This window comes from Microbacterium sp. 77mftsu3.1, from assembly GCF_900100525.1.
GTDB lineage: Bacteria > Actinomycetota > Actinomycetes > Actinomycetales > Microbacteriaceae > Microbacterium > Microbacterium aquilitoris.
This window is the reverse complement of sequence record NZ_FNCR01000006.1, coordinates 109,705-215,959: the sequence shown is the minus strand read 5'-3', so window position 1 is coordinate 215,959 and position 106,255 is coordinate 109,705. Positions and strand designations below refer to the sequence as shown.

Below are 106,255 nucleotides of genomic sequence, written 5' to 3'. Positions count from 1 at the left end.
GCAACGTCTACAGCGACCCCGCGACCGCCGCCACCGTGCGCGTCATCCTCGAGCGCTGGGACTACCGCGACAACGCGGAGACGATCGGCACCGTTGAGTTCGACGCTCGCGCGATCTTCGACAACGCGAGCCTCGACAAGCTGGCCTCCATGGACGACACCCTGGAGACCGACTGGATCTTCGAGGAGGCGCGCGAACACGGGCTCACTGAAGGTCACGACGGACCGTTCACCGTCGAGCTCCCCGAGGACTTCGAGGACTACCTCCGCCACCGCGAGGACAACGGGATGGTCGACCCGTACCCGTCCGCAGCTGAGCTCCTCGCCCTCGCGAAGACCGAGCACGCTCGCGAGAAGCGCGCCGAGGCTCTCGCTGAGGCAGAGCGTCGCCTCGCTGATGCCGGCACCGTGGCCAAGAAGGTCAGCGAGCTCACCCCGGGCGACGTGCTGGTCCAGAACCAGCATCGCCTCACCGTCGATGACGTCACCACTTCCTCGGCTATGCCGGGGTTCCTGATGGTCCAGACCGACTTCGGCTACCTCTACCTCGACCCGGACCTCGACATCGAGATCGAAGCGGAGTGACCCGGATCGAATGCCGCGCGAGCATCATGCCTCGCGCGGCATTCGCATCCCGCTAGGAAGGTCACATGCCTCCCACGTTCCGCGCTGCGGCGGTCGCGACTGCGACCGCGGCGATCGCCAGCGCGCTGACGGGCTGCATCGCTATGAGCCCCTCAGCAGAGGACGCAGCGGATGGTTCCCTCGTCTGGAGCGTGAACACCACTGCCGATCGTCTCGAGAAGCTCGCATGGGAGAAGCCCCCGGGGAAGGTGTCGCCCGAGGACATCACCGGTTCGCTCGTCGGGCAGTTCATTGCCCTCACCCCTCAAGACCAGGACGACCTCATCGCGACCGAAGGCGGTCAGTCGCGCACCGTGTACGCGATGGTCAGCGACAGGAACCGGACAGAGGTGTCGGCCTTCTTCCTCGCCGGCGGGACGAACGGCCTCGGTGGGCTCATGGCCACCCACGCCCAACGGTACGGGTGCGCGACCATCCGGTACGACTACGTCACTCGCGCTATCGACATCACCGACGACACCTGCCCTGCCTGGATCCAGGGCGACCGTGACAGCAGCGAGCTGTCCGTTATCACCGAGGTCATCCCCAGCCACCCCGAGGCGACGCCCGACAGGTGACACCGCGCATGGAGTGGCCATGACGCTCCTCGACGCGCTGCCGACCGCGGCTCCCACTCTCGAACTCCCCGTCCGGTTCTTCGCTCGGGCCGCGCAGGCGATGGTTGCCGCCCTCCCCCGGACGGCGGAGAAAGGCCGGGAACACCTCCACGCCGCCCGCTACACCGGTGAGGTTCTCATCGCCAGCGACGGCTACCGTGCCGCGCTGGTCGAGATCCCCCGTGCCGGCATGCAGCTCATCGACCGTTACGAGGTGAGCGATGACCTCGTCATCCCCTACCGCGCGCTTTTGTGGATCTCCCGCGTCACCTTGAACCCGAACCAGCGCCGCGCGGGCATCCCGCAGATGACCGACGGTGGGTACAGTGTCCGCCTGACGGTCTCCCTCGCACTCGTCGTCGCCGCTCTGGTCGGCCCCGATGGCGAGAACGTCGACGAGCAGGAGTTCCCGCCCGCATCGGACGTGACCTACCCGCCCGTGGAGAAGCTCTTCGACCGGTGGGAGGAGGGTGAACCCCACCTGCCCGTGTTCGACGGCGCGCACCTCGGGCCCATCGCCCAGTACGCCGCGAAGCACCCCCGCGGCGACCAGCGGCTCACCATCCGCCCCGGCAAGCCGCTCGTGCGCACGGGCCGTTCCACCGTCCCCGGCGCCGCACGCATCGACACGGCCGACGCGACGTTCCTCATCATGCCCGTCAAGGAGCGGTGACGCCGGCGCATAGCCCGGGCATGGACCACATCACTCTCCCGACCTTCGACCACCACGCCGCCGGAGTCCCGTTCGCCATCGCCGCTGGTGTCGCTTTCGCTTCAATGCTGATCGCAGGTGCCATCTGGGCGCGACGCGAAAAGCCGGCAGCTGCTCCCGTCTTCTTTCTGCTGGTCATCACCACCGTCGCACTCTGCCTCGGCGCGCCCATCGCGGTTGGGAACAGCCAAAAAGTTGAAGATGCCGCAGTCAGTGCGCGCTTCAGTTCGTACGTGTCCTCGATCGAGGACCGGTACGGCCTCGACCTCAGCGACGTCGAGGTGCGTGGCCTCGAGTTCCCCGACGCCAAGCCAGCCGAGGAGAAGCCGTTCGGCACAATCACGCTCCGCGACGTCTCGAACGGCCAGCTGACCACGAGCGACGTGACCCTCATCTGGAACGGCACCGGCTACGCCCTCGTCTCCAACGGTGACGACGGCTCCTGGACCGAGCTCCCCACCCGCTGACCGGCACGCATAGGCAGCGACATGGACTTCATCTCAATCCTTCCCGCGGCCGCAGCAGCGAACGGCCTCGTCACCGCTGCCTACCTCGTGCTCACGACGGGCGGCATCTTCGGCGCGGTCGGATTCCTTCTCACCGGTGGCCGCGCGCGGACAATCGCCATAGGCGTGACCGTGTCCCTGATCGTCTGCGCGTCAGGCTTCGCAGTGGCCCTTCTTGACAACCACAACCACAAGGCCGTTGACGCGGCCCACGCCAAGTCTGTCGCCGAGCGCGCCGACCGCTTCTCCGCCGAAACCGACGTTCGATACGGGATCGACCTGAGCGACAAGCAGTTCGACGAGCTCGCGTACCCGGACGAGAAGCCCACGAAGCCCGAGATTTTCGGGAAGACCGAAGCACTCGCCTACGACGGCGCCGACCTGACGGCCACCACCGTTCGCCTCGCATGGACCGGCCAGAACCTCGTGCTCCTCACCGACGGCACTCCCGGCGAGTGGTCGGAGCTCCCCACCCGCTGAGGTCGCAGGTGAGCGCCGTGGCGTAGCCGTGGTGCGAGCCTGAGCGAGCGGCCCGGCCGTGAGCTCGCCGCAGGGTACCCGGCATGAGCAAGTTCCGAGACGACTCCAACCGCCAGCGCGACGACCTCGTGGCATGGTTCCGCACCGTACCCGGCCTCATCACCGGGGGGCTCGTCCTCGCCGGCGCCGCCGGGTGGTTCGTCGTGTCCTTCATCGTCGACCTCGTCAGCCAGGCCGGCGCGTGACCAGCATCGGCCGCGCGGGCGGCTCGCTCGAGAACGCGACCTTCGCCCCCGCCGCGACCGCCAAGGCAGGCCAGGTCGGTGAGGTCCGTACCGCGAAGGCCCTCGACGAGCTCGCCGTCAAGCGCGGGTTCACCGTCCTCCACGACCTCCGCATCCCCGGCTCCAAGGCGAACATCGACCACGTCGTCGTCGCCGGCAGCAAGGTGTGGGTCATCGACTCGAAGCTCTGGAAACCCGGCTTCTACTTCACCCTCGCCGGGCGCACCTTCCGAGGACTCGAACGGATCCCCCACGCCGACAAGCGCGGGCTCCCCCTCGGCCACAACCGACTCCGGCAGTACCTCGGGAACCTCGCGACCATGCAGCGCCCGCTCATGGTCATCCACCCCTCCCGCGGATCGGTCTCCATCTGGGCGTTCCGCCCCGCCGGCGACCCCGACGCGAAGCCCCGCGCGGTCCACCCCGCCCAGCTGCGGTTCCCCGCGAAGGCCGCGGACCCGCGCATAGTCACTGCACTCGCCCGACTCGCCTACTAGGAGCAGCCTGATGGCCCAGCGCGCAAGCTCGGCGAACCAGGCCCCCGCCAACCTCGCTCCGCTCATCGCGGCAGCCGCGGTCGTCGGCGGTCTCGTCGCCACCTACTTCCAGCTTCCCGGAGCGGTCATCATCGCCGTCGGTGTCGCTCTCGCATCGTTCCTGTTCAACGCGCCCCCGCAGGTGAACGCGAAGGAGCCGCACCCTGAACCCATCCAGATGCAGCAACGCCGGTGGATGGAGCTGCGCTGGCGGACCGTCTTCCCCTCCGGTGACTGGCTCGTCAACTCCCCCTCCCAGTTGAGCGGCTTCCGCGAGGGCGGCAAGAAGTTCTTCGGACGCCTCAGTCGGCGTCTCCCCGCCGCGGTTCAGCCGGTGTTCCCGCTGCTCGGCGAGCTCATCGGAGCGATCGCTTGGCTCGTCGTGCCGTCACGGTTTGCGACCTTCGTCGCCGTGGGCGCGGGCCTGGTCGTTCTCTCCCTCTCAGCCACCCTCGCCGCCATCAAGCAGTGGGTGCCCGACATCGACCCCACCCTGGACCTCGCGTGGCTGAACGCCCTGTACGCGTACGCGGTCATCATGGCCGTGGACGCCGTCATCCGCCGGCACGCTGCCATCGCTGACCCGAGCCCCGGCGTCACGGTTGCCTCCCTGTCGAAGAAGGCAGCCGCCGGTGACGGCGGTGCGTGGCGAGCGTTCATCGGCTTCACGCTTCTCGGTGTCGCCATCGCGGTCGCCGTCCCGCTGACCCTCTTGTCTCTCGAGGCGACGGACGTGTTCGTCTACCCGTGGCTGGTCGGCATCGGCGCAGCTCTCGCGGCCGCCGGCGGATGCCTGCACGGCGCCGCTCGCGCCGCCGGGCTCGAAGCCTGGCGCGACCAGGTCGCCGCCCGCGCGCAGTGGGTCCCCCGGTGGGAGGGCCTCAAGTACCCCGAGGTGCGGATGACCTCCCACGAGCGTGTCGGCAGCTTCGTCGTCGACACCTTCGAAGCGCCCCCGAGCCTGGGGTCGGCCAAAGCCATCAACCTCTACAACTCCGTCGTCCCCTACCTCGCCGCCGGCGGCGAGGTGAACACGGCGATGCTCACCGTCCCCGCCACCGACTCGCAGGGGCAGCCGGTCGCCGGGTCCGCGCACGCCACCCGGTTCCGGGTCATCGTCGCCCCCGGCGACGCGGAGGTGCAGACCCTCGACCCCTCCGTTGACGTGAAAGAGGTCAAGCTCGCCGCCGAGCTCGGAGCCTTCCACGCCGCACGAGAGCTCAACGCTCCCGTCCCGATCCTCCTCGACATGCAGGCAGCGCACACCCCCGACTCCACCGTCGCCGTGTGGGAGACGGCGTGGACGACGCCACTGGCATCCGCCATGACGGTCGCTTTTGCGCTCGGTGTGGACCCTGAGAACGGCATCTTCTCCGAGGGCCGCTCCACCTTCTTCGGCGACTTCGAGCAGGCCACTCTCCTTGACCGGTCACTGCCGGGCCGGATGGAGAAGGCCGCGTACGAAGCACGCTGGGCACAGCGCTGGACCGACGCGCTCAAGATGGGCGAGAAGCAGCCCCACCTGCAGTACGCAGCCATCAAGCACGAGCGCCTGAACGCCACGATCGAGCTCACCTTCGAGCCGTTCCTCGTCGGCCAGGGCCTCAGCCCCGCGCAGTTCTTCTCCAAGAACATGTGCGAGCGGATTCGCACGACCCTCAAGGCCGCACCCTTCCTCACGGTCGTCGGCATCACCGGTGCCCTTGCCGGCGGCATCGGCCCCGGCGTCCGACACGCCCAAGGGTTCGCCGTCGTCCACGCCGCCGCCCCCGTCCCCGCCAACCCCGCCGACATCGCCTCACCTGGCCCCCGAGCGAGGGAGGCCGCGAAGTGGGTCATGGGCGGACTCATCAACCGCGCGTTCGAGGACGCGAAGCTCCCCTACCCCGAGGTCATCACCGCGGAGGCTCTCACTCGGCCGACGTCCAAGGGGCACGTGTGGAAGGTGCACCTGCGTCTCTACGACGGTGTCACCGCAGCCACGCTCAAGCAGAACGCACCCAAGCTCATCCAGTCCCTCGGGGGCGTCCGCTGGCTCCGTTTCGAGGAGTCCGAGCACGGCTGCTACATCGTCATGGGCGCCCAGCCTCATGCCGATGGCGTGAAGTTCGCCAACCCGCAGGCCCTCGCGTACTGCGACAAGCTCGACTGGGCGCAGGCGTTCCAGAACGTCGGCATCCGCGCGGTCACTGACGGCGCGAGCCCGATGATGCTCGAGAACGGTCCGCACGAGACGAACCCGAAAATCACGCGCCTCGTGTTCGCGATGCCGGCCGGTCTGAACCTCGGGAAGATCCAGGAGGCCACCGACAAGCTCCGCTCGGAGACAGCGAACGACTACGTCGACATCCGCCCCGCGGCCACCCCCGCACAGTTCGTCATCCTCGCAGCCGAGGAGAACCCCATCCCCTTCCCCGCCGTCCTCGACTGGGAAGCCTCCGCCGACACCAGCGGCAAGGGTGAACACTCCATCCCGTTCGCGTACACGACCGACGGGTCCACCGTGTCCCTGAACTGGAAGAACGACTTCCACATGATGGTCCTCGGCGGCTCCGGATCCGGTAAGTCGTCGTTCATGCAGGTCCTCACCGTCGGCGCCATCCTCCGAGGCTCGGACATCTTCGTCATGGACCCCACCAAGGGCGCCGTCGACTTCGAGTTCGCCGCCCCCTGGATTCGCGGGTTCGCGCGTGAGGGCCAGCACCTCGGCGCGGGAGAGCTCACCCAGCTCATCGGCATGGAGATGAACGAGCGCAAGCGACTCAACGGCCAGTACGGGGTCGGCAACTACCGCGACCTCCCCGAGGACGTGCGCCCCCGCCACATGTTCGTCATCATCGACGAGTTCCAATCGCTCATCAAGGAAGTCTCCAAGGGCACCCTCAAGGCCCCGGACACCACTGACGAGGTGGAGCTCGCCCTCTTCGAGCAACGGAAGAACATCAACGACGGCGTCCGCAAGCTCGCCATGTGGGTCGGCAAGTTCGGCCGCGAAGCGCGCTCCGTCGGCATCACCGTCATCCTTGCCGGCCAGGGCATCAAGGCACCCGAGCTCGAAGCCGTGGGGCTGCAGGGCATGAAGACGAACTTCTCTCGCGTGGCGCTCGGCAAGATGACGTTCGGCGACATGGCCTCCGCATTCAAGGACGTCACCATCCTCCCGAACCTCGGCTCCACCATCCCCCAGGGTCGCGGCATCTTCGAGGGCACCTCCGGTGACCCGCTCGTCATTCAGTCCTGGTTCGAGCCCGGCGGTCAGGACGAGATGGCACGCAGGCTGATGGAGCTCGTCCCGCCGATCGACTCCGACACCCAGGTGGACATCGCCGCCCTCGAGGACCGGGTCCGCTCGGCCGCCCCTAAGGCGTTCGGTGCAGTCATGGAGGAGTTCGAGGTCGAAGAAGACGACGAGGAGACCATCGAGCTGAGCGCCGACGACCTCGGCCTGAGCTTCGACGACTTCGCCTTCGACGACGGCGACAGCGACGCCCTGACCCTGGACAAGGCGACGGACTCCGCGCCCGAAGCGCCTGCCACCCTCCCAGAGGTCGCCGGGGAGGACGCCGACGACATCGACGCCTTCACCCTGCTCGAGCCGCCCACCGACCTCCCCTTCGCCTCGGAGCCCGAGGACGTGGCGGAGGGTCCCGAGGACGCTCCGGTGGACCGTCCACTGTTCCACCCCGGCCAGTTCGCCGAGATGCCCACCGGGCTCACCGGAACGGTCATCATCGGCTCCGACATCATCTTCGGAGAGACCGCCCCCACCGGCGACGGGTTCGAGACCGGCTGGCCAGACGGCGACGCACTGCACCTGCTCCTGCGCGCAAACCCCGGCATCGACGAGGTCGTGTGGGTAGATGAAGCCCTCGCCGAGCTCGACGACATCGGGATCCCGCGCGAGGACATCGCCCGCGACATCGCGGACCAGCACGGCGTCACCCTGCATACCGAGATGCCGTCACTGGCGGACGCCGTCTCCGAGTCGGAGCCGGAGCCTCTCCCGGCGAAGGTCGAACCTCCTGCGCCGGTCCCGGTGGAGGCCGAAGCGCCGGCACAGGTCTCGGAGCCGGCACCGGTCGCCGCGGCCGCGGCTGAACCGGACGCCCCACGGCCGGCCGAGACGCTCTTCGACATCGAGGATTTCGCTGAGACCGCCCCGGCGGACCTGTTCGCTCCCGCCACGGGCAGGCCCGCGGACCTCACCGGCGCCGACGAGCTGTTCGCCCCGCCGCCTTCCAAGGCCCCGGTCGTCCAGGACGACATCTCCTTCTGACCACCGCGAGGGCGGTGCGGCGCTCGCCACGGCCGCACCGCCCTCGCGCATAGGGCGTCCATGCGCCAGAACCCCGCCCCCGGAGCCCGCTCATGATGGGCGCCCACCACGCTGGCACCGGTGCCGCCGCGTGGGTCGCTGTCACCGCCACCTCCCCCGTGCTCCACAAGCTCGAGGTCCTCGGCCAGCCCTTCGCCCTCCACCTCATCCCCTCGTTCTCTGTCATGCCGATGGATCCTGCCGCCGTCGCCATCGGAGGCCTCGTCGCCGCGGGCGCAGCGCTCCTGCCGGACGCTGACCACCACAATGCGACGATCGCCTACTCCATCCCCGGCGTCGGCAAGGCCGTCACCGCCGCAGTCGGAAAGGCCGCCGGCGGACACCGCCACGGCACCCACTCGGGTCTGTCCGCGATCGTCGTGTTCCTCCTCGCCTACATCCTGACCACCATCCCCGGCATCGTCAGCTCCACCCCGCTCAGCCCGTACGTCATCATCAGTGGCGTCGTCGCGGCCGCGATGCTGTGCTTCGCGCTCAAGGTCCTCAAGGTCGTGCGCTCCTGGGGCATGGCGTGGCTCGTGGGGCTCGCCTCCTCCGCCGCCATCACGTTCCTGCTCCCCGAGCAGTGGTCGTGGCTGCCGTGGGCTATCGCCATCGGGTGGGTCACCCACATGGCCGGCGACTTCCTCACCGTCGGCGGGCTGCCGCTGACCTGGCCGAAGAACTTCAAGCCGCCGCAGTGGGTGCAGAACACCCCCGTGCTCAAGCGCATCTGGATGAAGAACGGCTACTGGTCCTTGCCCATCCTCGGCCTCACCGGCAGCGCACGGGAATCCATGCTCGCCGTCCCACTGACCCTCTACGGCCTCTGGGGCATCGGGGCGTCCGCGTTCCTGCTGCTCCCCTTCATCTGACCGACCCCCGCCGCAGGGTATGGGACGCAACCGACCAAAGGAAACCACTCTCATGAGCACCCCCTCCTACTTCGAGGGCTCGAACAGCGAGCCCGTCCCCTCCATCGACAACGCCTTCGACCGGAGCCCGTGGCACGACCCTGACGTCGACGACGTCATCGACGCGGAAGACCAGCCGGCCGCCACCGAACGCGAAGACACCAGCAAGAAGACCCGCGCCCGCAAGCCCGCTCGGACGACCGCGAAGATCACCGCAGCGCAGGTCCGCCGCGTCCTGAAGCAGGCCGAGGACATCGAGGAGCTCTCCGGCCCCGCACGCGACCTCCTGGCCGCAGCCATCGGCAGCGGCACCACCGCCACCGAGGACCTCGTCGTCGCCACCCTCAGCGGCGCGAAGGGCGCAGCCGAAGCCATCGACGGGCTGCGCGAGCTCATCGGAGAGGACGACGTCTACAACGCCGTCGTCATCGGCACCGCAATCGCCAGCGACCGCGACACCGCTCGACGCACCTGGGGTCTGCTCACCGCACTCGACAAGGTGCAGGGCGCCATCCCGGCCAAGGAAGTTCAGGCCGGCGCGAAGATCGCCTCCGCCGCCAAGAGCTTCACCTCCGACGACATCGCAGGCCTGGACAAGGTCATCGCACTTCTCGGCTGAGGCCGACCATCCACCACACGCCTCTCGCCGCGCACCCGCGGCGAGGGGCATAGGAGACGACGCACATGGCGCTCACCCGCAAGACCAAGCCCGCCAAGGGCAAGAAGCAGGCCGCTCCGGAGCCGGATGCCACCACCGACGAGCCCCAGGACGACCTGCTGCGCGTGAACGAGGCCACCCCGGCCCACACCATTCACGAGTCGCGCAGCCGCCGCCGCCGCGTGCTCGTCTGGGTGTTCATCATCATCGGGTTCGGTTCGATGTTCTCTGCCCTCAGCGCCGCCACCGCGCCGCCCGAGCCTCCGGTCAAGCCCGTCGGGTCCACTGACGTCAACAGCTCCGTCGGCAAGTCGGTCGCCCACACCAAGATGACCGCGTGGCTCTCGGCCAAGCCCGGCCCGCTCCCCGGCGGCTACATCGTCTCCTGGGACGGGTTCACCCGCATCGCCGGCGGCGGGAAGGCGGAGAGCTCCTCCGACAGCCCCGCCAACGACGCCGAACTGCACCGCTTCACCCTGGCCAGCGACGTCAACGGGGTGCCCCTCTTCTACGACGCCACCGTCCTGGTGAGCGTCTCCGACTCCCTCGGCGCGATCGCGTCCGCCGAGCCGAGCCTGCTCCCCCGTGTCCCCTCCTCCTCGCAGGGCTGGTCGGGAGAGCTGTGGCCGAAGTACTCGACCACGCCGGCATCCGACGCGGTGTCCTCCACCGCCCTTCAGTGGGCGAAGGCGTTCACCGACTCCGGTGATGCACTCCGCCTGTACGTCGGTGATGAGAACCCCACCCACGCCTACATGCCGCTGCAAGGCGCTCGCATCCGTCAGGCCACCGTCCCCGCTGCCGGGTTCATCAAGGTCGACGGCGAGGAGGAGCCCAAGACCGTGATCGCCCGCGTCGAGCTCGTCATCGCGTGGAGCGACAACACGCAGAACGAGGGCTCCCGCACGCAGTACGACGTCCTCATCGAGCAGGCCCACACCGCCAGCCCGAAGATCGTCGCGTGGGGCCCAGCAGGCACCGGCCCGACGCTGAAGAAGTACGGCAACGCCGTCCCCGGCACCCAGATCTCCCCCGCCAACCCTGACTCGGTCCCCACCGAGCCTGAGCCCGAGGACGGTGAGAACTGATGGCCGCCGCCAACAGCGAGATCTCCCGCACACCCGTATTCGAGTCGCGCGCGAAGAAGCCCAAGCCGGACGGCCGAGTCACCGGCACCGACAACTCGGTGTGGCTGTACCGCACCGTCCCGCTCGGATCCATCCGTGACGCGAAGACCACCAGTGAGGCACTGAACATCAGCACCCCGCTCGCGCAGGCCTTCGGTGAGCTGGCGACGCTGGGCACCACTCGCGGCATCAACCGTCAGATGGCCCGGAAGAAGTACCGCGAGTTCCACCTCATCGAGACGAACTTCCCCCGCTGGTACGAGGCCCCCGAGTCGAGCCCCATCAAGGACGAGCTCAACGAGTGGTTCAAGGACCTCGAGGTCAACGACCGCCGGGTCCTCCTCGGCGTCCGCCTCGTCCCCACCACCGGTGACGGCTCCTTCCGAGGGTTCATGGACTCCGTCGAGCAGACCCTCTTCCACGGCGGGGTGCTCGAGACCGACTACGACAAGGATTACCAGCAGGTGTCCGCCGCGTTCGACCGCGCTGGCCTCGGCCACCCGGATGCTGCCGACTGGGCAGCGGTGGACGGCTGGTGGAACCTCGGCGACCCGCGCCCTGTCGCGGAGCTCCGCCACGCGGAGCACATCCACTTCTTCTCCCGCCGATCCTCCTGGGAGGCCGCCGAAGAGGAGGGCCTGCAGGAGTGCGACCCGTGGCTGGACCTCCCCGACCACCGCGCCGTCACCTTCGCCTCACTCGCTGAGTTCGACCTCGGCTACACCGCCGTCAGTGACCCGAGCACTTGGTGGGCCAGCGACCTCATCGGCCGCGGCGCACGCGTCATCTCCGTCCGCGGATTCGTCGAGCCGCCCACCATCACCCGGCAGGAGCTCAAGAGCACCAAGCGGAAGATGCGCACCGACCTGGAAGAGGGATACCAGAAGGGCAAGGACCAGGCTCGGCGCGAGGAGCGTGAAGCCGAAGTCGCCTCCATCGAGGGGCAGTACGACATCGGCAAGGACGCGATGCCTCCCACCCTCATCGACCTGAGCGTCATCGTCGGCATGGCTGGCATGTACTCCGATGAGGAGTCCATCCGTGTCCCCGGCGGCCAGCTGCACATCATGAGCAACCGGCAGCTGCAGGCGTGGCACGAGACGATGATCTGCTCCAACGTCCGCGGCAACCCGAACCTCCACGACGTCCCCGCCACCTCCGTCGCGTACGCAGGGTTCAGCAACCTCACCCGCGTCGGCGACAAGGACGGTGCGTTCATCGGCCTGACCGCCGACAAGCAGCCCGTCTACCTGTCCCCGAAGGCGGCATCCGCCGGCGACTCCGCCCCGCTGTGCCTGGTGGGAGCGGCGACCGGTTCCGGAAAGACGGTCCTGCTGCAGTGGATTGCGCGTCAGCACGGCCTCATGACCACCCCGACGGTCATCATCGACCCGAAGGAAGGTAGCGACCTGCGAGCCGCATTCATGGACATCCCCGGGTTCCAGGTCCGCAGCTTCGACGACTTCATCACCTCCGACGGCGGGCTGGACCCGCTCACCCTCTACCCGACCCCGGAGGAGGGCATCCCGCTGGCTGCGGACATGCTCTTCAACGTCAACCCGTGGGGCAACGACGATCGCCGGAAGTACGAGGCCGAGGTCGCTAACGCCATCCGCTACGGCGTCAGCCGCGGCGCGAAGGTCACCGGCCAGGCCCTCGCCCTGGCGTTCAAGGACGGGCAGGTCACCCGCGAGGCTATCGAGCCGGTCTTCCGAGTCGCGAACACCTTCCCGAAGTTCCGCGCGACGTTCGGGATGACACCGCCGGCAGAGGGCGCGTCGCTGGCGAAGTCCAACTCCATCACGCTGTTCATGCGTGGCAGCGCCCCGCTCACCCTCCCGCCGATGGGTCGCACCATCGCGCCGGAGGAGATGAGCTCGGAGATGCGGCAGTCCATCAACCTGCTCCGCATGCTGATGCGCGGATCCCTCATCGCCCTGCGCGGCCGCGGCGGCGTCCTCCACATGGACGAGGCGTGGGTGCTCGAGCGCGCGACCCCGGACGAGCTGAACGAGACGGGCCGCCTTGCTCGCTCGATGAACGTGCTGCCGATCTTCTACACGCAGACCCCCACAGGGCCACTGAACCTCGGGCTCAAGGGCTACTTCTCCCGCGGTCTCATCGGCCACATCTCCGACTCCACCGAAGCTGAGGCAGCGCTCGAACTGTTCGGCGCGTCCCGGCCGGAGACCCACTCGCGGGTCATCGCTCCCGACACCCTCGCCGGCGACCAGGGCGCGAACTGGAACTCGCTGAAGGCGCTGTGGTCCGAGCGGGACCGCATCACCGGCAAGCGTTCCCTGCTGCGCGGGTCGGAGTTCTACTACGGCGACCTGAAGCAGCGCTTCGCCGCCACCACGGTCATCATGCCGGCCTCGTTCCTCGCTCAGGCGTCGACGAACCCGGACGATGTCGCAGCCCGTCTACGCGAGGAAGCCGTGAGCGCGCAGGAGCACCTCGCGGTGTAGCGCCTCCGCCCCTATGGATCAGGCCGGTAGGTCGGACAGAAGTCCGGTTCTACCGGCCTTTTTCATGCCCTCATCAGGGCGGTGTCACGGTGCAAAAGAGGGACTGCGCGCATGCGACCGGCATGAACACCACCACCGCCATCGCCCCCTCCTCTTCGGTTTCTGCAGACGCCGCGTACATGCCCGGCATGAACACCTCTGCCATCGCGGCGATCGCTCGCGACGCCCTCCGCTCGTCCACCTCCACCCCGAACTACGACCGCCAGCACGAGCGCGTCAACGCCGTCGCCGTCGAGATCGCACGCACCGCTCTGGAGCTCTCCGGTGGCCGGTCGACCTACTCCTACGAGGGCAACGGCATCCGCCTGAGCTACACCGGCGACACCACGAACACGGAGGGTGAGTTCGCCTACGGCCCCACCATCCGCGAGTACCTCGTCGACGGCGAGTACAAGACCACGGCCCCGCTCCCCTCCCAGTCGGGCACCGGCCTGCTGAACCTCGCCCTCGACCACGTCAAGGACTGCAAGGACCCCATCGTCGAGGCCAAGCGCTACATCACGTGGCTGCTGCTGGACCCCTCGCTCGAGCTCGTGGACTACACGATGCGCGTCTCGACGGCCTGGCACGGTCTGATGCAGGAGCCGCACAAGATGCGGATGGCGCTGTCGGTCCGTCTCGCCGAGGTCATCGAGCAGAAGATCCTCGAGAACCCCGGCGGTGGCCTGGACCTCAAGGACCTGCTCGAGGGCACCAACGTCGTCGGCTACATGGTGAAGACCCTCGACGGCTCCATCTTCAACCTCATGAAGCGCATCAAGATCAACGAGGACAAGCACCGGACCACCTTCGACACCCCCAACGACGAGGGCGACGAGGGCTACCGCCGCCCCGAGGTCAAGCTCACCCCCGACCAGCTCCCCCAGTCGGCTGAGAACGCCGCCATCGAGAACGAGGCCGACACCCGCGCGTTCGCCATCATGGAGCTCATCGGCGCCGAAGAGGACGCCGTCGCCGCGGCGAAGGCCGAGAACAAGGCCGCCGAGGAGCGCGGCGAGCAGAAGACCGCCGGTGTGCGCTCGCGCCGCTCGGCGGAGAAGTCCGCCATCGTCGCTCGCACCTTCCTCGCCCAGACGCAGCTGCCGGCCCCGGTCATCCCCGACGTGGACACCCGCAAGCAGCTCATCAAGCAGCTGGACGAGGATGACACCCTCGCCGTCGCTTCCTTCATGGAGTGGGGCAACATCCTCGGCGCCGAGCTCGGCGAGCCGAACGACGCCATCTCGGACGCGTGGTTGAACATCTGGGCGACCTACACCCTCGACAACATCGAGACGATGATCGAAGCCCTCAACGGACGCTGGGACCGCCTCACGAAGGTCGTCGAAGGCGCTCTCGCTCTGCCCGAGCCGATGAGCGCCGCGACCAAGAAGCGCATCCGCGACATCATGGTCCGCACCTGTGACGGTGACGACCTCGCCGCCCTCCTCACCGCCGCCATCAAGGCGTACGACGAGCACCTGCAGACGGGTGAGACCGAGGCGTGGACCCTCGCCGCCGAGACGTTCCTGGATGCCCCCGGCGCCCCGGCCCTGGCCGAGCCCGCTCAGCTGGCTCTCGCCTTCGACGCTGCTGCCGCAGCACTCGTCTACTGACCCGCACGGCGAGCCACCCGCGTGGTGGTGGACGGCTCGCCCCGGACGTGAAGCGCCCCTCTCTTCTCGAGAGGGGCGCTTCTGCGCGCGCCGGGTACATGGTGGGCATGACCGACATGAACCCCGCGGCTGAGGCTGCACGCGAGACCCACCGCGAGAAGACCACCGGCCGCTTCGGCAACCAGGAGCACTCCGCCCCCGAACTGACGATCGCCGCGCCCTCCCAGCCGCAGAAGCAGTGGACGCCGGGTGAGGACGTTCGCATCGCCCGTGAGACGAACCCGTGGCTGCAGGTGGACGGCGAACCCGTCGACCTGACCGGAATCATGCTCGAGGGCGACCACGACTGCGAGTGCTACCAGCTCGCCGGCGTCCTCCCAGGCATGGACTCCCCCGACGGGATCCAGCGCTGCGACGCATGCGGGCGATTCGAGGGCGACCTCGACGCCGCGCAGCACCTCGCCACGGAGCTGACGAACCTCACCGGCAAGGAGCACACGGTCTGGTTCGAGCCGGCCGGCATCAAGGAGAGCGACCCGCGCTACGAGCCGGGCGTCTCCGACGTCGACGACGACATGACCGACGAGGAGTGGGTCGAGGCGTTCGGGGAGGCCCCGCCCGGCCCCTTCGTGTTCAACGGGAACTACGGCGACCACGAGCAGGTCCGCCCGTACATGGCCGACTACCTCGCCGCGTTCGACCAGCTGAAGCGACCCGGCTTCGACACGGTCTACAACGACAGGTTCAAGGGGCAGATCCCGTCCCTCGCCGGCACCGAGGACAAGGCTGAGGACGCGGCCATCTACATGCTGCAGAACCTCCGCGCTCTCGACGAGCTCGAGGTGACCAAGGCGGAGTTCATCGCGTCCGGAGGTCGGAAGCTCGACATCACCGAGCTCGCCGAGGGCGAGACGATTCGCGGCACCCTGGTTCACGCCGGCTTCTACATGGGCGGCACCGGCTGGGCTGTGCGCGAGGACGTCCGCGTCCGCCGGTGGGTGTCCCCCGCCGGGCAGGACTACGTCGAGTACATCGAGAAGGGCAAGCGCAACGGTCGGCGGACCCTCGCCAAGGAGGGCCAGTTCTACTTCCGGGAGGGCAAGTGAGCACCCCGCACGAGAACGTCGTCTGGCAGTCCGCGGACGGCACGTGGAGCCGCGGCTTCTACCGCGCCGACCGGTGGTACGACGGTGATGACGATGAGGGCCGCGTTGAGTTCGACATGAGCGAGTTCGAGTGGGTGAGCACCGGCCACGCCACCTACGACGAGGCCCACGACGCCTGGGACGGTGCGAACCCGGCCGGCTACTCGGTCGTCTCGCAGCCCGTCGCCGGCGAGGCCAGCCCGTTCGAGAGCGAGAACCCCGAGCACCTCGACGACCTCGCTGCGAAACTCTGGGTTCAGCACGAGAAGTCACCGCGCTTCGCGCGCGAGCGATACTCCTGGGAGCGCAGCGACTACTGCAACGGCGCCCCCAAGCGCCGCGTCCCCCGCTACCTTGCGGAAGACATCCGCCGTGGGCTTGTCTCGAACGCGCGGAACAAGCTCGCCGGCTACGCCAACGTTCCCACCGACGTGACCAGCGAGGTCGCCGAGCTCCGTGGTCGCATCGGTGAGCTGACCGCGGCGGAGCGCACCCACATCAGCCGCGAGCTCGAGAGCGGCGCCGAGCAGATCCTCGGCCTCATCACCGAGCACCGTCACCACTGGGGCAAGGCCGCCGTCGCCGCCGACGAGTACGCACACGCGCAGGCGGAGACCCTGACGAACCTCGTCAGCGAGGTCGCCGGCACCGAGCCCGGCGTGCTCTACAAGCCGGCGGCGATGCGTCGCAAGACCAGCGCGAAGAGCACGGCCGGGTCGTTCGCACCGCGGTCGCACAGTCGCCCCGAGATCGGGTTCTGAGGTCGCCGCGTACATCCGAGGCATGACCTTCGACAACGACTTCCTCCGCGAGAACGCGCGCCGCGCCGACGGCCGGTTCGGCGTCCAGCGGCACTCAGACCCAGAGCTGGGTCTCGGTGGCGACGAGGCGATCCCCGAGCGCGGAACGATGAGCTATGAGCTCTACGCCCACGGGCAGCGGCTCGATGCGTCTGCGGCTCTGGCCGAGGAGCGACTTGCGCACCTCCGGTCGCTGCCGGTCGAGGACAGTGCCGACGTGGCCTCCCGGTGGGCAGCGCGCGATGCCGAGCGAGCAGCCGCTGAGGTCGCCGAGGCAAAGGAGCAGCTCGACAAGGAGACCGCGGACTTCGACCGTGTTGCTCTCCCCGACGTCGCCGCCGCCGCGCGCAAGGTGCCGGGGCTCGCGTCCAAAGCCCGACGGGCGATCTTCGGTCGCTGAGCCGGCCGGGTACATGGTCTTCATGACTGCTTCGTTCAACGAGACCCTGCACCCCCGCGAGAGCACCACCGGCCAGTTCGCCACCAAGACGAACACCGCCCCGTCCATCACGCTCGGCTACTCCGAGACCTGCACCGAGGGGTGCGGGCAGCCGGCAGAATACCGGCTCGAGAACGTCACCCGCGGCTACCGCGCGCCGGGCTCTGAGCCCGCCCTGTGCGGCGTGCACGCGCTCGAGTACGCCGCCGAGGGCACGACCATCGAGCGGATGCCGGAGCCACAGGGCGAGGGCGAGAGCATCGTCTGGCTCATCGAGGGCGACGACCACGAGACCGAGCTCGTCGAGGCCGTGACCGAAGATGAGGCGCTCGACATCGCCGCGGAGCGCTTCGAGGACCGCTACGGCGCGGAGCGCGACGAGGACGATGAGGACGAGGACTACGACGTCCGCGACTACCTGAACATCGTCGGGACCTTCCGAGGCGACATCGACGACACCGACGAGCTCACCTTCGTCCCCTCCGAGCACAGCAGCGAGAACGAGGCGTACAACAAGCTCGACCAGCACATGTGACCTCGCCCGCGTACATCACAGACATGACCGACATCAACGCCGCCGACGCGGCTGCCCGCGAGAACCACCGCGACCGCACGAACGGCCAGTTCGGCAAGCAGGACCAGAGCGCCCCCGAGGTCGCTCTCGCCGATCGCGAGATCCAGTGGGGCGACGGGAAACCCCTCGTGATGGCCTCCACCGCGGACACCCTCACACCAGTCATCGCCCACAATCAGCCTCACAGCACACCTGGGGAAGACGCGGACGAGTGGCGCTACGCCACCGACGACGAGTACGCCCGGTACGAGGATTACTGGCACGCAGTGAACGATCAGGAGGATGGGATTGTCACCCCCGAGCAGCTCGACCTCCTCGCTGCCGTAGCGGCGGAGCGGTCCGCCCAGGCGGCCGCCGGCACCGGCGAACTTCTGTCGTTCGAGCCGGGCCAGCCGATCAAGGCCTCCATCACCCACCGGGAGTACCGCGACAACAATGACGATGAGGGCATCATCGTCGGCACCCAGGAGGTCGACATCGCCGGCGTCCTGGACGCCCTGCCGCTGGAGACCCTGGAGTTCATCGGCATCGACCCGTGGGCCGATAAGGACCACATCGTCCAGACGCTGCAGCCTCAGGGCGCACTCATCCACGGCGAGATGCCGTTCGACGCGCTCGACATCGACCAGGGCGACCTGGAGGCGTACATCGACTACCGCAAGCTCAACGGCCTCACAGAACCTGTCGCTGCGCAGCCAGCGCCGTCGGTCAAGAATCTCCTCGCCGTCGCCGCTGCTCGCAAGTCCGAGGCTGACTCGCTCCGCGAGCAGGCAGCCGCCCTGGATGCCGAGCGGGAGGAAGCAGAGGAAGGTGTCATCCGCGCGATCGTTGGCGACGCTGTCCCTGGCGCGGTCCGTGTGACCGTCCAGCACGACCACCACAAGTACCCGCTGGAGTTCTGGGACGCCGACGGACAGTACATCATCGTCGGCGAGCAGCTCGAGAAGCAGCTCGTGAAGAACATCACCGACACCCTCGGCCCGGAATCCGGCGTGCTCGGCGGCCGCGGCACGGCACATATTGTGGAGCTGAGCGCATGAGCGAGATCACACGCGTGGCGAAGGCCGCGCAGGACGCAGCCCGCCGGCACAACGGCCAGTTCGGGAACCAGGAGCACAGCATGCCGGAGCAGGAACTCGCAGCACCCCGCGAGATCCCCAACCCCCGGAAGGGGCTCCCGCTCGTGCGCACCGACACTGCGGACGGGGACCTGCCCATCATCGAGTTCAACCCCCGCGATCGGAAGTGGGCGGACGGCGAGCTCGCCGACTGGCAGTACGCCAGCGAGGGCGACGTCTCCCGCTACGACGCCTACTGGGCGGCGACGGAGGCGGCGGGCACGGGCGAAGAGACGAAGGCTCAGGCTGAGCTACTGCGCCGGGCCGACGCAGAGGAAGACGCGCGTCGTGCTGCCCTCATCGCGTCGCGCTACGACTTCGTGACCGGCGGGGGCACGCTGCCCACCTCTGACGAGGACCGCGACTGGACTGCACACTTCCCGGGCGTCGACCCTGAGCTCGTCAAGTTCGCCACGGCGGACAAGGAGTTGCCGAAGGCGTACGTGAGCGACCCGCGCGTGTACACCGGCTACGACATCAACATGGTCGAGGAGAAGGACCCGGACCCAGAGGTCGCCAAGGAAGCGAACGCCATCTGGGACGAGGCAATCGCCACCGGTGACCTGTGGGCCGGCAAGCCCGTCGTCACCAAGGCATGGAACCCTCGGTACCTCGAACTGCTCGCACAGGCGTGCCCGATCACCAGCAACCTCATCAACGAGCACTACGGGAACCTCGAAGGGTTCGCCGTCGCGATCGCCGCCGGGAAGGTCGACGGCAACGTCATCCGCTCCCTCGGCAAGAAGGTCAGCCCGTGGGAAGCGAACAACGAGGTGGACATCGTCGCCGTCCTCAAGGCGAACGGACACCTGCGCGCCGTCAACAGCGCGCCCGCCGGGACGTTCCGGCACGACAGCGACGAGGTCCGCGCTGCGGCCATCAGCTACCGCAACCTCCTGCACCGCGTCGCCATGCACAAGCTCCAAGGCGACGACGACTGGGAGCACGAGAGCTACCTGAACGACCTGGAACGAGTAGTAGCGATGCAGCTGCACGAACTGAACACACCGCGGCCCAGCCTCTGGCGCCGGCTGTTCTCCCGCCGACGCTCCTGAGAGCCCTCACGAAGCCCCCGCTAAGGCGGGGGCTTCGTCGTTCCCGCCGCAGGGTAACCGGCAACGGAAGGACTCACTCTCACCATGACCATGCAGACCCTCTCGCTGACCCCGCCAGCGGGGTTCGACCCGAACAACTCGCAGCATGTCGCGCGCATCTTCGAGAAGGTCGTCGAGGCTGAGAAGCGCAAGGCCGGCGGCTCCACCGTCTCCGAGGACATGGGCGACAACCGCTCCGACTGGAAGGTCCTCAGCTTCGACCCGAACACGAACAAGCTGACGATCTACCGGCAGTCCGCCATCACCCAGATCGACCAGGACCAGCGCGGCGTCCGCAGCGTTTCCATCCCCACCGGCGCGAAGGCGACCGAGGCTGAGGGCATCGCCGCCCGGCTGCAGGAGATGTACCCCGGCTACTACCTGAGCGAGTTCAACCCGCACCTCGGCAAGGCCCAGATCGCGAAGATGACCCTCGACGAGGTCCGCGTCCGTGAAGCGATCGCCACCGCCATCGGCGTGAAGGCTTGGGACCTGAAGGTCAAGGGCTCCCGCGCGAACGGGTACCAGGTGAAGCTCCCCGCCACCTACATGCAGTCCAAGCACGACGACAAGGTCCAGGAGGTCGCCGAGACCATCGCTGGCGAGTTCGGCTGGTACTGGGAGTCGGACCCCGTCGCGCTGAAGGGCAACATCGTCCCCTCCGTGCCACCGACCTTCCCCGGGTCCATCCCCTACCCGATGAACCTGCTTCCGAAAGCCAGCCCCGGGGTGGTCAACCCCATTCCGTTCGGCATGGCGCTCGCGACCCGCGGCGACGAGCAGAACGAGGTCATCTGGCTGCGGCTGGAGGACGCGCCACACAGCCAAGTCGGAGGCACGTCGGGGTCGGGAAAAAGTGTGACGCTGAACAGCATCGTCGCCGGCGCCATCGCCGCTGGCGCCGAACTCGCCGTCGTGGACGTTCCCGCGAAGGCGGTCGACTACGAACTGTGGCGACCGTTCGTCCGTCCCGGTGGGTGGGGATGCGAGTCGTACGAAGAGAACGCCGTCATGCTGCAGGAGCTCTACAACGAGGGCAACCGCCGCGCGGAGACACTCAAGCGCTACGGCGCCAAGAAGCTCACCGAGCTGCCCCCCGACGTCCTCGCCACGATGCCACCGGTCCTCATCGTCTGCGACGAGGTGACCGGCCTGTTCGCCCCGGCGAACGAGAAGCCCCCGCGCGGCCTGCCGTCTGACCACCCCCTCGTCATCGAGGCGGAGTCGAAGGCGACAGCCTCTGCACTCATCCAGTCCTACATCCAGAAAATTGCGGCTGAACAGCGGTTTGTCGGCTTCAAGCTCATTCTGGCCACCCAGGTCGCGTCGACTGCTACGGGCATCACCACTGCCCTCCGCACGAACCTCGGGAACAAGATGCTGCTGGGCGCCCGAGCGACCGACGGCAACCGGAAGCTCATCCTCGCCGACGTCACCGCCGCCCCGGAGATCCCGAAGCACATCCAGCAGGCGGAGGGCCTCATCCCCAAGGGTGTCGGCGTCTCCGAGCTCGAGGCGCAGCGACCAGCCGTCTTCAAGTCGTTCTACGCGTCCGAGAAGGACTTCATCAAGGAGCTCAACAAGCGCGGCATCCGCGGGCACAACCCCGACCAGCTGGACTCGATCACCCGGCCCAGCCCCGCGAAGGTGAAGGACGCGTTCCCCGAGGCCGCCGCTGCCGCTCAGTCCGCCGCACTCGAGGAGAAGAGGTTCGGCGCCGGCCCTCAGCAGCTCCAGGACTGGCAGATCGACCCGACCACCGGCGAGAAGCTCGACCCCCGCCAGGCCGCCAACCGCGCGAAGCACCTGCTGACCGTCCAGGCGAAGCAGGCCAAGGGTGGTGGGGAGTAGCAGTGAGAGTCTTGAAGATCGTGGGCATCGCGGCTGTCGCCATTCTCGCGGCCCTCATCGCGCTGACGATTGTCGGGGCGTCAATGGCACCAAAGCCCGCACCCGCCCCAACTGCGTCGCAAGTCCCGCTCTCTGCCGAGGAGATGGCCGACTTGGCGTTCCAGCTTGCCGTCGGCAGGAAGTATCCGGACGTTGACATTACCGCGGCGAAGACCTTTGCCGTGAAGCATTGCGAGAACGTCCGCGAGCACGGTTACGACCCTGCGGTACTGATCCTCATGATGGCGGCGGATAAGGCCGGCATCAGCCGAGAGCAGGCTGCTCACGTAGCCGGGGCTGGAATGGGAGCTTTCTGCCCCGAGGCGCTACCCGGGCGCTGACCTCGCGCATAGGCGGTCTCGTGTCCAGCGCCCGTGTCCCCATGACGATGAGTGGCTTCTGCCATGCTCCCGGCGTGGGTTCACACGAGTGGTGCCGGACACACGACCTGCGCTGCACCTGCATCTGTCACACGGATCCGAGTGCGGTCGCGGAGGAAGAGGAGCGCCTGGTGGCACTTGCCGCAGGGTACTCATCAGAGTCCGACAGCATCCCCGCCGGGGAGTCGGGCAAGGGCAAGGCACTTGAGAGTGGGCCTTCATTGAGCGCTTAGCGGAGCGCAAGAACCCGAAACCGCAGGGCGGGTCTCTTATCTGGGAGACCCGCCCTTTCTCATGCCCCGGGGGCCATGTCAGTTCTTTCCTCGTCCGCGCATAGGGCCCCCATGACGAAAGAACTCTCCCTGCCCCTCGTGACCCGCGTGGAGGTCATCGACCCCATCGACGGCCGCGCGTTCACCGGTCGCTACGGCACTGCTGGCGCGAGCGTCCACGTGCAGGACGAAGGCCGCACCATCAAGGTCTTTGCCGCTGAGTCGCAGGAGCTCGACCAGGACGCGCGCGTCGTAATCCGTGACGTCGTCGCGGACGCCCTGCGGGACGCACCTGCCCTCCTCGAGAACCCTGAGTACGGCGGTGATGTCGTGGACGTCGTCTCCGACCGCCTCTACGCCGCTGGCATCCGCCCCGGCGTCGTCCGAGGGGCTCAGTTCCCGAAGGGCACCGTCCCAGTGCGGTTCCGCACATTCCTGTTCACCGGAGTGCTCGCGTTTCTCGTCGCGGGGGTCATCACCTTCGACACCGCCGTCCGGGCCGTCATCGCGGTCATCGAGCTGGCCACGGCGCTCCTGTCCTCGGGAACCGCGGGAACGGGCCTCATCTGGCACACCGTCTTCTACGCCCTGTTCACGGTCGCGTGGGTGTCCATCCTGCACGACCTGATCCGTGGATTCCGCTTCTACCTCCGCAACCGAGTGAAGGGCTGAACATGACCCGCTTCTATCGTTCCACCGAGGGCCTGACCATCGTCATCGCCGTCTTCGTCGCCGCGATGTTCGGTCTCGTGCAGCTCGTCCACGCCGTCGGCGCACCGACCCTCGCGAACTCGCCCGTCGCCATCCTCGGGATCCTCCTCTCCACCGCAGGGGTCTTCCTCTGGGCTGACGCAGCGCAGCGCATCGTCGACGCCCTGTTGGACCACTTCGGCGGCTTCATCAACGAGGTGATGAGCCAGTGAGCCGGTGGCTTAGCGAGGGTCTCATCTTCCGCGCTGACTGGGACCGCTACCGGTCGGACTACGGGATCCTCGACCCCGAGGTGAAGGACGCCCTCGCACTCGTCGAAACCCAGCGAGCACGCACCGTGTCTGCGGACCGCCTCGACATGGCGAGCCTCAAGTGCTTCGTGACCGGGTTCCTGCTCGGTGTCGCGACTCTCTGTGTCTGGCATGCGAGCTTCGTCATCGGCATCATCGTCGGCTCCCTCGCGGCACTCGCTTTCGCAGCGAGCGCGGTGACCACGAACATCTCCGTGCACCGTATCAAGGCCGTGCACGAGACGTACCGTGCCTGGTTTGACGGTGGCGACGCGATCCGGCTTCGCGAGCTCGAGGGCTTCTCCCTGGACACGAGTCTCGACGACGCGACCATCTTCCGCGCGGCCAGCCTCATCCGCGATGCGAAGATCGCCGACCGCCGAATCGCCTGGGCGCGTGAAGCCCTCCCTGAGGGGCGCCTCGCCACCGGCGCTCACCTCACCTTCGCCGATGTGGACGCCGCGGCTATCGCGATGTACCAGGACGCAGCCGACCTCCTTGACCCCAACGGCGAGATCACCAACGCGTGGCTTCGCGAGCGCGTGAGCGCCTAACAGAACGGACCCCTCATGCCCGCACCCATCCTCATCGTCACCGGCACGAACCCTGACGATCGCGTCCTCGCCGGCCGTGTCATCGCCGCCGAGAACAACTGGCCGTTCATCGACATCGAAGCCCTCACCGGCACGCTCGCCGAGTGCCTCCTCGGCGAGGCGACCGGCGACAGTGGCAACCGCACCAGCCTGACGTACAAGAACGTCGTGCTCCCCGCACAGGTCGCCGCCGCCGGCGACGCCGCGTGGGCACAGGCAGAGGCCGGTGTCCCCGGCGCCGTCATCGTCAGCCCTCAGCGTCCTGACACCGACTGGGTGAACGACCTCAACGAGGGGTTCCAGGGCCTCGGCGCCGAGGCGAGCTTCGTGCACGTCCTGTCCGACGGGGAGCAGCGTCCCGCGCTCGACCCGGAGCACTTCGTCGTGCGCACCCCGACGACCGCGGAGGACCTGTTCGCCGCGGCCACCCTCATCGCCGTCGAGGTCGCGCAGGACTGACGGTCGCGTCGGGCAGCTGCCACCGCGCATGGAAGATCCATGAGCGTTACCGCAGCAACCCCCGCCCCGGCCGAAACGGTCACCCCCTTCCGCCTCACCGCGATGGACCGATGTGATGCCTGCCAGGCGCAGGCGTACGTCGAAGTGACCGGCCCGACCCTATCGTCGGAGCTGCTGTACTGCGCTCACCACTTCGTGAAGTACGAACAGAAGCTCCGCGCCATCGCCACGTCCATCCACGACGAACGCGCTCGCCTCCTGGAAGATCAGACCCGTGTCGGCATCAGCGCCTGACGTCGAGCGCCCGCGCCCCCTCACTGAGACCGGCGCGGACGGCAAGACCCTCAAGTTCATCGGCGACGTCCTCACGGCGAGCGCACGGCAGACTACCGCCGTCTACGACCGCGTCCTCGACAACTACGAGGAGGACCGCGCCACCTGGGCGGCGCGGTATCTGCGTGCCATCCAGGCCCTCGAGTCCATCGCCCGGACCACCTCGCCCCATGAGCGGGACACGGACCTGTTCGACCGAATCAACGACCTCCTCGCCGACCAGGGCTACTACCCGAGCAGCGCCAGCGATGTCCTCGAACGCTACGAGGAGCGCAAGCTCATGCGTGAGGCTGAGGACGCCAAGGCCAAGGCTGAGACTGAGGCTGGTCAGTGAGCGAGCCGTACAGCGAGGAAGTCGCTGCCCGCCGAGCGGACGACGCTGACCGCACACTCGACGCTGTCCGCGCGCGAGTTGCCGCCGCGATCGAAGCCTCACCGACCCGCACCGCGACCGTCGTCCCGCTCGGCCTTCTCCGCGACATCCTCGATGCGACGTCGGAGCGTGCGGTCAACGCGATTCGGGACGGAGCGTTCCACGAAGGCATCGAGTCGTTCACGTCCGGGCTCATGTCCTACGAATGGCACCCCCAGACCGTCGGCACCTCCCACCCGTACGCCCGACGCGACTGGGACGGCGGCTACGGAATCCGCATGTGACCTCACCGGAGCTCCCGGTGGCAGAGTGACACTCATGAAGCGACGACCGAACCTCACAGGGCGCGCGCCAGCGACCCTCGTGGGTGTCGCCCTGCTCGCGGCTCTTGTCGGGTGCACCCCGTCCGAGCCCGCGCCCGAGCGCACGCCGGCGCCACCGCCCGTGTCCACCGGCGAGCGCGGGCCGCAGCCGATCGTCGGCTGGTCGAACGGCGGCGACGTTCAGGTCGTCCACCTCCCCACGTGCAACGGAAACCCGATCGCAGAGGTCGAGGAGACCGCTGAGACGGTCACGATCACGGTCACCTCGACGCTGACATCGCCCGGCGACATGTGCCAGGACTACATTCGCGTTCAGCTGGAGTCGGACCTCGGCGACCGCGTAGTCATCGACGGCTCAACAGGAGAACCCCCACCGGGCATCGAGGGCTGAGCGCATAGGAGAGCCACCCAACGAGGAGGCTCCCTTGACCGAAATCACCACTGAGGTTCGGCTCTTTCCCGACGGCATGGAACTCGACGACGTCAACGCACCTCACTTCACTGTGAAGGTCGCCTGGCGAGGCGCTCGAAGCGAGACCGGCCGTGGCGGATATGCGGTCATTCAAGGCGGCGATCGCCACCTCTCCCGTGCGGGGAACTGGCGGTACAACCCGGAGCCGCGGCTGCAGCGTCACTACCGCTGGGAAACACTCGAGGAAGCCCTGGAGGTCGCCCGCTCCGTCGTGAACAGCATCAAGGTCATGGGGCGCACCTGGACCCAGTGGCAGAAGGAGAGCGCGGAAGGTGAGACGCGGAGGGCCGCAGAGGCCGCCTCGTGAGCCTCTGCACCTGCGACGGTCCCGCGCACCCGTACTCGGAAAGCTGGTGCCCGCCTCGGCTCGATGAGAATGGCCAGCCGGAACGCTCAACCATCATCTGCACGTGCGACGGCCCACCCCACCCATGGTCCGCGGACTGGTGTCACCCACGGAACGCTGCGGCCACCCCGCGCCGCATCCCAACCACGAACGGGCTCTGCTCCTGCGATGGGCCACCCCACACCTGGTCTCGCCGCTGGTGCCCACCGCGCATGTAGATGCCAGTTCGCCCGCTGACCCTTGGAGCACCCCGTGACCACGACCCCTCTCGACCTTGGTGTCGAAGCCGCCCGCATCGGCGCTGTCCACCGTCTCGCGTTCGCTCGCGAGCAGCACCCCGACCTCGTCCGGGCCGAGGCTCAGGCGCGCGTGGACCTCGCCGCGGCCATCATGAAGCTGGACGAGGCCGCGGACTCCGACGACGTCATCTGGGGCCGCCGGCACACCATGCAGGAACAGGCAGCCGTCGAGAGGGCGAAGAACGCGTACGCGCAGGCTCTCGCCGACCTCCTCCGCGGTGAGGCGTACGTGGAGCCCGTCCTCCGTATGCACAGCCGCGACCCCGAGCACCTCCAAGAGGATCTCGCCGCCGCCCTCACCTCCGCGTTCGTCTACGTCTTCGGCCGCAGTGGTCCTCCGGAGGGCGCGCGGAACACTGCCACGGGCATCATCGACTCCCTCAACTCGCACGACCAGTCGCAGGACGTGTTCCACCAGGTCCGCACGAAGCTCGGCACGGCCATGTTCGGCGCCGTCGCCCTCCACTGCATCCGCACCCAGAGCTCTCTCGCCGGCCAGGCGGAGACCCTGACCACGGTCCGGTCGCTGAAGGAGATCGGCCTCACGGTCGATGACCTTGGCTGGCCGAACAACGAACTTCACCCCGCGTACCAGCGCTGACCCGAAGGACCACCATGGCCATCACTGCCCAAGACCTCCGCCTCGACCAGACCGCACTACTGCGTGGCAAGGTCGTCACCCTCGACATGGCCGACGGGGACGACGGCCTCCTCCCGGACGGCGAGCTGTACGTCACGCTGCACGTCACGCTCGCTGACCAGCCGACCCCGCAGGTCGAACCCACACCGATCGGCGGCAGCACCTACTCGAAGGTCTACAGCGCGGCCCACGAGGTCGAGTCAGAGCGTCCCCTCGCCGAGCGCACCCGGTACGGGCACGACGTCGCAGCGGACGCTGTCGCATCGCACGCCCTCCTGGACCTCATCATCGCGATGGAGGAGTCCGACCCCGCCGAGCACCCGTTCGCGGGTCTTGATGAGATGGTCGCCTTCATCCGTGACCGCGCGCACCGCGTCGATGGTGCCCTCAGCTCCACCCTCGCTCGTCACGAGGCGACCCACGACGTCGTGAAGACGATGACGCCGGCGTACGCCGCATGGGTCAGCCGGAACTCCCCCGCCGTGAAGCGCCGCCTCGAGGACTTCGTAGACGAGCAACTCGCGCAGGTTCTGCTCGCCCACTTCCACATCAGCGAGAAGACCGGCTGATGGGCCTCGCTGGCCGGTTCTGCTACGCACCGGCTCCCCAAGCCGTCGACATCGGGAAGTGCGTCCTCGACTTCCCCCACCCAGGCCAGGACCACCGGACCTCCCGCGGTCGGACGTGGGAGCATGGCGGCCACGGTGCCGAGGGCGACATCATCGACGTGGCCTTCGACATGGGCGGGAACGAGCTCCTCCACCGCGTCGCCATCACGCTGATGGTGGCCTTCGGTCGCGCCGAACCCGGAAGCGACATCTCGAAGTACCCCGTCTCCGTCGTCGCGACGTTCGCCGACATGGCCCGCTCTGTCCTCGCCGAGTACAGGGTCGAGGACCGGCTCCCGGTGACCCACATCCCCTCTCCCGACGCATGCGCCATCTGCGGTGAGGGCTACCGGTTGCACGGCACCGCGCATGAGTTCACCGAACCGTCCGCGCAGCAACAGGACGAGCGACGCCGGTCACGGCGTCGCCAGAACCAGGAAAGGGCAGCCCTCAGTGCCTGACACGACCCCGAAGGTCACACTCACCGCGTTCCAGCGACGCGCTCTCGAAGCGATCGCCGCAGCCGGCGAGCGGGGCCACACCGGCCGCTCTCTCGCGCAGGAGCTGTGGCCGGACTCCCCGGCGTGGGACCGGCGCACCCGCGGCCGCAACGAACGCAACGGCGCCATCGGCGGGACGATGCCCATGAAGGGCGGCCGCGCCGCTCGCACCCTCGACGACCTCGGCCTGGTCCGTATCGAGGACACCGAGTGGCACCAGCCGTTCTTCAAGATCACCGCCCGCGGCCGCGAACTCCTCGCTGAGCGTTCCGATGACTGATGGGTTGACCCCGCGGCAGGAGCGAGACCTCATCCTCGCAACGAAGCACCTCGCGAACGCGATGAAGGCGTTTCAGCGCGCAGGGGTCCCCGCGGGGCAGAACGCCGAGAGCTGGCAGTTCCTCGTCGCGCAGGGCGAGCGTGCTGCGTGCGAGGCCTCCGACCGGCTCATCGACGGGCTCGAAGAGCACGACCGACGGCGAGCATCCGATGAGTGACGGGCATCTCACTGAGGGCCAGCGCTCCTACTTCGAGACGCTGCGGACGCTGGACCACGATGGGCGCCTCGAGCGACACATCGTCGCCGCGATCGCTGGCCTTGACCCCAACCGTCCCCCGCGAGCTCCTCGCGTGAGCTTCTGGCGTGCAGTGTGGCGCGGCCTGCGCCGTGGCGTCCGCCGTGGGCTCGGGATCCGGTGATGGCGAAACTCACCGCAGCGCAGAAGGCCGACGTCGAGCACCTGACGATGGTCTTTGCCCGTTCCTTCCCCGGCTGGAACGAGGACACCAGCGAGCCCGCCGTCGACGACCCCACCCACCGCGCGGCCCTCGAAGCGCACTGGGAGAAGGTGAACGCCACCTGTATCCGCGAGGGCCGGCGGCTCGCGAAACTCGCTGTCCGCGCTGGCTACGGCCGCGACCTTGGAACCTGACGATGAGGCGTGTTCGCTTACTCGAACACGGTGACGATGTTCGCTTCAGCGAACCTCGCAATGTGCCGTCTACCGCACAAGGCAGGATGTGACGTAGATCGCACAGGACCCGGGCGCGCCTCGTACATGGAGGGCATGGCAGCTTTGACCGCAGAGAACCGCAACGCACGCGAGAACGCGCGCTCACGCACGAACGGCCAGTTCGGGAAGCAGGACAACTCCGAGCCCGAAGTGTCCCTCGCCCCCGCCGCACGGCCTGTTCGTCCGTCCTGGGCGGACCCGTACCGCGTAGGCAGCCGCCACGGTCAGAACGACCTGTACATCGACCTGCACGAGCTTTCAGAGCGCGCCATCAACGGCGAGCTGCCGGCCGAGCAGCGGGCTATCGCGATCTCGAACCAGGCGTACACACTCCTGGACTACTCCCAGCTCGAGGAGCGTTGCGAGAGGTCCATCCAGACCCTCGGCGACCAGCGCGGCTGGGACGAGGAAGAACGCGAAGAAGCGCGGGGCGCGTGGTTCTCGGGTTACGCGCACCCGGAGTACGGCCCCCTCGCCTACTCCGGTTTCCCGGGCGACTTGGCCAAGCGTCCGGTGGCGCCCACCAAGAAGAAGCGTCGCTGACCCGATGGTCTGGCCGAGCTTGCGAGCGACCTCCCCCGAGTAAGGGCGGTGTCAGTCAGAGCCCGAACTTCGGGAACTCGGTGGTGATGACGCTATCGAAGGTGCGGTGGAGCTCGCTTTCACGATCGTCGTCCGTCAACTGGCTCATGGTGTCGCGGACGTTCGCCCACGCCCGAAGGACATTGTCCTCTGAACGCGCCTGCCGAAAGAGCACCGCCAGGTTGTAGTGCACCGCTGCCGAGAGACAGAGAATCCGCCCGAGGACAGCGCTGCGGTGATGGCTACCGTCGTACAGGCCCTGCAGCTCACCCAGGGTGCTGGCTGCCTCAACCAGGACCGTTTGAGCGTCGTGAACGCGCCCCTCATCTGTGAGGAGCGCCCCATAGCTCAACAGGTGACAGGCGAGTGCATCACCGGCTTGAATACGGCGCAAGTTCACGAGCTCTCGGGCGCGACCGATGTCCTCTCCAGGTCGTGCGTTCGCCTCCATCAGAGGCCCAAGGGCACTCACCTGGGAGCGCGCCATGGAGATGACGCTGACCCTGGACTGCTCACCCATCGAGTCTCGTCCGTGAACACGCACCAGACGGGACTGGAACGGGTCGGTCGCAATCGGGCTCGGAGTTTTCATGACTGGATGCTAATGGGCTAGGCACGCGTATAGCGCGGGCCGCCTGGGACCGCGCATAGCTATGAGGTGACCCCTACCGCTGACAGCCCTCACCGCGTCCACAACCACGGCCTTGACTGGTGCCCGGAGCACACCCTCCCGGGCGGCGAGATCCGCGGTGAGTGCGTCATAACCCCTGAGGAGCGTGCCCTCGTGGCTGCCAACAAGAACGACACCGATGTCATCGCCGACCAGCTGGTCGCCATCCTCGTCCCCGAACCCCCGGTCACCCCGGCTCGCAGCGCCGCGCACGGCGCCGTAGTGAGCGTCCTCGCGAGCATCCCCGCTGTCCGTATCGGGACCCCAGTCGCCGGTCGCTCGAAGGTGGACATGCTCGCCGCTACCGCCCTCGAGGAGGGTGTCATCACCGGTGAGGTCCTCATCCTCATCGCCGAGGCTGCGATCGCCGCTGCCCCGAAGTCGCCACAGGCCGAGCTCGACGCTCAGGACGCGCGGATGTACCGCAACGCACAGGACGCCATCGAGTCGGTCCACCACCACTTCGCCTGCTACACCCGCTCATCGCACAGCCTGACGAACCAGGCGCACCACCTCATCGAGCTCTCGAACGGTGTCGGGGACCTCGCGTCCTTCCACCACAGCTACGACGAGAACAACGGCACCCTCGGCTGGGAGCGCGAGGACGCGTGAGCGGCCCCGCCGAGTGCACGCACGAGGAACACTGGTACAGCCGGTCGTTCTGCGAGGAGCCCTGCGGCCAGCAGCACTACTACTGCCGGAACAACGACTGCGGCGCGATGCTCGGTGAGTGCGCCAACTTCGACAGCGTCCCCTTCCCGGCCCCGGCGATGTGCTCGGCCTGTGACGAGGAGTACGCCACGACGACGTGCGGCGTCCCCTCTCACGACTGCGCGCTCTGCGCGGGCTGCCGGGACGTTCTCGACGGCCGTGAGTACACCGGAGTTGGAGCGCTGTTCAACGCGGACCTACAGGCCGTCGACCCCGGCTATGCCTCACGCGAGGACTGGGTCATCCCGGACCCGCACACCATCGAGCACGTCCGCCCCGTCGGCCAGCGCTGACGCTCGTGTTCCGTCGGGCGGTGACGCTACTGTGACCAGCGGGGGTAGTTCATGAAGGAAACGTCCTACGGACTGGGGTTCGTCCAGGTCATGTTCATGATGGCGATCATCGCGATCGTCGCGTACATCGCCATGTGGGTGGCCGTCGGGCTCTGCGCCCTGTGGTTCCTCTGGTACCTCGGAGAGGCGTTCAGCTCACAGGCTCAGACGACCGCAGAACCTGCGCCGGCGGTGCAGGTCCCTGCGGTCTACGTCCCGCCACAGATGCCGGCCGGGGTCGCCCCGCCCTTGACGCCGCCACCGCCGCTTCCAGCCAGTCCTGCAGCGCCCGCGCTCGGTGCGGCGCCGCGGCCGCAGGTCAGCTGGCCCATGCTCATCGCGCCGCTAGCCGCCGGCGGCGCAATGCTCGCCATCCTGCTGGAATGGCCTCCCGGCGTGAGCCTGTGGCTCGGCCTCATCGCACTTGGGCTCGTGGCTGCTTCCTTCTTCATCCCGCGACCCGCGAGCAACGAGTTCCGTCTCGGTGTCAGGCTTGTCGCGGCGTCCGCAGCCGCCGCCGTCATCTTCACCGCGATCACGATGTACAGCGACCGCCCCGTGCCCGTGGTCTCCGAGGACTACGTCCACACCGGCTCGGCCACGACGATGGAGGAGGCATGGCTGAACGCCGAATGCCTCGAGGGGACCACCGCGGACCAGTACGAGATCCCATGGATCCTCGAACAGAGCGACGACGCCTTCCTCACCGGCGCCTGCATGATCGACGACGAGCAGGAGCAGATGACCGCGTTCATCCTGTTCGGCAGCGTCGATGACCTGAACCGGGCGATCGACAACGGCGACATCACGCTCGAGCGTGACGCCCTCGGCCAGCACCCGTCCTTCACCACGGACGGCCTGCTCCTGAGCATCAGCACCGACGTCTACGGCACCAACCACGCCTACGAAGACTTCCGCATCGACGACTGACCCCGCATAGGTGAGGTACCCCCTGCCGGGGCGCGCGCCTTGCCGTAATCCACGCGATGGATCGGCCCAGGTCGGAAAGCGCGCCGACCACACAAATCGTGCCCCGGCGGGGGCGTTCCAGCGCGCATAGGGCCTTCGCCCGGCCGACCGGTCCGGCACCCGCGACCTGAAGGCCTGCCCATGACCTCCGAGCTCCGCTTCGAGCTGCTCTCCCCCACCGCCACCGCCCCGTCCCGCGCACACGCGACCGACGCCGGGTTCGACCTCCACTCCGATGAGGACCTCATCATCGGCGCCGGCGAACGCACCCTCGTCCGCTGCGGCTTCGCGATGGCGCTCCCCGAGGGATACGCCGGTCTCGTCTGCCCGCGCTCGGGCCTGGCCGGCAAGAGCGGCATCACCGTCCTGAACGCCCCCGGTGTCATCGACGCCGGCTACCGCGGCGAGACGAAGGTCATCCTCGTCAACCACTCGCAGGTCCCGTTCCAGGTGAAGGTCGGCGACCGCATCGCGCAGCTCGTCATCACCCCGTTCATCGCGCCGACGTTCGTGGAGGCGAAGGTGACCGAGGACGAGACCGACCGGGGCCTGAACGGCTTCGGGTCGACCGGCGTAGCGACCGCCTGACGGCGACGCTCGACCCGTCTCCCTGCGACCTGCCCGACAATGTCGGGCAGGTCGCTTTGTTGTGGACCACGTTCAGGTCGGGGCCGCGCATGAGATGGGAGGACAATACAACTCGGTCGATGGAGAAGAATGAAGATTCTGAAAAGAAGTATGTAGCGGCGATCGCCGCCTTGGCCATCATGACGATGACGCTATTTAGCGTGACGCCGGCACACGCAGCACAACCCGACGGCACGGTGACGCTCGAGCGTCCCATCGTCAAATGCACGGAGCTTTCCTCTGAGGAAATCGACTACAGCACAATCCTTGGGCTGTTGCAGTCAGGGCCACTCGACGACATCAGAGACGTCATTAAAGCGCACCTCATCAAGGCGGCATCAAGCGGCGGAACGGCATTTACGCCTACTACTCACTTGAACGCGTTCGAAGCACAGCTTTCCTGGCCTGAGGTCGATGGAGCAACCGGCTATTTGGTTCGGGCGCCGTACGCGAGCGACACCGCTCCAGTCGATGCCTACCCGACTTGGTCTCCCTCCGGCGAGATCAGACACACGCTGGCACCTGATGGCGTCAGTCCAATGCCCCATTCCTACTGGTGGGACCAGGGCGGCTACACGCACCTTACATTCTACGTATTCGCGGTAAATCCGGCCAAGGGTCTCAGCTCCGAGCCCGCTATTGTCCACATTCGAGTGACCAGCAATGTGGCAAACCCCGACCTAGGGGACCCGTTGGCAAACAACTACGTCCGCATGCCAGCGGCAACCTGTGGACATGATGGTGCCGAACCAAGGCAGGTTGCACTCCCTGCTTCGGCCGAGCCCCCGTTCCCCACCATGGTGACACCTGAACCCGAACCTGTGCATGAGAATGTCATCTCTTGTGAGCCATCACCCAATGACCCAAATGCAGTCGACGTGCTTTTCCGGATGCCTGGGATATTGCCCGGTGAGCTTAACCCTATGGTGCGGGTAGAGGCAGACTACACATCGACAGAACCAGTAAGGTTTATATACGATAGGCGTAAACCGGAGATTGAGGCGCAAGCCCGATATACTCCCAACCCTTGGAATCATTATCCGCAAATTGCGGGGAATGTTCCGTTCGTGGTCACGATGAAACTCGTTTCGGGAGATAACCCTGCCCACGTCTACGGTCGAGTGACTCTTCGAATAACGCCATATTCCTTTGGCCAGGGTACCTTTATCCCGCCCGTGACGACCTGCCTCGGTTTCGCCCGGCCGGACTAGTCGGGGCACTGAGGGCCGGGGCACTTGCCGCAGGGTGGAGGGTGACGAACGCCACGTTCCACCTCTCACCCCCTGGAGTCATTCATGCCCCGGCCCACTCGCCTCGCTCTCGCCGCGATCGCCCTCAGCGTCGCGACCGCCGCACTGGTGGCCTGCACCGCGCAGCCTGGACCGGCTCCGTCGCCGACTCAGACAGCCAAGACCTACGGCGTCCCCAAAACCGCCGCCGAAGCTCAGGTCACCCTGCTCGAACTGCTCGACGAGGGCCTCGAACAGTTCGGGGGCGCGTTCACCGTCACCCAGGCCCGAGTCGTCGGCTGCACGACGAATAGCCTCGAGCCGGGCTTGAGCTTCATGCTGTCGGCCGCTGGGAAGACCCATCAGCCGAGCACGGAAGTCCTCGCGAACGTCGCATCCCGGTGGAACTCCCTCGGTATGCCTGCGTCGGTCAGCGAGATTCGCGGCTACCCGGAGGCGCAGAGCGTGAGCCGGATGAGCTTCGCAGCGGTTGGGCCACTGCTGGAGGCGAGCGCCAAGTGGGAGGCCACCGAGCCGGCCTCCGGGACCCCCGAGAACGCAGGGAAGTACACGATGTTCGGTGTGTCCACCTGCGCCGTCGGTGACTTCGAGGACCACAAAGAGTTCGAGAACCGACGCGGTGACAGCGAGCTTTCTCACGCAGAGTGACACCCGGCGCGCATAGGGGTGGTGTAGGACCCCGTCGATTGGAGCCCCGATGACCTCGCACACCGTCCGCCCGTTCGTCTCGCGCGCGAAGGACGCGGCCCGCTCCGCCTTGGTCTTCTGGTGCGCCGGTCTCGTTGGCACGACCGTCATCATCCTCGTCCTGACTATCGGGCTGGGGCTGCCGCTCGCGTTCATCATGGCAGTGAAGTCGCTTCCGCTACTGGTCGGTCTGTGGGTCTCATTCCTCGTGTACGCACCTCTCGTCGACGGATGGCTGGTCGATGCGAAGCGGAAGAAGCGAGTCGCGGTCACCGCGGTCACCGCAACCACGTTCACCGGCTTCGCGGCCTCCCTCATCTACATGCTGGGCGGCCCGCTCGGGTTCTTCGACCTCGTCGGCACTGTGTTCTTCATGACCGTCGCTCTCCTCGGTGGCCTGGCGTTCGAGCGTGGCGCGCGCCGACGCCGGAAGGCTCGGAAGGCGGAAGCTCGGCGGAAGGACGCGGCCGCCGCGTTCGAGAGTGAGCTCGCGCAGGCCGACGTCAATTCGGTAGCCGCCGCCCGCTGACGCCACGGCGCGCATAGGGCCGACATGTCCGGTCTCCCCCGCCCCACTGTCGTCCTCCGCAGCCGCCGTCTGGCGCTGGCCATGTCCTCAGGGTTCTGGTCCTTCGCGGTCACCTGGGCGCTGTTCATGGTGGTGGTCGTCACGCCGGTCATCGCAGCGCCCGTGGACGCGCTCGTGCAGATCGTCGCCCTCATCACCGCGCTCATCGCCGTGCTGTTCCCGCTCGCTGTCGTGATGCATCTGCTGGCCACGGGTACATCGAAGCGGCTCATCCCGGAAGCGAAGCGACGGATCCTCGAGCCGCTGCTGAGTGCTGTGCTCCTCACCGGCTCCACCGCGCTGGGCGGCGCGTTCATCCTGGGCGCGCGCTACCCGCAATGGCAGTTCCCGGAGTTCGTGGCGTGCGTCGCCGCTGGTGCGATCGCCGGCTGGTACATCGCGAACGGCATCCGCCGGCGCCAGGAGCGCAAGGCCGCGCGCGCAGCGCGATGACCGCAGGGTAGAGGGCACATCCAGCCCTCGGAGTCTCCATACCCAGCGGTGCAAAACGTACCCCGATGCGGCTAGCTAGATACGTTTTGCACCGTCGGAACCTCACGCATGAGCACCCCTCGCCTGTTCAGCTACTCCACCCACGCCGGCACTCCCCTGCACCAGGCGACGACCATCTGGGCGGGCGGGCTCATCGGCACATCCGCGCTCCTGCTGCTGCTCACCTTCGGCTTCGGCTGGCCGTTCGTGGTCGTGCTCGGGCTCTGGGCGCTGCCGTTGCTGCCGCTCCTGTGGCTGGCGACGTACGCCGCCCGTCCCATCGCGATCAAAGCGATGCCAGGGTGCGACACACCGTCCCGCCGGCTCCTGACTCTCACGCTGACCGCCCTCATCGTCGGGCTGGTCACTGCGCTCGTGACGAGCTCGTTCGGGTTCATGCCCGGCACGTTCGGCGCCGCGCTGTACCTCACCATCGGGGTCCTTGCTGGCTGGGTGAGCGACGAGGCGACCAGGCGCCGGCAGGCCCGACGCGATGCTCTCGCACCACGTCCGCTCACGCTCTGACCGGACGTGCCGCAGGGTATGTGTCGTACACCAGGGAGGTCAGCCATGCGCAGCACGTATCGTCACCGCGTCGCGACGCTTCCTGGTGTCGTCCGCCCCTCGGCCACACCGGCGCGCACCCGGTAATCCCTTCCTCGACTGGGCTGCTTCCCTCAGCACGCGCAGCCGGTGTGGCCGAAGGGGCGTTGACCCCAAACGCCTGTGTCTACGCTGCCGCGGCTGCGGCTCGCACCTCGGCGAGCTTCTTGTCGAGCGCGCGGCGAGCGCGGACGAGCTCGTGGTGTTCCTCGTCGGCAATGACGGCGGCGAAGTGCGGGTTCGTGTCCTCGCCGGCCTTCGCCTTGACGAGGCGCTCGAGAGCAGTGTTGAACGTGCGCGAGGCGCGCTGAGCCCACTGCACCTGCTCGCTGACGGCGCCGGTCTCCTTGATCGTCATGTGAGGGATCGGCCGGGCGGCGTAAGCCTGTTCGATGAGCGGTGCGAGCATCTCAGCGCGCGCGTCGAGCAATGCGACCTCGTGTGCGTCGGTCTCACGCGAGTGGCGCTCGTGGTGCGGGAGGCGTTCGGCGCCGTGGCGGAGGAAGATGCGGCCTACGATGCCCTTCCTCGTCCGGAGGACGTGGATGTCAGCCGGGTGGTAGGCGGTAATGGTTACGTGCACGTGCTCTTCGAAGTCGTCCGTGCTGAACAGCACCGTCCCGGTCGCGAGCTCGTCCTCTGTGAGGAGGGTGTCGTTCACGTCGAAGGTGTCCTTGGCTTCGATGCCACCGGCACGCTTCTCTCGGACGATCGCGAGCCCGTCGCGCCGGTAGAGGCTGGCGGGAGTGTAGGCGATGACGTCGCCGGGGCGGAGGGAGGTCACGCTTCCTCGCCGGTCTCGATGGCGAACGGGTGGGAGATGGGCGACTGGATGCCGGTGGCGCGCTGCGCGGCGAGGGTGCGCGCTTCGATCTCCGCTCCGGCCTGGGTCACAGCCTGTTCAGCGGCTTCGGTGACGGCGGTGACGGCGAACGCGGCGTTCTTGGGTGCGTTCTCGATGCGGTTCTTCACGGTCGCCACCGCTTCACGGATGGCGACGGCACCCTTCTTCTCGGCGATGGCTTCGGCCAGCACTTGGACGGCTGCATCGACGTCGGCCAGGGTCTTCGCGACCGCCTCCTTCACCTCGTCGAGTGCGGTGGCGATGCGGGGCGTGTAGGGCAGGTCGGGGACCATGTAGTTGCTCTCGCTGGCGCGGAGGGTGACGGGAACCCCGGTGCCGAGTCCGACGGAGGAGACGAGCGCGCCGAACTGCGCCTCGGACATCTCGACCTCAGCGATGACCTTCTGGGGGTCCACCCAGTCCGTGTTGAGCTCACGGCGACGCACGGCGGTCTTGATCTGCAGCTTGACGGTGTGCTGGTGCTTGATGTCGCTCTGAAACAGCGGGCGCCCGTTGCCTTGGCTGCGGGTGACGACGGCCACGGCGAAGGCCGGGTGGTTCTCGACGACGTCCCCGTCGTTGCCTGTGACGGTGATGTTCTCGGTCTCGCGCATGGTGGTTCTCCTCTGGTCGGGGTGGTCTACCGGCTTCATGCGCGGTCCGCTCAGAAGTACGTCACGCTCTGTGAGTGCGCGGCCGCCAGTCGCGCCTGCGCCTGTCGGGTGCGTGCGAGCTGGTCGCTCCGCTCCTGGCGGAGGATCCCGTGCCCGGTCTTGTTGCCGGCGAGGTCGAGCCACCCCTCCATGTCGGCGACGTCCTGCTCCGTGATGCCGAACCGCCCACGGATGTGCTGAAACCGAGTCAGCGCCCGATCAGGGGCAGGTCGAGCGTCGACGAAGTCGAACATCGGCATCCGGTCGTCCACCCACAGGACGGGGCGGCCCTCGAACCCGCGGACGAGGTTGTAGAGCTTCCACTCCGCGGATCCGTACTGCCGACTCGGGCCAACGTGCACCATGGCGTTCGGCAGGGGCGGGATGCCGAAGACGTCGGCGAAGTAGGTGTTCGCGTGCTCCTGCCAGGTGGTCGCCCAGACGACGTCGAAGCCACGAGCGACGAGAGAGCGCACCCAGGCGATGCCGAAGAACGAGAAGGACTCGGTGGCGCGGTACTCGTCGCCCTCATCCCATGGCGGCTGCCCGTGGTAGGCCGTCGGGTAGGCATCGCGCCGGTAGGTGATGGGTGCCTCGATGAACACCGGCGCGGCCTCGTCCTCGAGTGGTCCGGCGACGCGGAGCACCCGGTCGATGTCGACGGCGACGACAGGACGGTACGGGTCGCGCGCGGGCAGGTGAATCGGCGCCGTGGGTGTGATGTCACAGCTCATGGGCGCCCTATGCGCATAGACCTCCCATGACCACCACCAGCCCCTCCCCTGCCCCGGCGGACGACCGCATCGTCGTGCGCTACAACACGAACGTCGACATGAGCCGCGGGAAGATGGCCGCGCACGTCGCCCACGCCGTCCTCACCGCCGCCGGCGTCCACCCCGGCGGGCCCATCATCGTCCTCGGCGGCAAGCCCCGCGACATCGAGCAGATGACCACCGTCATGCACGACGAGGGGCGCACCGAGCTCGAGCCTGGCACCCTCACCACCGGCACCGACTTCGTCTTCGCCTCCCGCGCCCGCCGCGAGCAGGCCACCCGCGACCTCATGCAGATCGTCGCCACGACCGACGACCCGACCATCGCGTCGCGGATCTCCGCCGCCGTCGAACTCTTGGGGGCCTGAGATGGCCGGCCAGTACAAGAGCATCCCTTCCGACCCGACGTCGGGCTACTACGAGATCGTGTCGAACCGTGAAGGCCAGCACCGGTGGGTGTGGCGCGAGGGAGGCCAAACCGAGGACACCGGTACGTGGGTCGATGACCTCCCGGCGGCCCTCCGAGAGGCTGCGCAGGACTGGGACGACAATGGCGAAGGCGGCCGACTCTCGGCCACGCTCCGCATCGCCGCCCGCCGCGCAGAGACGACCGGCGCCACCGTCGCGCCGACGCCTCCCACTGTGGAGGACGTCCGCGACCTCCTCCGCTCCGCCGCCTACGGAGAGGCCGACGGGAGCACTATCCCTGTACCGGTCGAAGACATACGCCTCATCATCGCGACCCTCGACCAGCTGCTCCCCGCATGATCGACCAGGACCAGACCCGAGAGTGGGGTCGCCGGTTCGCCGCGCACCTGTGCGCCGTCTGGGATTGGCTTCCCGACGAGCAGGAGGCGGAGATCCTCGGGATGAACGTCGCGTACGCCATGCACCACGCGGTCGCAGGTACCTACACCCGCCCTGAGTCGCTCGCCACAACGCTCCTTTGTGTCCCCACGGGGCAGGCACCTCACGAGGTATATGCACAGGCGATCGCCGACGCGCGCACCGCGGTCATCGCCGCGATGCCCGACGTCCCGGACGACGTGCTCGAAGCGCTGAACGTCACGAACCCGCACCCGGTGTACGTGCGCTAGCCGTACCGCGCATGGAGACGATGCCGGCACACTGCCGCGTTCGAGAGGACACACCATGACCATCGCCATCCCCACCATCATCGCGCTCAGCGACTTCGACGAGCCCGCTCACTCCGCAGACGAGATGTTCCGTGGCGTCGCCGCCGATTGGGGCATCTGGCCCGACGACCACCTGCCGAGCCTGTACGGCCCGGCGACGCTGAGCGAGCAGTTCGCGAGCCAGATCGGGCCCGACGAAGCGGTGGAGTACAACGAGGTGCTGGGTCTCGCCAAGCAGGTCGCCCGCTTCGCGTACGGCGATGGTGCCGGGTGGGACCCGAACTTCGACTTCGTCGTTTCCCCCGCCATTCACCGCGGGGACGCTTCTCTCCGCCAGGTCCTCGAGCGTCACGGTATCCCCACAGACCTCACCGGCGACCAGTTCGCCTCCTACCTCGGGGCGGGTAAGGCCATCGAGCTCGACCAGATGTTCGACTTCTGCCGTGAGGTCGCCCACGTCGCCTACGCCGCCGGAGAGGCCAATTACCGTGGCGACGACTGACCTCACGCACCGTCGCGCGCTGACCGCGTTCGACGTCGTCGAGCTTGCCGGCATGTTCGCCCTGACCATCGCTCGGGCGCTCACCCTCGTCGGGGCTCCTGCCGCTCTCCTGGTCGCACTCCTCGTCGGTGGGCCAAACACACTCTTCGACTCGACCTGGGCGACGGTCGCCATCGTCCTCGCCGCGGTGTACGTCACGTCGTCCGCCCTGTTCTTCGCCATGGCCCGATTCGCTGACCGCCGGATGAACCGGTGGCGTCAGCGCGCTCGCGGCAACACCACTCGCACCGCCCACTGATTGGAACCTTCATGCTCACCATCCCCCGCCCCGGACGCACGCCGCTTCGCATCTCCCTCCCCGACTTCAACAAGGGCTACCGCTGCCCCGGCTGGTCCGGCGAGGGGATGAAGTTCAACAAGGCCAACTGGTGCGACGACAACCTGCCTGACGGGCAGCGTCGCTGGGCACTCACCGTCCGTCGGGGAGCGACACCCATCGACGGCATCGACGACGCTTCCGACCTCCCCGGTTTCTGGTCCTGGCGCCTGCGCCGCACGAACTGCTGCGACACGATCGTCCTCCCCCAGGTGCTGTACATGTTCACCCCGGGCGCGTGGGTGTGGTGGGACCGCGCCTTCTACGTCGAGGGCCGGCGCTACCCCGGGCGTCTGCGTCTCGGTAGCGCGTGGCACAGCTTCCCGCTCACTCGTATCCGACTGCGCCTGCGCGCGCTCCTGAAGGGCAACATCTGATGGACTACCTCGACCTCCGCCCCCGCTTCCAGCAGGGCGAGCTGGTGATGTTCGCCGACATCGACATCTGGCTCCTCCGGGCCGGTGACCGCTTCGTCGAGTTCGACCGTGACGTCGTCCCTCGGAACCCGAGCGCCCCGCGGCGCGCCCTGTTCGGGGCGGTGCTCGACGGCGTCGAGGAGGTGCTCGAACGCCATGTCGCACAGGGTGGGTACTACGTCCTCGGCCAGACCTTCGAGCTGGGGTGGGTCGTGCTGCAGGGGCAGTCCCTCGACGTACAGTTCCTGGAATCGCCCTCTCACGAAGATTCCGGGGCTCACGTGACCGGCACCCTCGCTTTCGGCCGCAAGCGCACCTCGAAGCACGGCATCTGGGCAAGCCCCAACCGCCTCGCCCTCGAGCCCCGCAAGTGATGGTCACGGGCGGCGCCCGGCACCGCGCATGGACTCACCATGCAGACGACCTTCGCCCCTGACTCCACCGCGGAAGAACGCGAGATCGAGTACGAGCTGACGCTGGATGCCAGCGGCTCGGCCCACACCGATACCGTTCACGACGTCGCGGTCAACGCCATCTGTGGTGTGCTCGAACCGCGCGAGAGCGGACCCGCAGGCGACCTGATGGTCAACGCCGCGACCGCAGCCCTCATCGCTGGCAACGCGGCCCTGAACGCGCTCGACGACGCCGGCCACCTCATCGCGGAGGGCACGATCGTCCACAAGCGCTGGCAGGCGATGTCCGACGACGGCGAGGTCGTCACGGATGAGATGGACGAGGACCAGCTCCACGAGTGGATGACCACCCGTGGCCTCCGCGACGGCGAGCACATCGTCTACCTCCGCACCCTCTCCTCCGTCATCCCTCGGGAAGCGACCCGCCCTCAGCCGGCGCCGGTCTTCTCACCTGCGGTGCCCGGCGACATCGACGAGGTGAACTTCTGATGCCCACCCTCGATGAGCTCCGCGCCGCCGGCGAAGCACGCCTGTCCACCCTCCGACTCAACGTCGACGACGTCACCCAGGCCGACATCGACGTCATCGTCGGCTTCCTCGACTACTTCGACGCACAGCAGAAACAGGACGAGGAGGACGCCGCATTCTTGACCGACCTCCAAGCCCGCCGCGCCCGCGCTCACCTCGCCGCAGAGGACACCGCACGTGAAGCCGCGGCTGAGACGACCACCGGTGACGACATCGACCGGCTGAACACGATGACGCGCTCACGGGGCGACGTCATTGCGGCTCTCGTTGCCACACAGGCGGATGTATCGGCCGAGTTCACCGGCGGCCTGCGCTGCCCGGTGTGCGGGAACACCTCCGCCCAGTCCGACGCCCAGAACTACGACTGCACCACCGAGTGCTGACCAAGAAGGACACGAACATGAACAGCACCAGCCCCCTCCACGAGGAGGTCTCCATGTGGATGGCGACCTCGCAGGGCACGATCGAGGACCGCCGTGAACTCGAGCGCATCCTCGGCCGCTATCGCCGCCCGGACGCCGCGCTCGGCTACATCCTGGACCGCATCTCCCACGAGGACGTCCCCCTGCACGTCGCCGCCGACATCACCCAGTTCGTCTGGGAGCAGGACTATCTCGAGGCGACCCGCACCTTCGCGATCGCGACCGACCACCCCGAGGGGTGGGCACCGGCCGGCACGTTCGACACCGCCGAGGAAGCTCAGGCGCAGATCCAGCCGTGGATGCACGCGTACGTCATCGCGCGCACCATCATCGAGACCCGCGTCCCGGTCACCACCGCGCATGGAGAGATCGCGCCGTCCGTCGGCGTCTGACGAAGGGACCCCTCCATGAGCATGCTCGACACCGCCGCCGCCAACCGTTCTGCCATCGGTGAGTTCCTCGCCGCCCTAGACCGCGCCGCCGACGACCTCGGCTACGAGTACGTCGCCGAGATGGTGGACATCCCGGTGAACGACCTGCGCATGAAGCTCGACGGCGACAAGGACCTCACCCTCGCCGAGGCGAACCGCATCGCGATCGTCACCGGCGTGAACCTCCAGCTGTCCTTAGCCGAGGCGGTGCCGGCGTGACGGCGCCGCTGACCCCCGACGCACCCGCCGGGTACTTCTGGGGCACCTGCTACGCCGCCGACGACGCAACGATGTACCGTCACCGTCATCTCATCCGTATCGGCGGGCTCGATACCGCCTGCGGCGCATCCGGAACCTACCCGGAGGTGTGGGGCTCGAAGGCACGTCCGCCTAAGTGCCCGCGTTGCATCGAGAAGATGACTCCCGAGGAGCTCGGTGAGAACACGTACGCCGCTATGACAGCGCAGCGCACGGTGGACGCCCTCCGCATCCTCGCCCAGACCGTCGACATCCACCTCGGTGTGGCCGCTGCCAGCGACAACCCCGCACCCGTCCGCACCGCCGCGCTCCACTCCGCGAGGACGCTGCTGGTCGCGGCCGAGCACCCCGAGCGGGCGCGGTGGATCCTCGACCACCCGCACGACCTCTTGAACGCCTGGGTGGCGGGCAGCGCCGAGGACAAGGCGCTCCGCCGCGGCATGGAGCACCTCGCCAGCGCATAGGGCGCCCAGGAGGCATGACGATGAAGAAGACCGCCGCGTTGACCGCGTTCATGCGAGACCAGGGGTACACACCCTTCGACGACCCGGGATTCGACGCGTTCCGCAAAGGTGACGTCGAGGTCCGGTTCTTCTGGTGGAGCAATGCGAAGCACGCTGAACGACTCGGCGTCGCGCGCGCTTCCCTCATCGTCTGTCCCGGCACCGCCGAACGTGTCGACGTTTCTCTCGTCGTCTACCCGTCGCAGGCGCAACCGCCTCGCCCCTGGACAGAGGTGACCGCACAGGTCGCCGACATCCTCGCAACGCACGAAGCCACCCTTCACACCGCCTGATTGGAGATGACGTGGGCTACCCCGTCACCATCGACGAGCAGATGCTCGTCTCCGCCGTCCGCTACGCGCTCGGCCGTTCGACCTACATCACCAGCATGACCGCGGACGCTGTCCGGGCGGCCTGGGTCGACCTGTCTCGGAACGCCCGAGCGATCATCCAGCGCGACCTCTACACCGAACTCGAAAGCGCCAAGGCGCTCGAGACGACCGTCGGAATGGCGACGGACCATCGCGAATGGGCGACGCTCTACACCGACATCCTCCGCGGCGACCTGAACCCCGAGCGCCCCCGCCACCCCGCCCAGGACGACCCCGCCTCCTACGGGCTCCCGACCGACGCGGAGCTTGACCGGCTGCTGACCTTCCACGGGACGCCCCGGGAGCTCATCGAGTACGCACGGTCACTATGGAACGGTGGTGCCGGCTGCCAGATCGAGCACGTCGAACGCTTCCGGACGCCGTACGTGCGTGTCGCCTTCGTCACAGGTGGATTCAGCGGATGCGAGTCCGTCATCGACACGCTCAACCGCACACTCGCGTACATGTTCGCCTCCAAGTGGGAGAAGGGCGGGTACTGGGAGTTCGAGTTCTCCGAGACCTCATGGAACTCCGACAAGCCGTGGGACTGGGCGATCCTCCCGCGCGGCGTCGACACCCTCCCCGACCGCGGACCGTACGCCGAGGTTCGCGACCGGCTCGCGCGCGCCGAGCAGCAGCTCGCGGAGGTGACCGCGTGACCGGCCCCGGCCCCTTCGACAACCCGGTCGGCCTCAACTACCTTGGCGAGATCTCCGCGTTCGGCCCCTCCGAATCGGAGGCACTCGCTCTCCTCGACGCGAACGAGCCGAACGACTTGGAGCTCAGCCAGGAGCAGTACGTCCTGGCCACCGTCATCTCCGAGCTCGCCTTCCCCCACAACGCGCCGCCCGCGGCCACGGCCGTGGCGAGGTATCTCGCCGGCGCCGACGTCCCCTCGCTGCAGCGTGCCGCCTGGGCATGCATGGACAGGCTCGTGAAGAACCCGTTCGCCGCCCTGTGGCGCGGTCATCACGACGGTGGGGTCCAGATCCGGCGGCAAGCCCGCGCGCTCCGCGGCCGCCTCCACCGCGCGATCGAGCCGGACGCCGCCTGAACGTCGCACGTCAGCGCTCGCACCGCGCATGGGGAGGGCACACCACGATTTGAGGAGCCCGCCATGGTCAGCTACACCGCCTTCGATATCTTCGACTACGAGGTCGGCACGATCTTCGAATACAGCGCCGCGCGTGACTGGTGCCGTGACGGCCGGGCCGTCATCATCGAGCAGTACGGGTGCCACTTCCTGGTGGACACCTACTGGATGGACCGCGAGTCGCAGCTGACCGATGAGGAAGCCGGAGCGGCCAAGGTCGTCTTCGTCCCCTCCGAGCACCGCGAGATCCCGAGCCACCAGGTGCACGTGTACGGCGACGAGAAGGTCACCGTCATCACCCGGCAGCACGGCAGCTACACCTCCTACTTCGTCCGCGCCGACCAGCCCGAACTCACCGAGGCCGACCACTACCGTCAGATGCTCGCCGACGAGGAAGCACGCATCGAGGAGGCACGTCGCACCATCGCGGCATCCGAGCGCTCCATTGAGCGCTACCGTGCGCACCTGACGGAGCTCGAGGCGGCATCGTGAGCGTCTTCGAGCGACACGGGGTCACCATCACCCTCTCCGACCTCATCGAGATGGTTGAGGGCACCCCCGAGGACGCTTGGCAGGTGGACGTGGTCCGCTCTGAGGACGACTCCCGCAACTGTTTCTTCGGCCACCTCTACGCCTACGCCGAGAAGCAGGGCGCTCACCTGGATGTGAGCATCATCCCGGCGATCGTCCGTGAGCGCCGTCCGGAGCTGACAGCTGCCGAACACCTCGCCAACGGCGTCTGGGACTGGTTCGAGTCCGAGTGGGCATCGACGTACGCGATTTACCCCGTGAACGACGGGAAGCACCCTCGGTACCCGCAGCCGACCCCACGCCAGCGCGTTCTCGCCTACCTGCATGCGTTGGCGGCCGGTGACGAAATGACCACCATGCAGGCGATGGACTACGCAGACTGCCAGGAGTTACATAGCAACTAAGACACATAATGTGAAGAGGTTGCGCCTGTATTACTAGCCAGGTTAGAGAGATTTCTTCTCTGTTCAGCGTAGGTAGTCCCATGCCTACGCATACGGATGGCTCCATCTACGCAAAAGGCGGGGGAAACCTACGCGATTTGGGTGGCCGACCTACGCTATTCCACCGTTTTGGTCGATCAGGGGCAGATTAGAAGTGTCTAATGGTTCCTATGAGCGACACATCTTCTCTTGCCCGGGCAGTCATCCGGCGTGCAGTCGGCGCGGATTTCCCCGGCCTCGAGGAGCTCGTCGTTGACGTGATGCACCAGGTCATCCATGCGGTTCGCGAGAAGCAGATCCGCTCGGACCAGATCCGGCTCTACGCCCGCGAGACCGCCAAAGTGATGGCCACCCGTGCCTTCGCCTCGCAGCGTATGGCCGCAGTGAACGCGACAGGCCGTACCTCTACCGTAGCGGCCGTCACGGCCGCCGCCGCGCGCGTTCGCCAGGCGCACGCGATTGCGGAGCTCGATGCACTCCTCCGTGCACGTCAGCTCGCGGAAACACGGCCCATCCCCCTTCGGGAACTCGCGATCGCCTGACGATCAGCCCACACCCGCAACACGCAAGAGGTCGGCGCGCGTAGATACGCCCGCCCTCTTCATCGCCCGGCGCCCGATGCCCTCCACAGTTCGCTGCGAGAGGCTGAGGCGCCGGGCGATGGCCGGGTAGGTGTACCCGGCGATCAGGTAGCGGATGAGCTCAGACTCGCGTGGCGTCCACTTCGGGATGCCGCCGGAGAGCCGAGTGATGTCCGCCCGCGCCTCCGCCGCGTTCTCCCCTCGCTTGAGGGCACCTTCCGCGCGAGCGGTGTCCCCCACAGCCTCCCACTGGCGCGACATCCACTCCCACGCGTACGCGACGCCCACCTGCTTGCCGTGGGGCACCAGGCCGCCGAGGAATGTCTCGGCGGCGTCGAGGTCGCCGGCACTGACATGGGCGACCATCTCCCCGATCCACGAGATCGTCGGGGTGCCGTACGGGATGACGCGTTCGTGAAGCGCATCGAGGAGGGACGCGTTGGGGTGCAAGGTGCCAGCCAGCATGTACGCGCACAGCGACGAGAACCGGAACCCCTTCTCCCAGTGGGACTCGGCGAGCGCCGCAGCGACCTTGCTGCCCTCTGCCTTCCGCCCCGCTGCCGCTAGGTCGAGTGCACGCTGCCAGTCGGGGTGCATCCCCGGCAGCGGGGACTCGTAGGGCAAGCCCGCCTGGGGGATCTGGAACTCGGCGGGGATGCTGTGGCCTGCGCCCAGGTGGACGCTCGACCACCCGTTAGCGACGCCCTGCCAGATGAACGGCTCGTGGCAGGGCGCTCCGAGGTGGTGGAACTCGGTGAGCACCTGGTGGGCGCCGTTGTGGCCGCGGAGGATGAAGCTGGCGAAGCCGCACAGGTATGCCAGCGGAGCGAGGTCACCCCAGCGTTTCTCGTCCCTGGCCGCGAAGAAGCGCGTTGAGGCACGGTTGGCGACGCCCTCGAAATCGCCCTCTGCGCACTCGAGGAGGCTCACCATCACGAAGTGGTCGATGGAGGCGAGGGCGTCTTCTCCGAACGCGCCGACCATGCTGCGAGCCTCGGCGAACCGGCCGGCGCTGAGGAGGCCGTAGAAGCGAACGTGGTTGACCACGTCCGCGGTGTTCTCCATGGCGCCTTCGAGTCGCGTCGGGAGCTTGTCGATGTCGGCGGTCTTCCCTGTGACGATGCCGACGAGCGTCTCGGCGGCGACGTAGAGCGCTTCGGCGCTGGGGATCCGCATGCTGTGCTCGTGAAGTCGCTCGAGTGCGGGTTCGGGGTCGCCGGACTCGAACAGCCCGTGGAAGAGGTAGAGCTGGTCCCACCGGATGACGTCTTCATCGGAGCCTTCGAGCTCGGAGGACTCGGCGAAGAGGTCTGCGAGCTGGCCGCGGCGGGTGAGGGTCATCCCCATCGTCTCGATGAGGTCGGCGGCTGTGCCGATCGTCGGGCTCTCCTGGTACTCCTGCTGAGCCATGTCGAGGGCGCGTGCGGAGTGGAGGTAGGCCGAGCTGAGCGTCGCCGCGCCGGAGGTCGTAGAGGGCCCGGGGGCTGGTCGCGGTGCGCCTCCGAGGCCCTCCATGAGAGCGAAGCGGAGAGTGTCCTGCTGATGACGGAAGTACTCGTCCACCAGGGCGCTCCTGATGCTGACGGATGAGGAGCCCGGTTCGACACGGATGAGGTCGAGGTCTGCGAGCCGGGTGAGGTCTTCGCGGGGGACGTGCTTTGCCGCGTCGGTCACCTTCGTCGGCCCGAGGGCGGAGAGGACTTCGAGTGCGTGACGCTCCGAATCTGAGAGAGGCACGAGGATCGCCTCGACGGCCGTGAACGCAGACCTTGTCCACAGTAGATCTCCGGTCAAGCTGGCCTTATCGCCCCTCACGTCCAGCAGGTCCTCTTCGAGGGCGGCGGAGACGAGGGCGCTGGCAACGCCCACCGCCCCGCCACTCAAAGCGGCGAGGTGCACCAGGGCGGCGGGGTCCAGGGTGATGGCGAAGACGCTCTTGATGAGCTCGCGCAGGGCCGGGACGTCGAGCTCGGGGACGTCGACGGGGCGGGCCATCCGGAGCCCGGGAATCGCGAATGGCCCGGCGGCACGGCGGTCGATCCCTCGGGTGGTCAGCAGCGGCACCTCGATCTGCTGATGCACGTGCGCGAGAGCTGCCCATGTCTCGTGGTCGAGGTAGTCCCAGTCGTCCACGACGATGATGGCCGACTGGCCCTTGGCGCGCTTGGTGACCTCTTCCGCAACGCGGAAGGCGGACGTCTCTCCGAGGCCGGCGAGGCCTGCCGCTGCCAGTGGGGCGTTGCGGAGCATCGGGCGTCCGGGGACCTCCATCACCACCCATCCGATGGACTCGAAATGGCTGGCGACCCGCTTGGCGAGGGTGGATCGGCCGCTCATCCGCTGCCCGACGATGTCGACGTTCATCTGCGCGTCGATGGCAGTCAGGGCGGTGTAGAGCGGCTTGTCGTGTGTGGACATGTGTTGTGAAGCGCAGGTGCCGTCTGGGGAGGTGGGGAGTGCTGGGGCGAGCCTTACGACACCTGGCGGCGCGAGCCCCAAAGGATCCATCCAACCTCACTTTGGACATGCCCAAGGCCAACCTGGAGGGTGCGTCGGAAACGACGAAGGGCCCCGCCGAAGCGAGGCCCCACTGTCGTACGTCTCAGAAGGACTGAACCCACATGTGCCCTTGACCGAGCTTCTGCAGGGAGCCGAGGAAGGCCGCCTCGTTCGTCGGGTCGAGCCACAGCACTGCGCCCTCAGGCTTCTCCTGGTCCGTGTACGGCTGGTAGGCAGTGGTCATCAGTACGAGAGGCTCGCTGGGGTTCCAGCGTGAGATTCCCGCGTAGAGCTCCTTGTTCCGCATCGCTGCGGTCAGCTCGTCCTCCGAGAGTCGCACCCCTGCAGTAGCGAGGTCGGCCAGGATGAGCGTCTGCGCCTGTGCCGCCAGAGGTGCGAGAACGTCGATGCGGGCCTGCAGGTGCAGGTCGTCGGGGTGCTCGTCATCCAGGTCGTCGTACCCGTCGATGAGGACACCGACAACGTCGCTGAGCGAGTCGGCGAAGATGACGTCGCCGTCGGGTTTGAGCCAACCACAGATCCAGGCTCCGCCGTCCGGGTGCGCCGGCAGGCGGATGGCGTCGTGCGCAACTACTGCTACCAAAATGTCCTCCGCGGGTTCGAGTGTGAGTCCGCTATGCGTTCCGGTATACCCTGCGCTCGCTGATCCCCACATCAGCCAGACAGGGGTCGCGCGTTTGCTTCGGTCCCCAGTGCTCCGACAGTAACCGTAGCGGAAACCTCGTAGCAGCCACCTATGACACCGCCCCCTTGACGCGCGCCGCCCTCATCCTGTCGCGCATAGGCGCATCGGGTCCGACCTGAGGCCCACCCAGATTCGCCCGCCATGCGAGGGAGCCCCATGACCACGAACGACGCCACCGCCGCTGTCCCTCAGCGTCAGAAGCGCTTCACGAAGCGCGCGTGGATTGCCCTGGCTGCCGGCATCGGAGCCATCGTCGTCGGCGGCTCGCTGAGCGCCCCGGGGATCGTTGCTGACACCGCGCGCGAGCAGGCCGGCGAGAAGCTTGCTGTCGCCGAGAAGGCTCTCAGCGCCGCGCACGAGGACTACCTCACCGACCGGCAGGCCGAGACCGACGCGCGGGTGAACGCAGTGAACGTCTATTGGGATCTGCGCGACTTCGCCTCGAAGACGTCCGACAAGAAGCTCGCTGCGAGCATCGCCGAAGCGCTCCCCGACCTCGCCACGGCCGCGGACCTCGACATCAAGGGCGACGACGTCTCCGTGACCGAGCGTCCCGTCCTCGAGCTGCCCGAGGTGCCCAAGACCATCACCATCGAGGTTGTCCCCGAGCTCACCAAGACATACGAGGCTGCCGCAAAGAAGCATGTCGAAGCGAGCGCCGAGGCGAAGCGGATCGCCGAGGACATCACCGCCGAGCTCGACGCCCTCGAGCCTCTCCTGACGCAGCTCCCCAGCCAGAACTGACCGCTCGCGCATAGGGCCGTCATGACCACGACGATGCCGGCGTACAGCACCACCCACGAGATGGACGAGGAAGGCCACCCGGTGTCCCTCGTCTCCATCGACGCTCACGGCCACCTCGATTTCGAGGATGCCGAGGTGTTCCTCGCCGACGTCGTCGCCGACGAGCTCGCCACAGCAGGCTACGAGGAAGGCCCCACCTTCGGCCTGGAGGTCGAGCACCTCTGGCGCGGCACCCGACCTGTCCCAGGCTACGAGAGCGAGCAGGAGGGGTGGGTCGAGTACGTCTACTTCGCGTACGACGAAGTGGACACCATCGCCGTCACCCGCTTCCAGATCGCATCGCCCTGGGCGCGGGAAGCCACCTCACCCACCGCCCCGCGCGCGGAGCGCGACCGCAGGACCGGCAAGTTGCTGGAGGAAGGTGTGGACTCCTGGCCCGTCGTGTGTATCCACCACCCGGAGGAGCCTGCTGTCACTGGCATCCCCGAGAGCCGGTTCGTCGACCCCACCCCCGCGATCGATGGACACGTCCACTACTGCGCCCCCTGCTACGAGTTGTTCTCTAAGCGCCTGACCCTCGCCACCGCGAAGGCGCTGGCAGCCCTCCGTGCGGAGGAGTTCCTCTACGACTATGACGACGACGTCATCGCCCGTGCATTCGACTTCGCCCTCACCACCGACGACCTGCGCGCCGTCGCCGAAGGAACCGACCTCACCGGCCGGGGCCGTCGGGCGCTGACCGCGTTCTCCGAGGCGTGGAAGGGCGCGAACGGCCCCGCGATCGTAGCCACGGCCCTGCACGGCAACGGCACTCGGCAGAACCTTCACGCAGCAGACATCGCCCACCTCGTCGAGGACTACACGCCGGCGGCCTGAGGCGTCCCGCGCATAGAAGAGCATGACCTCTTCCACTGCGCGCCTGCTGCTCCTGCGCCTCGTCGGCGTCCTCGCCCAAGGCTTCCTCCTGGTAGCGGGCACCATCCTGTTCGTCTTCGGCATGCTGGACCTGTTCGTCCCGCTCGCCTTCATTGCGCTCGCGCTCGCGTGGGCAGTCTTCCGTCCCGCTACCGCCCGCGCGCTCGCTCGCAGCGAGTACGACGAGCACCGCCTGATCGACCTCGACCCGGAGGGCTCCCCCGCACGCGGCGCAGAGCGCCTGAACTCCGAACAGTACGCACGGTTGCGAAGCGCCAGTCTGCGCCGCCGGGTTCGACGTGACCGCTCCCTGCCCCGTGACAGGTTCGACACCACCGCCGCGGTCGCCACGACCATCGTGTGGCTGTCCTACGCCTCGTTCACCGCATCCGTGGCCGCCACCGCCGCCATCACCGCGGTCACCCGCTGATGTCACACGCGCCGGCCCAGACCGCGCATGGACAGGGCATGCCTGTCACTGCGCTCGACATCCTCCAGACCACCGTTCGCCTCACCGTCGGTGAACGCGCCGAGCCGCGCCCCGGTCAGGTCGCCCTCACCGCTCTCGCCTCCAACGCGATGAACGTGCGCGGTCACGCTGCCGCAGTCGCCCCCACCGGGTCCGGCAAGAGCTACTCCCTGGGCGCTCCGGCGTTCGAGCGCGCTGCCCTCTGGGGTGAGCGAGTGATGATCAGCACGGAATCCCTGACCCTGCAGAAGCAGATCTTCGAGAAGGACTTCCCCCGCCTGGCCGAGGCGACCCTGCAGCTGACGGGCGAGGAAGTGACCTTCGCCGTCGTCAAGGGGACCTCGAACTACATCGACCCCCGCAAGCTCACCTCCACCGCCGCGCTCATCACCGGGCTCGACGACGGCATCCGGAAGACCAAGGACTGGCAGGAAGCCTTGTTCCGCGCGAAGCCGACCCCGGAGATCATGGCCGCACTGGACGGTGCGGACTTCGAGGCTCTCCGCAAGCTCGTCATGTGGTGCTTCATCCAGTACGACGACGAGAACCTCGTCGGCGACCGTCACTCCTGCCCCATCAAGGTGAGCGAGGCCGAGTGGCGTCTTGTCTCCGCCTCGTCCGCCGAAGCGGCTGGTGAGAAGGACCACTACTACGTGCCGAAGGCGATTCTCGCGAAGGAGCGCGCGTCGGCCGCGGACATCGTCATCGTGAACCACACGCTCCTGGCCATCCAGGCCGCCAAGGGCATCAACATCGTCCTCGGCAACCGCACCTACGGCCACTTCGACCACCTGCTCATCGACGAGGCGCACGCCCTCCCGGCGGAGGTCCGAAAGCAGGGCGCGTCGGTGATCTCCGGCGGCGTCCTCATGAGCCTCATCTACAAGGTGGACAAGCTCGCCGCCAACGCCGGCCGGTGGAAGACCGCCGGTGAGCACCTCGCCGATGCGCTGGACCGTGAACTCCGCCAGTTCCTCGGGGGCCCGACGCAGAAGAAGGTCGAGAAGGACGACGACCCGCTCGGCGTCGTCGGAGTCATGCTCACCTCGTGGGTGAAGGACGCCCAGAAGCTCCTCAAGCCCGCCGCCGAGTCCACGAACGTGCGCACCATGCTCGATGGAAAGCGGACCGTGCAGCGCTGCGATGAACTGCTCGAGGCCATCGCCTCGTGCTCGAAGTTCCGTGCCGGTGACGCACGGTGGGTGGAAGTGCCCGAGGCTCCCGCGGGCGCGTCGCGCCGGTCGTGGGCGGCTGCGAACGCGAGTCCCGTCAACGTCGCGCAGAAGCTCCTGAACAACCTCTACACCATCGATCGCCTCACCGATGAGGGCGCTGGCGCCGATGACGAGACGGCGCCGGACGCCGATGACGTCATCAACCTCGGTGTCGTCGCTGTCTCCGCGACCCTCCCCGAAGGGTTCGTCCACCAGGCAGGCCTGCGGACCGCGGTCGTCGAGTACGCCTCACCGTTCGAGGACGCGTACGCCGGGTCGTGCCTGTTCATCCCGAACGGCGTGCCCCACATGATGGCTCTCACCACCCCCGGTTACAGCGGGCGGCGGAAGTTCGACACCGCTCAGCACCAGAAGTGGGCGGCGGAGATGGCGCGCCGGCTCATCGAAGCCAACGGTGGCTCAGCGCTCCTGCTGGCCGCGTCCGCACGCTCGGGCAAGTTCTACGTCGAGCAGCTGCGTCGTCAGTTCCCGGGCCTGCACATCTTCTCCCAGTGGGATGGGCCCACCGCCACCAGCACGGTGGACGACTGGAAGGCGGACCCGTCCTCCGTCCTGGTCGGAACGCGCTCGCTGATGACGGGACTGGACGCGCCGGGGAACACGAACAGCTTGGTCATCCTCGACCGCATCCCCCGTTCCCCCAGCAACGCGCAGGACGACGCCCGCGCGGAGGACATGATCTCCCGCGGCGTCGACAAGTTCAACGCGGAGCGTTTCGTCTACGCCGGTGATGCCGCACTCCTCGAGGCGCAGGCCGTCGGCCGGCTCATCCGCGCAGCCGCGGACCGTGGGATGGCCGCGGTCCTGGACCCCCGCCTCCTGAAGTACAAGCGGTCGCAGTTTCCCGGCTACGCCGAGGCGACCCGGCAGACGTACATGAAACCGCTGTCCGCGTTCGGGGTGAAGCTCTCCGACGAGGACACCGCACTCGGCTGGCTTCGCGCCCGCCGGGGTGCCCCCGTCGCGGCCTGAGAACGACGAAGCCCCCGCAGACCTGGTCTGCGGGGGCTTCGTCGTGCGTTCAGTCGTTGATGGTGAGGGCGTCGGCCTTCGCGGGGGTGACCGCTGCGAGTGCGCGGCGTTGCGATGCGGCCTCGTTCCAGGAGGGGGCGCTGCTGTTCATGCGGTTGTTGCGCTGCTCGCTCCACACCAGGGTGCCCTTGCCCTGCGAGGCCTGACGGCAGTTGTCGAGGAAGCGTGCCAGCGAACGCTCGTCGAGGTCGAGGGAGCGAGCTGACGGCCAGCGCTTGTGCTTCGCGCTGAAGCGGCCGAGCTTGGCTGCCCGGTCCTTGAACTCGCGCGATCCGGTCATGGGGCGCTCGCGCTTGCCGTCGTCCAGCCATCCGGGGACCTGCTCGTCCAGGTGCGAGCGGAGCTCGGCGTCCATCGTCTTGCCGCGAAGGCCCGCGGTCGCCAGGCGCCGGAACCCGTGGAGGATGTTCCCCGCGGTGCGCTCTTCCGTGGTGTCCTGCCCGGTCATCCGCGGCAGACGGCCGTGGGTGTCGCGGTACTGGCGCAGGACCTCGACGGGGTGGATCCAGGCGGGGGCGGGTGCATGGGGGTGCAAGGTGTTCACAACAGCTGTTCTTTCAGGTGGGCGCCGGGGCTCGGCTATGCAGGCTTGGGGGCCTTCGGGGTGGACCCGCCCTGTTGGGCGGTGGGGGCTTGCATAGCGGTTCGGGTTCCGTCTGCTCCACCTACATGCGCGGTGTCCCTATGGATCGTGACCATGTTGACAACGCGCACGGTCATCGTCTTAGATCCCGTCCTCAACGACGGTGAGGACTGCTCGACTGACGGCGGTCTGGTCCGTGCCGTTGAACTGGTCGTGCTCCTTGACGGTGGCGGTGACGGTGACCTTCTGCCCTACCTGGCTGTCGGTGAGGTTGCTGCGATCGCCGGATGCCCACCAGATGACCTGGTTGCCGGTCTCGTCGTCGCGGAACACTACGCGGGTGCTCGGACCGTGCTCCCCGGTGTGGCTGACCTCGCAGACGGTGACGGTCATCGGCCGGCCGCGGAACCGTTCCTTCACGGCCCCGATGTGTCCCGGGTTGTAGAGCTCATCCGCTTCGCTCTTGGCGGCGTCCTGCTCTGCTTTCCAGCGGAGAGCATTGCGGTACGCGGAGACGGCGGAGACGCCGATGCCGAAGTGACGGGTGCCGACCTGGCGATCCTGGCCGGCGAGGACGGTGCGAAGGTTGTCGATGTAGGGACTGTCACCCTCGGGCTGTTCGTTGACCCAGGCGAGGATCTTCCCTGCCATCTCCCGACGCTCCGGTTCCTCACCGAGGGCGAGGTAGCGGCGAAGTTCGACCAGCACCTTCTGCGCGGTGGACGGTTCTTCCGTGGTGGCCTTCGACTTCGGGACGAACTCTTCCCCGTCCCGGCTGGCGGCGAGCGCGGCGCCGACGAGCTCACGGGCGGGGATGACGATGTCCCCGGTCGCCTGTGCGAAGCGGTCCCGCTCCTCGGCCTCTTCCCGGTCATCGTCGAGGTCGAACGTCATCGACCAGAGCCCTTCGGGGCGGATGCCGAGGAAGGCGACCAGGCAGTTGCTGCCGACCACCTTCTCCTCACCGTCCTCGTTGACGACGGTGAACACCTTCCCGCGCCGGCGGGTGTGGCCGCAGTGGTCGCAGCGCATCTCGTCGATCTTCGCGGGGCCGAAGTTCAGGATGTGCCCGTCAGCGGTCATTTCGTGCGCGGCCGCGAACTTCCACCCCTGCACTTTCAGGGTCGGAGCGTTCAGGGTGAGGCGGACAGCGGCGACACCGACGGGGTCACCCTCTTCCCGGTGGATGTAGTCCTCGGTCTCGTAGGTGAACCGGTCTTCGACACCCGCGCGCTCGAGCCGCCGGTTCGCACGCACGATGCGCTTGATGGCCTCAGGGAGCATCGACTTCGGCATCGAGTAGACCGGGTTGTACGGCTCCTCTGGGGCGGCTTGGAGTGTCATTTCGGGGTCGGAGTGGGTCTGGTCGCCGAAGCGGCCGGTGGTCTTCTCGCGTGCCTCTTCACGTCGGGCGGTGGCGTCCTCGCCTCGGGGTGTCGTCATGCATCCCATGTACGGGGCGCGCCGCGCACATGAACACCATGACCAAGATCAATGCTGCCGCCGAAGCTCGCCGCGAGAGTGCCCGCCACACGGATGGGGAGTTCGGTGAGCACGAGCACTCCGCCCCTGAGCTCGCCCTCACCGGAACCCAGTGGCCCGAGGACCTCGGCCGGAGCGAACCGCGCCGTACCGGCGACGAGTGGCTGGTGTCCAAGTGGGGCACCGTGGACGTCCCGTACGGCGCCCGCACCCCGTGGGGTCCGGCGCAGCACGCTTCTCGCGAAGCCGACGGCATCGTGTTCGTCCCCACCGCCGGGCACGGCGGCTACAAGCTCTCCAAGGAGCGCAACGCTGCCATCCCGCCCGCGTACCGGAACGCCTCTGGCTGGTACGACGAGGACGACGACCGCGCCATCGTCGATTTCTACCACCACGACGCGCTGTTCAATCGTCCGCAGGACGCAGGCACTCCCCGCGGGGAGCGTCTGACGTACCTCGACCAGGCTCTTCGCGACCGCTACCCCGCCCAGTGGGAGCGCGTGAACGGTCGGAAGCTCGAGGCGGGTGAGAGCCGCACGAAGGACGAGCAGACCTGGCGCGACGACAACGCCGACGAGTATGTCGTGGTCTCCCACCGGATCGTCAGCACAAGCCCCGACCTCGTCGAGGTGACCGCACGTCGCGAGTCGACGGGCGACGAGGACAAGTTCGTCCTCACGAAGGCTCAGTCGGATGTCGCGAAGGCAGAAGCCGAGCTCGAAGCAGGCGCAGGCTCCCGATACCGCATCCCCGAGGGTGTCACCCCGGAGCCGCGCCCGGAACCGGAGGTCGTCCCCGTCATCCCCGGCGTCACCGCCGTCCCCTCCACCGAGGGTCTGACCGCGGCCGCGGCAAAGAAGGTGCAGGCCGACCTCGACAAGCTGTGGCGACTGGACGACAGCCGCGTGCTGACGCTTCGCCAGCAGATCGAACAGGGCATCATCACGGGCAAGGAGGTCCGTGTCGACCCCACCTCAGGTGCTCGGAGCTTCTACCTCGTCGACGCGAACACGAACCAGCTCGTGAAGGTCTCGAAGGGGACTTTCGACGCGTACGAGGCTCCGGACACCCGCACCGAGCGTGACCTCGCCTTCGAGGAGTACCAGGTCGCCAGCGCGAAGTTCGACAAGGCCGAGCGCGCGGTGGACGCCGCATGGCGACCGACCCGCGAGCAGTACGACATCCTCCGGATGGCGCGCGAGCTCAAGGAAGCGGCGTACGCGAAGTACCAGGCGACCCCGGAAGCATGACCATCGACACTCAGGCCCGCGACCGGGTGGGCCGGTTCGCGGAGAGCACGAACCACGCTCCCGAGGTCACCCTCGCTCCCCCGGCCACCGACAGTGTGCTCGGGTCGCTGGTCTCGTACAACGGGATCCCGAGTCACCGCATCATCGAGGTCGGGGCCGGGTCACTGACCCTGCGCGCGCCCGACGGCAGCCGGGTGATGGCCACCGCTGATGAGGTGGAGCATCTGCCGGAGGATGCCGCGGCGCGCGAGGTGAACATCGCCGCTGAGGCGAACGTCGCCAGGCTCCTCATCTCCGTGCGTGGGCTCAGCAGGTACCGGAAGGATGACCTGGACGCGCCCACCGGCCGTGGCGAGCGGGAGGCACTGGACGCCCTGGCGACGCTGTACGTGTCGGGGCAGCTGCCGATGGAGCGGTACGTCTACGCGATGCGCGCGAGTGAGCGCGCACCGCTCGCGGCCCAGCACGCGGCCTTGTCCATCCTCGCGCGTCCTCACCTGACCACCGAGCACTACGACGCTCTCACCGAGCGTGTACGCCGCGCTGGCGGCGTTCTGCCGGACTAGAGCGAGGCGAAGAACTCGGCAGGTTCGACGAGTTCGACCTCTTCCTCGCGTGGCCGGAACAGCCCTGCGAACAGGACGGCGACCACCGTGGCGACCCCGCCGGCGGCGAGCCAGACGGCACCGTTCGGAACGCGTGCGAGTTGCGTGCGCCATGACTCGGCTTCTGCCGATGCGGCGGCCTTGTCCACGAGGGTGAGAGTGAACTCTCCCCCGCCCTGGTAGGTGGCGTTCTGCGGGCCGGCGTCCGTTTCGACGGTGATGGTCGCCGCCTGCTTGAGGATGTCGAGGTACTCGGTCCGGTACTTGCCGGTGGTGAGGGTGTAGTTGCCGCTGAGCAGCTGCGTCGTGGCCGAGGTCAGGAAGAAGGCGTTCGGGATGACGGCGTCGATGGTGCAGCCGTGAGCGCGGTTTTCGTACCCGCCGCACCAGATCTCCTGGTCGAGGTTCGCGGCGGAGATGAGCTGCGCGTAGTCGGCGTACTTCTCGCGGTCGTAGCTGTCGAACTCGATCGTCGCGTCGAGCTGGCTGTGATCGATAGCCAGGCGTGAGGTCGCACTGCGAGCGCTCTGGGCCTGGATGTCGCTGGTGAGTATCAGATGCCCGACCATCATGGTCGCACCCGCGAGAGCCCCGACTCCGAGGCCAATGGCCCAGCGGGTGAGATTGTCGGTCATGGTCAGTCCACCCCGGGGAAGCGCGCGAGGATGCGGGACTCGGGGACCTCGACAGTGTCGAAGGCGCCGCGGCAGGTCAGGAGGACGGTAACGACAGGCTCGTCGCCGTCGGCTGAACCGGTGACGATCGCGTCGTGGCGGCGCCCGAGCTCGTCTTCGATGACGACGGTCTGCCCTTCCACGAAGAGGGCGTGCTCGTTGATCGCGTCGATGTCTTCGAGCGTGGTGCGGGGGTCTTTCACGAGGTGCTCCGAGAGTGTGGTGTTCATGAGGGCGCTGTGCCCGGGAGCCCTATGCGCGAACGCGACGAGGGGCGGGTGCACCCTTCTGCACCCGCCCCTCGTGGTCTCCGTCTCAGGCGGCCAGCGGCACGGCCTCCGCCTCGCGCGCGGCGAGTGCCTTGAGGGCGGCGCCGTACTGCTCGATGACGTCGGCGCGGTTGCCGGCGACGGTGGTCGCCGTGAACAGCACCTCGTCGCCGAACGTGACGGCGGGGAACTGCAGGATGGGTGCGGAGGCCAGGCCCGCATTCTTGAACAGCTGCAGGTTGTCGGCGTTCTCGTCGGCGAGCAGCTCCTTGAACACGGGGGTGACGCCCTTGGCCTTGAGGCCGAGCTTCGCGCCGATGCACTGCGAGCACGACGGCTTCTGCCAGAGAGTCATCTCCTCGACGGCGGGCAGGGCGACCGGCTTGGGGGCAGCGGCCTCCGCGGCCTGCTCGGTCTCGATGGAGACATCGGCGTCCTCGTGGGGCTCGACGGTGACGGTGATGGTGGCGGAGTCGGTCTCGATGATGGTGGTCTCGCTCATGGTGGTTCCTCGTTTCGGGGGTGAGAGAACCCCGCCGGCGCCATGCCGGCGGGGTTCAGGGTGGGTCGGTCAGTCCTGACCGGGAAGTGCGTGGAGGGCGTAGGTGGCGAGCATGTCCAGGCGGACATGCTGGCGGGGGTACAGGTAGTCGTGAGCGTTCCGGATCGTCGAGAGCTCGGCGTGGAGCGCGGCGACCTTCTCGTCGCTGGTGCCAGCGTCACCGGAGTACGGCTGGACGGCGAACTCCGCCAGGCGGGGGAAGTCCACGATGGTCGTCGTGTCAGGGAGGCTAGCCAGGGCGTCCTCGGCGAACAGGCGTGCGACGTCGTCGGTGATCTCGGCTTCGGGCCCGACGGGCTCCCCGTCGTTCCACCGTGCGGTGACGTAGGAGCCGCGTGCTTCCGCCAGGTAGTCGCCGACACGGAGCTCGTCCGCATCGACGGCGGTGTACTCGATGTCGGAGTAGAACGACGGGCGGGTGTAGCGACCGCTCTGTGCGCGGTAGTAAGTGACTTCGAGGATCCGCTCGACGGTGTCCGCGTCGAGGTGCTTGTGCTGGGAGATGAGGTGTGGCTCGAGCTTCATGAGCCCCGCGGCGGGTCCGCCGGCGCCCTCCCAGACGTGGTTGCGTGCTTCGGTGAGCTCGATCCAGCCGAACCGGCCGGCGCCGATCGCGCGCTCGAGCGCCTCCCGTCCGCCGGTGACTGCCTCGACGTCGGCGAGCGCCTGGTCCTGAAGGCTCATTGGCGCTGTGAGGGCAACCTCGGGGGTCGTCTTGGGGGCGTCGGTGAAGCGTCCGGTGGCGGCTGTGCGGGGGTGCGCTGCGGTGTCGAAGGTCTGGTCGGTCATGTTCATCATGTACGGGGCGTGGCGCTGAGATGGTCGCGGTGGTCGAGGTTCAGTGCACCCCGGGCGAGTCCGCAATTGAGGCGTGGAAGGGCCGTATGCGCCGCACGTCTCGCGGGCTGCACCTTCGATAGGTCCGGCCCTGCGATGAGTGAGCGCGAAGCACCCATCGTCAGATGCGACCGAGCAGTTCGGACTTCTTCTTCGCGAACTCCTCCGGCGTTAGCGCCCCACGGTCTCGCAGATTGGCCAGCTTCTCGAGCTGGTCGGTGACGCTTGTGTACACCTCGGGGCCGCGCTGTTGAGCCTCGCGCACGGCGTCTCGTACCGCCGCGAAGTCGAGGTAGCTCTTCTTGGTGAAGATGACAGCGTTCTCGTCCTTCGCTGCTTCTTGATGCTTCGAGCCACCGATTGACTTCTTCGACGTCTCGCCCGAGATCGAGAACTGGATGAACCCGTTCACCAGCAGCGACGGTGGGGTGAACTGAAGCGCGCCAATTGCCCCTACCGGAATCGCCTTCTCCGAACGCCCGTGAGTGACACGCGCCAGAAACCCCTCCCGGGTGATGAGGACGGTCCGCCCATCAAAACTGACTTGCCCGTTCACGCCAGCGGCCTTCAACACGCTCATCTGAGCCTCCCGTTCGTCATAGCAACTCAACCTCTATGCGCGTCGCATGCGCGGGGCACCGCGCTGAGATGGTCGCGGTGGTCGAGGTTCAGTGCACCCCGGGCGAGTCCGTGATTCAGGCCCCGCTTCACCTCGGATCGGGCGATGCGGAGACGGGCTGCGACCGCGTCGAGCGCGGCATCCATGTGGAGGGTGAACGTGGGTTCGACGGCGTCGCCGAGCGCGTCAGAGAGCTCCTGCAAGCGCTGTTCTCGTGCGGCAGGGGGCAGGTTGGCGATGACGCCGAGCATGGGCTCTCCTCTGGCGTGGGAGACCTATGCGCGGCGTGGGGCCATCATGTCTTCGCTGTCGTCCTCGTGCTCGATCTGCGCGAACTGGCGGGCGTGCTGAACTGCGATGGGTGAGGTGAAGGTGACCGTGAAGCCCGGGGTCTCGGCATTGGGAGCGGCCATGGTCAACCGGCGTGGGAGGAGAGGAGGGATCCGACGAGCTGGGTGACAGCGGGATCCACGTCGTCCACGTCGAATCCGAACCCGGGGAGGGACCCCTCGAGGAAGTCGACGAGGGTGGCGTGGAGTGCATCCGCTTCGGGGCTGCGCTCAAGCGTTACGGTGGGTGCGCTGTGCGAGGTGGAGGCGAACTGCCCCAGACCGTCGCGGGCCTGGGGCATGCTCACTTCTGCTCCTTCGCCCACGCCTTGATCGCGCCCTGGTAGACGGCGGTGACGGTGTCCAGCTCGGCGTCGGTGATGCCGGTCTCCGGCTGGAAGTGGCGGAGAATGGCGGCTTGACCGGCGACGCGCACGAGGGTCGCGTCCTCGTCCTGGCTGCTGTTGGCGATGGCCCAGGCGCGCTGGTCGGCGTTGAGGATGCCGATGTAGGAGTACCTGTTCGGGCCGTCCGCCAGAGCGGTGAACGCGACGTCGATCGCGGCCTCCGCCTTGGCGTAGGCGGCGGCCTTCGTCTTGGCGAGCTTGCGGACGTGCCCGCCGAAGACGCGGTCACATTCGTCCAGACCGACGGCTTCCACCTCTGCGTCGATGGCGTCGTGCGCGTTTGCGGATGCAGCCATCCGGCGGCCGAGGTCACGGCCGGCCTCGAGGTTCGCCTTCGCGAGCTCGACGTCCTCTTCCTCGGCGACGCTCCACCCGTCGTAGGCGGTGAGGAGCTGTGCGCGTGCAGCCACGGAGGCGAGGGCCAGGCCGTCGATTCCGAGTCGTGCGGATGCGGCCTGCACCTTCTCGCCGCCTGCGGGCTTGGAGTCCTCGAACTCGATCGCGAAGGCGGCGTTGTCGGAGAGGATGTCGTTCTTGGTGAGATGGTCGACGGCGCGGTCAAGGGCGGTCGCGATGCGGGTGCGCTCAGCGTCCCAGTCGGAGCGTCCACCTACCTTGAGCATGTCGCGGACTCGCAGCGAGTCTTTGAAGGCGTCGATGCCGGCGATCTCCTCGTCGCTGGCCGAGCTGATGCTCTCCGCGAGGGTGTCCACTGCGGCCAGACCCTGACGCTGCAGACGAGTCGCCCCGGTGGGGAGGGTCTCGTCGGCGCGGAGGTAGCGGGGGTCGACCACGCGGGTGTCGCCGGTGTGCTCGTTGATGGTGCCTTCGGCTCGCTCGTCGATCTCCGGCCACCCGTCCGAGCTGAACCCGGTGACGGTGGCGTAGATGTCGGTGCCGTCGATGTCCGTGTAGATGACGGGCTGGTGGACCGTGAACGGTTCAGCAACCGTCGGCGGCTCCTGCATGAATGTGGCCATGTCGAAGTCGGACCCACCTGCCTCGTCGAGGGTGAGCTCGGGGGCGGACTGGTCCTTGCCGGTGAACTTGCCGGCGACGTCACGCTGGACGTCGTGTTCGCGGAATGCAGGGGCGATCGTGGTCATGACACCCATGTACGCGGGCGCCCCGCAGAGTCAGCGCGAGGGCAGCAGCCCGCTCAGGCGCTCGGCTCCGGTCTCGAGGCGGTACTGCTGCGCCGTGACCCGGAGACCGCGCCCCGTGTCCAGGTTCACCAGTTGCGCTCGGTTTCGGCCCTTCGCCGGTTTCGTGAGCGCGTACCGCTTGCTCTCGTATCCGGGGACAGTGACCCGGACGATGGGCTTGCCCTTGACCTCTTCGAGTGCTTCCTGCCGCATTGCGGCTTGCACCTCGCCGCGGGTGGGGCGCTTCCCGCCGTCAGGGTAGACGAGCGCTTTCGAGGCTCCACGGGTCAGCCCGTCGTCAGCGATGAGGGTGTAGGTCTTCGCATTCTCTCGCAGGATGCGGTAGCGGTCAGGCATGGAACGGTGTGCGACGCGCACGTACTCCTGGCCCTCCACCTGGGCGAGCTTGGGTGCGACGACTTCCTCGCTGGCGAGGTACGGGTTCGTTCCGCACGCCTTCGGCGTTGCGCCGAGGCGAGTAGCGACCGCCTTCCAGCGCAGACCGTGCTTGTCGCTGGGAGTGAGCACGTGTGCGATCTCGTGAAGCACCGTGTCACGCACCTCCGCTTCCGTGGCGTGCGCGGCGAAATGACGCGAGACGGTGATCTTGCGTTTGGTGTACTGGCAGGCTCCGAGGCGGCTTTTCGCGCTGTCGAGCGCGAACGTCCACCGGTGCCCTGCGGGGAGGTGCTGGTCCATGAGGGCGCGGGCAAGCGCAGGAACGTCGTTGATGTTCATATCGACGTCCATGCGCGGTCCACGCGCCTCATGGTGTCAGACGCAGGTGAACGAGCCGCAGGTGCCGGAGGCGGGGATCTCGGTGAAGCAGTTCTGGCAGACCTCAGCGACCTTCGGTGCACGGGCCGCGATCACGGCACGCTCGTCGCGCGCGGCGGCCGCGGCCAGGGCGAAGTTCTCCCGCGCTTCGGCGGTGACGCGGGACTCGTCGGCGACGTAGGACTGAGCGTCGATGGTCTTCGCCCAGGACGCGGCGGTGGCGGCGCGCCGGCCGATGGTCTCGTCTCCGAGTTCGGCGACCTCGGAGATCGCGTCGGCGGCTCCCTCTTCACCGTTCTCGCGGTAGCCGGCGACAGCGGGGGTGGACTCGGCGAGCTCTGCGAGGAGCGCGGCGCGTTCGTGGTCTTCCAGGCGGGTCATGTGCTCTCCCAGAGCGGTCAGGCGCCACGCTGCGGCACCTTCGAAGTCCGTGTCGTGCTCGACGAGGCCGAGGTAGCCCGCGGCGCCGAGGTAGTAGGCGCCCTGACGGTCATCGACGCCGAGGGCGAGGGCGACCGAGCGCGGCGTGGTCACGTCGGCGGCGACGGCGGAGACGGTTGCGGAGACCTTCTCGAGGCTGTTGGCCTGCGGGATCGGGTAGGCGTCGTTGATCGCCTCGGTGAGCGTGCCGGTGGGGGCGAGAAGGGCCGCCTCGGGGGCGGTGTGCGCCTTGTCGGTGAACCGGCCTGCGGCTTCGCGGGGGTGCTGGGCTTCGTCGAAGATGATCGTCGTCATGCCTCTCATGTGCGCGGCTCGGCGCTGAAGTGAGGGCATGAAGAAGCGCCCCCGCGAAACGGCGGGGGCGCCTCGTTCTTCAGCCCTGATCAGGCAAGCGTTGCGTCCAGCGGCAGGTCCTGACCTTCGAGGATGACCTGGACGGCGACCCCCGTGGTGGCGCTGACGACGATGGGGGCCAGCAGGTTCAGGCAGACACCTTCGGGCGTCGAGCGAGCCACCGACAGCAGGGTGACACCGTCCTGCGCGTTCAGGGCGTCGATGGTCTCGTCGGGCAGGACCGGTGCGTAGTCGGGGAACAGGACGGAGGGGTCCACGACGAACAGCCGCAGGTCCGGGTCTGCGACGGCGCGCAGGGTGAAGAGCGACTCGCTGCCATCGACGGGGGTCAGGTCGAAGGCGGTGTGAGCGCCGAGGCCGGAGATGGGGGCGAGGAAGGTGAGACGAGCGGTCATCGGAGGTACTCCATCAGGGTTGGGGGAAGGACACGGGCGGTTACGGCGAGGGCGGACTGGTAGACGAGCTCCGCGGATTGGAGCTGGACGATGACGTGGGCGGTGTCGACGTCTTCGACGGCGGCGCGCTGCTCTTCGAGGGAGACACCGTCGCTGAGGGCGACCTGCTTCGAACGTTCGATCGCGGCCTGGCTGGCTCCGACAGCACCCTGAGCGCCGAGCATGGACTGGCGGCGGTCGTCGATGGCGGCGATGTGCCCGCCGATGTTGTTTCCTGCGCGGAGGTCTGAGGCCATCCGGTCCACGAGCGCGAAGACGGAGTCGGCGCCGACACCGAACACGGCGACACCATCGGCGTCCACGCGGACGCTCTGCCCGTCGGCGACCTTGCGGGTGACCTCGGCTCCGGCGACGCCGCTGTGAGCGTAGGTGGTCCGGTCGAAGGCGGCGGTCCCGGAGGTTCCAGCGAAGACGGGGCGGCCGAGGTAGGTGCCGTTGGCCTGAGAGAGCAGCTCGTCACGGAGCGAGTCGAGTTCCTTCGCGATGGCGTTGCGGGCGACATCGTCGATGGCTCCTGTGTTGGAGCCCTGGATGGCGAGGTCTCGCACTCGGCCTAGCAGGGTGACGGAGCTGCTGATCGCACTGTCGGCGGTGGAGGTCCACCCGAGACCGTCGTTGATGTTGCGGGTGTACTGCTCGTTGCGTTCCTGCGCAGCGTGCAGGCTCATCGCCTTCGCCGCGGCGGAAGGGTCCTGGGATGCGGCGGTGAAGGTGCGCTGGCTGGTCGCCTTCTCCTGCAGTCGGGCGAGGTCCTGCATGTTGCCCTGAAGGTTGCGCAGGGCGGTGTTGGCCATCGAGTGCGATGTGACGCGGGTGATCATGGGGTGGCTCCGAGTCAGCGGCCGACGAGGCCGGTGCGGTTGATGAGGATGTCGAGGGCTTCGTCCACCGCGGTGAGCGCGCGAGCGGCGGCCTGGTAGGCCGTCTGGTGCTGCATGAGCTGCACGGTCTCCTCGTCGTTGTCCACGGAGGAGAGGGAAGCCTGCGCGCTGACGGCGGCAACGGTGGTGATCTCCGCCCGCTCTGCGCGGCCGAGGTCGGTGGAGACGATGCCACCGATGTCGGCGATGACCTTCCCCCACAGTTCGGAGGGCCCACCGATGCCGCGGCCTGCGTCTGCGATGGCCTCGGCGTTGCTGCCGTCCTTCGCGCCCGATCCCGGGCGCGCGACGGCGAGGTCGGCGAGGGAGGTGACGGCGACGCTGAGGCTGACGGCTGCGGGGCCGCCGGGGGCGATGGTGAAGAACTCGCCGCCTACCGCACCGGAGGAGGTGACCCCGGCCTGATGCTGAGTGTTGACGGTGTCCGCGAGGGAGCGGGCGAGGTCGTTGTAGGAGCCGGCGAGCTTGGCGAGCACGCCGTCAGGTGCGACCGCAGCGATCGCGCCGCCGAGCTCACCCCCGACCGCCTGGATGGGGACCCCGTCAGCCCATGACACGGTTGTCGGTGTGCCCTGCTCGAGCGAGGTGGGGTTGGTGACGCTCAGGTGCCGGGCGTTCGTCCCCGACACGAGGGCGTTACCGTCCACGCGGAGGGTCATTGTTCCGTCCTTCTCCACCGTGCCGGTCGCGCCCGACAGACGGGCGACCTTCTGGGCGAGGAGGTTCCGGGCGTCGACGAGTTCGTTGGCGGATCCGCCGGCGGCGAGGGTGTCGCGGATGGAGCGGTTCAGGTCCGCGACCTCATCGGCGGCCGCGTTCACCTGGGTGGCGATGATGCCGGTGGAGCGGTTGGCGTCATCCCACTGACCGGACACGGCGCGGTAGCCCTCACCGATCTGGGCGGTCAGCAGCTTCGCGTTGCTGAGGACAACCTCACCGGATGCAGCCGAGTCCGGGGTGTTGGAGAGGTCGCTCAGGCGGGACCAGAACTGGTTCATCTTCGTGGACAGTCCGTCCGGGCCGGGCTCGGCGAGGGTCTTCTCAGCGGTGACGGCGACGGCTGCTTTCGTGGACCAGAAGCCGCTGGCGGCGAGGGTGTCGCGCACCCGTGCGTCCAAGACGTTGTCGCCCAGGCGCGAGATGCCGGTCACATCGACACCGCCGCCGACCTTCGGGCCGAGGGTGAACCGGCTGCCGTCCACGGAGGCGCGGCCTGCCGTCTCGACCCGCTGGCGGGTGTAGCCCTCGGTCTTCTGGTTGGCGATGTTCTGTGTCGCCACGTTCATGCCCTGACGGGCGGCCTGGAGTGCGCTGGCGGCGCTACTGAGCCCACTGAAAGTCGACATCGTGTCCTTCGGGTCAGATCGTCTTGTCGACGATGCGGGCGAGGTCCTCGCGGACCCGCTCGCCGGTGGTGGAGTACTCGCCGGCATCATCGGTGACGCTCGCGAGGGTGTCCGCGATGGCACGGCTGGCGGTGCGCAGGTACGTCACGTTCACGCCCTTCGCGTGCTCGAGTTCGGACATCAGGGCCATGAGCGCGGAGCGGTGCTCGCCGAGGATCTCGCGCCACGCTTCCGACGGAGCGGCAGCGATGAGTTCGTTCAGCGTGGAGGCGTCTGGGGCACCCCACTGGGCACCGAGCGCCGCGATTTCCACGTCGCGCGACAGCGCGGCGCTTCGAACCAGGGCCAGGACGGATTCGACCTCACGGGTGGCGAAGTGCACGAAGCGCACGTTCTGGCTTTCGAGCAGCAGGCGCTGCACGTCCACCTTGAACAGCAGCAGCTCCAGGAGCTCACGCTCCCGCCACAGCTGCATGGATACCTCTGTGGCCCCCATGGTCTTCCCCTCGGTCGTTGTTGACAGCCCCTCGACTGGTGCCGCAGATGGCGGCTCGCCTTCCTCTATCGGGCGCTTCCTCCCATGCGTTACCCGCCTCTTCTCTGGCGGCCCCTCACGCATAGGCCTCTCGCAACCCCGAGGCCCACCTTCCTCGCGCCTCCCCAGCGGGCGTGAGGGTCACAGGAAGACACCACTCCCCCACATGCCTGACCTTGTTGAGCGCAATCAGCTCATCGAAGCCAACCTCCCTCTCGTCGGATACATCGCGCGCAAGGAGCACGCGGCCGCCAACCACCTCCCTTTGGAGGACCTGGCCGGCGCCGGAGCGCTCGCGCTCGTGAAGGCCGCTGACACCTTCGACCCCAGCCGTGGCGTCCCGTTCGGGGCGTACGCGCGCCAACTCATCACCTTCGCGATCAAGGAGGAGATGCGGTCGATGGACTGGGCGACCCGCGGTGTCCGCCAGCGCATCAAGAAGGTGACCGAGATGCGGGAACAGCTCTCAGCGAGCCTCGGCCGTACCGTCACCGCGGAGGAGATCTCCGACACGCTCGGGATGGCGCTGGATGAGGTGCAGGACGCGTTGCAGTCCACCTCGAAGGTCATCGACTTGGAAGGCTCGGCCGCCTACCAGGTGCACGCGGTCGTCGCACTCCCCGAGGAGAGCGCCGTGATGTCCGACCGGCGCGACGTTCTGCAGCGCGCCTTGGACGCTCTCCCCGAGCGAATGCGGGTCATCGTTCAGGGCGTCTACATCGAAGAGCGCCCTGTGAAGGACATCGCCGAGGAGCTCGGCGTCACCCACGGCGCCATCTCCCAGCAGCGCGGTGAGGCTATCCGCCTGCTGCGCGACGCGATGGAGAAGTTCCACCTCGACAGTGACGCCGAGCCCACCTCCACCCTCTCCCCCGCCACCCGCCGGGACTACCTCGCCCGTGTCGCGAAGTCCCGCTACGCGAGCGCGGACTAACCACCCGCCCGCACCTGCCGATAGGGAAAGCAAGGGGCTGCCGCCGCGCCCCCGCGAGCATCTGACCCTCCGCGGGTCACCAGCACAAGGAGTGTCATGGGTATCCAGTTCGACGGCCTGGCCTCGGGTCTGAAGACCGGCGAGATCATCGACGCGCTGATGAACGTGCAGAAGATTCCGCGGAACATGCTGAGCGCGAAGACGACCGAGAAGCAAACGCTCATCACGCAGTTCCAGTCGCTGAACACCTCCCTTCAGAACCTCTTCGAGACCTCGAAGAAGAACACCGGCGCCGACGCTCTCGCCCAGATGCAGACCTCCTCCTCAAACGAGGCGGTGAAGGTGACCGCAAAAGCGGGAACCGCCTCCTCGGCGACGTCAGTGCAGGTGGACAAGACCGCTGCCGCTCACTCGATCGTCACCGCGGCGGTGAAGGACTTCGGTGAGCAGCTGGGGTTCACCATCCGCAACTCCAAGGGGGAGCTCACCGAGCTCGCCCCCACCTCGAGCTCGCCTCAGGACCTCGCCCGCGCCATCAACGCCGCCGGCGCCGGTGTGAAGGCCTCGGCGATCGCTGCGGGCAAGGATGCCGACGGCAACAACCTCTACCGCCTGCAGGTCACCGCCGAGGAGACCGGCACGGCAAGCGAGTTCACCCTGTTCGCTGGCGACTCCCTGGCCGTTGGGGCCGACGGCGGCACTGACCTCGCTGCGGCCGTCGTGACCGAAGGCCGTGACGCACAGGTGCGCCTGTGGGCGGGGACGGACGCCGAGCAGGTGGTCACCTCGAAGACGAACACCTTCACCGACCTGCTCCCCGGTGTCGACATCACCATTTCGAAGGTGCCCGACGCAGCAGTGGACATCACGGTCGCCACGGACACCGCTGCGCGCACGACAGCAGCCGAGACCTACGTCAAGCAGATCCAGGCGCTCATGACGGGCCTGGCCAACGGCTCGAAGGCAACGACCGCCACCGCCCCTGGGGAGACGACCCGTCTGGGCGTGTTCACCGGCGACAGCACCATCCGGCAGCTCCGCACCTCGCTCGCCAACGCCGTCCAGTACCCCGTCGATGGTGTGTCCCCCTCCACCATCGGCATCTCGTTCGACAAGTTCGGTGCGCTGCAGTTCGACAAGGAGAAGTTCACCGCCGCCATCGAGAAGGACCCGGCCGCCGTGGACAAGGTCTTCAAGGGCATCTCCTCGCGCGTTCAGGGTGTCGCCGATGACTACTCGGACAAGTACGACGGCCTCATCACGTCGAAGATCACCGGTCAGGAGACCGAGGTCCGGGCGATGAAGAAGCAGGTCGAAAGCTGGGATGTGCGCCTCGAACAGCGCAAGGCCAGCCTCCAGCGGACGTACTCGTCGCTGGAAACGATGATGTCGCGGATGCAGTCCCAGTCCGGGTTCCTGTCCGCTCAGATGAACTCTCTGCCCGCCAACTCTCGAAACTGACGATGACCAACCTGAACCCTCTCAAGGCGCAGCAGCGCTACCGTGAAAACGCCATCCTCTCCGCCAGCCCCGAACGTCTCGTGACGATGCTCTACGACCGGCTCCTCCTCGACATCGAGCAGGCGCTGACTGCGCAGGAAGCCGAGAAGTGGCCCGAAGCGACCGAGAAGCTGATGCACGCTCAGGCGATCGTCGCCGAGCTGTCTGCAACCCTGACGAACGACTGGGACGGCTCCGCTGACCTCAAGTCGCTGTACGCGCACCTGACGGCAACGCTCATCACCGCCAACATCCGCAAGAGCGCGGAGGACACCCGGAACTGCCGGACCATCGTCGCCCCGCTGCGGGAGGCATTCCACCAGGCGGCCGACGAGCTGGCCGCGCGCTCGTGACCCTCGAAGCGCAGTGGGAGCTCCTCCTCGACCAGTTCGAGTCAGAGCTTGCCCGCTCCGAGCCGTCCGAGGGCGGCTGGCTCATCCCCGAGGGGCCCGTCCCGCCAGCACTCGCAGAACGGGCCGAGAACGTACTCCAGCGCTTCCAAGCCCGCATCAGGGAAGTCGCATCGGAGATGGAACAGACCCGCGCTCACCTGGACGCCCTCGACCGAGTACCTCAAGGCGGACTCGACGTGCCCCGGTACGTCGAAATCGACGGCTAACGACCCGCCGCAGGCGACCGATAGGTCTTTTCGAGCAGGGATCGCTCATCCATCTGGCCAGGGATCGGCCACGGTACACCGTCACTGGAAGCTGTCCTCTCGATGCTCGAATCTGTCACCACGGCAGCGCTCACCAGCGCCCTGGACGGTCTCTCCCAGCGTCAGCGCGCGATCGCCGACAACATCGCCAACGTCAACACCCCCGGGTACAAGGCGAAGGTCGTCGCCTTCGAGCGCGCGCTCGCATCCTCGGTCGCCGCCGGCGACGGACGTACCACCCCGACCACCACCGAGTCGCTCGCACCGACGCGCATGGACGGGAACAACGTCAACCTCGACATCGAGACGCTCACCAACATCGAGACGGTCCTGCGCTACCAGTTCGCCTCGCAGGCTGTCGGTGGGTCGTTCAAGGGTGTCCAGACCGCTTTGAGGACCTCATGACCTTCGACGCCATCGGCATCTCCGCCTCCGGCCTGACCACCCACCGCAAGTGGCTCGACGCCATCAGCGACAACATCGCCAACATCAACACCGTCGTCTCCGGTGATGACGCGGCGTTCGCTGAACGGTTCGTCGAGGTCCAAGCCGACCGAGGCCAGCTCGGCGTCACCGCCACCGCCGCCCGCTACGGCGAGACCGAGGGCCGACTGGTCCACGAGCCGAACAACCCCCTGGCCAACGCCGACGGCTACGTCCGCTACCCCGACATCGACCTCGGTGAGCAGATGGCCCACCTCATCTCCGCCCAGCGTGGCTTCGAGGCCAACGCCGCTGTCGTGGACCGCGCGAAGAGCTCCTACGAGGCCGCCCTCCAGATCGGACGCAACTGATGCCCCTCCCCATCTCCGGCGTCGAGTCGGTCTCCCCCGCCTTCACTGTCCCCACCTTGCCCTCTGTCTCGTTGAGCTCCGTCGATGAAGGCAAGTCCTTCGCGCATAGCGTCACCGGAGCGGTCGACGGCCTGCGCGAAATGCAGTCCGAATCGAACCGCCTCGCTGTCGCCGCAGTCACGGGCGACCTCAATGACATCCACTCCGCAATGATCGCCTCCACCCGCGCGTCCGTGACGCTCGAGCTGGTGGCGGCCGTCCGCAACAAGGGTGTCGAAGCGTTCAACGAGATCATGAGGATGCAAGCCTGATGCCCCCGGCACTCACCAACACTTTCGCGCGACTGCGCAAGACCATCGACGGGTTCACGCTCGCCCAGCGCACCATCGCCATCATCGGCATCGCCGCCGTGGTGTTGGGAGGTGTCGCCCTCACGAGCTTCCTCACCAAGCCGACGCTCACTCCCCTGTTCTCCGGCCTCGCCGCCGAGGACGCGAGTGCGATCGTCGACCAGCTGAGCTCCGCGAACGTCTCCTACGAGCTCACCGACGGTGGGACGACCATCATGGTGCCCCAGGACGCCGTCTACCCGCAGCGTCTGGCCGCGGCCGCCGCTGGTCTTCCGGCCGGCGACACCGATGGCTACTCCCTGCTGGACAGCATGGGCGTCACCTCCTCCGAGTTCCAGCAGACGGTCACCTACAAGCGCGCCATCGAAGGCGAACTCGCCCGCACGATCGGCGCGGTCAAGGGTGTGAAGACCGCCAGCGTGAAGCTCGCCATCCCCGAGGAGTCCGTCTTCACCTCGGAGAAGGTCAACCCCACCGCCTCCGTGTTCGTGGAGACCGCGCGTGGTCAGAAGCTCTCCCCCACCCAGGTGGAATCCATCGTTCACCTCACCTCCGCCTCGGTCAGTGGCATGACCCCCGCCGACGTCGCCGTCATCGACCAGGAGGGCGCAACCCTCTCCGCCATCGGCTCGGGGACCAGCGGCAACCTCAACCAGCAGTCCAGCGAGTACGAGCTGCGAGTGGCCGCGAGCGTCCAGAAGATGCTGGACAAGGTCGTCGGGGTCGGCAACGCCACCGTCACCGTCGCAGCCGAAGTCGGCAACGCCACCCGCGAGCGCCTCGACGAGTCCTACTCCCCGGCCGCAGAGGGCACCCCGCCGCAGAGCGAGTCCACGACCTCCGAAACCCAGAAGGGCGGCCAGCGTGAAGCGGGCGTGCTCGGGACGGAGAAGACCGAGGACGTCGCCGAGGACGGTGAGTACGAGAAGGTCCAGACGACCAAGAACAACGTCGTCAACAAGTCCGTCGAGTCCACCAACACGCCCGCCGGCGCCATCTCCCGCCAGACCATCGCTGTCGCCATCAACCAGGGCGAGGCCGCAGGTGTGGACCTCGACCAGGTGGAAGGGCTCGTCGCCTCCGCCGCCGGAATCGACACCCGCCGCGGTGACGCGGTGACCGTGGAGATGGTCACCTTCTCCACCGCAGGTGCCGCCGAAGCCGAGGAGGCGCTGGACGCCGCCCGCAAGGCCGAAGAGGAAGAACGCGCAGCCGAGACGATGCAGACCGTCATCACGGTAGGCGGTGTCGCCGTCGTCGCCCTCGGCGCGCTCGTCGCCTTCCTCATCCTTCGCCGTCGCCGCGCCGCAGCCGATGAGGTCGCAGCCCAGATCGCCGCTGTTCCTCCCATCGTGGCCGCCGAGGTGCCGGACGAGGACCCCGAACCCGTCCTCACCATCCCCACCACTGTCGCCGTGACCTACACCGACGACGAGGGTGACGGAGTCGAGCCCCTCCAGGTGACCTTGGACCGCCGCCGGAAGGACGTGGGCGACTTCGCCCGCCGGAACCCCGAGCGCACCGCAGAGCACCTTCGCACCATCATCCGGAACGGAAAAGACGCATGACCGCCCTCACCGGCATCCAGACGGCCGCCGTGGTCGTCATGAACCTCGACCAGGCGGACGCGGTGGAGGTGCTCAAGAGCCTCAACGAGCAGGAGACCGAGGGCATCGTCGCCGAGATCATGCGGATGCGTGACCTGGACCAGCAGACCGTAGCCGACGCCCTGTCCCAGTTCAACCGCATCGCCCTCGGCCACCACCTCCCCGTCAAGGGCGGCCGGGATATCGCCACCTCGCTCCTGGAAGCGACGTACGGGTCCGAGAAGGCTGCGGGCGTCATGGCCAAGGTCTCCGCGACCGGTTCGGCGTTCGAGTTCCTGATGGGGCTGGAAGCAGCCCACATCGCGAGCCTCATCGACAACGAGCAGCCGTCGATGGTCGCCCTCGTCCTCGCTCACCTGTCCGACGCGACAGCCGCCGCGGTCCTCGCTGAGCTTCCCGAGTCCATCCGCGCTGAGGTGTCCCTGGCTATCGCCCTCATGGGCACGGCCTCCCCGGACGCTGTCACGATCGTCGCTGAGACCCTCCGCGCTCGCACCGGAACGTTCGCATCCAGCAACGGTGTGCCCGAGACGATCGGTGGCGTCCAGCAGCTCGTCGACATCATCAACCGCTCTGACGCGTCGGTGGAGAAGGCTCTGCTCGCCGAGCTTGAAGCGTCCGACCCCGTCCTGGCCGAGGACATCCGCTCCCGCATGTTCACCTTTGCCGACATCACCATCCTCGAAGACCGTGACGCGCAGGTTGTCCTCCGCGGTATCGACGTGCGTGTTCTCGCCCTCGCCCTCAAGAACGCCAGCGAGCCGGTCACCGACGTCATCCGCCGGAACATGACCGAGCGCAACCGCGAGGGCCTCGACGAGGAATCGAACTTGCTCGGCCAGGTCCGCCTCTCGCAGGTGGAGGAGGCGCGGTCCGAGATTGTGCGCGCCATCCGCGAGCTCGAAGCCACCGGCGCCATCACCATCCATCGCGGGTCGGAGGACGAGTATGTCAGCTGAGGGCTTCACCTCCCTCGACCTGCCCGTACTCGACACCCGCCCGTCCGCGGCAGTCGAAGCTGAGCAGCGTCGCGGGTTCGCCGCGGGCTACGCTGCCGGTCAGCGTCAGGCCCACCAGGAGGCATCCGCTGCGCGCGAGGTCGCCGGCCGCGAGCACGAAGCGCTCCTGGTGGACACCCGCGCTCGCGCACACGTTGCTCTCGGCGTGCTCGGGGACGCGCACCAGCAGATGCTCGAGCGAACCGCCTCGCTCGCGCGACAGGACGAGGACCAGGTGTTCGCCCTGGCCATCGAACTCGCCGAGACACTGCTGAGTGCGGAGCTGTCCGACCCGGTTCGCTCGGCGCAGTATGCCCTCTCGCGCGCGGCGGCCGCCTGCGATGACCTGGCGGAGGTCACTGTCATGGTCAGCACCCGGGACTTCGAGACGATGCAGGCCCGGGGCGCCGAGCCGGAGGGCGTCACCGTCCACGCTGCCGCAGACCTTGCTCCCGGAGATGTCGTCGTCAGCCACCCCGACGGTCTCGTGAACCTGCGTGTAGCGGATGCGATCGCGCGGGTGCGCGCGGACCTGTTCGGAGCAGACGAATGAGCCGGTGGTCAAGCGCCCTGACCGCTGCGCGCCCCGAGCAGATCGGCAAGGTCTCCCGGGCCATCGGCCTCGCCGTGGAAGTGCGCGGCCTCACCGCAGCCGTCGGCGACGTCGTCACCATCGCAGGGGACATCCCCGCCGAGGTCGTCGCCATCGAGCGCGGCACTCTGCGCTGCATGCCACTGGCCAAAGCCGCGGGTCTGAGCATCGGGGACCGCGTCAAGCGACAGTCCGGGGGCACCACCGTCCCCATCGGCCGCGGGCTCCTCGGTCGTGTGCTCGACGGCCTCGGCCGGCCCATCGACGGCCGCGGTCCGCTTCACGCTCCGCGTGTCCCCGCCGCTGGCGACTCCCCCGCCCCGATGGAACGAGCTCGCATCACTGAACCCATCAGCCTCGGCGTCCGCACCATCGACACTCTCACCCCCATGGGCAAGGGCCAGCGGATGGGCCTGTTCGCCGGGTCCGGAGTCGGCAAGTCCTCACTCCTGTCGATGGTCGCCCGCGGCACCACCGCCGACGTGAACGTCATCGCCCTCGTCGGCGAGCGCGGACGCGAGGTGCGCGAGTTCCTCGAAGACGACCTCGGACCCGAGGGCCTTGCCCGGTCGGTCGTAGTCGTCGCCACCAGCGACCAGCCCGCGATGGCCAGGCTTCGTGCAGCGTTCACCGCCACCCGCATCGCCGAGTCGTTCCGCGAGCAGGGTGAGGACGTCATGCTCATGATGGACTCGCTCACCCGCGTGGCAATGGCCCAGCGGGAAATCGGCCTCGCTGCCGGGGAGCCGCCGGCGACCCGCGGGTACCCGCCCTCCACCTTCCCCGTCCTTGCTCAGCTTCTCGAGCGCGCCGGCACTGACAGCCGCGGCTCCATCACCGGGGTCTACACCGTCCTCGTCGACGGGGACGACCACAACGAGCCCGTCGCCGACACGGTCCGCTCCATCCTCGACGGGCACCTGGTCCTCGATCGGAAGCTCGCGATCACCGGCCACCACCCCGCGATCGACGTGCTCGGGTCCGTCTCCCGCCTCGAGGGGAAGATCGCCTCCCGCGACCAGCGCCAGCAGGCGACCCTTCTGCGCTCGGTGATGGCCTCCCACCGTGACGCGCAGGACCTCATCGGCATCGGCGCGTACCAGCCCGGCGCGGACAAGAAGGTGGACGCGGGTGTCGCCCACGCTGACGCCATCCGTTCCTTCCTCACCCAGTCGTTGGATGAGAGCCCCCATGCTGACGAGTCGTGGCAGCGCCTCGCTCAACTCGTCAGCGGATTCGGAGTGACCCTGTGACCAAGAAGTTCGGCCTCGCTGGCCTCCTGCGCCTGCGCGGCATCCAGGAGCGTGACGCGGCGCAGACTCTCTCCCGAGCCAACCGTGACGAGCAGCGCACACAGGCGCGAGACAGGCAGCTCCGTGACGCGCTCTCGGTCTCCGGTTCCACTGTCACCGACAGCGCCAGCCTTCGCGCCCTGTCGGCGTCCCGGAGCGCGGCCCGCGGGTTGCTGTCAGACCTTCACGTGCTCGCTGAAGCCCAGCAGGTAGTCACCGCTCAGGCGCGTGAGGCTCACACGACGGCGCGCATAGGCGAACTCGGACTCACCAAGCTCGCGGAGGCACACGCCGCACGCGAGCAGGAGCGGGAGCTTGCCGCCGAGCAAGCCGAGCTGGATGAGATCGCGATTCGACCCAAGACCGAGGAGACCTCTTGAACGCTGCCGCCCTTCTCGGACGGACCGACACCCTCGCGCGCCCTGCCGCGACGGGCTTCGGCGCCTCCGCGACCGACGGCACCACGGCGACCGCTTTCGCGGATGTCGTCGCAGGTCTCACCGCACCCGCCGGCGACGAGGGCGAGGACCCCGAGCCAGCACCCACAGAGGTGGACGTGCGGGACCTTCCTGCTGCCATCTCCCCGCCGGTCATCTTCCTTTCCGCTGCCCATGTCGCAGCGGCCGGTCTTCCCCGTGAGGAGGTCCCGTCCTTCGCGGACGCCACGCCCGTGGATCTCCTCCCGGCGGAAGCCCCCGCAGTCGATGTCGCCCCGGTCACCACGGAAGGGCCGCTCCCCACGCCGCGGTACCTCTCGAGCACGTCTGCACCCACCGCGGCCGCCCCGACTTCGGAGCCCACCGCCCTCGGCAAGGTACAGGCCACGCCGGAGAACATGCCGGTGGCCACTTCTTCGCCGGCGCCCACCACCGCTCTCCCCGCCCCGTCAGCCGGTGCGACAGCAGCGGCCCCGTTCATGGCATCCCCGGCCGCGCCCCAGCCCGCCGCGTCCGAGGCTGCTGTCACGCAGGTCGCCGCCACACCGGTCATCGTTCCGCGCGCCATCGGCGGCGCGTCGAGTGCACCCGCGACGGTCGTCACGGACGAGACCACCCAGCCAGCGCCTCCGCACGCCCTTCCCACACCCGCCGCATCGAGCGGGCCGCCGCTCAAGCAGGCCGCAGAGCCGCAGACGGTCACCCGACCCTCTCCCGCCGAACCGGCCACTCTGACCACCGCTGCCGGGGTCACCTCGGCGGTGGCCACGACCTCGGCACCAGCGGCCGCGAGCATGACCGACGTGAAGCCCGCTCTGGCCCCTGTCACGCAGACAGCCAGCGCAGCATCGGTGGAGGTGAGCGGCTCCGGCACTCCCGCACCCGTCGCTCCCCCGACAAGCACCCCCGTCGAGGCTCCCGCCACCGTGCACACCCCGGCGCCGTCCGCTCGCCCCGCGCTGACCCCGCAGATTCACGCTCCCGTGATGGCGATGGCCAAGGCCGGCGAGGGCAATCACACCCTCACCCTCAAGGTCACCCCCGAGTCGCTGGGCACGGTCACCGTCAAGGCACACATCGTCGGCGGCCAGGTTCGCATCGAGCTTGCCGGTGCTACCGACGCCGGACGCGACGCGCTCCGCGGGATCCTCACCGACCTCCGCCGCGACCTTGCCGCGATCGCCCCGTCATCCTCCCTCTCCCTCGCCACCGGCGACGCGTCCACGAGCAGCGGCGGGCAAAGCCAGCCTGGCACTGCGTTCACCTCCTCCGGCAACGGCTCGGGCGCGGGCACCGCATCCCGCGACGCCGCAGCTCACGGCGGCGAGCGCCGGCCGCCCGCACCGCAGCCCGAGCCCGCATCAACCCCTTCCCCCACCCCGGCCCTCGCCTCCCACGGCGTGGACCTGTTCGCCTGAGCTGAAAGAGAGCGAATGACCGCCATCACAGGTGTTGCCCCCGCAGCGGCATCCCTTCCCACCTCGCCACTGGCCCCGACCAAGGCGCCGAAGCAGACCCTCGACTCCGAGACCTTCCTGCACCTGCTGACCACCCAGCTGCGCAACCAGGACCCGTCCTCGCCGATGAACACGAACGAGATGATGGCTCAGACCACCCAGCTCGCGTCCATGGAGCAGCTCACCTCGATGAGCAAGACCCTGACCGAGAACTTCGCGCTCGGCATGCGCGACATCGCGACCAGCCTCATCGGCAAGAGCGCCTCCTACATCGACGCCGATGGGAAGACCCAGACCGGCAAGGTCACCAAGGTCTCCTTCGAGGAGGGCGTTCCCGCCCTCACCATCGGCGACAAGACCGTCTCCCTCGACGCCGTCTCCGGCGTGAACGCTTCCGACTCCTGACCCCATCCCCCGCTTGAAAGGCACCACCACCAGATGATTCGCTCCCTCGGCTCCGGCGTCTCCGGACTTCGCGCACACCAGCAGAAGCTCGACGTCGCCGGCAACAACATCGCCAACGTCAACACCATCGGGTTCAAGGGCGGCAGCGTCCAGTTCCAGGACACGCTGTCTCAGCTCGCCAAGGGAGGCTCGGGCCCCGGCGCCGCCGGCGGCCAGAACCCCTCCCAGGTCGGCCTCGGCGTGCAGGTCGCCGCGGTCAAGACGAACTTCGCGCAGGGCGCAGCACAGTCCACCGGAGTGCCCACTGACCTGATGATCGCCGGCGAGGGGTTCTTCGTCGTCAACAACGGCGCGGAGAACCTCTACACCCGCAACGGTGGGTTCACCTTCGACTCCGCTAACCGCCTCGTCACCGCCGACGGCTCGCTCGTGCAGGGCTGGATGGCTCAGGACGGTGTCGTCGGGACCGGCGGCCCGCTCACCGGCATCACCATCCCGCAGGGCGCAACCTCCGCCGCTGAGGCGACCACGCGCGCCACCGTCACCGGCAACCTCCCCTCGGGGACGGCAGTCGGGGGTGAGATCGTCCGGGACATCACCGTCTACGACGCTCAGGGCTCCACCCGCCAGCTCGCGCTGACCTTCACCCGCACCGCCGGCGGCTGGGACGTCACCGACGGCACCACGACCGCATCGCTGACCCTCACCAACGGGGCACTCACCGGCGGCAACCTCAATGCTGGCGGCATCGACGTCAACCTCGCCGGGCTGACCGGATTCGCTGACCTCAACACGGTCGCTGTGACCGAGCGTGACGGCCGCGGATCGGGTTCGCTCGTGTCGTACTCCATCAGCAAGACCGGTGAGGTCGTCGGGTCGTTCTCCAACGGCTCCAGCGAGACGCTCGCCCAGGTCGCCCTCGCGAACTTCGGCAACCCCGAGGGCCTCGAGAAGGCGGGGAACTCGCAGTACCGCGCGGCCGCGAACTCCGGCATACCCACCGTCGGCGCTGCGGGAACGAACGGGCTCGGCTCGCTGCAGGCCGGCGTTCTTGAGATGTCGAACGTGGACCTCTCGCAGGAGTTCACCGACCTCATCGTCGCCCAGCGCGGCTTCCAGGCCAACGCTCGCATCATCACCACCAGCGACGAGGTCCTGCAGGAGCTCACCAACCTCAAGCGCTGAGGTCACGTCGGTGGCCGCCCGCCCTAACGCTGGGCGGGCGGCTGCCGACAGTTCATGAGAGGGCCCACCCTCTCCCGCTCTTCTTCACTCTCACCGACGCCCTCAGGAGGGCATGAATGATCACCCTCACCCGCTTCAACGGCGATCGCTTCGCGGTGAACCCCGACCTCATCCAGCGCGTACAGGCCACCCCCGACACTCACCTTGTCCTCGTCGACGGCACCTCCGTTCCCGTCAAGGAGAAGGTGGACGACGTCATCGCACTCACCGTCGAGTTCCGCGGACGCGTCCTGGCCTCCGCCCTGACACAAGCCGCCACCGCCGCGCGCACGGAGGGTGAAAACTGATGGACCCGTCCCTCATCATCGGCATCATCCTGGCCTTCGCCGGGCTGGTCGCCATGGCGCTACTCGAAGGCGCCCACCTCGAATCCCTCGTCCTCATCGCACCGATGGTCCTCGTGTTCGGCGCGACCATCGCCATCGGCATCGCCGGTGGCACCCTCCGCGACTTCGTCGGAGCGATCAAGTCGATCCCCCGGGCGTTCATCGGCCTGCGTGGCCCGGCGACACCGGACCTCATCGAGAAGGTCGCCGGCTACGCCGAGATCGCCCGCACGCAGGGCCTACTCGCTCTCGAAAGTGCTGTCGCCGACGAGAAGAGCCAGTTCATCAAGGAAGCCCTTCAGGACATCGCAGACGGCGTCGATGGTGAAACCCTCCGCCAGCTCATGAACGACAAGGCGGACTCCGCCGACTCGGCCAACCGGGTCTCGTCGCGCTTCTTCATGTCGATGGGCGGGTACGCCCCCACCGTCGGCATCATCGGTACCGTCGTCTCCCTCACCCACGTGCTCGAGAACCTGAGCGAGCCGGACAAGCTCGGCCACATGATCGCCGCAGCGTTCATCGCGACCCTGTGGGGCCTGCTGTCGGCGAACTTCATCTGGCTGCCCATCGGCACTCGCCTGAACCGCCTGGCCGACATCGAAGCCGAGCAGTCCCTCATGCTCACCGAAGGCATGCTCGCCGTCCAGGCCGGTGAGACCCCCAACACCGTCCGCGAGCGTCTGCTCGCCATCGCCCCGGCCGGCGGCAAGGCGAAGAAGAAGGCACCCTCCGGAGAGCGATCCGCATGAGCGGAGCACGAGGCCGGCGCCGCGGCGGCGGAGGCGGGCACGGCGGAGGCCACGAAGGACCAGACGAACGCTGGATGGCGTCCTACATGGACATGGTCACCGTCCTCATGTGCATGTTCATCGTGCTCTACGCGATGTCGTCCGTGGACCAGGACAAGTACGACGCTCTCCGCGCGTCACTGGCCACCGGGTTCGGCACCCAGGAGACCCAGACCGTCGACGCCTCCAAGGGCGTCATCGTCCCCGAGGAACTCCTCGACAAGAGCGGCGAGGGCTTCACGGAGCTGCACGCGAAGTCTGCGCTTCGTGAGCACGCCGCCCTCGACAAGCTCCAGGCCGACATCGAGCAGGCTCTCGACAAGGTCGGGCTCGACGGCGCCGCAACGTTCACCATCGACGAGCGCGGCCTGACCGTCGGCCTGGTCTCCTCGGACACGTTCTTCGAACCCAACAGCACCCGCCTGAGCACCAAAGCGCGCCGTGCGCTGAGTGCGATCGGCAGGGTCGTCGCGCCCGACAGCCGAGACCTGTCCATCGAGGGCCACGCCGACTACCGCCGCCCCGGCGGCGCGTTCCCCACCAACTGGGAGCTCTCCGCCTCCCGCGCCACAGGAGTGCTCCGCTACCTGGTGGAGGCCAGCGGAGTGGGAAGCACCCGTGTTCAGTCCGTCGGCTTCGGCTCGTCACGACCCATTGCGAAGGGTTCGTCCTACCAGGCGCTCGCCCAGAACCGCCGGGTGGACATCGTCGTGCTCTCCGACGCGGACGAGGCCACACGGGCGCTGCTGCCGAAGATCGAGAAGCTCCAGCAGGCGGAGCATTGAGCGCCCCCGCGCATAGGGACCCAGTGAAGAAGAAGACCCGCACCGTGGAGCCTGCCGCAGAGGCCGAGGCCGCGACACCTGAGCCGGAGCTCTACGACTTCGGGCGCCCCGCCTCCCTCTCCCGCGAGCACTCCCGGGCGCTCTCCGGCGCGTTCGATGCGTTCGCACGGACATGGGCGATGCAGCTGGCAACGAAGATCCGACTCCGCGCACAGGTCTCCCTCGCCAAGGTGGGCCTCGAGACCTACGACGAGTACGTCGCATCCGTCCCAGCCCAGACCACCCTCGTCGTCTCTGGCCTCCCAGACTCCGAGGAGCGAGGCATCGTGGAGTTCCCCCTGCCGACCGCCCTGTCGTGGATCTCCAAAATGATCGGCGGCGATGGCAGCAAGGGTGACGACCGCCCCCTCACCACGGTCGAGCAGGCCCTCCTCCGTGGCCTGATGGACGAGACCCTCGCGAACCTGCGGACCTCCCTCGGCGGCCTGCTCCCCGAGGACTTCACCGTCCGGGCCCTCCAGTACAACGCGGCGTTCGCCCAGGTCGCCGGCGCCCACGACCTCATGGTCGTCGCCCGCTTCGACCTCAAGCTCGCCGACACCATCGAGCACGCGACCATCGCACTGCCGGCGGTGAGCCTGCTCGAGCGGCTCTCCCACACCGCGTCCACTCCCGACCCCGACAGTGACCCGGCTCACCTCATCGAGCACATCGCCAACGTCTTGGTCGAGGTGTCCCTTCGCATGAGCGAGCAGACCATCAGCCCGGACAAGATCGCCCACCTCGCCGTCGGCGACGTCATCCCGCTCGCGCATAGGACCAACCGTCCGCTGGACCTCACCGTCGGCGGCCACCCCTTCGCGACCGCGTCGCTGGGGCAGTCCGGCAAACGTCTGGCCTGCACCGTGACGTCCCCTGAATCTCCTACATCTCTCTCCGAGGAGTCGAAATGACCACCCCCGCCCACGAGTCCGCAGCCGCAGCGTTCGCAGACCGCCTTCCCACCGCCGCTCCCACCACTGTCCGCCCCGCAGGCGTGGCCAGCGAGACCGGCGACGCGGTCGTCATCAGCGCGATCGGTGAGACCAGCGCCGACATCGCCGTCATCATCCTCGACGAGGCGGCTCTCGCCGACGGGTCCGAAAGCAGCCCCATCAGCGAGCGACTGCACACCGCGCTCGAGGCGGCAGCCGGCGCCATCGGCCCCGGCACGTTCGGGGCCCCGCAGGTCACCGATGCCTCCGGCGTCTTCGCCGACCCCACCGCCAGCGTCTACGACCTCCTCGGCAAGGGCGACAAGCTCATCGGCCGCCTCGCCGTTCGCATCACCCGCACCGGCGCTACCTCCACGTCCGACCCGCGCTGGGACCGCATCAAGGGCGTCGAGCTCGACCTCACGGTCGAAGTCGGGCGCACCCGCATGACCATCGGCGACGTCAACGAACTCAAGGTGAAGGACGTCATCGAACTGGACCGTTCGGCCGGCGCCCCCGCAGACATCAAGATCAACAACCGCCTCGTCGCCCACGGGGAGATCGTCGTCGTGGACCAGGACTACGCCGTCCGCATCACCCGCATCATCGACCCGTCGGAGGGGTGACCTGGACGAGCTCTGGCTCGCCGCCCGCGTTGTCGTTGCCCTGGCGGCTGTGTTCGGAATCCTCTGGTTCCTGCACCGTCGCATCACGAAGTCGACGGCTCAACGCGCCACGGAAGAGCCCATCACCGTCATCGCCCGCAAAGGCATCGGCCCGAAGGCCCAGCTCGTCGTCGTCGAATCGGCGGCAGCGCGCTACGTCCTGGGTGTCGCTGAGAACGGCATCACCGTCGTCGATCGTCTCGCGGTGTCAGCACCCACGGAGCCGTTCCCCATCGAGCTCGACGCCGTCGCGCATAGCTGGGACATGAACACCGCCCTCACCGCGCCGGCACCCGCCGCCGACGCCGACTTCTCGCAGGCCCTCGCGGTCGCAGCCGAAAGCCCCGCACCACAGCACTCGATGCTGTCGCTGGGCACTTGGGTTGCCGCCGCGCGTCGTGCGCTGACCGGAAAGCCGTGACCGCCACGCTCCGAGCCCCCGGCTATGTCCTGGGGCTCGTCGGCGTCGCCGTCGTGCTCGCCGTCGCCTTCATCGCCTTCGGTGCGGCTCCCGCCCACGCCGCGTCCATCCCGGGGCCCACTCCGCCGGCTGAGCCGGGCACGGGCATCACCGTGGACATCAACGGCATCGACGGCACCCCGTCGAGCTCGATCCTGACGCTCCTGGGAATCACGGTCCTCTCAGTTGCCCCGGCGCTCCTGCTGATGATGTCGTCGTTCACGAAGATCTTCATCGTCCTGGCAATGACCCGGAACGCCCTCTCGCTCCCGTCCATCCCGCCGAACCAGGTGCTCGCAGGTCTCTCGCTGTTCCTGACGCTGTTCATCATGTGGCCGGTGCTCACCGACATCAACACGGTCGCCGTCGTCCCCTACACCGACGGGGCGATGACCTTCACCGACGCGATGGCCGCGGGGTCGGAGCCTCTTCGAACGTGGATGCTGCACTTCACGCGCGAGGAAGACCTCGCCCTCATGACCCGCTTCGCCGGGTTCGAGAATCCCGAGGACGCCTCGGCCGTCCCGCTGCAGACCCTCATCCCCGCCTTCATGCTGTCCGAGCTGCGCAGCGCGTTCATCATCGGCTTCGTCATCTTCATCCCCTTCCTCGTCATCGACCTGGTCGTCTCGGCCGCGCTGATGTCGATGGGCATGATGATGCTCCCGCCGGTGATGATCTCCCTCCCGTTCAAGATTCTGCTGTTCATCATGGTGGACGGGTGGGGCCTCATCCTGCGCACCCTCGTGCAGAGCTACGCAGGTGCCGGATGAGTCCCGAAGCGGTCCTCGACATCGCCCTGGCCGCGGTCACCCTCGCCGCCAAGCTCGCCGCTCCGCTGCTCATCACTGCGCTGGTGGTCGGCTTCGCCATCTCCCTCATCCAGTCGATTACCCAGATTCAGGAGGTGACCCTCTCCTTCGTTCCGAAAGCGGTCGCCGTCGCGGTCGTGCTCCTCATCTGCGGCCAGTGGATGATCGCGGAGACGGTGACCTTCACCGAGGAGATGTTCGACCGGATCCCGCAGCTACTGAACGGCTGACGTGTACATCCCCATCGACTTCGTCTGGCTCGAGGCGACAGCCCTGGCAGCCGTCCGCATCACTGCATTCCTGGTCATCGCACCCCCGTTCTCGTACGGCGCGTTCCCCATGCGCATCAAGGCGATGCTCGCCGTCGCCCTGTCGCTGACAGTCGGCCACGTCGTCGCGCCCGGCTACGAGAGCCTCGGCACGGCGGAGTTCATCGGCGCCCTGGTCATGCAGGTCATCATCGGAGCCCTCCTCGGGTTCCTAGTGATGGTGTGCTTCGCGGCCATCCAGTCCGCTGGCAACCTCATCGACACCTTCGGCGGCTTCCAGCTCGCCCAGGCGTTCGACCCGCAGATGAACACCAACGGAGCGCAGTTCACGAAGCTGTTCCAGCTGACAGCCCTCGTCCTGCTGTTCACTACGAACGGCTACCAGCTCATCCTCGCGGGCCTGTTCCGCAGCTTCGACGCGGTCTCCGTCACCGGCGCCATCGACATGTCCACCCCCGCGGCCTTGCTCATCGACACGTCCGCGCAGATGCTCGTCTCCTCCGTCCAGATCGCAGGGCCCCTTTGTCTGGTGCTGTTCCTCGCTGATGCGGGCCTTGGTCTCATCACGCGCGTCGCCCCGGCGCTGAACGCGTTCGCGATGGGCTTCCCCGTGAAGATCCTCCTCACCGTCCTCCTGGCGGCCACCGTCATCGCCGCCCTCCCCTCCATCGTCGCGGCCATCGTCGACGACGCGTTCGGCCTCATGCAGGGAGTGTTCCGATGAGCGACGACAGCGGAGAGCGGACCGAGAAGGCCACCGAGCAGAAGCTCAAGGACGCCTACAAGAAGGGCAAGGTCACCCGCAGCCAGGACTTCACCGCGTGGCTGGGAATCGGAGCGGCGTCCCTCATGATGCCTGGCGCAGTATCTGCCGGTGCGGACGCCGGTGGAGCCACCTTTGTAGGTATCGCCGGGGTCATCAAGAACCCCACGATCGACAACGCCAACGCTGTCTTCGCCCAGGCGGTCGGGGCAGTGCCGGCCATCCTCGGAGCGATGATGCTCGCGATCTGTGTCACCACGCTCCTGGTCGCCATCGCGCAAGGCGGCGTCCACCCCCGCGGCATCCCCGCGAAGTTCGAGCAGTTCAACGTCTGGAACGGCATCAAGCGCATCTTCAGCGTCCAGTCGCTCTGGGAGGGCGCGAAGTCCCTGCTCAAGACCGCAGCCATTGGCGGTGCGCTCTACCTCGTCATCTCCGGGCTCGTCCCCGTCCTCACTGCCAGCGGCGCGCACGCCATCGCCCGCCTGCTCGACATCGCAGCGGGAGGCATCTCCTCCCTGCTGGTCACCGCCATCGTCGTCGGCGTCCTCCTCGCGATCGCTGACGTGTTCGTGGTCATGAAGCGCAACCGGAAGCACACCCGGATGACGAAGAAGGAAGCCAAGGACGAGCACAAGAAGATGGAAGGCGACCCCCACGTGAAGGGCCAGCGGCGAGCGCGCCAGATGGAGATGAGCCGCAACCGGATGATCTCCTCCGTCGCTGATGCCGACGTTGTGATGGTCAACCCGACCCATATCGCCGTGGCGCTGAAGTACGAGGCCGGCAAGTCCGCCCCTCGCGTGGTGGCCAAGGGCAGCGGTTTCACGGCGGAGCGCATACGAGATAAGGCGGCTGAGGCCGGTGTCCCTCTCGTGAAGGACATCACCTTGGCCCGGGCACTGCACGCTGCATGTGACCTGGGGGCCGAGATCCCCGCCGAGCTGTACACCTCCGTCGCTCACGTTCTCGTCTTCGTAGACGGGCTCCGAAAGCGCGGTACACCCCGCGGCGTCCACACCCTCCCGCGGAGGAAGGCAACATGAAGACCTTGCTGAGCAAGACCGGCGTCCCCATCATGGTCGTCGGCATCCTGCTGCTGCTCATCGTGCCCGTCCCGGCGCCGCTGCTGGACCTGCTGATCATCGTCAACATCCTGCTGGCGCTGGTCATTTTGCTGACGACGATGTTCGTGAAGAAGCCGTTGGACTTCTCCGTCTTCCCGTCGCTGCTGCTGATCGCGACCCTGTTCCGTCTCGGGCTGAACGTGGCCTCCACCAAGCTCGTCCTCGGGGAAGCTCACGCCGGCCAGGTCATCGAAGCGTTCGGGCAGATCGCTGTCGGCGGCTCGCTCATTATCGGGTTCGTGGTGTTCCTCATCCTGGTGGTCATCCAGTTCGTCGTCGTCACCAAGGGCGCCGAGCGCGTCGCCGAGGTCGGTGCGCGCTTCACCCTCGATGCGATGCCAGGCAAGCAGATGGCGATCGACGCGGACCTGAACGCCGGCCTTATCTCCGACGAGGAGGCTCGCACCCGCCGAGCGGAGGTCGGCGCCGAAGCCGACTTCTACGGTGCGATGGACGGTGCCTCGAAGTTCGTGAAGGGCGACGCCATCGCCGGCATCGTCATCATCGCCATCAACCTCATCGGCGGCTTCGCCATCGGCATGATGATGCACGGGATGGACCCGGCCGAGTCGATGAACACCTACGCCATCCTCTCCATCGGAGATGGCCTGGTCACCCAGATTCCCGCCCTGCTGATGGCGGTCGCCACCGGCATGGTGGTCACCCGCTCGAACGCTGAAGCGGAGATCGGTGAGACCGCGAGCGCTCAGCTCGCCCAGTCCCGCAACGCCCTCCTCATCGCCGGGTTCGCCGCCGTCCTCATGGGCTTCATCCCGGGGATGCCGCTGCTGGCGTTCCTGGCTGTCGGCGCTGTCTTACTGTTCGCCGCCCAGCGCGTGAAGGCGAATGAGAAGGAGAAGCAGCGCACCGCTGACGCCCTGGAAGCGGACGCCGCCGCGGCCGCCGCACCCACGTCGGAGACACCGGAAGAGCTCATGGAGAAGATCCGGGTCACCCCACTGGAAATCCTCCTCTCCCCCGACATCATCGACCTCGTCACCGGCGGCCCCGATGACCTTCTCGGCCGAGTGAAAGCCCTGCGGCGCAAGACCGCCGGCGAGCTCGGAATGGTCGTCCCCAAGGTCCGCACCCGCGACAGCATCGACCTGCCACCCACCACCTACGTCATCCGCGTCGGCGGTGTGGAAGCAGGCCGTGGCACAGCGCCGCGTGGAGCGCTCCTCGCCCTCGGCCTGGACCTGGACACCCTGCCGGGCAACATCATCACCGACCCGGTGTTCGGCATGAGCGGCAAGTGGGTCCCCATCGAGCTTCGCCACCAGGCGGAGATGGCAGGGGCTACCGTCATCGACCGCGCGTCGGTCATCATCACCCATCTGTCGGCCATCATCCATTCCCACGCTGCCCGGCTGCTCTCCCGCGAGGACGTGCGCCTGATGACGGACAGCCTCCGTCAGGTGAGCCCGTCCGCCGTCGACGAGCTCACCCCGGCGCTCCTCACGCTCGCGGAGGTCCAGCGTGTCCTCCGCGGCCTGCTGGCCGAAGGTGTCCCCATCAACGACCTCGCCCGCATCTACGAGGCGCTCGCCCTCCGCGCGAAGACCTCCACCGACCCGGAGGGCCTCATCGAGGCCGCCCGGGGCGCGCTGGGGCCGGCGATCGCAGCGAAGCACGCTGAGGACGGGAAGCTGCGCATAGTGATGATCGCCCCCATGTTCGAGCAGAACATGCTCGAGAACCTCACGCGGACCGAGGAGGGCACCCACGTCCTCATCACCCCCGACCGCTTGGAGCACCTCATCCAGAACCTCACCGCCACCGTCAACGGGGCATCGCTGGGACCTGACCCGGTCCTGGTGTGCGCTCCGGCGCTGCGGCCCGCGGTTCGACGGCTGGTGTCTGCGCAGACGGACGGGTTGCCGGTCCTCTCCTACGACGAGGTGACGGCGGCGGGACTCTCCCTCGACACCATCGGTGTCCTCACAGACCGCGCCACGGCGCCCACGGAAGTAGGTTGACCCATGCTGGTTCTCACACGACGAGTCGGCGAGCGTGTGCTCGTCGGCGACGACATCGAGCTGGTGGTCGTTGAGGTGAAGGGCGACAGCATCCGTCTGGGCATCCAGGCCCCACGCTCAACGTCCATCCTGCGCGCCGAGGTCGCCACCGCTGTCGCCAACGAGAACGCCAGCGCAGCCGTCGCTCCCCCGGAGGTCGAGAAGTCGCTGCTCGAGGCGCTGAGCCGCCACGCCGCGGCTTCTCCCGTCCAGAAGTAGCCCACACGTGAGAGCGCCCCGCTGAGCTCTCAGCGGGGCGTTCAGCGCGTTCGGGGTCAGCGGGCGAGGACGGCCTGCATGTCGTCGATGGCCTTCGCGTAGATCGTCACGAGAGCGAGCTGCTCCTCGTCGCTCAGGTTCGCAACCCGCTCGGCGAGCTTCGCGGGCGCGATGCCACCCTCCTCGCGCATCGTCTTGAGGACCAGCGGGAGAATCGCCTCGCCACCGGGCGCGGTATTCATCGCGCGTCGAACTGCCACCTCGGCAGCGGCTCGCTCGGGGTCGGGAAGCTCGATCGTGTCGAAGTTCAGGACGAGAGTGTCGCGCTTTCCCTGGTCCTCGAAGCCATACTGAGCGGCGGCGAGGGCGTCGTCGATCTCGAAGTCGTAGATGTCGCCGGCCTCTTCGAAGATAGCGTCGCCGCCCTCGCTGATGAAGTGGTCGAAGAGGATGCGCTTGCTCCCGTCGTCCTGCCAGTTCCAGACGAACGTCGCCGCGACGGCTTCGGGGACCTCTTCCCGCGCCTCCGCGACGAAGGACTGCACGCGTGCGTGCATGGCCTGGTCGCTCGCTGTGGCCGCGGCTTCGCCACGGAGGTACTGCAGGCTGTCGAGGTCTGCGACGAGGGACGTCTCCGGAGCGCTGTGCTCCTGCTTGCCGAACTCACCTCCGGCCTGACGGTGGGCTTCGCGGGCGGCTTCGTGGGTGGGGTCGATGTGGGTCACAGGGTTGCTCCGGTCGTGTTGGGGGTGAGCGGGGTGATGTAGCCGTCGTCACCGGGGGTGAGCCCGCGTTCGGTGTTGTACCGGGCGACGATGCCTGCGTGCGGGTCACCCTTGGACCGGTAGGAGATGGCGCCGGTGGCGACGAGCTCCTTCACGAGCGAACCGGGGGCGACCTCCTGGCCGTCGACCTCGTAACCGGCGGTGGGGACGCGAGCGCCGGTCGGGAAGTGCACGTAGCGGCCGCCCTCGAGCTGCACCTTCGCGATGTCACCCCACGTGTCCGTGGCAGTGACGGTGTGCAGCTCGGCGGTGTCGAAGTCGATGTGCTCGCTCAGATGGGCAAGGCTGATCTGGTCACCGGCGCGAAGCTCGCGGATGTCAGTGAGGATGCCACCCATGCCGTGCGCGGCGCGACGGCTGAGCTCTGCGGCAGCGAGCTCACGCTCCGTCTCGAAGGACGGGTCGCCGTCGGGCAGCTCCTCCATATCGAACAGGCCAGCGGCGGCATCCAGCGGCATGTTCGAGGGGAACGTGTGCTCGAAGTCGGTGATGTACTCGTTGTCCCAGGTGGTCGCGAAAGCGCCGGCGGCCGTCATCTCGTCGTGGCGGTCCTTCTTCCACGTGTCGGTCTCCCGAGCGCGCGCGTCCCAGTCCACCAGGGAGGGCAGCACCGCGTCACGGAGCCAGGCGGGGGCTTCGTCGAGGGTGCACGCGATCTCGATCGTGTCGGCGACCTCCGCGGCCTGCTCGTCGGTGAGCGGGAGCGCGATGGGGTGGATGAGCGAATCGGGGGATGTTCGGACGCCCTCCCCATCGCCGAAGAGGATCTCGTGCGCGGTGACGGACCACTCGCCGTCGACCTGCACGGGGTACAGCTGGATGAGTGCCGGGTGGAGCCCGTTCTTGAGTACCGGGTACCGGTACTGACCGAGGGTGAGCTCGGGGTGGGTGTGGTGCTGCTTGCCGAACGTGCCGTCGGCGTGACGGTGGTGCTCGCGGACAGCTTCGGCGGTGGCGTCGAGGGTCATGCAACCTATGTGCGCGGCGCGGTCAACTGGTGAGCGTGGAGCGTGCCCAGATCTCGTCGTCGATGATGGTGACCAGTCGGGCGCGTCGGCGGAGCTCCGTGGTGACGACAGCCGCGGCGTCCGCGCGGCGGAGGCCCTCGGTGACGATGGGACGGCGGGTGAGGAGTGCGAGCACCTCGTCGTCCGGCGCGATCGCGGACAGGCCGGTGGGGACGTGTGCTTGGCCGTCCACGATGCGTTCGCCACGGTCCGGGTCGTCGACGGTCTGTGCGGCGCTCCGCCAGTCGAGGTTCACAACGACGTCGACCTCCTGCTGGGAGATGACGGGGCGGCGGAGGAAGTGGGGCTTGTCGGTGAAGTCCACCGTGACCTTCCCGCGGATGCCGCGGGTGGACGGGTGGATGTCGCCTTCGATGATGACCTCCGGGTCGGTGTGAGCGTGCGAACCGAACTCTCCGTTCGGTCGGCGGCGTGCTTCGAGCTCAGGGTCTACGACGGTCATACCGGTCATGTGCGCGGCTCAGCGGCGCCGGTAGCGGCGCTTGGGTGTGGCGGGGCGAACGGTGGCCCCTTCGGGCAGGCGCGTGATGTCTGCGGCGGGCTCACCTTCCTCCGTCCCGCGGACGTCTTCGATGCCAGCAGCGCCGCGCTCGGAGGCTTGGACGGCGAGGATGTCGGCCCACCCGTTGAGGATGTCGCCGGAGTGGCCCTTGACCTTCACGAGGATGACGTCGGGGAGACCGTGGGTGCGTCGCCAGTTCCGGGCCTCGAGGAGCTGCTTCATGATGTCCACGTTTGCGACAGGTGCGCCGGCGGCGGTAGTCCACCCGCGCTTCGCCCACCCGTCCATCCACTTGGAGTAGCTGTCGATCACGTACTGCGAGTCGACCTTGATCTGCAGGTCGCCGACGTACTGGAACTCGTCGATGGCGTTCAGGAGCGCGAGGAGCTCACCGATGTTGTTCGTTCCGGCGCGGAGGGAGCCGGACGCCCACGCGCCCTCGTCGTTCACCCACGCCCATCCGGCGGGACCGGGATTGCGCTTGCAGGCACCGTCGGTGGCAACGGTCATGGCCATGGGAATGCTCCTCGTGGGGTGGGTGGCGACGTCCGCGTGACGAAGATCTTGCCTGCCCGCGGCGATGGTGAGGTGCGCCATGCGCCTCGGGTGTCGCCGCTGCTCCTATGCGCCCCGTCAGGGCAGGGCGGGGCTCCACTTGGGCTCGGCGCTGGCGGCCGTGTTGATATCGCCGGTGGCGGTGTAGGTGGTCCCGTCGAGGTAGAGCTCGGCTGTGTAGCCGGTGACCTCGCTGATGCCGTTGAGCTTCTCCTGGGCGAGGGGTGCGTGGAGGGTGAGGTCTCCGGGCTGATCGCACGCCCAGTCGGGGATGGATAGTTCCGTCTCGACGCTCCCGGTGTCTCCGACGGCCGTGATGGTTGCCTTCACGGCGGTGAGAGGGGTGTCAACGTCGGAGAGACTGAGCGTGATGGACAGGCCATCCGCGTCACCGTAGGTGGTGATGTCGAGCGCGCTTGTGGCGGGAACGTCGAACGCGGTCTCGGTGGTCCACTCGACGTACGCCTGGGACGCGCCGACGGTCCCGCCCATCGGGAGGCCGGGGCCGCTGCCGGCGTGGAGCCACAGCGCATACGTGTCGGCTTCGGAGCGGTTCGTGACCTTCCACCATCCGTCACCGAGGTCGGTCACCTCGGGTTCGGCCAGGTCGGGGCCGCAGCCGACGACGTCTCCCCCGCGTTGTTCGGCGAACAGCATCCAGCCGTCCTGCCGGACGAACACGTAGAGCTCGTCGCCGGTGAGGGCAGGGGCGCCATCGGGCATGCCCTCGTACCCGGCTTCTTCGGGGAGCGATTCGAGCCGGAGCTCGGTGTCGGCGGTGCGGACGATCAGGTCGTCCGCGCCGGGAGCGCCAGCAGTCTTCGTCGCAGTCGGGTGGGGGACGCTTGCGGGAGCGTCGTTGATGTCCTTCGGGCCGAGGGAGATGCACCCGGCGAGCGCAATAGACCCGGAGACGAGCGCGACGACGGCCGCGGCCCTGCGTATGGTGCGGTGCGTCATCGCCGTCTCCCCCGGTCGTGGGCTCACCGTATCGCGGTGGCCCTGGTCACCTCATGCGCGGTTCAGAGGCGGTACGAGTCGATATCCCCTTCGGGGGTCATCGTGTACTTCCGAGCGGTCTCTCCGTCGACGATTGCGACGACGTCGATGTACCCGTCGCCGTTGTCGGCGCCGTGCTGAGGGACGAAGAGCCCGGGTTGCTCCGTGGAGATCTTCGCGAAGTCGTCCTCGATGGCTGTGGCGAGCTCTTGGGGGATGGCGTTCTTCGCCTGCTCCTGGGCGAGCTGACGTTCGAGCTCGTCGATGCGGTCCTTGGCCGCGTTGAGCATCTCGTACGCCTTCTCGGCGTTGTCGAGCTTGAAGTCCGCCCAGCGCTTGATCGCCCAGTCCTCGTGCGGGCCGCTATACCCGATCGGGACGAGAGCTTCTTGCGCACCCTCGTACTGGTTCACGTACTCCGCGATTTCGGACAGGAGCGGAGAACCCGACTGCAACGACGTCTCCGGGGCGCTGTGCTCCTGCTTGCCGAACTCGCCACCGGGCTGGCGGTGAGCTTCGCGAGCGGCTTCGTGGCGGGGGTCGATGTTGGTCATGTCAGGCCTTCCGGGTGATGACGTAGGGGGCGCGGTGGGTCTCGTGCAGCGCGGTCGCGTACCGGCCGATGCCGGGGGCGCGGCGGAGGACGGTGGCGTAGTCCACCCAGGCGGGGTCGTCCCGGTTGATGGGGATGTGCTGTCCGTCGGCGTCGTAGGCGGCGTCGATGGTGAACGGGCGGCCGGGGAGTGCGGCGATTTCCACCTCGTCGACCCACTCGGGCATGTTGCCCTGCAGGTAGGCGGCCGCCACTTCGTGGAGGTCGTAGTCGGCCTCGTGGAACCGGTCACTCGCCTCCGCGCGGAGGGCCTCGGCTTCGTCGGCAGTGAGGGCTCGCTGCTCGGCAGTGGGCGCCCACTCCCAGGTGTCGGTCTCCCCGTCGATGGGGCGGAGGTCTACGCAGTTCGCTCGGTTCTGGCCGAGGGCTTCGATGGTCCGGACGTCGTCGAGGACCTGGTTGGTGTTCTCGGTGGGAACCCCGGCGAGGGAGGGCATGAGGCGGATGGCGGTGAGCTGACCGTCGATGACGCGGAACCGGATCCCGGAGACGCTGTCGGGAAGGCGTGCGGCGACGCCGGCGACGAGGGTCGCTTGCACCTCGTCGCCGAGGACCTTCCGCGTCTCCCAGAGGTCTTCGATCGCGGCAACCGTGGCGGGCAGTCCCAGCTCGGGAGCGGTGTGCTCCTGCTTACCGAATCGGCCGGACTCCTTCTGGCGGTGAGACTCGCGGACAGCTTCGGAGGCAGCACTGATTGAGGTCATGTCGAAGATGTACCCGGCGGCGCGGAAAAGTGCGCGAGGAGGTCGATGTCGGAGACATCGACCTCCCACTCACGGAGCATCCCTGTGGCGGGGTCCGCGGCGAGGATGACGCCGTTGCTGCCTGCCACGCTCACACCTTCAGGCTCAGGGGTGCGTCCTTGTCACCGGTGCTCACCATGGCCTCGGTGGGGTGAGCGAACTCCTGCCCCTGCCCGACGATGAACATGTGGTCGCCGTCGGCGTCGTCGGGAGCGATGCGTCCGTGGTCGACGTGGTCGAACGCGACGACCTGGACGCCGGCGAGCTCTTCGGAGATCCCGAAGTAGATGTTCGTGATGCCGGCCTTGTGCGCGCGGGTGCGCATCGTGCGCTCTGTCCACGCGTCGAGCCCGTACCGCAGCTGCAGCGGAGCCAAGCCGCCGTCGTGCGTGTCGGAGTACAGGGCATCGCGGTAGTGCTGGGCGTGCAGAAGGGCGGTCCCTTCGTCGAGGTCGATTCGGTAGTAGACCTCTTCCTCTTCGTCACTGCCGTCGGTGTCGAGCCACTGGTCGGCGGCGTAGTCGCCGGGGCTCCCGAAGTCCCATGCGACGGTGTACAGGTGCGCGCTGACGGCCGGGTCGATGGAGACGTCGTTCGCTTCGTCCTCGGCGTGGTCGAAGAACAGCGAGTCGAGCGTGCCCTCTTCGTCGCGCTGGCCTCGGAAGACGATGACCTCGACGTCCGCGGGGGCGTACCTGGCCATCTCGATGAGGTGCTGCTCGCGGCGTTCGTCCTTCACCTTGTCCAGTGCGGCTTGCGCCTGTGCGACCTCTTGCTCGAGCCGGCGTCCGTGCTCGCTGGTGAACGTCGGCTCCTCGGGGGTCAGCGTCGCCTCCGGCTCGGTGTGGTCCTGCTTCCCGAACGTGCCGTCGCCGTGGCGGTGGTCTTCACGACGCTGCTCGACGGCGCTCACGCGGGAGCTCCCGCCTGGAGGGCGGCAGCCTTGGCGGCGCCGAAGGTGGTGTGCTCGCTGACGATGTCTCCGGTCGCGAGGTTGCGGACGGTGATCTTCGCCTTGTCACGGAAGTCTTCGATGATGACGGTGTTGCCGTACCGGCCGCCCATGAGCTGCGCGTCGTCGTCGTCGTACCAAGGCATCAGCGGTTCGCCGTCTTCGTCGTAGAGCTTGTCGACGATATACTCGCGGAGCTCGAAGCCGACGCGGTCGCGGTCCATCTTGGCCTCGCGGATCTTCTCGAGATCTTCGGTGGCGCGCTCGACATGGAACTCGGCGGAGTTGCCGTCGTCGTAGAACTCGCCGAGGTAGTCCAGTTCGAGGACCTCGTGGTCGGAGTTACCGCCGTGCGCGTGCCCTTCACCGTCCACGACGACGAGGGAGCGCTTCTGCTGCTGGTTGATGGCGTCGAGCATCAGGTCGCGGACCTCGTCGATGCCGATCTCGTCGCGACTCTGCCCGTCGAAGTACTCCGCGAGGATGCTGTTGACGAGGTCGCGCTTCGGGTCGGTGGGCAGGGTCGCCTCGGGCGCGGTGTGGTCGTGGTTGCCGAACTCGCCGTTGGTGCGGCGGGCGTTCTCGCGGTTGACGTCGTTCTGCGTGGTCATGGTCGTGGTCCTCAGCGTTCGAAGGTCAGGGTGAAGGGTGCGACGCCGTCGGTGCGGGTCATGCGGTCGGTGGGCCGGGCGAACTGGGTGGCGGCCCAGAGCGCTTCGTGGTCGTCGAGGTCGCCGGAGCCGGCACGGTAGGTCTTCCCGCCGGCGGTGATCTTCTTTGCGACGAGGCCTTCGCGGCCTTCGTCTTCCCAGTCGAGCTGGATGGAGTCCCATCCCTGCTCGGCGGCGACCTGGTTCAGGTACCGGGTGGCTGCGGCGTCGATGTCGTCGCCGATGCTTGCGGAGCTGCGGCCGGTGACACCCTTCCGCCACTCGTACTGCAGCGCCCCGATGCGCTCGCGGGTGGCGTCCTTCCCGACGCGGAGCTCGTAGCGGGTGCCGTGCTTGACGAGGCCTGCGGACTTCGCGTCCGCGTCTGCCCACTCGGCGAGGTCGCGGTAGTCGAGCCCTTCGCGGTGGACCCACTCGCCGTCCGCGTCGTACATGCCGAGGTAGCTCATCGAGTCGTACCCGCCACCGCCGGTGAAGACGATCTTGTCGGCATCGATCGGCGCGGTCTCGAACGCCTGGCCAGCGAACTCGGCAGCAAGGTCGCGCTGCGCGGCGAGCCACTGCCGGTGGATGCCCTTGAACCGCTGCTTCCCGTCCTCGATGCGCTGCTCGCGCGCGGACTTCGTCGGGGCTTCGGCGGTGAGGGTGGCTTCGGGGGCGGAATGGGTCTGCTTTCCGAACTCGCCGGACTTCTGGCGTGCGGATTCACGTGCGGCCTTATCGACGGCGCTGATGTCGGTCATGCAGATGATGTACGCGGCTACCGTGGAGAGGTGACCGCGAATGAGGGTGCCATGCCTGCATCTCCTCGCCCGCGCCCGTGCGCGTCCTGCCCGTACCGCCGCTCGGAGAGCAACTCGGGTGTCTGGCATGAGAGCGAGTACGAGAAGCTCCCCCGCTACGACGCGGAGACATTCGCGCAGCCGGTGGAGACATTCATGTGCCACCAGGGTGACAGCGAGCACGTCTGCTCCGGCTGGCTCGGCCACGCCGACCCGTCACGGCTGCTCGCTGTCCGCATCGGCATCATGCGAGGGCACCTAGACCCGTCATGTGCGGAGTACGCCACCGACGTTCCCCTGTTCTCATCCGGCCAGGAGGCTGCCGATCACGGGATGCGGGACCTTGAGTCGCCGAGCGCGGCCGCTCAGGCGACGATCGAGAAGGTCACGCGCGCCCGGGCGAACACGGGGAGCCCCGTCCAGCGCTGACCTCGCGCGGGGCGCGAGGTCAGCGGGCGACGCCGTGTTTGGCTGCGGCGGCGGCGAGAGCCTGGTCGGCGGCCTTCTTGGTGAGGTCCTTGTTCTTGACCTGCGCCTTGATCTCGAGCTCCTCGAGGACGAACTCGACCGGGCGGCTGTGCTTGGTGGCGATGGCCTCGGCGACGACCCGGATAGCGTCCTGCTTCGCCTTGGTGCGTGCGGGGTCCTGCTCGCGGTCGCCGTACCACTTCGCGTACATGAGCTGGTCGGTGGCCCAGATGACGGCGGCGCGTTCGGTCTTGAAGCTCTCGCCCCACTGCCGACGGCCGGACTCGGGCGGTTCCGGGTAGACGACGAGCTCGGAGCCGTCGGGGGTGAGGGCGTTGGCGATCTTCTTCGCTTCGCGCTCCGCCTTCGCCTTCTCCCGCTCGGCGCGCTCCTCCTGCTTGCGCTTCTCGTCGGGGGTGAACATCTTCGTCGGCTGATTCAGGATCGACACCGGCGCCGAGGGGTAGCAGGTTGTGCAGGCCCGCTCGCCAGCATCCCTGACGATCTGGTCCTCGTCCATGCCGGAGTAGTCGACCATCCACGCGAAGCTCGTCCGGCTCCCATCTCGGTTGCATGTACTGCAATGCATCGACGAATGGACGTGGCCGTTCGTGTTGTCGACGAGATAGGCGCGGGTCCACGGGCGGCGACGGAACTCCGCCTCGTACGGGCGTGCTTCGAGGGTCAGCGCGTCCACCTGCTCCCAGATCTTCCCGACCTTCTCCTCGGCGTCGGCGACGAGCCCGTCGTAGTAGTCGAGCTGCCCCTCCCAGTGCTCCCCGCCGTTCTTCTCGGCGTCGGCCTGGGCGCGTTCGAGGTCGCCCTGCTTGCGCTCGAGGTCGTACTCGGCGTACTTCAGCGGCTGAGCGGCCGTGGCGCGCTGGTTGTAGATGTCGGCGAGCTTGGTGTCCACTGCCAGCGGGGCCCAGGAGGAGAGGTCGATGCTCGCGCCGAGGGTGATCTCGGGGGCGGAGTGGCCCTGCGCGCCGAAGCGGCCTGTGGCCTTCTCGCGTGCGTTCTCACGGGAGGCTTCGACGTCGTTCGTGATGATGACCATGGTGGGCTCCTCGTCAACGGTGTGCTGGTGTCTTCATGCGCGGCGGCGCGGTCAGACGGTGACGGTCACGTCCGACCGGTAGGCGGGCATGTGGACGCCGGCGATCTTGTCGAGGGACCCGTAGCCGAGCTCGGAGTCCAGGCGGGCGGGGCGGTCGGTGTTGATGCTGGTCTTGTACGCGCCGGCGAGCTTGGCGTCGTAGCTGCGTCCGTTCCACGGGTCCACGAGCAGCAGGTACGGGTCCTCGATCGCGACCTCACGCTCAGCGTCACCGTGGGGGCCGTAGCCGGAGAGGGCGATGTCGGCCGGAGCGGTGTAGGAGACGAGCCGCAGTCGCCACTGCTCGGAGGACTGGGGACCGAAGTCGAGGGAGTTGTTGTCGATGATCTCCCGGACAGCCTTCTGATTCGCCTCGGTCATCTCGATGCCGGCGGCGGTGAGCGTGTCGGTGAAGACCTTCTCGATGGCGGCGTAGCGCTCGTCCTCACCTTCCACCTCGGATGCGGTCTGCAGCGCGCTGCCGAACGTGTCGTCTTCGGTGGCGGGGATCTGCACGAGAACGTCACCGTTGTGGCGGACCAGGTCAGGGACGGTCTCTGACTCGTCGAGCTCGCCAACCCAGGAGGTGAGCTCCTGGCGGGTGTCATCGTCGATGTCGAGGTCTTCGGGGTCTTCGCCGAGGATCTCCGCGAGGTACTCGTTCACGTTCTCCCAGTACGCCTCGCCGTCGCGGAAGTTGTCGTCGATCGCGTGCAGGCTCTCGTCGTCGTCACCGCGGAGGTACGCGTCGAGCTGCTCCGGCATGAGCTGATCGTCGTACTCGACATGCAGGAGCGTCGGCCGCCACCAGGTCGCGGGGCGTGCGTTCAGCACACCCTCCGCGTGGTCGATGAGCTCAGGGTGGCCGTCGAGGATACGACGGAGCTCCGTGAGTGCTGTGGCGCGGTCATCAGCGGGCGCTGCGAGCGCCGCCTCGGGGGCACTGTGGTGCTGCGAGCCGAACTCGCCGGACTTCTCGCGTGCGTTCTCGCGCGCAGTGACGGCGTTCATGTTCATGCTGCGATGTCCTTCTGGTGGTGCTTCTTGTACCAGGCGTTGAGCACGGCCGTGACGAGGTCGCGGTGCTCCTCGGGGAGGGACGACACCGTCTCGTCGACGGCGTACCCGCTGGTGAGGGTGGACTTGGCGTTGAACGCCCGAAGGACAGCGACCATCTCCGCGTCACTCGGCACGCGGCCTGCCAGCGCGGCGTAAGCCACCGGGCGCCCGTCGATGCCGCGGGAGGCCAGCAGCGCCTCGTCTGTGAGGATGATGCCCCGCTCTCGGACATCCTGGATTCGCTGGAGCGGGTTGATCGCGATGAGCCGCTCGTTGAGCTCCTGCTCAACGAGCCGCGGGGTGAACTGCTCGGGCCAGAACGTCGCGGACACCGGGATGTCGATCGTGCCGTCGTTCAGCTCCTCGACATCCCAGCCGCTTCGGCTGAGTCGCTCGTCCGCGTCGTACGCGTCGCTGACGATGCCGCCGAGAGCAGCGGTCTTGCCGGCGAAGCCCCAGACCTCGGGGTCGATGATGGCGTGGCCGCGGACCATGTAGCCGCTGCCGTCTTCGCGCCAGGTGTCCGCGTGGCCCTTCCAGGTGATGTCTCCGACGGGGTTGTACCACTCCTCGGTCGGGATGACGGCGTCGTCGCCGGGGTCTCCGTAGGTCGGCTCCTCGGACACGTAGGAGGGGTACTCCTGGTCGGGGGCAAGGAGGGTGAGGGTTGCCTCGAGGACCTCGTCGGATTCGTCGGCCGGGATCCCGAGGGACTCCTTCGCTGCCTTCATGCTGCGCGGGGTGTACTCGCCGTTCGTCTCATCCCAGAGGAGCACGATCTTCGTGGGCTCTCCGTCGAGCTGGACGACGGGCGTGCCGTGGAAGCTCACCTCGGGGGTGCTGTGCTCCTGCTGGCCGAAGCGGCCGGTGGTCTTCTCGCGGTGGTTCTCACGTGCGGTCTCGGCCGCGGGGTTCTTCGTCGTCATGCTCACCATGTACGAGGCGGCGGCGGGGAACGCAACAGCGCCGGGCACGATGGTCCCGGCGCTGTGGTTGCGGCGTGGCCGCGGTTGCTGATGAGGGCTGTCAGAACCCGTACTCATTCAGCACGGCGTAGGCGGCGGGGAAGAGGACCCCGTCGCGGGTGATGACGTAGGACGGCTGCCGCTCGAGGGCGTCGAAGGTGTTCGCAGTGTAGATGCCGCCCTGCTCATCGACGTCGTGGTCTGCGACGTGGCGGAACTCGACCTGGCCGTCCTCGAAGAAGACGTCGGTGTCGCCGAAGGTCTTCACGCGAACGTCGTTGCGGAGGGCGAACTTCATCTCGTCAGCGTCCTGCTCGCTGAGGTCGGAGAACGCCTCCTGGAAGCGCTCGTTGATGTCGTCGTCGGTGACCGTGTAGACGGTGCGGATGCCCTCGTCGGTGCGGCGGAAAGCGATGGTGTCCTCGCGCCACTCGTTCTCTTCGGGACGGCCGATGGCCGCCTCGGAGATGTTCATTTCGACGGCCTTGCCGGCGGGGATCCGAAGCCACAGGTTCGCGCGACGCTCGCCGACGACGGCGCTGTTGACGATGACTGCCTCATCGTCACCGCCCAGGGTCAGCTCGGGTGCGGACTGGTGCTTCTCGGAGAACTCGCCGGCGCCATTGCGGCGGACATCGGCTTCGTTGAACTGTGTGCTGCTCATCGTCATGTCAGCCATGTACGGGGCGGGCGCCAGAGATGCGCTCACGGATGATGGCGGCGTGCGGTTCGCCGAGCTCGAAGCTGATGCTCTGGCGGCCGAGGGTCTGGGCTGCGACGGCCGTGGAGCCGCTTCCTGCGAACGGGTCGAGAACGATCTGGCCGGGGAGGGTGGCCATGCCGACCAGCCACTCCATGACCGACTGGGGCTTCACCGTTAGGTGCGTCTCGCCGTCGATGGTGATGCGCTCGGACTGCGGGGTCCGCCCGGTGTGGAAGAACGACCGGAAGAAGCGGGTCTTGCCCTTGTGCTCGTGCTCGTAGATCCCGGCGCTGCAGTCGTACGCGCAGCCGTTCGTCTCGTCGCAGTCGGGCGTGTGGAGGAAGACCATGTTGTGGGGGTAGCGGCCGCCGGCGTGCGGGGTGGAGCGCTCCATGCCACCGCGGACGTAGTACATGACCCCGTCCTTGGAGGGGACCCCGGGGGTGCGGGAGAGGTCTTCGGAGGTGGGGGTGTACGCGTCGGCGAAGTTCAGGAACCCGACGCCGTGCTCGCGGATGTTGTCGAGCCGGGTCATGCCGTCGGCGAAGGGCTTGCGTGCCAGGACGATGGGCTCGTAGGCGGGCTTGAACATCGAGTGGCAGTCGGCGTAGGTCTCTGCCATCTCCGGCTCACCGCGCTTGGCGAACTCCTTGGCGACGTTGAGGTCCACGAGCTTCTTGTCGGCACGGGTCCAAGCGAGGATCGACTCTTCGATGGTGAACCCGGCGTCTTCGATGGCGACGGTCAGGCGGTGGACGGTGCGGGAGGCTCCGAAGGCGATGAGGACACCGCCAGGCTTGAGGGCGGCGTACGCGTCCTCCCAGAACTCGACGTCGAAGGCGGGGTTCGCGTCGGCGCGGTCCCACTTCTTCCCGGTCTGACGGCCGATGTCCAGGCCGTAGGGCGGGTCGGTGACGATGGCGTGGACGGACTCGGCGGGGATGGCTCGGATGTGCTCGCGGGCGTTGCCCTGCACGACGATGGGGGTCTCGGTGTCGAGGTCGAGGGTGCGCACCCGGTCGAGCTCGGAGGCGTTCAGAGAGGTCGCGGAAACGGCGGAGGTTGTCATGCAGAGCATGTACGCGGCGTCTCCGAAAAGTCCGCACGGTCAGCTCCGCCAGGGTGCTGCCAAGCGTGTTGCCAAGGAGAATTGAGGCCCAAATCCCAGGCCAACCGGCATTTTCGAGTGCGCTGCCAAGATAGCCAACCGCAGGTGGGTATCCATAAGAGGGGAAAGAGGGTGCTGAGGGCCCTTTTCCTCTACTACTTACTTTTCTTCTTCATGTACTACCACTACTACTTGGCAGCCTTGGTTTGACCCTCTTTTCCCGCGTGATTCCGCGGGTTTTCTCTGCCAACCTGCCCTTGGCAGAGCCTGGTCCACCTTGGCCAGAATGACCGTTTTCGGCTGTTCCAAGGCGCAGGAAGGTCTCGCGCCGCATAGCCAGCCGTATGAGACACGTTCGAATGCGCGCCGCTCTGAGCGTCGCGGCGGCCTTGCTCGCCACCATCACCCTCGGGTCCTCCCCCTCCGGTGTCGCCGCGGCACGGGAAGACCCGGGGTTCCTTCCAGGCGCCCAGCACTACGTCGCGCCGTCCCCGCCGGGTGCCGGCCCCGCCGTCTCGCTCGATCGCGGTGGCTACGAGGTCGTCGTCATCCCATCGTTGCGGATGCCCGTCGCTGACTCCCCCATCTCGTCCCGATTCGGGCACCGCGTCTGCTCGTACGGGCCCTGCCCGACCTTCCATAAGGGCATCGACTTCGCCCTCCCCTCCGGGTCTCCCGTGCGCTCCCTGGCGGCCGGCACGGTCACCTTCGCAGCCCCCGATGGGGACTACGGCAACAAGGTCGTCGTGGAGCACACCGTCCACGGCGAGCGCTTCTCCACCGTCTACGCTCACCTGCTCACCGGCTCCGCGCTCGTCCGCGCCGGGCAGCAGGTGCGGGTGGGGGAACCGATCGCGAAGGTCGGCAACACCGGCTTGAGCTACGGCTCCCACCTCCACTTCGAGGTCCGGACAGGTGACGTCCCCGTAGACCCCGAGCGCTGGCTGGCCTCCCGAAACGTCGCCCCGTTCCCCGGTTGACGGTCGCGTCGCACGTCCCGGAGAGGACCGCGCATGGAAGACGGGAGCCTCTGCAGTCGCAGCAGGCCACCGTTCCCGGAGGTACCCCATGACTGACACCGCGACCGTCCCCGACGTCGCCACGGGCCACAAGCCCGGCGCGGAGACGAAAGCGCACTCGGACGAGGAGATCCTCGCGGCGATCGCGCCGGCCGCATGGCTGGGGAAGTCCCTCGTCGTGGCTGACCGGGACCTCATCGACAAGCGCATCCGCCGGCGGAACCTGTCCGCGTCCACCTCGAAGTCCGTCTCGAGCTGTGCGGCGCGCTTTGCCATCGAGTCGATGCTGCCGCGAGTGGTGAACCCCCTCGGCCCCGCCGAGCTCGGTTCAGGGGCGCACGAGATTCTCGAGCACTTCTACCAGCGGGACGCCGAAAAGCGCACCCTCAAAGCGCTGCGTTCGCACGTGAGGCCGGTGACCATCGAGCAGCTGAAGCCGTTCGAGGGAACCCCGCAATACGAGGAGATCTTCGCCGAGGTGCACAAGACCATCGGCGCCTGGGCGGAGATGATCTTCGAGGTCGAGAACCCCTCCCAGGTGAACGTGTTCGCCACGGAGATGGAGTTCAAGGGCATCAAGCTCAGCAACGGTGTCCCCTTCGTCGGCTACCTCGACCGCATCTCCATCGACGGCGACCCCGACGACCTCGACAACGCGAAGCTCCTCATCGAGGACTACAAGTTCGGCAAGAAGGTCAAGCGCCCCAGCCAGCGTTTCGGCGACGACTACGGCGACCAGATGCGGATCTATGACGATGCCATCGAGGTGAAGTACGGAAAGCCCGCAGGCTCCGCCACCCTCATCTGGCCGCGTCAGAAGCAGCTGGTTCCCGCCGACCTCTCCCCCGCCGCCAAGCGCGCGACCCTGGCGACCTTCGCCCGCTCGTGGGACTACATGAACTCCACCGCTGATGCGGCCGTATTCCCCGCGACCCCGTCCGCGCTCTGCGGCTGGTGCCCCGCGGCCAACAGCTGCCCTGTCGCGAACGTGAAGAGCGAGAACGCGCGCAACAACGCCAAGAAGATGCACGGCGGCGAAGAGGGCCCCGTGGCCCTTGGAATCCCGACCATCCGCCAGTTCGGCGGAGCCACCCCCGGCGGTGTCATCGAAACCGATGCCGTACCGCGCATGGAGAAGATGGCCGGCGACCTGCCGGTCATCACGACCGCTCAGGAGAGCACGATGACCACCACGATCCAGTTCCCCACGAACAAGTGGGCGGCCATGGCGACGATGCAGCTCGCCGACACCGCCGCGACCCACCTCGACATCCACGGGCAGAAGCTCAGCCCCACGAACATCCAGAACCTCACGTACGCGTTCGCCGGCATCGTCCGCGCGGTCAACGATGACGTGTTCGGCAACGGCTTCGACTGGTCGTTCGATTCGGCCTCCCGCATCGTCCATTCGCTGAACGCCTCCATCCGCTCCCGGCCCGCCCCGTTCGGACAGGACCTGGACGCGTGGACGAAGTGGCGGACCACCATCATCGGCCTCACCGCGGCGAAGCTCCGCGTGGGTCTCCCGCTGGTGGACGTCACCGAGTTCGGCGCGCCGGACTTCACGGCCCTGGCCGCGGCGACCGTCCTCCCCGAGCCGAAGACCGCCGTCGTCGAGCGCGAGCCCGCGCTCGTCTGACCCCATCATCCCCGGGGCTCGCGCATAGAAGCCCCGGGGTATCCACCCCACCCGCCGAGGATGGCACCCGCCGCCGAAGCATCCACCGAAACACAGATACGGAACCAACATGAGTGCACAGAACCTTTCGGAAGACGTCAAGCAGCAGATCGTCCTCGCGGCGGCAACCGTCGCCGGCCCCACCGCCACCCCCGGCGATGTCGCCAAGCACGTCACCCGAATCGCTGGTTACCTCAACCCCAACAGCGAGGTCCAGCGCGCGTTCGCCCAGATCGACAAGGTCGCGGAGAACACGGTCAGCTCGGCCGGCTTCGTCGGCACCATCATCGGCATCGCCAAGGAGGAAAGCTCCAAGCGCGGCGTCGTGATGTTCTACACCGGCGAGTCCACGCACAACAAGGACGGCAAGGAGCACCTGCGCACCGAGATCCTCGAAGGCGATGAGGACGCTCGCGCGCTGATGAACCTCATCAAGGGCTCGAAGGGTGACCCCGAGAAGGGGATCGCTCCGACCCCGAGCCTCATCGGCCACAAGGTCGGTGTTTCCTTCGACCGCGTGAAGAAGGGCGACGGCTCGGGCCACCAGGTCCGCGTCCTCAAGAGCGTC

140 protein-coding genes (2 of these 140 running past the window's edge) are annotated in these 106,255 nt (G+C 67.8%); 103 read left to right on the top strand and 37 right to left on the bottom strand.

What is annotated here, in order from left to right; translation table 11 throughout:
* The 38 genes from BLR68_RS15980 to BLR68_RS15805 all read left to right on the top strand — a co-directional run.
* Positions 1-584: the 3' portion of a hypothetical protein gene (locus BLR68_RS15980; RefSeq protein ID WP_018186067.1), read on the top strand. The gene continues 94 nt to the left of window position 1, outside the view; only the last 584 of its 678 coding nucleotides appear in the window; its start codon lies off the left edge, out of view; the stop codon is at positions 582-584.
* A gap of 65 nt (positions 585-649) precedes the next feature.
* Positions 650-1,201 carry a hypothetical protein gene (locus BLR68_RS15975; protein ID WP_018186066.1) on the top strand — a complete coding sequence of 184 codons (552 nt, stop codon included), beginning with the start codon at positions 650-652 and terminating at the stop codon, positions 1,199-1,201.
* Positions 1,202-1,220: 19 nt separating this feature from the next.
* A complete protein-coding gene (locus BLR68_RS15970; RefSeq protein WP_018186065.1) occupies positions 1,221-1,913 on the top strand; it encodes a hypothetical protein in 693 nt (230 codons plus the stop codon).
* A 20-nt stretch (positions 1,914-1,933) separates the two neighbouring features.
* Positions 1,934-2,419 (top strand): flagellar basal body-associated FliL family protein, encoded by a 486-nt coding sequence (locus BLR68_RS15965; RefSeq protein ID WP_018186064.1) that lies wholly within the window; start codon positions 1,934-1,936, stop codon positions 2,417-2,419.
* A 21-nt stretch (positions 2,420-2,440) separates the two neighbouring features.
* Entirely contained in the window at positions 2,441-2,938 is a 498-nt protein-coding gene (locus BLR68_RS15960; protein WP_018186063.1) for a hypothetical protein, read from the top strand.
* 83 nt (positions 2,939-3,021) lie between these two features.
* Entirely contained in the window at positions 3,022-3,183 is a 162-nt protein-coding gene (locus tag BLR68_RS18235) for a hypothetical protein (protein WP_018186062.1), read from the top strand.
* Positions 3,180-3,719, top strand: coding sequence for a nuclease-related domain-containing protein (locus tag BLR68_RS15955; protein ID WP_018186061.1), 540 nt, complete (start codon positions 3,180-3,182; stop codon positions 3,717-3,719). The genes BLR68_RS18235 and BLR68_RS15955 overlap by 4 nt, the downstream gene beginning before the upstream one ends.
* Positions 3,720-3,729: 10 nt before the next feature.
* Positions 3,730-8,034, top strand: coding sequence for a hypothetical protein (locus BLR68_RS15950; protein ID WP_018186060.1), 4,305 nt, complete (start codon positions 3,730-3,732; stop codon positions 8,032-8,034).
* 92 nt (positions 8,035-8,126) lie between these two features.
* A complete protein-coding gene (locus BLR68_RS15945; RefSeq protein WP_018186059.1) occupies positions 8,127-8,948 on the top strand; it encodes a metal-dependent hydrolase in 822 nt (273 codons plus the stop codon).
* Positions 8,949-9,000: 52 nt separating this feature from the next.
* Positions 9,001-9,606 carry a hypothetical protein gene (locus BLR68_RS15940; protein ID WP_018186058.1) on the top strand — a complete coding sequence of 202 codons (606 nt, stop codon included), beginning with the start codon at positions 9,001-9,003 and terminating at the stop codon, positions 9,604-9,606.
* 65 nt (positions 9,607-9,671) lie between these two features.
* Positions 9,672-10,733, top strand: a complete 1,062-nt coding sequence (locus BLR68_RS15935; protein WP_018186057.1) for a hypothetical protein — start codon at positions 9,672-9,674, stop codon at positions 10,731-10,733.
* A complete protein-coding gene (locus BLR68_RS15930) occupies positions 10,733-13,240 on the top strand; it encodes an ATP-binding protein (protein ID WP_018186056.1) in 2,508 nt (835 codons plus the stop codon). Before BLR68_RS15935 ends, BLR68_RS15930 begins: the two co-directional genes overlap by 1 nt.
* A gap of 188 nt (positions 13,241-13,428) precedes the next feature.
* Positions 13,429-14,895 carry a hypothetical protein gene (locus BLR68_RS15925; RefSeq protein WP_176770697.1) on the top strand — a complete coding sequence of 489 codons (1,467 nt, stop codon included), beginning with the start codon at positions 13,429-13,431 and terminating at the stop codon, positions 14,893-14,895.
* A gap of 107 nt (positions 14,896-15,002) precedes the next feature.
* On the top strand, positions 15,003-16,001 hold the full coding sequence (locus BLR68_RS15920; protein WP_143015808.1) for a hypothetical protein: 999 nt from the start codon (positions 15,003-15,005) through the stop codon (positions 15,999-16,001).
* Positions 15,998-16,801, top strand: coding sequence for a hypothetical protein (locus BLR68_RS15915; RefSeq protein WP_018186053.1), 804 nt, complete (start codon positions 15,998-16,000; stop codon positions 16,799-16,801). Before BLR68_RS15920 ends, BLR68_RS15915 begins: the two co-directional genes overlap by 4 nt.
* Positions 16,802-16,823: 22 nt before the next feature.
* Positions 16,824-17,240 carry a hypothetical protein gene (locus BLR68_RS15910; RefSeq protein WP_018186052.1) on the top strand — a complete coding sequence of 139 codons (417 nt, stop codon included), beginning with the start codon at positions 16,824-16,826 and terminating at the stop codon, positions 17,238-17,240.
* A gap of 22 nt (positions 17,241-17,262) precedes the next feature.
* Positions 17,263-17,814, top strand: coding sequence for a hypothetical protein (locus BLR68_RS15905; RefSeq protein ID WP_143015807.1), 552 nt, complete (start codon positions 17,263-17,265; stop codon positions 17,812-17,814).
* 23 nt (positions 17,815-17,837) lie between these two features.
* A complete protein-coding gene (locus BLR68_RS15900; RefSeq protein WP_143015806.1) occupies positions 17,838-18,893 on the top strand; it encodes a hypothetical protein in 1,056 nt (351 codons plus the stop codon).
* Positions 18,890-20,026 carry a hypothetical protein gene (locus tag BLR68_RS15895; RefSeq protein ID WP_018186049.1) on the top strand — a complete coding sequence of 379 codons (1,137 nt, stop codon included), beginning with the start codon at positions 18,890-18,892 and terminating at the stop codon, positions 20,024-20,026. The genes BLR68_RS15900 and BLR68_RS15895 overlap by 4 nt, the downstream gene beginning before the upstream one ends.
* 84 nt (positions 20,027-20,110) lie before the next feature.
* Positions 20,111-21,916 carry an FtsK/SpoIIIE domain-containing protein gene (locus BLR68_RS15890; protein WP_018186048.1) on the top strand — a complete coding sequence of 602 codons (1,806 nt, stop codon included), beginning with the start codon at positions 20,111-20,113 and terminating at the stop codon, positions 21,914-21,916.
* A 2-nt stretch (positions 21,917-21,918) separates the two neighbouring features.
* A complete protein-coding gene (locus tag BLR68_RS15885) occupies positions 21,919-22,296 on the top strand; it encodes a DUF732 domain-containing protein (RefSeq protein ID WP_026302787.1) in 378 nt (125 codons plus the stop codon).
* A 383-nt stretch (positions 22,297-22,679) separates the two neighbouring features.
* The gene (locus BLR68_RS15880) at positions 22,680-23,279 is read left to right on the top strand and encodes a hypothetical protein (RefSeq protein WP_018186046.1); all 600 of its coding nucleotides are present in this window, start codon (positions 22,680-22,682) and stop codon (positions 23,277-23,279) included.
* 2 nt (positions 23,280-23,281) lie between these two features.
* Positions 23,282-23,530: a hypothetical protein gene (locus BLR68_RS15875; RefSeq protein ID WP_018186045.1), complete on the top strand. Its 249-nt coding sequence runs from the start codon at positions 23,282-23,284 to the stop codon at positions 23,528-23,530.
* Complete coding sequence (locus BLR68_RS15870; RefSeq protein WP_018186044.1) at positions 23,527-24,162, top strand: hypothetical protein; 636 nt, start codon at positions 23,527-23,529, stop codon at positions 24,160-24,162. Before BLR68_RS15875 ends, BLR68_RS15870 begins: the two co-directional genes overlap by 4 nt.
* Before the next feature lie 15 nt (positions 24,163-24,177).
* Complete coding sequence (locus tag BLR68_RS15865; RefSeq protein ID WP_018186043.1) at positions 24,178-24,660, top strand: hypothetical protein; 483 nt, start codon at positions 24,178-24,180, stop codon at positions 24,658-24,660.
* A 39-nt stretch (positions 24,661-24,699) separates the two neighbouring features.
* Positions 24,700-24,954 (top strand): DUF7455 domain-containing protein, encoded by a 255-nt coding sequence (locus tag BLR68_RS15860; protein ID WP_018186042.1) that lies wholly within the window; start codon positions 24,700-24,702, stop codon positions 24,952-24,954.
* Positions 24,935-25,327, top strand: a complete 393-nt coding sequence (locus tag BLR68_RS15855; RefSeq protein ID WP_018186041.1) for a hypothetical protein — start codon at positions 24,935-24,937, stop codon at positions 25,325-25,327. Before BLR68_RS15860 ends, BLR68_RS15855 begins: the two co-directional genes overlap by 20 nt.
* Complete coding sequence (locus BLR68_RS15850) at positions 25,324-25,650, top strand: hypothetical protein (protein WP_018186040.1); 327 nt, start codon at positions 25,324-25,326, stop codon at positions 25,648-25,650. Before BLR68_RS15855 ends, BLR68_RS15850 begins: the two co-directional genes overlap by 4 nt.
* Positions 25,651-25,684: 34 nt before the next feature.
* On the top strand, positions 25,685-26,080 hold the full coding sequence (locus tag BLR68_RS15845) for a hypothetical protein (RefSeq protein WP_040570484.1): 396 nt from the start codon (positions 25,685-25,687) through the stop codon (positions 26,078-26,080).
* Between the two features lie 34 nt (positions 26,081-26,114).
* Positions 26,115-26,468, top strand: a complete 354-nt coding sequence (locus BLR68_RS15840; protein WP_143015805.1) for a hypothetical protein — start codon at positions 26,115-26,117, stop codon at positions 26,466-26,468.
* A gap of 291 nt (positions 26,469-26,759) precedes the next feature.
* Positions 26,760-27,407 carry a hypothetical protein gene (locus BLR68_RS15835; RefSeq protein WP_018186037.1) on the top strand — a complete coding sequence of 216 codons (648 nt, stop codon included), beginning with the start codon at positions 26,760-26,762 and terminating at the stop codon, positions 27,405-27,407.
* A 14-nt stretch (positions 27,408-27,421) separates the two neighbouring features.
* A complete protein-coding gene (locus BLR68_RS15830; protein ID WP_018186036.1) occupies positions 27,422-28,015 on the top strand; it encodes a hypothetical protein in 594 nt (197 codons plus the stop codon).
* Positions 28,015-28,515, top strand: a complete 501-nt coding sequence (locus BLR68_RS15825) for a hypothetical protein (RefSeq protein ID WP_018186035.1) — start codon at positions 28,015-28,017, stop codon at positions 28,513-28,515. The genes BLR68_RS15830 and BLR68_RS15825 overlap by 1 nt, the downstream gene beginning before the upstream one ends.
* Positions 28,508-28,834, top strand: a complete 327-nt coding sequence (locus BLR68_RS15820; protein WP_018186034.1) for a hypothetical protein — start codon at positions 28,508-28,510, stop codon at positions 28,832-28,834. The genes BLR68_RS15825 and BLR68_RS15820 overlap by 8 nt, the downstream gene beginning before the upstream one ends.
* Positions 28,827-29,051 (top strand): hypothetical protein, encoded by a 225-nt coding sequence (locus BLR68_RS15815; protein ID WP_143015804.1) that lies wholly within the window; start codon positions 28,827-28,829, stop codon positions 29,049-29,051. The genes BLR68_RS15820 and BLR68_RS15815 overlap by 8 nt, the downstream gene beginning before the upstream one ends.
* A complete protein-coding gene (locus BLR68_RS17775) occupies positions 29,044-29,253 on the top strand; it encodes a hypothetical protein (RefSeq protein ID WP_143015803.1) in 210 nt (69 codons plus the stop codon). Before BLR68_RS15815 ends, BLR68_RS17775 begins: the two co-directional genes overlap by 8 nt.
* The gene (locus tag BLR68_RS15810) at positions 29,253-29,486 is read left to right on the top strand and encodes a hypothetical protein (RefSeq protein WP_018186032.1); all 234 of its coding nucleotides are present in this window, start codon (positions 29,253-29,255) and stop codon (positions 29,484-29,486) included. Before BLR68_RS17775 ends, BLR68_RS15810 begins: the two co-directional genes overlap by 1 nt.
* Before the next feature lie 135 nt (positions 29,487-29,621).
* The gene (locus BLR68_RS15805) at positions 29,622-30,110 is read left to right on the top strand and encodes a hypothetical protein (RefSeq protein ID WP_018186031.1); all 489 of its coding nucleotides are present in this window, start codon (positions 29,622-29,624) and stop codon (positions 30,108-30,110) included.
* A gap of 55 nt (positions 30,111-30,165) precedes the next feature.
* Here the strand turns inward: BLR68_RS15805 and BLR68_RS15800 are convergent, their stop codons facing one another.
* Positions 30,166-30,741, bottom strand: a complete 576-nt coding sequence (locus tag BLR68_RS15800; protein WP_143015802.1) for a hypothetical protein — start codon at positions 30,739-30,741, stop codon at positions 30,166-30,168.
* A 192-nt stretch (positions 30,742-30,933) separates the two neighbouring features.
* On the opposite strand from BLR68_RS15800, the gene BLR68_RS15795 reads away from it, so the two are divergent.
* From BLR68_RS15795 to BLR68_RS15760, 9 genes are all read left to right on the top strand, one after another.
* On the top strand, positions 30,934-31,431 hold the full coding sequence (locus BLR68_RS15795; RefSeq protein ID WP_018186029.1) for a hypothetical protein: 498 nt from the start codon (positions 30,934-30,936) through the stop codon (positions 31,429-31,431).
* A complete protein-coding gene (locus BLR68_RS15790; protein ID WP_018186028.1) occupies positions 31,428-31,823 on the top strand; it encodes a hypothetical protein in 396 nt (131 codons plus the stop codon). Before BLR68_RS15795 ends, BLR68_RS15790 begins: the two co-directional genes overlap by 4 nt.
* 51 nt (positions 31,824-31,874) lie before the next feature.
* Positions 31,875-32,792, top strand: coding sequence for a hypothetical protein (locus tag BLR68_RS15785; protein ID WP_026302785.1), 918 nt, complete (start codon positions 31,875-31,877; stop codon positions 32,790-32,792).
* 180 nt (positions 32,793-32,972) lie between these two features.
* Positions 32,973-33,419 (top strand): dUTP diphosphatase, encoded by a 447-nt coding sequence (gene dut / locus BLR68_RS15780; protein WP_018186027.1) that lies wholly within the window; start codon positions 32,973-32,975, stop codon positions 33,417-33,419.
* A gap of 119 nt (positions 33,420-33,538) precedes the next feature.
* The gene (locus BLR68_RS17770; RefSeq protein WP_143015801.1) at positions 33,539-34,669 is read left to right on the top strand and encodes a hypothetical protein; all 1,131 of its coding nucleotides are present in this window, start codon (positions 33,539-33,541) and stop codon (positions 34,667-34,669) included.
* Positions 34,670-34,753: 84 nt separating this feature from the next.
* A complete protein-coding gene (locus tag BLR68_RS15775; RefSeq protein ID WP_091362314.1) occupies positions 34,754-35,356 on the top strand; it encodes a hypothetical protein in 603 nt (200 codons plus the stop codon).
* 49 nt (positions 35,357-35,405) lie between these two features.
* Entirely contained in the window at positions 35,406-35,924 is a 519-nt protein-coding gene (locus tag BLR68_RS15770; protein WP_018186025.1) for a hypothetical protein, read from the top strand.
* A 24-nt stretch (positions 35,925-35,948) separates the two neighbouring features.
* Positions 35,949-36,416: a hypothetical protein gene (locus BLR68_RS15765; RefSeq protein ID WP_018186024.1), complete on the top strand. Its 468-nt coding sequence runs from the start codon at positions 35,949-35,951 to the stop codon at positions 36,414-36,416.
* A gap of 108 nt (positions 36,417-36,524) precedes the next feature.
* Positions 36,525-36,980, top strand: coding sequence for a hypothetical protein (locus tag BLR68_RS15760; protein WP_018186023.1), 456 nt, complete (start codon positions 36,525-36,527; stop codon positions 36,978-36,980).
* 205 nt (positions 36,981-37,185) lie between these two features.
* Here the strand turns inward: BLR68_RS15760 and BLR68_RS15755 are convergent, their stop codons facing one another.
* Genes BLR68_RS15755 through BLR68_RS15745 form a run of 3 tightly spaced genes read right to left on the bottom strand, consistent with a single transcriptional unit; the run spans position 37,186 to position 39,289 of the window.
* Complete coding sequence (locus tag BLR68_RS15755; protein ID WP_018186022.1) at positions 37,186-37,842, bottom strand: hypothetical protein; 657 nt, start codon at positions 37,840-37,842, stop codon at positions 37,186-37,188.
* Positions 37,839-38,516: a hypothetical protein gene (locus BLR68_RS15750; protein ID WP_018186021.1), complete on the bottom strand. Its 678-nt coding sequence runs from the start codon at positions 38,514-38,516 to the stop codon at positions 37,839-37,841. Before BLR68_RS15750 ends, BLR68_RS15755 begins: the two co-directional genes overlap by 4 nt.
* Before the next feature lie 50 nt (positions 38,517-38,566).
* A complete protein-coding gene (locus BLR68_RS15745; protein WP_018186020.1) occupies positions 38,567-39,289 on the bottom strand; it encodes a hypothetical protein in 723 nt (240 codons plus the stop codon).
* Between the two features lie 26 nt (positions 39,290-39,315).
* On the opposite strand from BLR68_RS15745, the gene BLR68_RS15740 reads away from it, so the two are divergent.
* From BLR68_RS15740 to BLR68_RS15655, 18 genes are all read left to right on the top strand, one after another.
* The gene (locus BLR68_RS15740) at positions 39,316-39,696 is read left to right on the top strand and encodes an aminoacyl-tRNA hydrolase (RefSeq protein ID WP_018186019.1); all 381 of its coding nucleotides are present in this window, start codon (positions 39,316-39,318) and stop codon (positions 39,694-39,696) included.
* Between the two features lies 1 nt (position 39,697).
* The gene (locus tag BLR68_RS15735) at positions 39,698-40,096 is read left to right on the top strand and encodes a hypothetical protein (RefSeq protein WP_018186018.1); all 399 of its coding nucleotides are present in this window, start codon (positions 39,698-39,700) and stop codon (positions 40,094-40,096) included.
* Complete coding sequence (locus BLR68_RS15730) at positions 40,093-40,425, top strand: hypothetical protein (protein ID WP_018186017.1); 333 nt, start codon at positions 40,093-40,095, stop codon at positions 40,423-40,425. Before BLR68_RS15735 ends, BLR68_RS15730 begins: the two co-directional genes overlap by 4 nt.
* A gap of 55 nt (positions 40,426-40,480) precedes the next feature.
* Positions 40,481-40,966: a hypothetical protein gene (locus BLR68_RS15725; protein WP_018186016.1), complete on the top strand. Its 486-nt coding sequence runs from the start codon at positions 40,481-40,483 to the stop codon at positions 40,964-40,966.
* Positions 40,953-41,264 carry a hypothetical protein gene (locus tag BLR68_RS15720; RefSeq protein WP_018186015.1) on the top strand — a complete coding sequence of 104 codons (312 nt, stop codon included), beginning with the start codon at positions 40,953-40,955 and terminating at the stop codon, positions 41,262-41,264. The genes BLR68_RS15725 and BLR68_RS15720 overlap by 14 nt, the downstream gene beginning before the upstream one ends.
* A gap of 11 nt (positions 41,265-41,275) precedes the next feature.
* Positions 41,276-41,719, top strand: coding sequence for a hypothetical protein (locus BLR68_RS15715; RefSeq protein WP_018186014.1), 444 nt, complete (start codon positions 41,276-41,278; stop codon positions 41,717-41,719).
* Entirely contained in the window at positions 41,719-42,132 is a 414-nt protein-coding gene (locus BLR68_RS15710; protein ID WP_018186013.1) for a hypothetical protein, read from the top strand. Before BLR68_RS15715 ends, BLR68_RS15710 begins: the two co-directional genes overlap by 1 nt.
* A gap of 39 nt (positions 42,133-42,171) precedes the next feature.
* The gene (locus BLR68_RS15705) at positions 42,172-42,660 is read left to right on the top strand and encodes a hypothetical protein (RefSeq protein ID WP_018186012.1); all 489 of its coding nucleotides are present in this window, start codon (positions 42,172-42,174) and stop codon (positions 42,658-42,660) included.
* Positions 42,660-43,082, top strand: coding sequence for a hypothetical protein (locus tag BLR68_RS15700; protein WP_018186011.1), 423 nt, complete (start codon positions 42,660-42,662; stop codon positions 43,080-43,082). The genes BLR68_RS15705 and BLR68_RS15700 overlap by 1 nt, the downstream gene beginning before the upstream one ends.
* A 17-nt stretch (positions 43,083-43,099) precedes the next feature.
* On the top strand, positions 43,100-43,513 hold the full coding sequence (locus tag BLR68_RS15695; RefSeq protein WP_143015800.1) for a hypothetical protein: 414 nt from the start codon (positions 43,100-43,102) through the stop codon (positions 43,511-43,513).
* Between the two features lie 15 nt (positions 43,514-43,528).
* A complete protein-coding gene (locus BLR68_RS15690) occupies positions 43,529-43,771 on the top strand; it encodes a hypothetical protein (RefSeq protein ID WP_018186009.1) in 243 nt (80 codons plus the stop codon).
* The gene (locus BLR68_RS18025) at positions 43,768-44,274 is read left to right on the top strand and encodes a hypothetical protein (protein WP_018186008.1); all 507 of its coding nucleotides are present in this window, start codon (positions 43,768-43,770) and stop codon (positions 44,272-44,274) included. Before BLR68_RS15690 ends, BLR68_RS18025 begins: the two co-directional genes overlap by 4 nt.
* 20 nt (positions 44,275-44,294) lie before the next feature.
* Complete coding sequence (locus tag BLR68_RS15680; protein ID WP_143015799.1) at positions 44,295-44,606, top strand: hypothetical protein; 312 nt, start codon at positions 44,295-44,297, stop codon at positions 44,604-44,606.
* An 11-nt stretch (positions 44,607-44,617) separates the two neighbouring features.
* Positions 44,618-45,343, top strand: coding sequence for a hypothetical protein (locus BLR68_RS15675; RefSeq protein ID WP_018186006.1), 726 nt, complete (start codon positions 44,618-44,620; stop codon positions 45,341-45,343).
* The gene (locus BLR68_RS15670) at positions 45,340-45,738 is read left to right on the top strand and encodes a hypothetical protein (protein WP_018186005.1); all 399 of its coding nucleotides are present in this window, start codon (positions 45,340-45,342) and stop codon (positions 45,736-45,738) included. Before BLR68_RS15675 ends, BLR68_RS15670 begins: the two co-directional genes overlap by 4 nt.
* 63 nt (positions 45,739-45,801) lie before the next feature.
* Positions 45,802-46,269, top strand: coding sequence for a hypothetical protein (locus BLR68_RS15665; protein WP_018186004.1), 468 nt, complete (start codon positions 45,802-45,804; stop codon positions 46,267-46,269).
* Positions 46,266-46,712: a hypothetical protein gene (locus BLR68_RS15660; RefSeq protein ID WP_018186003.1), complete on the top strand. Its 447-nt coding sequence runs from the start codon at positions 46,266-46,268 to the stop codon at positions 46,710-46,712. Before BLR68_RS15665 ends, BLR68_RS15660 begins: the two co-directional genes overlap by 4 nt.
* 209 nt (positions 46,713-46,921) lie before the next feature.
* The gene (locus BLR68_RS15655; RefSeq protein WP_018186002.1) at positions 46,922-47,293 is read left to right on the top strand and encodes a hypothetical protein; all 372 of its coding nucleotides are present in this window, start codon (positions 46,922-46,924) and stop codon (positions 47,291-47,293) included.
* A 3-nt stretch (positions 47,294-47,296) separates the two neighbouring features.
* On the opposite strand, the gene BLR68_RS15650 is transcribed toward BLR68_RS15655, so the two are convergent.
* Together BLR68_RS15650 and BLR68_RS15645 are read right to left on the bottom strand one after the other, a co-directional pair.
* Positions 47,297-49,750 carry a helix-turn-helix transcriptional regulator gene (locus BLR68_RS15650; protein WP_018186001.1) on the bottom strand — a complete coding sequence of 818 codons (2,454 nt, stop codon included), beginning with the start codon at positions 49,748-49,750 and terminating at the stop codon, positions 47,297-47,299.
* 184 nt (positions 49,751-49,934) lie between these two features.
* Positions 49,935-50,435 carry a hypothetical protein gene (locus BLR68_RS15645; RefSeq protein WP_018186000.1) on the bottom strand — a complete coding sequence of 167 codons (501 nt, stop codon included), beginning with the start codon at positions 50,433-50,435 and terminating at the stop codon, positions 49,935-49,937.
* 258 nt (positions 50,436-50,693) lie between these two features.
* On the opposite strand from BLR68_RS15645, the gene BLR68_RS15640 reads away from it, so the two are divergent.
* Genes BLR68_RS15640 through BLR68_RS15625 form a run of 4 tightly spaced genes read left to right on the top strand, consistent with a single transcriptional unit; the run spans position 50,694 to position 54,872 of the window.
* On the top strand, positions 50,694-51,281 hold the full coding sequence (locus BLR68_RS15640; protein ID WP_018185999.1) for a hypothetical protein: 588 nt from the start codon (positions 50,694-50,696) through the stop codon (positions 51,279-51,281).
* 21 nt (positions 51,282-51,302) lie between these two features.
* Positions 51,303-52,157 carry a hypothetical protein gene (locus tag BLR68_RS15635; RefSeq protein ID WP_018185998.1) on the top strand — a complete coding sequence of 285 codons (855 nt, stop codon included), beginning with the start codon at positions 51,303-51,305 and terminating at the stop codon, positions 52,155-52,157.
* Positions 52,158-52,179: 22 nt separating this feature from the next.
* A complete protein-coding gene (locus BLR68_RS15630; RefSeq protein ID WP_018185997.1) occupies positions 52,180-52,626 on the top strand; it encodes a hypothetical protein in 447 nt (148 codons plus the stop codon).
* 38 nt (positions 52,627-52,664) lie between these two features.
* Entirely contained in the window at positions 52,665-54,872 is a 2,208-nt protein-coding gene (locus BLR68_RS15625; protein WP_018185996.1) for an ATP-dependent DNA helicase, read from the top strand.
* A 49-nt stretch (positions 54,873-54,921) separates the two neighbouring features.
* Here the strand turns inward: BLR68_RS15625 and BLR68_RS15620 are convergent, their stop codons facing one another.
* Together BLR68_RS15620 and BLR68_RS15615 are read right to left on the bottom strand one after the other, a co-directional pair.
* Positions 54,922-55,476 (bottom strand): hypothetical protein, encoded by a 555-nt coding sequence (locus BLR68_RS15620; protein ID WP_018185995.1) that lies wholly within the window; start codon positions 55,474-55,476, stop codon positions 54,922-54,924.
* A gap of 180 nt (positions 55,477-55,656) precedes the next feature.
* Complete coding sequence (locus BLR68_RS15615; RefSeq protein ID WP_018185994.1) at positions 55,657-56,958, bottom strand: hypothetical protein; 1,302 nt, start codon at positions 56,956-56,958, stop codon at positions 55,657-55,659.
* Between the two features lie 38 nt (positions 56,959-56,996).
* Here BLR68_RS15615 and BLR68_RS15610 point away from each other — a divergent pair, with 38 nt between their 5' ends.
* Together BLR68_RS15610 and BLR68_RS15605 are read left to right on the top strand one after the other, a co-directional pair.
* Positions 56,997-58,247: a DUF7007 domain-containing protein gene (locus BLR68_RS15610; protein ID WP_018185993.1), complete on the top strand. Its 1,251-nt coding sequence runs from the start codon at positions 56,997-56,999 to the stop codon at positions 58,245-58,247.
* Entirely contained in the window at positions 58,244-58,813 is a 570-nt protein-coding gene (locus BLR68_RS15605; protein ID WP_018185992.1) for a hypothetical protein, read from the top strand. Before BLR68_RS15610 ends, BLR68_RS15605 begins: the two co-directional genes overlap by 4 nt.
* Here the strand turns inward: BLR68_RS15605 and BLR68_RS15600 are convergent.
* The 5 genes from BLR68_RS15600 to BLR68_RS15580 form a co-directional block, all read right to left on the bottom strand.
* Positions 58,810-59,487, bottom strand: coding sequence for a hypothetical protein (locus BLR68_RS15600; protein WP_018185991.1), 678 nt, complete (start codon positions 59,485-59,487; stop codon positions 58,810-58,812). The genes BLR68_RS15605 and BLR68_RS15600 overlap by 4 nt on opposite strands.
* 2 nt (positions 59,488-59,489) lie before the next feature.
* Positions 59,490-59,756, bottom strand: coding sequence for a hypothetical protein (locus BLR68_RS15595; protein ID WP_026302784.1), 267 nt, complete (start codon positions 59,754-59,756; stop codon positions 59,490-59,492).
* 85 nt (positions 59,757-59,841) lie between these two features.
* A complete protein-coding gene (locus tag BLR68_RS15590) occupies positions 59,842-60,297 on the bottom strand; it encodes a thioredoxin domain-containing protein (RefSeq protein ID WP_018185989.1) in 456 nt (151 codons plus the stop codon).
* Between the two features lie 69 nt (positions 60,298-60,366).
* On the bottom strand, positions 60,367-61,146 hold the full coding sequence (locus BLR68_RS15585) for a hypothetical protein (protein ID WP_040570483.1): 780 nt from the start codon (positions 61,144-61,146) through the stop codon (positions 60,367-60,369).
* A 169-nt stretch (positions 61,147-61,315) separates the two neighbouring features.
* On the bottom strand, positions 61,316-61,774 hold the full coding sequence (locus tag BLR68_RS15580) for a DUF4429 domain-containing protein (protein ID WP_081626420.1): 459 nt from the start codon (positions 61,772-61,774) through the stop codon (positions 61,316-61,318).
* A gap of 77 nt (positions 61,775-61,851) precedes the next feature.
* On the opposite strand from BLR68_RS15580, the gene BLR68_RS18020 reads away from it, so the two are divergent.
* Entirely contained in the window at positions 61,852-62,178 is a 327-nt protein-coding gene (locus tag BLR68_RS18020) for a hypothetical protein (protein ID WP_176770696.1), read from the top strand.
* 50 nt (positions 62,179-62,228) lie between these two features.
* On the opposite strand, the gene BLR68_RS15570 is transcribed toward BLR68_RS18020, so the two are convergent.
* The 8 genes from BLR68_RS15570 to flgN form a co-directional block, all read right to left on the bottom strand.
* On the bottom strand, positions 62,229-62,450 hold the full coding sequence (locus BLR68_RS15570) for a hypothetical protein (protein WP_018185984.1): 222 nt from the start codon (positions 62,448-62,450) through the stop codon (positions 62,229-62,231).
* Entirely contained in the window at positions 62,447-63,655 is a 1,209-nt protein-coding gene (locus BLR68_RS15565) for a hypothetical protein (protein WP_040570481.1), read from the bottom strand. Before BLR68_RS15565 ends, BLR68_RS15570 begins: the two co-directional genes overlap by 4 nt.
* Positions 63,656-63,685: 30 nt before the next feature.
* Positions 63,686-64,444, bottom strand: coding sequence for a SprT-like domain-containing protein (locus BLR68_RS15560; RefSeq protein ID WP_051082771.1), 759 nt, complete (start codon positions 64,442-64,444; stop codon positions 63,686-63,688).
* Positions 64,445-64,468: 24 nt separating this feature from the next.
* Complete coding sequence (locus BLR68_RS15555; protein WP_018185982.1) at positions 64,469-65,206, bottom strand: DUF7226 domain-containing protein; 738 nt, start codon at positions 65,204-65,206, stop codon at positions 64,469-64,471.
* An 89-nt stretch (positions 65,207-65,295) separates the two neighbouring features.
* Positions 65,296-65,661: a flagellar assembly protein FliW gene (gene fliW / locus BLR68_RS15550; RefSeq protein WP_018185981.1), complete on the bottom strand. Its 366-nt coding sequence runs from the start codon at positions 65,659-65,661 to the stop codon at positions 65,296-65,298.
* On the bottom strand, positions 65,658-66,542 hold the full coding sequence (gene flgL / locus BLR68_RS15545) for a flagellar hook-associated protein FlgL (RefSeq protein WP_018185980.1): 885 nt from the start codon (positions 66,540-66,542) through the stop codon (positions 65,658-65,660). Before flgL ends, fliW begins: the two co-directional genes overlap by 4 nt.
* A 14-nt stretch (positions 66,543-66,556) precedes the next feature.
* Positions 66,557-67,948 (bottom strand): flagellar hook-associated protein FlgK, encoded by a 1,392-nt coding sequence (flgK, locus tag BLR68_RS15540; RefSeq protein WP_026302782.1) that lies wholly within the window; start codon positions 67,946-67,948, stop codon positions 66,557-66,559.
* 13 nt (positions 67,949-67,961) lie between these two features.
* On the bottom strand, positions 67,962-68,444 hold the full coding sequence (gene flgN, locus BLR68_RS15535) for a flagellar export chaperone FlgN (protein WP_026302781.1): 483 nt from the start codon (positions 68,442-68,444) through the stop codon (positions 67,962-67,964).
* A 205-nt stretch (positions 68,445-68,649) separates the two neighbouring features.
* Between flgN and BLR68_RS15530 the strand changes: the two genes are divergently transcribed.
* The 27 genes from BLR68_RS15530 to csrA all read left to right on the top strand — a co-directional run bounded on the left by BLR68_RS15530 (position 68,650) and on the right by csrA (position 89,961).
* A complete protein-coding gene (locus BLR68_RS15530) occupies positions 68,650-69,417 on the top strand; it encodes a sigma-70 family RNA polymerase sigma factor (RefSeq protein ID WP_018185977.1) in 768 nt (255 codons plus the stop codon).
* Between the two features lie 96 nt (positions 69,418-69,513).
* Positions 69,514-70,878: a flagellar filament capping protein FliD gene (fliD, locus tag BLR68_RS15525; protein WP_018185976.1), complete on the top strand. Its 1,365-nt coding sequence runs from the start codon at positions 69,514-69,516 to the stop codon at positions 70,876-70,878.
* A 2-nt stretch (positions 70,879-70,880) separates the two neighbouring features.
* Complete coding sequence (fliS, locus tag BLR68_RS15520; RefSeq protein WP_018185975.1) at positions 70,881-71,270, top strand: flagellar export chaperone FliS; 390 nt, start codon at positions 70,881-70,883, stop codon at positions 71,268-71,270.
* Positions 71,267-71,536, top strand: a complete 270-nt coding sequence (locus tag BLR68_RS15515; RefSeq protein WP_018185974.1) for a hypothetical protein — start codon at positions 71,267-71,269, stop codon at positions 71,534-71,536. Before fliS ends, BLR68_RS15515 begins: the two co-directional genes overlap by 4 nt.
* A 102-nt stretch (positions 71,537-71,638) precedes the next feature.
* A complete protein-coding gene (locus BLR68_RS15510; RefSeq protein ID WP_018185973.1) occupies positions 71,639-71,980 on the top strand; it encodes a flagellar basal body rod protein FlgB in 342 nt (113 codons plus the stop codon).
* Positions 71,977-72,369 (top strand): flagellar basal body rod protein FlgC, encoded by a 393-nt coding sequence (locus BLR68_RS15505; RefSeq protein WP_018185972.1) that lies wholly within the window; start codon positions 71,977-71,979, stop codon positions 72,367-72,369. Before BLR68_RS15510 ends, BLR68_RS15505 begins: the two co-directional genes overlap by 4 nt.
* Positions 72,369-72,680: a flagellar hook-basal body complex protein FliE gene (gene fliE / locus BLR68_RS15500; protein ID WP_018185971.1), complete on the top strand. Its 312-nt coding sequence runs from the start codon at positions 72,369-72,371 to the stop codon at positions 72,678-72,680. The genes BLR68_RS15505 and fliE overlap by 1 nt, the downstream gene beginning before the upstream one ends.
* The gene (gene fliF / locus BLR68_RS15495; RefSeq protein WP_018185970.1) at positions 72,680-74,287 is read left to right on the top strand and encodes a flagellar basal-body MS-ring/collar protein FliF; all 1,608 of its coding nucleotides are present in this window, start codon (positions 72,680-72,682) and stop codon (positions 74,285-74,287) included. Before fliE ends, fliF begins: the two co-directional genes overlap by 1 nt.
* Positions 74,284-75,285, top strand: coding sequence for a flagellar motor switch protein FliG (gene fliG, locus BLR68_RS15490; RefSeq protein ID WP_018185969.1), 1,002 nt, complete (start codon positions 74,284-74,286; stop codon positions 75,283-75,285). Before fliF ends, fliG begins: the two co-directional genes overlap by 4 nt.
* Positions 75,275-75,877, top strand: a complete 603-nt coding sequence (locus BLR68_RS15485; protein ID WP_018185968.1) for a FliH/SctL family protein — start codon at positions 75,275-75,277, stop codon at positions 75,875-75,877. Before fliG ends, BLR68_RS15485 begins: the two co-directional genes overlap by 11 nt.
* A complete protein-coding gene (locus BLR68_RS15480; protein ID WP_018185967.1) occupies positions 75,874-77,169 on the top strand; it encodes a FliI/YscN family ATPase in 1,296 nt (431 codons plus the stop codon). Before BLR68_RS15485 ends, BLR68_RS15480 begins: the two co-directional genes overlap by 4 nt.
* Entirely contained in the window at positions 77,166-77,588 is a 423-nt protein-coding gene (locus BLR68_RS15475; protein WP_018185966.1) for a flagellar export protein FliJ, read from the top strand. The genes BLR68_RS15480 and BLR68_RS15475 overlap by 4 nt, the downstream gene beginning before the upstream one ends.
* Positions 77,585-79,063, top strand: coding sequence for a flagellar hook-length control protein FliK (locus tag BLR68_RS15470; RefSeq protein ID WP_020411041.1), 1,479 nt, complete (start codon positions 77,585-77,587; stop codon positions 79,061-79,063). Before BLR68_RS15475 ends, BLR68_RS15470 begins: the two co-directional genes overlap by 4 nt.
* Before the next feature lie 15 nt (positions 79,064-79,078).
* Entirely contained in the window at positions 79,079-79,507 is a 429-nt protein-coding gene (locus tag BLR68_RS15465) for a flagellar hook capping FlgD N-terminal domain-containing protein (protein WP_018185965.1), read from the top strand.
* Between the two features lie 33 nt (positions 79,508-79,540).
* A complete protein-coding gene (locus BLR68_RS15460) occupies positions 79,541-80,692 on the top strand; it encodes a flagellar hook protein FlgE (RefSeq protein WP_018185964.1) in 1,152 nt (383 codons plus the stop codon).
* A gap of 116 nt (positions 80,693-80,808) precedes the next feature.
* Positions 80,809-81,039 carry a flagellar FlbD family protein gene (locus BLR68_RS15455; protein ID WP_018185963.1) on the top strand — a complete coding sequence of 77 codons (231 nt, stop codon included), beginning with the start codon at positions 80,809-80,811 and terminating at the stop codon, positions 81,037-81,039.
* On the top strand, positions 81,039-81,830 hold the full coding sequence (locus BLR68_RS15450) for a motility protein A (RefSeq protein WP_018185962.1): 792 nt from the start codon (positions 81,039-81,041) through the stop codon (positions 81,828-81,830). The genes BLR68_RS15455 and BLR68_RS15450 overlap by 1 nt, the downstream gene beginning before the upstream one ends.
* Positions 81,827-82,654: an OmpA/MotB family protein gene (locus BLR68_RS15445; protein ID WP_081626419.1), complete on the top strand. Its 828-nt coding sequence runs from the start codon at positions 81,827-81,829 to the stop codon at positions 82,652-82,654. The genes BLR68_RS15450 and BLR68_RS15445 overlap by 4 nt, the downstream gene beginning before the upstream one ends.
* 23 nt (positions 82,655-82,677) lie before the next feature.
* Positions 82,678-83,607: a flagellar motor switch protein FliM gene (locus BLR68_RS15440; RefSeq protein ID WP_018185960.1), complete on the top strand. Its 930-nt coding sequence runs from the start codon at positions 82,678-82,680 to the stop codon at positions 83,605-83,607.
* The gene (fliN, locus tag BLR68_RS15435) at positions 83,604-84,254 is read left to right on the top strand and encodes a flagellar motor switch protein FliN (protein WP_018185959.1); all 651 of its coding nucleotides are present in this window, start codon (positions 83,604-83,606) and stop codon (positions 84,252-84,254) included. The genes BLR68_RS15440 and fliN overlap by 4 nt, the downstream gene beginning before the upstream one ends.
* Before the next feature lie 49 nt (positions 84,255-84,303).
* Positions 84,304-84,714: a flagellar biosynthetic protein FliO gene (locus BLR68_RS15430; RefSeq protein WP_018185958.1), complete on the top strand. Its 411-nt coding sequence runs from the start codon at positions 84,304-84,306 to the stop codon at positions 84,712-84,714.
* Positions 84,711-85,526: a flagellar type III secretion system pore protein FliP gene (gene fliP, locus BLR68_RS15425; protein WP_018185957.1), complete on the top strand. Its 816-nt coding sequence runs from the start codon at positions 84,711-84,713 to the stop codon at positions 85,524-85,526. The genes BLR68_RS15430 and fliP overlap by 4 nt, the downstream gene beginning before the upstream one ends.
* Positions 85,523-85,795, top strand: coding sequence for a flagellar biosynthesis protein FliQ (fliQ, locus tag BLR68_RS15420; RefSeq protein ID WP_018185956.1), 273 nt, complete (start codon positions 85,523-85,525; stop codon positions 85,793-85,795). Before fliP ends, fliQ begins: the two co-directional genes overlap by 4 nt.
* Before the next feature lies 1 nt (position 85,796).
* Positions 85,797-86,558: a flagellar biosynthetic protein FliR gene (locus tag BLR68_RS15415; protein ID WP_018185955.1), complete on the top strand. Its 762-nt coding sequence runs from the start codon at positions 85,797-85,799 to the stop codon at positions 86,556-86,558.
* A complete protein-coding gene (locus BLR68_RS15410; protein ID WP_018185954.1) occupies positions 86,555-87,643 on the top strand; it encodes an EscU/YscU/HrcU family type III secretion system export apparatus switch protein in 1,089 nt (362 codons plus the stop codon). Before BLR68_RS15415 ends, BLR68_RS15410 begins: the two co-directional genes overlap by 4 nt.
* A complete protein-coding gene (locus BLR68_RS15405; protein WP_018185953.1) occupies positions 87,640-89,703 on the top strand; it encodes a flagellar biosynthesis protein FlhA in 2,064 nt (687 codons plus the stop codon). Before BLR68_RS15410 ends, BLR68_RS15405 begins: the two co-directional genes overlap by 4 nt.
* Before the next feature lie 3 nt (positions 89,704-89,706).
* On the top strand, positions 89,707-89,961 hold the full coding sequence (csrA, locus tag BLR68_RS15400) for a carbon storage regulator CsrA (protein ID WP_018185952.1): 255 nt from the start codon (positions 89,707-89,709) through the stop codon (positions 89,959-89,961).
* A gap of 56 nt (positions 89,962-90,017) precedes the next feature.
* On the opposite strand, the gene BLR68_RS15395 is transcribed toward csrA, so the two are convergent.
* From BLR68_RS15395 to BLR68_RS15350, 11 genes are all read right to left on the bottom strand, one after another.
* On the bottom strand, positions 90,018-90,686 hold the full coding sequence (locus BLR68_RS15395; protein ID WP_018185951.1) for a hypothetical protein: 669 nt from the start codon (positions 90,684-90,686) through the stop codon (positions 90,018-90,020).
* Positions 90,683-91,714 (bottom strand): hypothetical protein, encoded by a 1,032-nt coding sequence (locus tag BLR68_RS15390; protein ID WP_018185950.1) that lies wholly within the window; start codon positions 91,712-91,714, stop codon positions 90,683-90,685. Before BLR68_RS15390 ends, BLR68_RS15395 begins: the two co-directional genes overlap by 4 nt.
* A gap of 22 nt (positions 91,715-91,736) precedes the next feature.
* The gene (locus BLR68_RS15385) at positions 91,737-92,225 is read right to left on the bottom strand and encodes a hypothetical protein (protein WP_143015797.1); all 489 of its coding nucleotides are present in this window, start codon (positions 92,223-92,225) and stop codon (positions 91,737-91,739) included.
* 9 nt (positions 92,226-92,234) lie between these two features.
* Positions 92,235-92,792 carry a ribonuclease H family protein gene (locus BLR68_RS15380; protein ID WP_018185948.1) on the bottom strand — a complete coding sequence of 186 codons (558 nt, stop codon included), beginning with the start codon at positions 92,790-92,792 and terminating at the stop codon, positions 92,235-92,237.
* A gap of 117 nt (positions 92,793-92,909) precedes the next feature.
* Entirely contained in the window at positions 92,910-93,791 is an 882-nt protein-coding gene (locus BLR68_RS15375; protein WP_018185947.1) for a hypothetical protein, read from the bottom strand.
* 62 nt (positions 93,792-93,853) lie between these two features.
* Entirely contained in the window at positions 93,854-94,384 is a 531-nt protein-coding gene (locus BLR68_RS15370) for a hypothetical protein (protein ID WP_018185946.1), read from the bottom strand.
* 1 nt (position 94,385) lies between these two features.
* Positions 94,386-95,147, bottom strand: a complete 762-nt coding sequence (locus tag BLR68_RS15365; RefSeq protein ID WP_018185945.1) for a hypothetical protein — start codon at positions 95,145-95,147, stop codon at positions 94,386-94,388.
* A complete protein-coding gene (locus BLR68_RS18230) occupies positions 95,144-95,275 on the bottom strand; it encodes a hypothetical protein (RefSeq protein ID WP_256335411.1) in 132 nt (43 codons plus the stop codon). Before BLR68_RS18230 ends, BLR68_RS15365 begins: the two co-directional genes overlap by 4 nt.
* A gap of 2 nt (positions 95,276-95,277) precedes the next feature.
* A complete protein-coding gene (locus tag BLR68_RS15360) occupies positions 95,278-96,099 on the bottom strand; it encodes a hypothetical protein (RefSeq protein ID WP_018185943.1) in 822 nt (273 codons plus the stop codon).
* On the bottom strand, positions 96,096-96,749 hold the full coding sequence (locus BLR68_RS15355; protein WP_018185942.1) for a hypothetical protein: 654 nt from the start codon (positions 96,747-96,749) through the stop codon (positions 96,096-96,098). Before BLR68_RS15355 ends, BLR68_RS15360 begins: the two co-directional genes overlap by 4 nt.
* Before the next feature lie 11 nt (positions 96,750-96,760).
* Entirely contained in the window at positions 96,761-97,552 is a 792-nt protein-coding gene (locus BLR68_RS15350) for a hypothetical protein (RefSeq protein WP_018185941.1), read from the bottom strand.
* A 51-nt stretch (positions 97,553-97,603) separates the two neighbouring features.
* Here BLR68_RS15350 and BLR68_RS15345 point away from each other — a divergent pair, with 51 nt between their 5' ends.
* The gene (locus tag BLR68_RS15345; RefSeq protein ID WP_018185940.1) at positions 97,604-98,020 is read left to right on the top strand and encodes a DUF6283 family protein; all 417 of its coding nucleotides are present in this window, start codon (positions 97,604-97,606) and stop codon (positions 98,018-98,020) included.
* A 19-nt stretch (positions 98,021-98,039) separates the two neighbouring features.
* Here BLR68_RS15345 and BLR68_RS15340 read toward each other — a convergent pair whose 3' ends face one another.
* From BLR68_RS15340 to BLR68_RS15320, 5 genes are all read right to left on the bottom strand, one after another.
* On the bottom strand, positions 98,040-99,116 hold the full coding sequence (locus BLR68_RS15340; protein ID WP_018185939.1) for a hypothetical protein: 1,077 nt from the start codon (positions 99,114-99,116) through the stop codon (positions 98,040-98,042).
* A gap of 51 nt (positions 99,117-99,167) precedes the next feature.
* On the bottom strand, positions 99,168-100,172 hold the full coding sequence (locus BLR68_RS15335) for a hypothetical protein (RefSeq protein WP_018185938.1): 1,005 nt from the start codon (positions 100,170-100,172) through the stop codon (positions 99,168-99,170).
* On the bottom strand, positions 100,169-101,140 hold the full coding sequence (locus BLR68_RS15330; RefSeq protein ID WP_143015795.1) for a hypothetical protein: 972 nt from the start codon (positions 101,138-101,140) through the stop codon (positions 100,169-100,171). The genes BLR68_RS15335 and BLR68_RS15330 overlap by 4 nt, the downstream gene beginning before the upstream one ends.
* Before the next feature lie 100 nt (positions 101,141-101,240).
* Positions 101,241-101,843, bottom strand: coding sequence for a hypothetical protein (locus BLR68_RS15325; protein WP_143015794.1), 603 nt, complete (start codon positions 101,841-101,843; stop codon positions 101,241-101,243).
* A gap of 7 nt (positions 101,844-101,850) precedes the next feature.
* Positions 101,851-102,951: a DNA-methyltransferase gene (locus BLR68_RS15320; RefSeq protein ID WP_176770695.1), complete on the bottom strand. Its 1,101-nt coding sequence runs from the start codon at positions 102,949-102,951 to the stop codon at positions 101,851-101,853.
* A 383-nt stretch (positions 102,952-103,334) separates the two neighbouring features.
* Between BLR68_RS15320 and BLR68_RS15315 the strand changes: the two genes are divergently transcribed.
* The 3 genes from BLR68_RS15315 to BLR68_RS15305 form a co-directional block, all read left to right on the top strand.
* Entirely contained in the window at positions 103,335-103,970 is a 636-nt protein-coding gene (locus BLR68_RS15315; RefSeq protein WP_081626416.1) for a M23 family metallopeptidase, read from the top strand.
* 88 nt (positions 103,971-104,058) lie between these two features.
* Positions 104,059-105,648: a RecB family exonuclease gene (locus BLR68_RS15310; protein WP_018185932.1), complete on the top strand. Its 1,590-nt coding sequence runs from the start codon at positions 104,059-104,061 to the stop codon at positions 105,646-105,648.
* A gap of 109 nt (positions 105,649-105,757) precedes the next feature.
* Positions 105,758-106,255: the 5' portion of a hypothetical protein gene (locus BLR68_RS15305; protein WP_018185931.1), read on the top strand. 132 nt of this gene lie beyond the right edge of the window; 498 of the gene's 630 nt are visible here — the first part of the coding sequence; its start codon is at positions 105,758-105,760; its stop codon lies beyond the right edge, outside the window.

What these genes read in the sequence shown, in the direction of transcription:
- BLR68_RS15975 (WP_018186066.1), top strand. Translation starts at nt 650, where the DNA reads ATGCCTCCCACGTTCCGCGCTGCGGCGGTCGCGACTGCGACCGCGGCG.
- BLR68_RS15970 (WP_018186065.1), top strand. Translation starts at nt 1,221, where the DNA reads ATGACGCTCCTCGACGCGCTGCCGACCGCGGCTCCCACTCTCGAACTC.
- BLR68_RS15965 (WP_018186064.1), top strand. Translation starts at nt 1,934, where the DNA reads ATGGACCACATCACTCTCCCGACCTTCGACCACCACGCCGCCGGAGTC.
- BLR68_RS15960 (WP_018186063.1), top strand. Translation starts at nt 2,441, where the DNA reads ATGGACTTCATCTCAATCCTTCCCGCGGCCGCAGCAGCGAACGGCCTC.
- BLR68_RS18235 (WP_018186062.1), top strand. Translation starts at nt 3,022, where the DNA reads ATGAGCAAGTTCCGAGACGACTCCAACCGCCAGCGCGACGACCTCGTG.
- BLR68_RS15950 (WP_018186060.1), top strand. Translation starts at nt 3,730, where the DNA reads ATGGCCCAGCGCGCAAGCTCGGCGAACCAGGCCCCCGCCAACCTCGCT.
- BLR68_RS15945 (WP_018186059.1), top strand. Translation starts at nt 8,127, where the DNA reads ATGATGGGCGCCCACCACGCTGGCACCGGTGCCGCCGCGTGGGTCGCT.
- BLR68_RS15940 (WP_018186058.1), top strand. Translation starts at nt 9,001, where the DNA reads ATGAGCACCCCCTCCTACTTCGAGGGCTCGAACAGCGAGCCCGTCCCC.
- BLR68_RS15935 (WP_018186057.1), top strand. Translation starts at nt 9,672, where the DNA reads ATGGCGCTCACCCGCAAGACCAAGCCCGCCAAGGGCAAGAAGCAGGCC.
- BLR68_RS15930 (WP_018186056.1), top strand. Translation starts at nt 10,733, where the DNA reads ATGGCCGCCGCCAACAGCGAGATCTCCCGCACACCCGTATTCGAGTCG.
- BLR68_RS15925 (WP_176770697.1), top strand. Translation starts at nt 13,429, where the DNA reads ATGAACACCTCTGCCATCGCGGCGATCGCTCGCGACGCCCTCCGCTCG.
- BLR68_RS15920 (WP_143015808.1), top strand. Translation starts at nt 15,003, where the DNA reads ATGACCGACATGAACCCCGCGGCTGAGGCTGCACGCGAGACCCACCGC.
- BLR68_RS15910 (WP_018186052.1), top strand. Translation starts at nt 16,824, where the DNA reads ATGACCTTCGACAACGACTTCCTCCGCGAGAACGCGCGCCGCGCCGAC.
- BLR68_RS15905 (WP_143015807.1), top strand. Translation starts at nt 17,263, where the DNA reads ATGACTGCTTCGTTCAACGAGACCCTGCACCCCCGCGAGAGCACCACC.
- BLR68_RS15900 (WP_143015806.1), top strand. Translation starts at nt 17,838, where the DNA reads ATGACCGACATCAACGCCGCCGACGCGGCTGCCCGCGAGAACCACCGC.
- BLR68_RS15895 (WP_018186049.1), top strand. Translation starts at nt 18,890, where the DNA reads ATGAGCGAGATCACACGCGTGGCGAAGGCCGCGCAGGACGCAGCCCGC.
- BLR68_RS15890 (WP_018186048.1), top strand. Translation starts at nt 20,111, where the DNA reads ATGACCATGCAGACCCTCTCGCTGACCCCGCCAGCGGGGTTCGACCCG.
- BLR68_RS15880 (WP_018186046.1), top strand. Translation starts at nt 22,680, where the DNA reads ATGACGAAAGAACTCTCCCTGCCCCTCGTGACCCGCGTGGAGGTCATC.
- BLR68_RS15875 (WP_018186045.1), top strand. Translation starts at nt 23,282, where the DNA reads ATGACCCGCTTCTATCGTTCCACCGAGGGCCTGACCATCGTCATCGCC.
- BLR68_RS15865 (WP_018186043.1), top strand. Translation starts at nt 24,178, where the DNA reads ATGCCCGCACCCATCCTCATCGTCACCGGCACGAACCCTGACGATCGC.
- BLR68_RS15860 (WP_018186042.1), top strand. Translation starts at nt 24,700, where the DNA reads ATGAGCGTTACCGCAGCAACCCCCGCCCCGGCCGAAACGGTCACCCCC.
- BLR68_RS15845 (WP_040570484.1), top strand. Translation starts at nt 25,685, where the DNA reads ATGAAGCGACGACCGAACCTCACAGGGCGCGCGCCAGCGACCCTCGTG.
- BLR68_RS15830 (WP_018186036.1), top strand. Translation starts at nt 27,422, where the DNA reads ATGGCCATCACTGCCCAAGACCTCCGCCTCGACCAGACCGCACTACTG.
- BLR68_RS15825 (WP_018186035.1), top strand. Translation starts at nt 28,015, where the DNA reads ATGGGCCTCGCTGGCCGGTTCTGCTACGCACCGGCTCCCCAAGCCGTC.
- BLR68_RS15815 (WP_143015804.1), top strand. Translation starts at nt 28,827, where the DNA reads ATGACTGATGGGTTGACCCCGCGGCAGGAGCGAGACCTCATCCTCGCA.
- BLR68_RS17775 (WP_143015803.1), top strand. Translation starts at nt 29,044, where the DNA reads ATGAGTGACGGGCATCTCACTGAGGGCCAGCGCTCCTACTTCGAGACG.
- BLR68_RS15810 (WP_018186032.1), top strand. Translation starts at nt 29,253, where the DNA reads ATGGCGAAACTCACCGCAGCGCAGAAGGCCGACGTCGAGCACCTGACG.
- BLR68_RS15805 (WP_018186031.1), top strand. Translation starts at nt 29,622, where the DNA reads ATGGCAGCTTTGACCGCAGAGAACCGCAACGCACGCGAGAACGCGCGC.
- BLR68_RS15800 (WP_143015802.1), bottom strand. Translation starts at nt 30,741, where the DNA reads ATGAAAACTCCGAGCCCGATTGCGACCGACCCGTTCCAGTCCCGTCTG.
- BLR68_RS15785 (WP_026302785.1), top strand. Translation starts at nt 31,875, where the DNA reads ATGAAGGAAACGTCCTACGGACTGGGGTTCGTCCAGGTCATGTTCATG.
- dut (WP_018186027.1), top strand. Translation starts at nt 32,973, where the DNA reads ATGACCTCCGAGCTCCGCTTCGAGCTGCTCTCCCCCACCGCCACCGCC.
- BLR68_RS17770 (WP_143015801.1), top strand. Translation starts at nt 33,539, where the DNA reads ATGGAGAAGAATGAAGATTCTGAAAAGAAGTATGTAGCGGCGATCGCC.
- BLR68_RS15775 (WP_091362314.1), top strand. Translation starts at nt 34,754, where the DNA reads ATGCCCCGGCCCACTCGCCTCGCTCTCGCCGCGATCGCCCTCAGCGTC.
- BLR68_RS15770 (WP_018186025.1), top strand. Translation starts at nt 35,406, where the DNA reads ATGACCTCGCACACCGTCCGCCCGTTCGTCTCGCGCGCGAAGGACGCG.
- BLR68_RS15765 (WP_018186024.1), top strand. Translation starts at nt 35,949, where the DNA reads ATGTCCGGTCTCCCCCGCCCCACTGTCGTCCTCCGCAGCCGCCGTCTG.
- BLR68_RS15760 (WP_018186023.1), top strand. Translation starts at nt 36,525, where the DNA reads ATGAGCACCCCTCGCCTGTTCAGCTACTCCACCCACGCCGGCACTCCC.
- BLR68_RS15750 (WP_018186021.1), bottom strand. Translation starts at nt 38,516, where the DNA reads ATGCGCGAGACCGAGAACATCACCGTCACAGGCAACGACGGGGACGTC.
- BLR68_RS15745 (WP_018186020.1), bottom strand. Translation starts at nt 39,289, where the DNA reads ATGAGCTGTGACATCACACCCACGGCGCCGATTCACCTGCCCGCGCGC.
- BLR68_RS15740 (WP_018186019.1), top strand. Translation starts at nt 39,316, where the DNA reads ATGACCACCACCAGCCCCTCCCCTGCCCCGGCGGACGACCGCATCGTC.
- BLR68_RS15735 (WP_018186018.1), top strand. Translation starts at nt 39,698, where the DNA reads ATGGCCGGCCAGTACAAGAGCATCCCTTCCGACCCGACGTCGGGCTAC.
- BLR68_RS15730 (WP_018186017.1), top strand. Translation starts at nt 40,093, where the DNA reads ATGATCGACCAGGACCAGACCCGAGAGTGGGGTCGCCGGTTCGCCGCG.
- BLR68_RS15725 (WP_018186016.1), top strand. Translation starts at nt 40,481, where the DNA reads ATGACCATCGCCATCCCCACCATCATCGCGCTCAGCGACTTCGACGAG.
- BLR68_RS15715 (WP_018186014.1), top strand. Translation starts at nt 41,276, where the DNA reads ATGCTCACCATCCCCCGCCCCGGACGCACGCCGCTTCGCATCTCCCTC.
- BLR68_RS15710 (WP_018186013.1), top strand. Translation starts at nt 41,719, where the DNA reads ATGGACTACCTCGACCTCCGCCCCCGCTTCCAGCAGGGCGAGCTGGTG.
- BLR68_RS15705 (WP_018186012.1), top strand. Translation starts at nt 42,172, where the DNA reads ATGCAGACGACCTTCGCCCCTGACTCCACCGCGGAAGAACGCGAGATC.
- BLR68_RS15700 (WP_018186011.1), top strand. Translation starts at nt 42,660, where the DNA reads ATGCCCACCCTCGATGAGCTCCGCGCCGCCGGCGAAGCACGCCTGTCC.
- BLR68_RS15695 (WP_143015800.1), top strand. Translation starts at nt 43,100, where the DNA reads ATGAACAGCACCAGCCCCCTCCACGAGGAGGTCTCCATGTGGATGGCG.
- BLR68_RS15690 (WP_018186009.1), top strand. Translation starts at nt 43,529, where the DNA reads ATGAGCATGCTCGACACCGCCGCCGCCAACCGTTCTGCCATCGGTGAG.
- BLR68_RS15680 (WP_143015799.1), top strand. Translation starts at nt 44,295, where the DNA reads ATGAAGAAGACCGCCGCGTTGACCGCGTTCATGCGAGACCAGGGGTAC.
- BLR68_RS15665 (WP_018186004.1), top strand. Translation starts at nt 45,802, where the DNA reads ATGGTCAGCTACACCGCCTTCGATATCTTCGACTACGAGGTCGGCACG.
- BLR68_RS15655 (WP_018186002.1), top strand. Translation starts at nt 46,922, where the DNA reads ATGAGCGACACATCTTCTCTTGCCCGGGCAGTCATCCGGCGTGCAGTC.
- BLR68_RS15650 (WP_018186001.1), bottom strand. Translation starts at nt 49,750, where the DNA reads ATGTCCACACACGACAAGCCGCTCTACACCGCCCTGACTGCCATCGAC.
- BLR68_RS15640 (WP_018185999.1), top strand. Translation starts at nt 50,694, where the DNA reads ATGACCACGAACGACGCCACCGCCGCTGTCCCTCAGCGTCAGAAGCGC.
- BLR68_RS15635 (WP_018185998.1), top strand. Translation starts at nt 51,303, where the DNA reads ATGACCACGACGATGCCGGCGTACAGCACCACCCACGAGATGGACGAG.
- BLR68_RS15630 (WP_018185997.1), top strand. Translation starts at nt 52,180, where the DNA reads ATGACCTCTTCCACTGCGCGCCTGCTGCTCCTGCGCCTCGTCGGCGTC.
- BLR68_RS15625 (WP_018185996.1), top strand. Translation starts at nt 52,665, where the DNA reads ATGCCTGTCACTGCGCTCGACATCCTCCAGACCACCGTTCGCCTCACC.
- BLR68_RS15615 (WP_018185994.1), bottom strand. Translation starts at nt 56,958, where the DNA reads ATGACGACACCCCGAGGCGAGGACGCCACCGCCCGACGTGAAGAGGCA.
- BLR68_RS15610 (WP_018185993.1), top strand. Translation starts at nt 56,997, where the DNA reads ATGACCAAGATCAATGCTGCCGCCGAAGCTCGCCGCGAGAGTGCCCGC.
- BLR68_RS15605 (WP_018185992.1), top strand. Translation starts at nt 58,244, where the DNA reads ATGACCATCGACACTCAGGCCCGCGACCGGGTGGGCCGGTTCGCGGAG.
- BLR68_RS15600 (WP_018185991.1), bottom strand. Translation starts at nt 59,487, where the DNA reads ATGACCGACAATCTCACCCGCTGGGCCATTGGCCTCGGAGTCGGGGCT.
- BLR68_RS15595 (WP_026302784.1), bottom strand. Translation starts at nt 59,756, where the DNA reads ATGAACACCACACTCTCGGAGCACCTCGTGAAAGACCCCCGCACCACG.
- BLR68_RS15590 (WP_018185989.1), bottom strand. Translation starts at nt 60,297, where the DNA reads ATGAGCGAGACCACCATCATCGAGACCGACTCCGCCACCATCACCGTC.
- BLR68_RS15585 (WP_040570483.1), bottom strand. Translation starts at nt 61,146, where the DNA reads ATGACCGACCAGACCTTCGACACCGCAGCGCACCCCCGCACAGCCGCC.
- BLR68_RS15580 (WP_081626420.1), bottom strand. Translation starts at nt 61,774, where the DNA reads ATGAGCGTGTTGAAGGCCGCTGGCGTGAACGGGCAAGTCAGTTTTGAT.
- BLR68_RS15565 (WP_040570481.1), bottom strand. Translation starts at nt 63,655, where the DNA reads ATGACCACGATCGCCCCTGCATTCCGCGAACACGACGTCCAGCGTGAC.
- BLR68_RS15560 (WP_051082771.1), bottom strand. Translation starts at nt 64,444, where the DNA reads ATGGACGTCGATATGAACATCAACGACGTTCCTGCGCTTGCCCGCGCC.
- BLR68_RS15555 (WP_018185982.1), bottom strand. Translation starts at nt 65,206, where the DNA reads ATGACGACGATCATCTTCGACGAAGCCCAGCACCCCCGCGAAGCCGCA.
- fliW (WP_018185981.1), bottom strand. Translation starts at nt 65,661, where the DNA reads ATGACCGCTCGTCTCACCTTCCTCGCCCCCATCTCCGGCCTCGGCGCT.
- flgL (WP_018185980.1), bottom strand. Translation starts at nt 66,542, where the DNA reads ATGATCACCCGCGTCACATCGCACTCGATGGCCAACACCGCCCTGCGC.
- flgK (WP_026302782.1), bottom strand. Translation starts at nt 67,948, where the DNA reads ATGTCGACTTTCAGTGGGCTCAGTAGCGCCGCCAGCGCACTCCAGGCC.
- flgN (WP_026302781.1), bottom strand. Translation starts at nt 68,444, where the DNA reads ATGGGGGCCACAGAGGTATCCATGCAGCTGTGGCGGGAGCGTGAGCTC.
- BLR68_RS15530 (WP_018185977.1), top strand. Translation starts at nt 68,650, where the DNA reads ATGCCTGACCTTGTTGAGCGCAATCAGCTCATCGAAGCCAACCTCCCT.
- fliD (WP_018185976.1), top strand. Translation starts at nt 69,514, where the DNA reads ATGGGTATCCAGTTCGACGGCCTGGCCTCGGGTCTGAAGACCGGCGAG.
- fliS (WP_018185975.1), top strand. Translation starts at nt 70,881, where the DNA reads ATGACCAACCTGAACCCTCTCAAGGCGCAGCAGCGCTACCGTGAAAAC.
- BLR68_RS15510 (WP_018185973.1), top strand. Translation starts at nt 71,639, where the DNA reads ATGCTCGAATCTGTCACCACGGCAGCGCTCACCAGCGCCCTGGACGGT.
- BLR68_RS15505 (WP_018185972.1), top strand. Translation starts at nt 71,977, where the DNA reads ATGACCTTCGACGCCATCGGCATCTCCGCCTCCGGCCTGACCACCCAC.
- fliE (WP_018185971.1), top strand. Translation starts at nt 72,369, where the DNA reads ATGCCCCTCCCCATCTCCGGCGTCGAGTCGGTCTCCCCCGCCTTCACT.
- fliF (WP_018185970.1), top strand. Translation starts at nt 72,680, where the DNA reads ATGCCCCCGGCACTCACCAACACTTTCGCGCGACTGCGCAAGACCATC.
- fliG (WP_018185969.1), top strand. Translation starts at nt 74,284, where the DNA reads ATGACCGCCCTCACCGGCATCCAGACGGCCGCCGTGGTCGTCATGAAC.
- BLR68_RS15485 (WP_018185968.1), top strand. Translation starts at nt 75,275, where the DNA reads ATGTCAGCTGAGGGCTTCACCTCCCTCGACCTGCCCGTACTCGACACC.
- BLR68_RS15480 (WP_018185967.1), top strand. Translation starts at nt 75,874, where the DNA reads ATGAGCCGGTGGTCAAGCGCCCTGACCGCTGCGCGCCCCGAGCAGATC.
- BLR68_RS15465 (WP_018185965.1), top strand. Translation starts at nt 79,079, where the DNA reads ATGACCGCCATCACAGGTGTTGCCCCCGCAGCGGCATCCCTTCCCACC.
- BLR68_RS15460 (WP_018185964.1), top strand. Translation starts at nt 79,541, where the DNA reads ATGATTCGCTCCCTCGGCTCCGGCGTCTCCGGACTTCGCGCACACCAG.
- BLR68_RS15455 (WP_018185963.1), top strand. Translation starts at nt 80,809, where the DNA reads ATGATCACCCTCACCCGCTTCAACGGCGATCGCTTCGCGGTGAACCCC.
- BLR68_RS15450 (WP_018185962.1), top strand. Translation starts at nt 81,039, where the DNA reads ATGGACCCGTCCCTCATCATCGGCATCATCCTGGCCTTCGCCGGGCTG.
- BLR68_RS15445 (WP_081626419.1), top strand. Translation starts at nt 81,827, where the DNA reads ATGAGCGGAGCACGAGGCCGGCGCCGCGGCGGCGGAGGCGGGCACGGC.
- fliN (WP_018185959.1), top strand. Translation starts at nt 83,604, where the DNA reads ATGACCACCCCCGCCCACGAGTCCGCAGCCGCAGCGTTCGCAGACCGC.
- fliQ (WP_018185956.1), top strand. Translation starts at nt 85,523, where the DNA reads ATGAGTCCCGAAGCGGTCCTCGACATCGCCCTGGCCGCGGTCACCCTC.
- BLR68_RS15410 (WP_018185954.1), top strand. Translation starts at nt 86,555, where the DNA reads ATGAGCGACGACAGCGGAGAGCGGACCGAGAAGGCCACCGAGCAGAAG.
- BLR68_RS15405 (WP_018185953.1), top strand. Translation starts at nt 87,640, where the DNA reads ATGAAGACCTTGCTGAGCAAGACCGGCGTCCCCATCATGGTCGTCGGC.
- csrA (WP_018185952.1), top strand. Translation starts at nt 89,707, where the DNA reads ATGCTGGTTCTCACACGACGAGTCGGCGAGCGTGTGCTCGTCGGCGAC.
- BLR68_RS15390 (WP_018185950.1), bottom strand. Translation starts at nt 91,714, where the DNA reads ATGACCCTCGACGCCACCGCCGAAGCTGTCCGCGAGCACCACCGTCAC.
- BLR68_RS15385 (WP_143015797.1), bottom strand. Translation starts at nt 92,225, where the DNA reads ATGACCGGTATGACCGTCGTAGACCCTGAGCTCGAAGCACGCCGCCGA.
- BLR68_RS15380 (WP_018185948.1), bottom strand. Translation starts at nt 92,792, where the DNA reads ATGGCCATGACCGTTGCCACCGACGGTGCCTGCAAGCGCAATCCCGGT.
- BLR68_RS15375 (WP_018185947.1), bottom strand. Translation starts at nt 93,791, where the DNA reads ATGACGCACCGCACCATACGCAGGGCCGCGGCCGTCGTCGCGCTCGTC.
- BLR68_RS15370 (WP_018185946.1), bottom strand. Translation starts at nt 94,384, where the DNA reads ATGACCAACATCGACCCCCGCCACGAAGCCGCTCGCGAAGCTCACCGC.
- BLR68_RS15365 (WP_018185945.1), bottom strand. Translation starts at nt 95,147, where the DNA reads ATGACCTCAATCAGTGCTGCCTCCGAAGCTGTCCGCGAGTCTCACCGC.
- BLR68_RS15355 (WP_018185942.1), bottom strand. Translation starts at nt 96,749, where the DNA reads ATGACCACGCAGAACGACGTCAACCGCGAGAACGCCCGCCGCACCAAC.
- BLR68_RS15350 (WP_018185941.1), bottom strand. Translation starts at nt 97,552, where the DNA reads ATGACCGACATCAGCGCCGTCGATAAGGCCGCACGTGAATCCGCACGC.
- BLR68_RS15345 (WP_018185940.1), top strand. Translation starts at nt 97,604, where the DNA reads ATGCCTGCATCTCCTCGCCCGCGCCCGTGCGCGTCCTGCCCGTACCGC.
- BLR68_RS15340 (WP_018185939.1), bottom strand. Translation starts at nt 99,116, where the DNA reads ATGGTCATCATCACGAACGACGTCGAAGCCTCCCGTGAGAACGCACGC.
- BLR68_RS15335 (WP_018185938.1), bottom strand. Translation starts at nt 100,172, where the DNA reads ATGAACATGAACGCCGTCACTGCGCGCGAGAACGCACGCGAGAAGTCC.
- BLR68_RS15330 (WP_143015795.1), bottom strand. Translation starts at nt 101,140, where the DNA reads ATGACGACGAAGAACCCCGCGGCCGAGACCGCACGTGAGAACCACCGC.
- BLR68_RS15325 (WP_143015794.1), bottom strand. Translation starts at nt 101,843, where the DNA reads ATGAGCAGCACACAGTTCAACGAAGCCGATGTCCGCCGCAATGGCGCC.
- BLR68_RS15320 (WP_176770695.1), bottom strand. Translation starts at nt 102,951, where the DNA reads ATGACAACCTCCGCCGTTTCCGCGACCTCTCTGAACGCCTCCGAGCTC.
- BLR68_RS15315 (WP_081626416.1), top strand. Translation starts at nt 103,335, where the DNA reads ATGAGACACGTTCGAATGCGCGCCGCTCTGAGCGTCGCGGCGGCCTTG.
- BLR68_RS15310 (WP_018185932.1), top strand. Translation starts at nt 104,059, where the DNA reads ATGACTGACACCGCGACCGTCCCCGACGTCGCCACGGGCCACAAGCCC.